108 protein-coding genes and 3 pseudogenes (2 of these 111 only partly in view) are annotated in these 112768 nt (G+C 64.3%); 63 read left to right on the forward strand and 48 right to left on the reverse strand.

Annotated features, from left to right (window positions below; genetic code table 11):
* The 18 genes from rsmG to hcnC form a co-directional block, all read left to right on the forward strand.
* Nucleotides 1-35: the 3' end of a 16S rRNA (guanine(527)-N(7))-methyltransferase RsmG gene (gene rsmG / locus HU735_RS02325; RefSeq protein ID WP_062360051.1), read on the forward strand. Its footprint begins 616 nt before the window's first position; only the last 35 of its 651 coding nucleotides appear in the window; its start codon lies beyond the left edge, outside the window; it ends in the stop codon at nt 33-35.
* An 18-nt stretch (nt 36-53) separates the two neighbouring features.
* On the forward strand, nt 54-845 hold the full coding sequence (locus HU735_RS02330; RefSeq protein ID WP_028690024.1) for a ParA family protein: 792 nt from the start codon (nt 54-56) through the stop codon (nt 843-845).
* 9 nt (nt 846-854) lie between these two features.
* Nucleotides 855-1727, forward strand: a complete 873-nt coding sequence (locus HU735_RS02335) for a ParB/RepB/Spo0J family partition protein (RefSeq protein WP_186712250.1) — start codon at nt 855-857, stop codon at nt 1725-1727.
* 149 nt (nt 1728-1876) lie between these two features.
* Nucleotides 1877-2284, forward strand: coding sequence for a F0F1 ATP synthase subunit I (locus HU735_RS02340; protein WP_010955890.1), 408 nt, complete (start codon nt 1877-1879; stop codon nt 2282-2284).
* A gap of 16 nt (nt 2285-2300) precedes the next feature.
* Nucleotides 2301-3170, forward strand: coding sequence for a F0F1 ATP synthase subunit A (gene atpB, locus HU735_RS02345; protein ID WP_046857652.1), 870 nt, complete (start codon nt 2301-2303; stop codon nt 3168-3170).
* A gap of 144 nt (nt 3171-3314) precedes the next feature.
* A complete protein-coding gene (atpE, locus tag HU735_RS02350) occupies nt 3315-3572 on the forward strand; it encodes a F0F1 ATP synthase subunit C (protein ID WP_003097235.1) in 258 nt (85 codons plus the stop codon).
* Between the two features lie 57 nt (nt 3573-3629).
* Nucleotides 3630-4100 (forward strand): F0F1 ATP synthase subunit B, encoded by a 471-nt coding sequence (locus tag HU735_RS02355; RefSeq protein WP_023383136.1) that lies wholly within the window; start codon nt 3630-3632, stop codon nt 4098-4100.
* Nucleotides 4101-4112: 12 nt separating this feature from the next.
* On the forward strand, nt 4113-4649 hold the full coding sequence (locus tag HU735_RS02360) for a F0F1 ATP synthase subunit delta (RefSeq protein ID WP_023628561.1): 537 nt from the start codon (nt 4113-4115) through the stop codon (nt 4647-4649).
* A gap of 21 nt (nt 4650-4670) precedes the next feature.
* Nucleotides 4671-6215, forward strand: coding sequence for a F0F1 ATP synthase subunit alpha (atpA, locus tag HU735_RS02365; RefSeq protein ID WP_050707597.1), 1545 nt, complete (start codon nt 4671-4673; stop codon nt 6213-6215).
* Nucleotides 6216-6263: 48 nt separating this feature from the next.
* The gene (atpG, locus tag HU735_RS02370) at nt 6264-7124 is read left to right on the forward strand and encodes a F0F1 ATP synthase subunit gamma (protein WP_028690020.1); all 861 of its coding nucleotides are present in this window, start codon (nt 6264-6266) and stop codon (nt 7122-7124) included.
* Nucleotides 7125-7151: 27 nt separating this feature from the next.
* Nucleotides 7152-8528, forward strand: a complete 1377-nt coding sequence (gene atpD, locus HU735_RS02375; protein ID WP_028690019.1) for a F0F1 ATP synthase subunit beta — start codon at nt 7152-7154, stop codon at nt 8526-8528.
* Nucleotides 8529-8572: 44 nt separating this feature from the next.
* Nucleotides 8573-8992, forward strand: a complete 420-nt coding sequence (locus HU735_RS02380; RefSeq protein WP_028690018.1) for a F0F1 ATP synthase subunit epsilon — start codon at nt 8573-8575, stop codon at nt 8990-8992.
* Nucleotides 8993-9113: 121 nt separating this feature from the next.
* A complete protein-coding gene (gene glmU / locus HU735_RS02385; RefSeq protein ID WP_186712251.1) occupies nt 9114-10481 on the forward strand; it encodes a bifunctional UDP-N-acetylglucosamine diphosphorylase/glucosamine-1-phosphate N-acetyltransferase GlmU in 1368 nt (455 codons plus the stop codon).
* A 170-nt stretch (nt 10482-10651) separates the two neighbouring features.
* Entirely contained in the window at nt 10652-11419 is a 768-nt protein-coding gene (locus tag HU735_RS02390) for a DeoR family transcriptional regulator (protein ID WP_028690016.1), read from the forward strand.
* Nucleotides 11420-11431: 12 nt separating this feature from the next.
* Complete coding sequence (gene glmS, locus HU735_RS02395) at nt 11432-13267, forward strand: glutamine--fructose-6-phosphate transaminase (isomerizing) (protein ID WP_186712252.1); 1836 nt, start codon at nt 11432-11434, stop codon at nt 13265-13267.
* Nucleotides 13268-13487: 220 nt separating this feature from the next.
* On the forward strand, nt 13488-13802 hold the full coding sequence (gene hcnA, locus HU735_RS02400; protein WP_050707591.1) for a cyanide-forming glycine dehydrogenase subunit HcnA: 315 nt from the start codon (nt 13488-13490) through the stop codon (nt 13800-13802).
* On the forward strand, nt 13799-15193 hold the full coding sequence (hcnB, locus tag HU735_RS02405) for a cyanide-forming glycine dehydrogenase subunit HcnB (protein WP_186712253.1): 1395 nt from the start codon (nt 13799-13801) through the stop codon (nt 15191-15193). Before hcnA ends, hcnB begins: the two co-directional genes overlap by 4 nt.
* A 2-nt stretch (nt 15194-15195) precedes the next feature.
* A complete protein-coding gene (hcnC, locus tag HU735_RS02410) occupies nt 15196-16446 on the forward strand; it encodes a cyanide-forming glycine dehydrogenase subunit HcnC (RefSeq protein ID WP_096049068.1) in 1251 nt (416 codons plus the stop codon).
* Nucleotides 16447-16508: 62 nt separating this feature from the next.
* On the opposite strand, the gene lpdA is transcribed toward hcnC, so the two are convergent.
* Nucleotides 16509-17909 (reverse strand): dihydrolipoyl dehydrogenase, encoded by a 1401-nt coding sequence (lpdA, locus tag HU735_RS02415; protein ID WP_186712254.1) that lies wholly within the window; start codon nt 17907-17909, stop codon nt 16509-16511.
* Nucleotides 17910-18125: 216 nt separating this feature from the next.
* On the opposite strand from lpdA, the gene cfaB reads away from it, so the two are divergent.
* Nucleotides 18126-19310, forward strand: coding sequence for a C17 cyclopropane fatty acid synthase CfaB (gene cfaB, locus HU735_RS02420; RefSeq protein WP_186712255.1), 1185 nt, complete (start codon nt 18126-18128; stop codon nt 19308-19310).
* A gap of 35 nt (nt 19311-19345) precedes the next feature.
* Here cfaB and cls read toward each other — a convergent pair whose 3' ends face one another.
* Nucleotides 19346-20785 (reverse strand): cardiolipin synthase, encoded by a 1440-nt coding sequence (gene cls, locus HU735_RS02425; RefSeq protein ID WP_186712256.1) that lies wholly within the window; start codon nt 20783-20785, stop codon nt 19346-19348.
* A gap of 129 nt (nt 20786-20914) precedes the next feature.
* Between cls and HU735_RS02430 the strand changes: the two genes are divergently transcribed.
* Nucleotides 20915-21442, forward strand: coding sequence for a DUF3617 domain-containing protein (locus HU735_RS02430; RefSeq protein ID WP_050707585.1), 528 nt, complete (start codon nt 20915-20917; stop codon nt 21440-21442).
* 4 nt (nt 21443-21446) lie between these two features.
* Here the strand turns inward: HU735_RS02430 and folE2 are convergent, their stop codons facing one another.
* Nucleotides 21447-22328: a GTP cyclohydrolase FolE2 gene (gene folE2 / locus HU735_RS02435; protein ID WP_186712257.1), complete on the reverse strand. Its 882-nt coding sequence runs from the start codon at nt 22326-22328 to the stop codon at nt 21447-21449.
* 24 nt (nt 22329-22352) lie between these two features.
* Entirely contained in the window at nt 22353-22730 is a 378-nt protein-coding gene (locus tag HU735_RS02440; protein WP_186712258.1) for a glutamine synthetase, read from the reverse strand.
* A 110-nt stretch (nt 22731-22840) separates the two neighbouring features.
* On the opposite strand from HU735_RS02440, the gene zigA reads away from it, so the two are divergent.
* From zigA to HU735_RS02455, 3 genes are read left to right on the forward strand one after another with little or no spacing between them, the layout of a single operon-like run.
* Nucleotides 22841-24049, forward strand: coding sequence for a zinc metallochaperone GTPase ZigA (gene zigA, locus HU735_RS02445; RefSeq protein WP_186712259.1), 1209 nt, complete (start codon nt 22841-22843; stop codon nt 24047-24049).
* Entirely contained in the window at nt 24046-24663 is a 618-nt protein-coding gene (locus HU735_RS02450; protein ID WP_186712260.1) for a DUF1826 domain-containing protein, read from the forward strand. Before zigA ends, HU735_RS02450 begins: the two co-directional genes overlap by 4 nt.
* Nucleotides 24664-24715: 52 nt before the next feature.
* Complete coding sequence (locus HU735_RS02455; protein ID WP_186712261.1) at nt 24716-25690, forward strand: CobW family GTP-binding protein; 975 nt, start codon at nt 24716-24718, stop codon at nt 25688-25690.
* Here the strand turns inward: HU735_RS02455 and HU735_RS02460 are convergent, their stop codons facing one another.
* Nucleotides 25691-26083: a DUF3301 domain-containing protein gene (locus tag HU735_RS02460; RefSeq protein ID WP_050707579.1), complete on the reverse strand. Its 393-nt coding sequence runs from the start codon at nt 26081-26083 to the stop codon at nt 25691-25693.
* Between the two features lie 120 nt (nt 26084-26203).
* Here HU735_RS02460 and pdxY point away from each other — a divergent pair, with 120 nt between their 5' ends.
* A complete protein-coding gene (pdxY, locus tag HU735_RS02465) occupies nt 26204-27076 on the forward strand; it encodes a pyridoxal kinase PdxY (protein ID WP_186712262.1) in 873 nt (290 codons plus the stop codon).
* Here the strand turns inward: pdxY and HU735_RS02470 are convergent.
* Entirely contained in the window at nt 27073-27558 is a 486-nt protein-coding gene (locus HU735_RS02470) for an acyl-CoA thioesterase (protein WP_023629682.1), read from the reverse strand. The genes pdxY and HU735_RS02470 overlap by 4 nt on opposite strands.
* 326 nt (nt 27559-27884) lie before the next feature.
* Here HU735_RS02470 and HU735_RS02475 point away from each other — a divergent pair, with 326 nt between their 5' ends.
* Entirely contained in the window at nt 27885-29645 is a 1761-nt protein-coding gene (locus tag HU735_RS02475; RefSeq protein ID WP_186712263.1) for a cation:proton antiporter, read from the forward strand.
* A gap of 143 nt (nt 29646-29788) precedes the next feature.
* Here HU735_RS02475 and HU735_RS02480 read toward each other — a convergent pair whose 3' ends face one another.
* From HU735_RS02480 to uvrD, 3 genes are all read right to left on the reverse strand, one after another.
* Entirely contained in the window at nt 29789-30196 is a 408-nt protein-coding gene (locus tag HU735_RS02480; protein WP_186712264.1) for an SMI1/KNR4 family protein, read from the reverse strand.
* A 113-nt stretch (nt 30197-30309) separates the two neighbouring features.
* Nucleotides 30310-31158: a TIM44-like domain-containing protein gene (locus HU735_RS02485; RefSeq protein ID WP_062360080.1), complete on the reverse strand. Its 849-nt coding sequence runs from the start codon at nt 31156-31158 to the stop codon at nt 30310-30312.
* 256 nt (nt 31159-31414) lie between these two features.
* Nucleotides 31415-33598 (reverse strand): DNA helicase II, encoded by a 2184-nt coding sequence (gene uvrD / locus HU735_RS02490; RefSeq protein ID WP_050707575.1) that lies wholly within the window; start codon nt 33596-33598, stop codon nt 31415-31417.
* A gap of 239 nt (nt 33599-33837) precedes the next feature.
* Here uvrD and HU735_RS02495 point away from each other — a divergent pair, with 239 nt between their 5' ends.
* The gene (locus HU735_RS02495; protein WP_186712265.1) at nt 33838-36714 is read left to right on the forward strand and encodes an EAL domain-containing protein; all 2877 of its coding nucleotides are present in this window, start codon (nt 33838-33840) and stop codon (nt 36712-36714) included.
* Here HU735_RS02495 and zwf read toward each other — a convergent pair.
* Nucleotides 36711-38153, reverse strand: coding sequence for a glucose-6-phosphate dehydrogenase (gene zwf / locus HU735_RS02500; protein WP_186712266.1), 1443 nt, complete (start codon nt 38151-38153; stop codon nt 36711-36713). The two genes, HU735_RS02495 and zwf, sit on opposite strands and share 4 nt — an antisense overlap.
* Nucleotides 38154-38256: 103 nt before the next feature.
* On the opposite strand from zwf, the gene hexR reads away from it, so the two are divergent.
* Nucleotides 38257-39123 (forward strand): transcriptional regulator HexR, encoded by an 867-nt coding sequence (gene hexR, locus HU735_RS02505; RefSeq protein WP_023630201.1) that lies wholly within the window; start codon nt 38257-38259, stop codon nt 39121-39123.
* A gap of 161 nt (nt 39124-39284) precedes the next feature.
* A complete protein-coding gene (locus HU735_RS02510) occupies nt 39285-39503 on the forward strand; it encodes a hypothetical protein (protein WP_186712267.1) in 219 nt (72 codons plus the stop codon).
* On the opposite strand, the gene HU735_RS02515 is transcribed toward HU735_RS02510, so the two are convergent.
* The gene (locus HU735_RS02515; RefSeq protein WP_186712268.1) at nt 39445-40392 is read right to left on the reverse strand and encodes a LysR family transcriptional regulator; all 948 of its coding nucleotides are present in this window, start codon (nt 40390-40392) and stop codon (nt 39445-39447) included. The two genes, HU735_RS02510 and HU735_RS02515, sit on opposite strands and share 59 nt — an antisense overlap.
* A gap of 204 nt (nt 40393-40596) precedes the next feature.
* Here HU735_RS02515 and HU735_RS02520 point away from each other — a divergent pair, with 204 nt between their 5' ends.
* From HU735_RS02520 to HU735_RS02535, 4 genes are all read left to right on the forward strand, one after another.
* Nucleotides 40597-42012 (forward strand): acetyl-CoA carboxylase biotin carboxylase subunit, encoded by a 1416-nt coding sequence (locus tag HU735_RS02520; RefSeq protein ID WP_050707570.1) that lies wholly within the window; start codon nt 40597-40599, stop codon nt 42010-42012.
* An 11-nt stretch (nt 42013-42023) separates the two neighbouring features.
* Nucleotides 42024-43832, forward strand: a complete 1809-nt coding sequence (oadA, locus tag HU735_RS02525) for a sodium-extruding oxaloacetate decarboxylase subunit alpha (protein WP_186712269.1) — start codon at nt 42024-42026, stop codon at nt 43830-43832.
* A 216-nt stretch (nt 43833-44048) separates the two neighbouring features.
* Nucleotides 44049-45374 carry a HipA domain-containing protein gene (locus HU735_RS02530; RefSeq protein WP_186712270.1) on the forward strand — a complete coding sequence of 442 codons (1326 nt, stop codon included), beginning with the start codon at nt 44049-44051 and terminating at the stop codon, nt 45372-45374.
* Nucleotides 45371-45649 (forward strand): helix-turn-helix transcriptional regulator, encoded by a 279-nt coding sequence (locus tag HU735_RS02535; protein ID WP_186712271.1) that lies wholly within the window; start codon nt 45371-45373, stop codon nt 45647-45649. Before HU735_RS02530 ends, HU735_RS02535 begins: the two co-directional genes overlap by 4 nt.
* Nucleotides 45650-45712: 63 nt before the next feature.
* On the opposite strand, the gene HU735_RS02540 is transcribed toward HU735_RS02535, so the two are convergent.
* From HU735_RS02540 to HU735_RS02550, 3 genes are read right to left on the reverse strand one after another with little or no spacing between them, the layout of a single operon-like run.
* Nucleotides 45713-46384 (reverse strand): GNAT family protein, encoded by a 672-nt coding sequence (locus tag HU735_RS02540; protein WP_186712272.1) that lies wholly within the window; start codon nt 46382-46384, stop codon nt 45713-45715.
* 7 nt (nt 46385-46391) lie between these two features.
* The gene (locus HU735_RS02545) at nt 46392-46838 is read right to left on the reverse strand and encodes a GNAT family N-acetyltransferase (protein ID WP_186712273.1); all 447 of its coding nucleotides are present in this window, start codon (nt 46836-46838) and stop codon (nt 46392-46394) included.
* An 11-nt stretch (nt 46839-46849) separates the two neighbouring features.
* Nucleotides 46850-47479 (reverse strand): FMN-binding negative transcriptional regulator, encoded by a 630-nt coding sequence (locus HU735_RS02550; RefSeq protein WP_186712274.1) that lies wholly within the window; start codon nt 47477-47479, stop codon nt 46850-46852.
* A 90-nt stretch (nt 47480-47569) separates the two neighbouring features.
* Here HU735_RS02550 and HU735_RS02555 point away from each other — a divergent pair, with 90 nt between their 5' ends.
* Nucleotides 47570-49096, forward strand: a complete 1527-nt coding sequence (locus HU735_RS02555) for a PLP-dependent aminotransferase family protein (protein ID WP_186712275.1) — start codon at nt 47570-47572, stop codon at nt 49094-49096.
* A gap of 73 nt (nt 49097-49169) precedes the next feature.
* Here HU735_RS02555 and HU735_RS02560 read toward each other — a convergent pair whose 3' ends face one another.
* The 4 genes from HU735_RS02560 to aspA form a co-directional block, all read right to left on the reverse strand.
* Entirely contained in the window at nt 49170-50273 is a 1104-nt protein-coding gene (locus HU735_RS02560) for an extracellular solute-binding protein (protein WP_186712276.1), read from the reverse strand.
* A 2-nt stretch (nt 50274-50275) separates the two neighbouring features.
* Complete coding sequence (locus tag HU735_RS02565; protein ID WP_186712277.1) at nt 50276-51316, reverse strand: histone deacetylase family protein; 1041 nt, start codon at nt 51314-51316, stop codon at nt 50276-50278.
* A gap of 218 nt (nt 51317-51534) precedes the next feature.
* Nucleotides 51535-52527, reverse strand: a complete 993-nt coding sequence (locus tag HU735_RS02570) for an AraC family transcriptional regulator (protein WP_186712278.1) — start codon at nt 52525-52527, stop codon at nt 51535-51537.
* Nucleotides 52528-52707: 180 nt separating this feature from the next.
* A complete protein-coding gene (gene aspA / locus HU735_RS02575; protein WP_050707561.1) occupies nt 52708-54132 on the reverse strand; it encodes an aspartate ammonia-lyase in 1425 nt (474 codons plus the stop codon).
* 181 nt (nt 54133-54313) lie between these two features.
* Here aspA and HU735_RS02580 point away from each other — a divergent pair, with 181 nt between their 5' ends.
* From HU735_RS02580 to HU735_RS02600, 5 genes are all read left to right on the forward strand, one after another.
* Nucleotides 54314-55243, forward strand: coding sequence for a LysR substrate-binding domain-containing protein (locus HU735_RS02580; RefSeq protein WP_050707560.1), 930 nt, complete (start codon nt 54314-54316; stop codon nt 55241-55243).
* A gap of 171 nt (nt 55244-55414) precedes the next feature.
* Nucleotides 55415-55906 carry a 5-(carboxyamino)imidazole ribonucleotide mutase gene (gene purE, locus HU735_RS02585; RefSeq protein WP_050707559.1) on the forward strand — a complete coding sequence of 164 codons (492 nt, stop codon included), beginning with the start codon at nt 55415-55417 and terminating at the stop codon, nt 55904-55906.
* A 10-nt stretch (nt 55907-55916) separates the two neighbouring features.
* Entirely contained in the window at nt 55917-56999 is a 1083-nt protein-coding gene (locus HU735_RS02590) for a 5-(carboxyamino)imidazole ribonucleotide synthase (protein ID WP_186712279.1), read from the forward strand.
* 96 nt (nt 57000-57095) lie between these two features.
* Nucleotides 57096-57341, forward strand: a complete 246-nt coding sequence (locus HU735_RS02595; RefSeq protein WP_050707557.1) for a GlsB/YeaQ/YmgE family stress response membrane protein — start codon at nt 57096-57098, stop codon at nt 57339-57341.
* A gap of 50 nt (nt 57342-57391) precedes the next feature.
* Entirely contained in the window at nt 57392-57925 is a 534-nt protein-coding gene (locus HU735_RS02600) for a DUF3299 domain-containing protein (protein WP_028689975.1), read from the forward strand.
* A gap of 117 nt (nt 57926-58042) precedes the next feature.
* Here the strand turns inward: HU735_RS02600 and HU735_RS02605 are convergent, their stop codons facing one another.
* Both HU735_RS02605 and HU735_RS02610 read right to left on the reverse strand, forming a co-directional pair.
* Nucleotides 58043-58939 (reverse strand): D-hexose-6-phosphate mutarotase, encoded by an 897-nt coding sequence (locus tag HU735_RS02605; protein ID WP_186712280.1) that lies wholly within the window; start codon nt 58937-58939, stop codon nt 58043-58045.
* A 73-nt stretch (nt 58940-59012) separates the two neighbouring features.
* A complete protein-coding gene (locus HU735_RS02610) occupies nt 59013-59411 on the reverse strand; it encodes an acyl-CoA thioesterase (RefSeq protein WP_003253317.1) in 399 nt (132 codons plus the stop codon).
* 362 nt (nt 59412-59773) lie between these two features.
* On the opposite strand from HU735_RS02610, the gene HU735_RS02615 reads away from it, so the two are divergent.
* The 8 genes from HU735_RS02615 (at nt 59774) to HU735_RS02650 (ending at nt 70290) form a co-directional block, all read left to right on the forward strand.
* Nucleotides 59774-61063 (forward strand): MFS transporter, encoded by a 1290-nt coding sequence (locus tag HU735_RS02615; protein WP_186712281.1) that lies wholly within the window; start codon nt 59774-59776, stop codon nt 61061-61063.
* 168 nt (nt 61064-61231) lie between these two features.
* On the forward strand, nt 61232-62230 hold the full coding sequence (locus HU735_RS02620) for a phosphate ABC transporter substrate-binding protein PstS (RefSeq protein ID WP_062575623.1): 999 nt from the start codon (nt 61232-61234) through the stop codon (nt 62228-62230).
* A 142-nt stretch (nt 62231-62372) separates the two neighbouring features.
* Nucleotides 62373-64661 (forward strand): ABC transporter permease subunit, encoded by a 2289-nt coding sequence (locus tag HU735_RS02625; protein WP_186712282.1) that lies wholly within the window; start codon nt 62373-62375, stop codon nt 64659-64661.
* Between the two features lie 17 nt (nt 64662-64678).
* The gene (gene pstA, locus HU735_RS02630; protein WP_050707551.1) at nt 64679-66349 is read left to right on the forward strand and encodes a phosphate ABC transporter permease PstA; all 1671 of its coding nucleotides are present in this window, start codon (nt 64679-64681) and stop codon (nt 66347-66349) included.
* A 72-nt stretch (nt 66350-66421) separates the two neighbouring features.
* Entirely contained in the window at nt 66422-67255 is an 834-nt protein-coding gene (gene pstB / locus HU735_RS02635; RefSeq protein ID WP_110736314.1) for a phosphate ABC transporter ATP-binding protein PstB, read from the forward strand.
* A 122-nt stretch (nt 67256-67377) separates the two neighbouring features.
* Nucleotides 67378-68148, forward strand: a complete 771-nt coding sequence (phoU, locus tag HU735_RS02640; RefSeq protein WP_023630537.1) for a phosphate signaling complex protein PhoU — start codon at nt 67378-67380, stop codon at nt 68146-68148.
* A 163-nt stretch (nt 68149-68311) separates the two neighbouring features.
* Nucleotides 68312-69223, forward strand: a complete 912-nt coding sequence (locus HU735_RS02645; RefSeq protein WP_186712283.1) for a response regulator — start codon at nt 68312-68314, stop codon at nt 69221-69223.
* Between the two features lie 167 nt (nt 69224-69390).
* Nucleotides 69391-70290 carry a M23 family metallopeptidase gene (locus HU735_RS02650; RefSeq protein WP_186712284.1) on the forward strand — a complete coding sequence of 300 codons (900 nt, stop codon included), beginning with the start codon at nt 69391-69393 and terminating at the stop codon, nt 70288-70290.
* A 54-nt stretch (nt 70291-70344) separates the two neighbouring features.
* Here the strand turns inward: HU735_RS02650 and HU735_RS02655 are convergent, their stop codons facing one another.
* From HU735_RS02655 to phoB, 3 genes are all read right to left on the reverse strand, one after another.
* Nucleotides 70345-71685: a hemolysin family protein gene (locus HU735_RS02655; RefSeq protein ID WP_186712285.1), complete on the reverse strand. Its 1341-nt coding sequence runs from the start codon at nt 71683-71685 to the stop codon at nt 70345-70347.
* A 184-nt stretch (nt 71686-71869) separates the two neighbouring features.
* The gene (phoR, locus tag HU735_RS02660) at nt 71870-73141 is read right to left on the reverse strand and encodes a phosphate regulon sensor histidine kinase PhoR (protein WP_238349738.1); all 1272 of its coding nucleotides are present in this window, start codon (nt 73139-73141) and stop codon (nt 71870-71872) included.
* A 72-nt stretch (nt 73142-73213) separates the two neighbouring features.
* A complete protein-coding gene (gene phoB / locus HU735_RS02665) occupies nt 73214-73903 on the reverse strand; it encodes a phosphate regulon transcriptional regulator PhoB (RefSeq protein ID WP_003253341.1) in 690 nt (229 codons plus the stop codon).
* A gap of 174 nt (nt 73904-74077) precedes the next feature.
* On the opposite strand from phoB, the gene HU735_RS02670 reads away from it, so the two are divergent.
* Nucleotides 74078-74449, forward strand: coding sequence for a hypothetical protein (locus tag HU735_RS02670; protein ID WP_050707546.1), 372 nt, complete (start codon nt 74078-74080; stop codon nt 74447-74449).
* A gap of 118 nt (nt 74450-74567) precedes the next feature.
* On the opposite strand, the gene ubiA is transcribed toward HU735_RS02670, so the two are convergent.
* Nucleotides 74568-75458 carry a 4-hydroxybenzoate octaprenyltransferase gene (ubiA, locus tag HU735_RS02675; RefSeq protein WP_186712287.1) on the reverse strand — a complete coding sequence of 297 codons (891 nt, stop codon included), beginning with the start codon at nt 75456-75458 and terminating at the stop codon, nt 74568-74570.
* Nucleotides 75458-76015 carry a chorismate lyase gene (locus tag HU735_RS02680; protein ID WP_186712288.1) on the reverse strand — a complete coding sequence of 186 codons (558 nt, stop codon included), beginning with the start codon at nt 76013-76015 and terminating at the stop codon, nt 75458-75460. The genes ubiA and HU735_RS02680 overlap by 1 nt, the downstream gene beginning before the upstream one ends.
* 248 nt (nt 76016-76263) lie before the next feature.
* Here HU735_RS02680 and HU735_RS02685 point away from each other — a divergent pair, with 248 nt between their 5' ends.
* From HU735_RS02685 to HU735_RS02700, 4 genes are all read left to right on the forward strand, one after another.
* Nucleotides 76264-76431, forward strand: coding sequence for a rubredoxin (locus tag HU735_RS02685; protein WP_028689962.1), 168 nt, complete (start codon nt 76264-76266; stop codon nt 76429-76431).
* A 33-nt stretch (nt 76432-76464) separates the two neighbouring features.
* Nucleotides 76465-77613: an FAD-dependent oxidoreductase gene (locus tag HU735_RS02690; RefSeq protein ID WP_186712289.1), complete on the forward strand. Its 1149-nt coding sequence runs from the start codon at nt 76465-76467 to the stop codon at nt 77611-77613.
* Nucleotides 77614-77801: 188 nt separating this feature from the next.
* A complete protein-coding gene (locus HU735_RS02695) occupies nt 77802-78098 on the forward strand; it encodes an HU family DNA-binding protein (RefSeq protein ID WP_050707543.1) in 297 nt (98 codons plus the stop codon).
* A gap of 134 nt (nt 78099-78232) precedes the next feature.
* A complete protein-coding gene (locus HU735_RS02700) occupies nt 78233-78607 on the forward strand; it encodes a hypothetical protein (protein ID WP_050707542.1) in 375 nt (124 codons plus the stop codon).
* A 114-nt stretch (nt 78608-78721) separates the two neighbouring features.
* Here HU735_RS02700 and HU735_RS02705 read toward each other — a convergent pair whose 3' ends face one another.
* The 6 genes from HU735_RS02705 to exbB form a co-directional block, all read right to left on the reverse strand.
* Nucleotides 78722-80125, reverse strand: a complete 1404-nt coding sequence (locus HU735_RS02705; protein ID WP_186712290.1) for an aminoacyl-tRNA deacylase and HDOD domain-containing protein — start codon at nt 80123-80125, stop codon at nt 78722-78724.
* Between the two features lie 77 nt (nt 80126-80202).
* Nucleotides 80203-82281, reverse strand: a complete 2079-nt coding sequence (gene recG, locus HU735_RS02710; protein ID WP_186712291.1) for an ATP-dependent DNA helicase RecG — start codon at nt 82279-82281, stop codon at nt 80203-80205.
* 4 nt (nt 82282-82285) lie between these two features.
* Entirely contained in the window at nt 82286-83212 is a 927-nt protein-coding gene (locus HU735_RS02715) for a hydrogen peroxide-inducible genes activator (protein WP_186712292.1), read from the reverse strand.
* Nucleotides 83213-83307: 95 nt separating this feature from the next.
* Nucleotides 83308-84042, reverse strand: a complete 735-nt coding sequence (locus HU735_RS02720) for an energy transducer TonB (RefSeq protein ID WP_028689955.1) — start codon at nt 84040-84042, stop codon at nt 83308-83310.
* On the reverse strand, nt 84039-84467 hold the full coding sequence (exbD, locus tag HU735_RS02725) for a TonB system transport protein ExbD (RefSeq protein ID WP_023632733.1): 429 nt from the start codon (nt 84465-84467) through the stop codon (nt 84039-84041). The genes HU735_RS02720 and exbD overlap by 4 nt, the downstream gene beginning before the upstream one ends.
* A gap of 3 nt (nt 84468-84470) precedes the next feature.
* On the reverse strand, nt 84471-85457 hold the full coding sequence (exbB, locus tag HU735_RS02730) for a tonB-system energizer ExbB (RefSeq protein ID WP_186712293.1): 987 nt from the start codon (nt 85455-85457) through the stop codon (nt 84471-84473).
* A 192-nt stretch (nt 85458-85649) separates the two neighbouring features.
* Here exbB and HU735_RS02735 point away from each other — a divergent pair, with 192 nt between their 5' ends.
* Entirely contained in the window at nt 85650-86507 is an 858-nt protein-coding gene (locus tag HU735_RS02735) for an SDR family oxidoreductase (protein ID WP_186712294.1), read from the forward strand.
* Nucleotides 86508-86580: 73 nt separating this feature from the next.
* Here HU735_RS02735 and HU735_RS02740 read toward each other — a convergent pair whose 3' ends face one another.
* The 5 genes from HU735_RS02740 to HU735_RS02760 all read right to left on the reverse strand — a co-directional run bounded on the left by HU735_RS02740 (nt 86581) and on the right by HU735_RS02760 (nt 91315).
* Nucleotides 86581-87306: a hypothetical protein gene (locus HU735_RS02740; protein ID WP_186712295.1), complete on the reverse strand. Its 726-nt coding sequence runs from the start codon at nt 87304-87306 to the stop codon at nt 86581-86583.
* A gap of 59 nt (nt 87307-87365) precedes the next feature.
* On the reverse strand, nt 87366-87746 hold the full coding sequence (locus HU735_RS02745; RefSeq protein ID WP_028689951.1) for a RidA family protein: 381 nt from the start codon (nt 87744-87746) through the stop codon (nt 87366-87368).
* Nucleotides 87747-87769: 23 nt separating this feature from the next.
* Nucleotides 87770-89878 (reverse strand): bifunctional GTP diphosphokinase/guanosine-3',5'-bis pyrophosphate 3'-pyrophosphohydrolase, encoded by a 2109-nt coding sequence (gene spoT, locus HU735_RS02750; RefSeq protein ID WP_028689950.1) that lies wholly within the window; start codon nt 89876-89878, stop codon nt 87770-87772.
* A 59-nt stretch (nt 89879-89937) separates the two neighbouring features.
* A complete protein-coding gene (gene rpoZ / locus HU735_RS02755) occupies nt 89938-90201 on the reverse strand; it encodes a DNA-directed RNA polymerase subunit omega (protein ID WP_008091595.1) in 264 nt (87 codons plus the stop codon).
* A gap of 238 nt (nt 90202-90439) precedes the next feature.
* Complete coding sequence (locus HU735_RS02760; protein ID WP_186712296.1) at nt 90440-91315, reverse strand: LysR family transcriptional regulator; 876 nt, start codon at nt 91313-91315, stop codon at nt 90440-90442.
* A 247-nt stretch (nt 91316-91562) separates the two neighbouring features.
* Between HU735_RS02760 and HU735_RS02765 the strand changes: the two genes are divergently transcribed.
* From HU735_RS02765 to HU735_RS02775, 3 genes are all read left to right on the forward strand, one after another.
* Nucleotides 91563-92906 carry a glutamine synthetase family protein gene (locus HU735_RS02765; protein WP_225933337.1) on the forward strand — a complete coding sequence of 448 codons (1344 nt, stop codon included), beginning with the start codon at nt 91563-91565 and terminating at the stop codon, nt 92904-92906.
* A 4-nt stretch (nt 92907-92910) separates the two neighbouring features.
* On the forward strand, nt 92911-93684 hold the full coding sequence (locus tag HU735_RS02770; protein WP_186712297.1) for a gamma-glutamyl-gamma-aminobutyrate hydrolase family protein: 774 nt from the start codon (nt 92911-92913) through the stop codon (nt 93682-93684).
* Between the two features lie 113 nt (nt 93685-93797).
* Nucleotides 93798-95339, forward strand: coding sequence for an APC family permease (locus tag HU735_RS02775; protein ID WP_186712298.1), 1542 nt, complete (start codon nt 93798-93800; stop codon nt 95337-95339).
* A gap of 134 nt (nt 95340-95473) precedes the next feature.
* Here the strand turns inward: HU735_RS02775 and gmk are convergent, their stop codons facing one another.
* Together gmk and HU735_RS02785 are read right to left on the reverse strand one after the other, a co-directional pair.
* Complete coding sequence (gene gmk, locus HU735_RS02780) at nt 95474-96094, reverse strand: guanylate kinase (protein ID WP_186712299.1); 621 nt, start codon at nt 96092-96094, stop codon at nt 95474-95476.
* A 13-nt stretch (nt 96095-96107) separates the two neighbouring features.
* Nucleotides 96108-96971 carry a YicC/YloC family endoribonuclease gene (locus HU735_RS02785; protein WP_186712300.1) on the reverse strand — a complete coding sequence of 288 codons (864 nt, stop codon included), beginning with the start codon at nt 96969-96971 and terminating at the stop codon, nt 96108-96110.
* Nucleotides 96972-97195: 224 nt separating this feature from the next.
* On the opposite strand from HU735_RS02785, the gene rph reads away from it, so the two are divergent.
* Both rph and HU735_RS02795 read left to right on the forward strand, forming a co-directional pair.
* Nucleotides 97196-97918 (forward strand): ribonuclease PH, encoded by a 723-nt coding sequence (gene rph, locus HU735_RS02790; RefSeq protein ID WP_009681991.1) that lies wholly within the window; start codon nt 97196-97198, stop codon nt 97916-97918.
* A gap of 24 nt (nt 97919-97942) precedes the next feature.
* On the forward strand, nt 97943-98311 hold the full coding sequence (locus tag HU735_RS02795) for a DUF4870 domain-containing protein (RefSeq protein WP_186712301.1): 369 nt from the start codon (nt 97943-97945) through the stop codon (nt 98309-98311).
* Between the two features lie 48 nt (nt 98312-98359).
* Here the strand turns inward: HU735_RS02795 and HU735_RS02800 are convergent, their stop codons facing one another.
* The gene (locus HU735_RS02800; protein ID WP_028689942.1) at nt 98360-99139 is read right to left on the reverse strand and encodes an exodeoxyribonuclease III; all 780 of its coding nucleotides are present in this window, start codon (nt 99137-99139) and stop codon (nt 98360-98362) included.
* An 80-nt stretch (nt 99140-99219) separates the two neighbouring features.
* Between HU735_RS02800 and pyrE the strand changes: the two genes are divergently transcribed.
* Nucleotides 99220-99861 (forward strand): orotate phosphoribosyltransferase, encoded by a 642-nt coding sequence (gene pyrE, locus HU735_RS02805; protein ID WP_011536401.1) that lies wholly within the window; start codon nt 99220-99222, stop codon nt 99859-99861.
* 55 nt (nt 99862-99916) lie between these two features.
* Here pyrE and HU735_RS26980 read toward each other — a convergent pair.
* The 5 genes and pseudogenes from HU735_RS26980 to coaBC all read right to left on the reverse strand — a co-directional run bounded on the left by HU735_RS26980 (nt 99917) and on the right by coaBC (nt 104378).
* Nucleotides 99917-100127: pseudogene (locus tag HU735_RS26980) on the reverse strand (hypothetical protein).
* Nucleotides 100128-100261: 134 nt separating this feature from the next.
* On the reverse strand, nt 100262-101167 hold the full coding sequence (gene argB / locus HU735_RS02810) for an acetylglutamate kinase (RefSeq protein ID WP_050707527.1): 906 nt from the start codon (nt 101165-101167) through the stop codon (nt 100262-100264).
* A gap of 30 nt (nt 101168-101197) precedes the next feature.
* Nucleotides 101198-102565 (reverse strand): annotated as a pseudogene (locus HU735_RS02815) (phosphomannomutase/phosphoglucomutase); the annotation flags it as partial.
* A gap of 140 nt (nt 102566-102705) precedes the next feature.
* Complete coding sequence (gene dut / locus HU735_RS02820; RefSeq protein WP_050707525.1) at nt 102706-103161, reverse strand: dUTP diphosphatase; 456 nt, start codon at nt 103159-103161, stop codon at nt 102706-102708.
* A gap of 5 nt (nt 103162-103166) precedes the next feature.
* Nucleotides 103167-104378, reverse strand: coding sequence for a bifunctional phosphopantothenoylcysteine decarboxylase/phosphopantothenate--cysteine ligase CoaBC (gene coaBC, locus HU735_RS02825; protein WP_050707524.1), 1212 nt, complete (start codon nt 104376-104378; stop codon nt 103167-103169).
* Between the two features lie 127 nt (nt 104379-104505).
* Here coaBC and radC point away from each other — a divergent pair.
* A pseudogene (gene radC / locus HU735_RS02830) lies at nt 104506-105191 on the forward strand (DNA repair protein RadC).
* 72 nt (nt 105192-105263) lie between these two features.
* Here the strand turns inward: radC and HU735_RS02835 are convergent.
* Nucleotides 105264-106853: an ABC transporter substrate-binding protein gene (locus HU735_RS02835; RefSeq protein WP_186712303.1), complete on the reverse strand. Its 1590-nt coding sequence runs from the start codon at nt 106851-106853 to the stop codon at nt 105264-105266.
* Between the two features lie 371 nt (nt 106854-107224).
* On the opposite strand from HU735_RS02835, the gene rpmB reads away from it, so the two are divergent.
* Nucleotides 107225-107461 (forward strand): 50S ribosomal protein L28, encoded by a 237-nt coding sequence (gene rpmB / locus HU735_RS02840; RefSeq protein WP_003258972.1) that lies wholly within the window; start codon nt 107225-107227, stop codon nt 107459-107461.
* Between the two features lie 10 nt (nt 107462-107471).
* Nucleotides 107472-107627 (forward strand): 50S ribosomal protein L33, encoded by a 156-nt coding sequence (gene rpmG, locus HU735_RS02845; RefSeq protein WP_003253507.1) that lies wholly within the window; start codon nt 107472-107474, stop codon nt 107625-107627.
* A gap of 95 nt (nt 107628-107722) precedes the next feature.
* Here rpmG and HU735_RS02850 read toward each other — a convergent pair whose 3' ends face one another.
* Nucleotides 107723-108082: a cupin domain-containing protein gene (locus tag HU735_RS02850; protein ID WP_050707521.1), complete on the reverse strand. Its 360-nt coding sequence runs from the start codon at nt 108080-108082 to the stop codon at nt 107723-107725.
* 196 nt (nt 108083-108278) lie between these two features.
* On the opposite strand from HU735_RS02850, the gene HU735_RS02855 reads away from it, so the two are divergent.
* Together HU735_RS02855 and HU735_RS02860 are read left to right on the forward strand one after the other, a co-directional pair.
* Entirely contained in the window at nt 108279-109772 is a 1494-nt protein-coding gene (locus tag HU735_RS02855) for an aldehyde dehydrogenase (RefSeq protein WP_050707520.1), read from the forward strand.
* 102 nt (nt 109773-109874) lie between these two features.
* Entirely contained in the window at nt 109875-111014 is a 1140-nt protein-coding gene (locus HU735_RS02860; protein WP_186712304.1) for an MFS transporter, read from the forward strand.
* A gap of 69 nt (nt 111015-111083) precedes the next feature.
* Here HU735_RS02860 and HU735_RS02865 read toward each other — a convergent pair whose 3' ends face one another.
* Together HU735_RS02865 and HU735_RS02870 are read right to left on the reverse strand one after the other, a co-directional pair.
* On the reverse strand, nt 111084-112634 hold the full coding sequence (locus HU735_RS02865) for a phospholipase D family protein (RefSeq protein ID WP_186712305.1): 1551 nt from the start codon (nt 112632-112634) through the stop codon (nt 111084-111086).
* Between the two features lie 60 nt (nt 112635-112694).
* Nucleotides 112695-112768, reverse strand: partial view of a PLP-dependent aminotransferase family protein gene (locus HU735_RS02870; RefSeq protein ID WP_050707517.1) — the final stretch only. It continues 1357 nt past the right edge of the window; only the last 74 of its 1431 coding nucleotides appear in the window; the start codon falls outside the window, past its right edge — the gene reads right to left on this strand; it ends in the stop codon at nt 112695-112697.

The following is a 112768-nucleotide window of genomic DNA, read 5'->3' on the forward strand; positions in this document are numbered from 1 at the left end:
AGCGCCATCTGCTGATACTGCGCCGCAAGGCATGACTGGGAACACACGCAACAATGGCTAAGGTATTCGCAATCGCGAACCAGAAGGGTGGTGTGGGCAAGACCACCACCTGCATCAATCTCGCCGCATCGCTGGCCGCGACCAAGCGTCGCGTGCTGCTGATCGACCTCGATCCACAGGGCAACGCCACCATGGGCAGCGGTGTGGATAAACACGAGCTCGAGCACTCGGTGTACGACCTGCTGATCGGGGAATGCGACCTGGCCCAGGCCATGCACTATTCCGAGCACGGCAACTTCCAGTTGCTGCCGGCCAACCGCGACCTCACCGCCGCGGAAGTCGTGCTGCTCGAGATGCAGATGAAGGAGAGCCGCCTGCGCAACGCGCTGGCGCCGATCCGCGAGAACTACGACTACATCCTCATCGACTGCCCGCCGTCGCTGTCGATGCTGACCCTCAACGCCCTGGTCGCCTCCGATGGCGTGATCATCCCCATGCAGTGCGAGTACTACGCGCTGGAAGGTCTCAGCGACCTTGTGGATAACATCAAGCGCATCGCCGCCCGGCTGAACCCGGAGCTGAAGATCGAAGGCCTGCTGCGGACCATGTACGACCCGCGCCTGAGCCTGAACAACGATGTTTCGGCCCAGCTCAAGGAACACTTCGGCGATCAGCTGTACGACACGGTGATCCCGCGCAACATTCGCCTGGCCGAGGCGCCGAGCTTCGGCATGCCGGCGCTGGCCTACGACAAGCAATCCCGCGGCGCGCTCGCCTATCTGGCGCTGGCCGGGGAACTGGTTCGCCGTCAGCGCCGTCCATCACGCACTGCACAAACAACTTAAGGAATCCGCATGGCCATCAAGAAACGCGGTCTCGGACGTGGGTTGGATGCACTGCTCAGTGGTCCTTCCGTCAGCGCGCTCGAGGCGCAGGCAGTGAAGATCGACCAGAAGGAACTGCAACAGCTGCCGGTCGAGCTGATCCAGCGCGGCAAGTACCAGCCGCGCCGCGACATGGATCCCGAGGCGCTGGAGGAACTGGCGCACTCGATCCGCACCCACGGCGTCATGCAACCGATCGTGGTGCGCCCGATCGGCGACAACCGCTATGAGATCATCGCCGGTGAGCGCCGCTGGCGCGCCACCCAGCAGGCCGGCCTGGACACCGTTCCGGCCATGGTCCGCGAGGTGCCCGACGAAGCCGCCATCGCCATGGCGCTGATCGAGAACATCCAGCGCGAGGACCTCAACCCGCTGGAAGAGGCCCTGGCCCTGCAGCGCCTGCAGCAGGAGTTCGAGCTGACCCAGCAGCAGGTGGCCGACGCCGTCGGCAAGTCCCGGGTGACCGTGGCCAACCTGTTGCGCCTGATCTCGCTGCCCGAGGCGATCAAGACCATGCTTGCCCACGGCGACCTGGAGATGGGCCATGCCCGCGCCTTGCTCGGTCTCGAGGAAAATCGCCAGGAAGAAGGGGCGCGTCATGTTGTCGCACGCGGGCTCACCGTGCGCCAGACCGAGGCACTGGTGCGCCAGTGGCTCAATGGCAAACCTGAGCCGGTCGAGGCGAGCAAACCTGATCCGGACATTGCCCGTCTCGAACAGCGTCTGGCAGAGCGCCTGGGCTCGGCGGTACAAATTCGCCATGGCAACAAGGGCAAAGGCCAGTTGGTTATTCGCTACAACTCCCTTGACGAGTTGCAGGGCGTGCTTGCTCACATCCGCTGAAACAATTCCTGTTGTAGCGCGCAGTCGGAAATCACTACCGAAGAGTTGAATAGGGGTTAATCCACCCCTATACTCTGCGCGCATTTTGTCGGCACAAATTATGCCAAGTCATTGCTGACTAGGCGGTCGACTTTCGAGGAGCAGTTGTGATGGAAATACGCACGCCAAACCGCCTGCCTTTCCATCGCTGGGCGGTTTTTCCGGTACTGCTGGCTCAATTTGTCGTCCTGCTGCTGGCAACCTTGGTGTTGTGGCAGTGGAAAGGGTCGGTCAGTGGATATTCAGGCCTCTGCGGAGGATTGATTGCCTGGCTGCCCAATGTGTATTTCGCCTGGAAGGCTTTTCGCTTCAGCGGAGCCCGGGCGGCGCAGGCCATCGTCAAGTCGTTCTACGCGGGCGAGGCAGGCAAGATGATTTTGACGGCAGTGCTGTTTGCACTGACCTTCGCAGGAGTGAAGCCATTGGCGCCGTTGGCAGTATTCGGCGTCTTCGTGCTGACCCTTTTGGTCAGCTGGTTCGCGCCCCTGCTGATGAATAAAAGACTTTCGAGACCTTAGGGCGTTTGAGGCAACCATGGCAGAAGAAACCGCTTCGGGTTATATCCAGCACCACTTGCAGAACCTGACCTACGGTCAACTACCAGACGGCAGCTGGGGCTTCGCCCATTCGGCTGCAGAAGCCAAGGCAATGGGCTTCTGGGCGTTCCACGTGGACACCCTGGGCTGGTCCGTCGCGCTGGGTCTGATCTTCCTGTTCATCTTCCGCATGGCGGCCAAGAAGGCGACTTCCGGCCAACCTGGCGGTCTGCAGAACTTCGTTGAAGTGCTGGTCGACTTCGTCAACGGCAGCGTGAAGGACTCCTTCCACGGCCGTAGCCCGGTGATCGCCCCGCTGGCACTGACCATTTTCGTCTGGGTGTTCATGATGAACGCCATCGACCTGGTTCCGGTCGACTGGATTCCGAAAGCGGCGGCCTGGATCTCCGGTGATCCGCACCTCGTCTTCCGTGCGGTGCCAACCACCGACCCGAACGCGACCCTGGCCATGGCCTTCTGCGTGTTCGCCCTGATCATCTTCTACAGCATCAAGGTCAAGGGCCTGGGCGGCTTCATCGGCGAGCTGACCCTGCACCCGTTCGGCAGCAAGAACATCTTCGTGCAGATCCTGCTGATCCCGGTCAACTTCCTGCTCGAGTTCGTCACCCTGATCGCCAAGCCGATCTCGCTGGCACTGCGTCTGTTCGGCAACATGTACGCCGGCGAGCTGGTGTTCATCCTGATCGCCGTGATGTTCGGCTCCGGCCTGCTGTGGCTGAGCGGCCTGGGTGTGGTGCTGCAGTGGGCGTGGGCTGTGTTCCACATCCTGATCATCACCCTGCAAGCTTTCATCTTCATGATGCTGACCATCGTCTACCTGTCGATGGCTCACGAAGATAACCATTAAGACCGCCTGGCGTGTCTGATAGCCTTCCCCGCCCGTTTGGGGGGAGGGCTTAAAAAGTCCGCAAGGGCATGCTGTACCAAACGATTTGTTTTACCGCTTCAAACTAAAAACCTAACCAATACGACGTAAAAGTCGGGAGGAAAGATGGAAACTGTAGTTGGTCTGACCGCTATCGCTGTTGCTCTGCTGATCGGCCTGGGTGCTCTGGGTACCGCCATTGGTTTCGGCCTGCTGGGCGGCAAGTTCCTGGAAGGCGCTGCTCGCCAGCCAGAAATGGTTCCGATGCTGCAGGTCAAAATGTTCATCGTTGCCGGTCTGCTCGACGCCGTAACCATGATCGGTGTTGGTATCGCTCTGTTCTTCACCTTCGCGAACCCCTTCGTTGGTCAGATCGCCGGCTAATCACTCGTTCCTACGAGTTGATTGGTGTGATGGACAAAGACCGAGCGAGGTGTTGGCGTGAACATTAATGCAACCCTGATTGGCCAATCCGTTGCTTTTCTGATTTTTGTACTCTTCTGCATGAAGTACGTATGGCCTCCGGTCATCACTGCCCTGCAAGAGCGCCAAAAGAAGATTGCCGACGGCTTGGACGCTGCCAACCGCGCAGCTCGCGACCTGGAGCTGGCCCAAGAGAAAGCGGGTCAGCAACTGCGTGAAGCGAAGGCACAGGCAGCCGAAATCATTGAGCAAAGCAAGAAACGCGCTGCTCAGCTTGTCGAGGAAGCCCGTGAACAGGCTCGCGTCGAAGCTGACCGTGTGAAGGCTCAGGCTCAAGCCGAGATCGAACAGGAACTGAACAGCGTCAAAGACGCCCTGCGTGCCCAAGTGGGTGCCCTGGCCGTTGGCGGTGCTGAAAAGATCCTTGGCGCCACAATCGATCAAAACGCGCATGCGGAGCTGGTTAACAAACTGGCCGCTGAAATTTAAGCGAGGGCGATCATGGCAGAACTGACCACGTTGGCCCGACCTTACGCTAAGGCTGCCTTCGAGCATGCCCAGGCCCATCAGCAACTGGCCAATTGGTCAGCCATGCTCGGCCTGGCTGCTGCGGTGTCGCAAGACGACACCATGCAGCGCCTGCTCAAGGCCCCGCAACTGACTAGCGCAGAAAAGGCCGCCGCATTCATTGAAGTGTGCGGTGACAAGTTTGACGCCAAGGCACAGAATTTCATTCATGTTGCCGCGGAAAACGAACGTCTCCTGCTTCTGCCGGAGATTTCGACTCTGTTCGACCTGTACAAGGCCGAGCAAGAGAAATCCGTGGACGTGGAAGTCACCAGTGCTTTTGCGTTGAACCAAGAACAGCAAGACAAACTCGCCAAGGTTCTCAGTGCACGGTTAGGCCAGGAAGTGCGCCTGCACGCGTCGGAGGATGCCAGCCTGATTGGCGGCGTCGTCATCCGCGCTGGCGACCTGGTAATCGACGGTTCGGTTCGCGGCAAGATCGCGAAACTGGCCGAAGCCTTGAAATCTTGAGTTTGAAGGGGCAGCAGAGCAATGCAGCAACTCAATCCTTCCGAAATTAGTGAAATCATCAAGGGCCGCATCGACAACCTCGATGTTGGCTCCCAAGCCCGTAACGAAGGTACCGTCGTTTCGGTTTCCGACGGCATCGTGCGGATCCACGGTCTGGCCGACGTCATGTACGGCGAAATGATCGAGTTCCCTGGCAGCGTATTCGGCATGGCCCTGAACCTGGAGCAAGACTCCGTAGGTGCAGTGATCCTGGGTGCCTATGACACCCTCGCCGAAGGCATGAGCGCCAAGTGCACCGGCCGCATCCTGGAAGTTCCGGTTGGTAAGGAACTGCTGGGTCGCGTCGTCGACGCACTGGGTAACCCGATCGACGGCAAAGGTCCTCTGGGCAACACCCAGACCGACGCGGTCGAGAAAGTAGCTCCAGGCGTGATCTGGCGTAAGTCGGTAGACCAGCCTGTACAGACTGGCTACAAGTCCGTCGACGCCATGATCCCTGTCGGCCGTGGCCAGCGCGAGCTGATCATCGGTGACCGTCAGATCGGCAAGACCGCCATGGCCATCGACGCCATCATCAACCAGAAAGACTCCGGTATTTTCTGCGTTTATGTTGCAGTCGGCCAGAAGCGTTCCACCGTTGCCAACATCGTTCGCAAGCTGGAAGAAGCTGGCGCCCTGGCCAACACCATCGTGGTCGTTGCCAGCGCCTCGGAATCCGCCGCACTGCAGTTCCTGGCCCCGTACGCCGGCTGCACCATGGGCGAGTTCTTCCGTGACCGCGGTGAAGACGCCCTGATCGTCTACGATGATCTGTCCAAGCAGGCCGTTGCCTACCGTCAGATCTCCCTGCTGCTGCGCCGTCCACCAGGACGTGAAGCGTACCCAGGCGACGTGTTCTATCTCCACTCCCGTCTGCTGGAGCGTGCATCGCGCGTTTCCGAAGAGTACGTCGAGAAGTTCACCAACGGTGCCGTAACCGGCAAGACTGGCTCGCTGACCGCTCTGCCGATCATCGAAACCCAGGCTGGCGACGTTTCCGCGTTCGTTCCGACCAACGTGATCTCGATCACCGACGGTCAGATCTTCCTGGAATCGGCCATGTTCAACGCAGGCATCCGTCCTGCCGTTAACGCCGGTGTGTCGGTATCCCGTGTTGGTGGTGCCGCCCAGACCAAGATCATCAAGAAGCTGTCCGGTGGTATCCGTACCGCCCTGGCCCAGTACCGTGAACTGGCGGCATTCGCCCAGTTCGCTTCGGACCTGGACGAGGCTACCCGCAAGCAGCTGGAGCATGGTCAGCGCGTTACCGAGCTGATGAAGCAGAAGCAGTACGCGCCAATGTCGATCGCCGACATGGCCCTGTCGCTGTACGCCGCTGAGCGTGGTTTCCTGACCGACGTAGAAGTCGCCAAGGTCGGTAGCTTCGAGCAAGCTCTGATCGCCTACTTCAACCGTGATCACGCCGAACTGATGGCGAAGATCAACGTGAAGGGTGACTTCAACGACGAAATCGACGCTGGCATGAAAGCCGGTATCGAGAAGTTCAAGGCCACCCAGACCTGGTAAGCCGCAGCGGGGGCTCCGGCCCCCGCTTGCTAACCTGATAGGTGATACATGGCAGGCGCAAAAGAGATTCGCAGTAAGATTGCGAGCATCAAAAGCACGCAAAAAATTACCAGCGCCATGGAGAAAGTGGCGGTCAGCAAAATGCGCAAGGCACAAATGCGCATGGCTGCTAGCCGTCCTTACGCGGAGCGTATCCGCCAGGTGATCGGTCATCTGGCCAACGCCAACCCGGAATACCGCCACCCGTTCATGATCGAGCGCCCTGTAAAGCGCGCCGGTTATATCGTGGTGAGCAGTGACCGTGGTTTGTGCGGTGGCTTGAACACCAACCTGTTCAAGGCCCTGGTCAAGGACATGAACGAAAACCGCGAACAGGGCGTTGAAATCGACCTGTGCGTGATCGGCAGCAAGGGTGCGACTTTCTTCCGCATCTTTGGCGGCAACGTCGTAGCCGCGATCAGCCACCTGGGCGAAGAGCCATCGATCAATGATCTGATCGGCTCCGTCAAGGTGATGCTGGACGCCTACCTGGACGGCCGCATCGATCGCCTCTCGGTGGTTTCGAACAAGTTCATCAACACCATGACCCAAAAACCGACGGTCGAGCAATTGGTACCGTTGGTGGCAACCCCGGATCAGGAACTCAAGCACCACTGGGACTACCTGTACGAACCCGACGCAAAAGAGCTGCTGGACGGCTTGATGGTGCGTTACGTGGAGTCGCAGGTCTACCAGGCGGTGGTCGAGAACAACGCTGCTGAACAAGCGGCCCGGATGATCGCCATGAAGAACGCCACAGACAACGCCGGTGATTTGATCAAAGAGCTTCAGTTGATCTACAACAAGGCGCGTCAGGCTGCGATCACCCAGGAGATCTCGGAAATCGTCGGCGGCGCTGCCGCGGTTTAACGGTTCAAAAATTCAGAGGATCCAGCTATGAGTAGCGGACGTATCGTTCAAATCATCGGCGCCGTCATCGACGTGGAATTCCCACGTGATGCCGTGCCGAGTGTTTACAACGCGCTGAAAGTACAAGGCGCGGAAACCACCCTGGAAGTTCAGCAGCAGCTGGGCGACGGCGTGGTTCGTACCATTGCGATGGGCTCGACCGAAGGTCTGAAGCGCGGTCTGGATGTCGTCGACACCAAGGCTGCCATCTCGGTACCTGTCGGCAAGGCAACCCTGGGCCGTATCATGGACGTCCTGGGCAACCCGATCGACGAAGCCGGTCCAATCGGCGAAGAAGAGCGTCGCGGTATCCACCAGCCAGCGCCTTCGTTCTCCGACCAGGCGGGCGGCAACGACCTGCTGGAAACCGGTATCAAGGTTATCGACCTGGTCTGCCCGTTCGCCAAGGGTGGTAAGGTTGGTCTGTTCGGTGGTGCCGGCGTCGGCAAGACCGTTAACATGATGGAACTGATCCGTAACATCGCCATGGAACACAGCGGTTACTCCGTGTTCGCTGGTGTGGGTGAGCGTACTCGTGAGGGTAACGACTTCTACCACGAGATGAAGGACTCCAACGTTCTCGACAAGGTAGCGCTGGTCTACGGTCAGATGAACGAGCCACCAGGAAACCGTCTGCGCGTAGCGCTGACCGGCCTGACCATGGCTGAGAAGTTCCGTGACGAAGGTAACGACGTTCTGCTGTTCGTCGACAACATCTATCGTTACACCCTGGCCGGTACCGAAGTATCCGCACTGCTGGGCCGTATGCCTTCGGCAGTAGGTTACCAGCCGACCCTGGCCGAAGAGATGGGCGTTCTGCAAGAGCGTATCACTTCGACCAAAGAAGGTTCGATCACCTCCGTCCAGGCCGTATACGTACCTGCGGACGACCTGACCGACCCGTCGCCAGCGACCACCTTCGCCCACTTGGACGCCACTGTCGTTCTGTCCCGTGACATCGCTTCCCTGGGTATCTACCCAGCGGTCGACCCACTGGACTCGACTTCGCGCCAGCTGGACCCGAACGTGATCGGCACCGAGCACTACGAGACCGCTCGTGGCGTTCAGTATGTTCTGCAGCGCTACAAAGAGCTGAAGGACATCATCGCGATCCTGGGTATGGACGAACTGTCCGAAGCCGACAAGCAACTGGTTGCCCGCGCTCGTAAGATCCAGCGCTTCCTGTCGCAGCCGTTCTTCGTGGCCGAAGTCTTCACCGGCTCGCCAGGCAAGTACGTTTCGCTCAAGGACACCATCGCTGGCTTCAGCGGTATCCTCAAAGGTGACTACGACCACCTGCCAGAACAAGCGTTCTACATGGTCGGCAGCATCGACGAAGCGATCGAGAAAGCCAAGAAACTGTAATCCCGGCGCCCCGCAAGGGGCGCTAATCAGGTTGAGGCAAGCAGATGGCTATGACAGTCCATTGCGACATCGTCAGCGCGGAAGGAGAGATCTTCTCCGGCCTGGTCGAGATGGTAGTAGCGCACGGCAACCTGGGCGATCTGGGTATCGCTCCAGGCCACGCGCCGCTGATCACCAATCTCAAGCCTGGTCCGATCACGCTGACCAAGCAGGGTGGCACTCAAGAGGTGTACTACATCTCCGGTGGCTTCCTCGAAGTGCAGCCGAACATGGTCAAGGTTCTTGCCGACACCGTGCAGCGCGCTGCCGACCTGGACGAAGCTCAGGCTCAGGAAGCCCTCAAGGCTGCCGAGAACGCGCTGAACACTAAAGGCTCGGACTTCGACTACGGCGCTGCTGCCGCACGTCTGGCCGAGGCTGCAGCTCAGCTGCGTACTGTCCAGCAATTGCGCAAAGGCAAGTAATCCGGCCTTGGCCGCTTACTGCCGTTGCGATTGAGTTAAAGGGTAGCCTCGGCTACCCTTTTTCTTTTTCTGATATTCCCTTCGGTCACGTCCCTGACCGCCCAGGATTGGTAGCCAGTCAATGTCCCTCGATATCGTCATTCTCGCCGCAGGCCAAGGCACCCGCATGCGCTCCGCGCTGCCGAAGGTCCTGCACCCGGTCGCCGGCAACTCCATGCTCGGCCACGTTATCTACAGCGCACGCCAGTTGCAGCCCAAAGGTATTCACGTGGTTATCGGCCATGGCGCCGAGCTGGTCCGTGAGCGCCTGGCCGCCGACGATCTGAACTTCGTCATGCAGGACAAGCAACTGGGCACCGGCCATGCCGTGGCCCAGGCGTTGCCGGCCATCACCGCCGATACCGTGCTGGTGCTCTACGGCGATGTGCCGCTGATCGAGGTGGAAACCCTGCAGCGCCTGCTGGCCAAGGTCAGCGAGCAGCAGCTCGGTCTGCTCACCGTGACCTTGCAGGACCCGACCGGTTACGGGCGCATCGTGCGTGACACGGCGGGCAACGTGACCGCGATCGTCGAGCACAAGGACGCCAGCGAAGCGCAGAAGGCGATCAAGGAAGGCAACACCGGCATCCTCGCCATGCCTGCCGCGCGCCTTGCCGATTGGATGGGCCGGTTGTCCAACAACAACGCCCAGGGCGAGTACTACCTCACCGACGTGATCGCCATGGCCGTGGCCGATGGCCTGGTGGTCGCCACCGAGCAGCCCCACGACCCGATGGAAGTGCAGGGCGCCAACGACCGCCGCCAGCTGGCGGAGCTCGAGCGTCACTATCAACTGCGTGAAGGCCGCCGCCTGATGGCCCAAGGCGTCACGCTGCGTGATCCGGCGCGCTTCGATGTACGTGGTGAGGTGACGGTCGGCCGCGATGTGCTGATCGATATCAACGTCATTCTCGAAGGCAAGGTGGTGATCGAGGACGACGTGCAGATCGGCCCCAACTGCGTGATCAAGGACAGCACCCTGCGCAAGGGCGTGGTGGTCAAGGCCAACAGCCATCTTGAAGGCGCGGTGCTGGGCGAGGGCAGTGATGCCGGCCCGTTCGCCCGCCTGCGTCCGGGCAGCGTGCTGGAAGCCCGTGCCCATGTGGGTAACTTCGTCGAACTGAAGAACGCGCACCTGGGCGAGGGCGCCAAGGCCGGTCACCTGACCTACCTGGGCGATGCCGAGGTCGGCGCCCGCACCAACATCGGTGCCGGCACCATCACCTGCAACTACGACGGCGCCAACAAGTTCCGCACCGTGATGGGCGAGGACGTGTTCATCGGTTCCAACAACTCGCTGGTGGCACCTGTGGAAATCCAGGCGGGGGCCACTACCGCGGCGGGTTCGACCATCACCCAGGCGGTGGAAGCCGGCCAGTTGGGCGTGGCCCGTGCGCGCCAGCGCAACATCGAAGGCTGGAAGCGGCCGGAGAAGATCAAGAAGAGCTGAGTTATCCACAGCGCTTTCGATCGAAAGCCGGCTTATGTGAATAAGCCGGCTTTTTATTGGGTGTCGTATAGAGGTCCTCTGTAGGAGCCAGTGCAGAGAGAAACTTGACGAATCGTTCATCTTAGGTTTTGATTGCACCACTTATCTTTCGAATCGAAACTTAAACCGACATGTCGAAACGAAACACCCCCCAGCGCCGCCACAACATCCTGGCCTTGCTCAACGAGCAGGGCGAGGTGAGCGTCGATGCCCTGGCCAAGCGTTTCGAAACTTCCGAAGTGACTATCCGCAAGGATCTCGCTGCCCTGGAGGCCAACGGCCTGCTGCTGCGTCGCTACGGCGGCGCGGTGACCATGCCTCAGGAACTGCTGGGCGACACAGTCCAGCCAGTATCCCTGTACAAGCAGGCCATTGCCCGGGCGGCGGTCGGACGCATCCGCGAGCATGCGCGGATCATCATCGACAGCGGCAGCACCACGGCGGCGATGATTCCACAGCTCGGGCGCCAGCCAGGCCTGGTGGTGATGACCAACTCGCTCAACGTCGCCCGTGCCATCAGCGAGCAGGAGCATGAGCCTGTGCTACTTATGACCGGTGGCACCTGGGACCCGCACTCTGAGTCCTTCCAGGGCCAGGTGGCCGAGCAGGTACTACGCTCATACGACTTCGACCAGCTGTTCATCGGTGCCGACGGCATCGACCTGGAGCGTGGCACCACCACCTTCAACGAGCTGCTGGGCTTGAGCCGGGTCATGGCCGAGGTGGCGCGCGAGGTGATCGTCATGGTCGAGTCGGACAAGGTCGGTCGCAAGATCCCCAACCTCGAGCTGCCCTGGGGCAGCGTCAACACCCTGATTACTGATGATCGCCTGCCCGCCGAGGCACGCGACCGGATTCAAGCCCGCGGCATCACCCTTATCTGCGCCGCTATCAGCTAGGAGCAACATCTTATGTGTGGAATCGTTGGTGCCGTTGCCGAGCGCAATATTACGGCCATCCTCATCGAAGGCCTCAAGCGCCTGGAATACCGTGGTTATGACAGCGCCGGCCTGGCCGTCCTGAACCAGCAAGGCGCGCTCGAGCGTCGCCGCCGCATTGGCAAGGTCAGCGAGCTGGAAGGCGCCGTGAGCGCCGATCCGCTGGCCGGCCAGTTGGGCATCGCCCATACCCGTTGGGCGACCCATGGCGCGCCGACCGAGCACAATGCCCACCCGCATTTCTCCGGGCACGATGTGGCAGTGGTGCACAACGGCATCATCGAGAACCATGAAGAACTGCGTGAAGAGCTCAAGGGCCTGGGCTATGTCTTTGTCTCGCAGACAGACACCGAAGTCATCGTCCACCTGATCCACCATCTGCTCAAGGACATTCCCGACCTGACCGACGCGCTCAAGGCCGCGGTCAAGCGCCTGCACGGCGCCTATGGCCTGGCGGTGATCAGCGCCAGCCAGCCGGATCGCCTGGTCGCCGCCCGCAGCGGCAGCCCGCTGGTGATCGGCCTTGGCCTCGGCGAGAACTTCCTGGCCTCCGACCAATTGGCCTTGCGCCAGGTCACCGACCGCTTTATGTACCTGGAAGAAGGCGATATCGCCGAGATCCGTCGTGACCAGGTGCAGATCTGGGATCAGGCCGGTCATCCGGTCCAGCGCGAGACGGTGCAGTACCACGAGGGCGCCGAAGCCGCCGAGAAGGGCAACTACCGTCACTTCATGCTCAAGGAAATCCACGAGCAGCCCACCGTGGTGCAACGTACCCTGGAAGGGCGCCTGGGCAAGGACCACGTGATGGTCCAGGCCTTCGGCCCACAGGCCGCCGAGCTGTTCGCCAAAGTGCGTAATGTGCAGATCGTTGCCTGCGGCACCAGCTACCACGCCGGCATGGTCGCCCGCTACTGGCTGGAAAGCCTGGCCGGCATCCCTTGCCAGGTGGAAGTGGCCAGCGAGTTTCGCTACCGCAAGGTGGTGGTGCAGCCGGACACCCTGTTCGTCTCCATCTCGCAGTCCGGCGAAACCGCCGACACCCTGGCGGCCCTGCGCAATGCCAAGGAGCTGGGCTTCCTCGGCAGCCTGGCGATCTGCAACAAGGGCATCAGCTCGCTGGTGCGCGAATCCGACCTGACCCTGCTGACCCTGGCCGGGCCGGAGATCGGCGTCGCCTCGACCAAGGCCTTCACCACCCAGCTGGTGTCGCTGATGCTGCTGACCCTGGCCCTCGGCCAGGTGCGCGGCACCCTCGAGGCCGGTGTCGAAGCCGAGCTGGTGGACGAGCTGCGCCGCCTGCCGGCCCGCCTGAGCGAGGCGCTGGCGATGGATGGCGTGGTCGAGAAGATCGCCGAGCTGTTCGCCGACAAGCACCACACCCTGTTCCTCGGCCGCGGTGCCCAGTACCCGGTGGCAATGGAAGGCGCGCTCAAGCTCAAGGAGATCTCCTACATCCACGCCGAAGCCTACCCGGCCGGCGAGCTCAAGCATGGCCCACTGGCGCTGGTGGACAACGACATGCCGGTGGTGACCGTGGCGCCGAACAACGAACTGCTGGAGAAGCTCAAGTCGAACCTGCAGGAAGTCCGCGCCCGTGGCGGCGAGCTGGTGGTGTTCGCCGACGAGCACGCCGGCATGAGCAACGGCGAAGGCACCCATGTGATCAACGTGCCGCACATCAACGATGCGCTGGCGCCGATCCTCTACACCATTCCGCTGCAACTGCTGTCGTACTACGTTGCCGTGCTCAAGGGCACCGACGTCGACCAGCCGCGTAACCTGGCCAAGTCGGTGACGGTGGAGTAACACCGCTGCTGTCGAAGCAAGGCTACCGAACGCCCCTGGTCCGCCAGGGGCGTTCTATTTCTGAGTGTTCGACAATGGATTTGTAGCGTTCTCGTCCTACGCGATTGTACGTCCGTCGCTGTAGGACATTTCTTAAACGTGCCTCTGGCATGGATCAATGTTTTCCCTCGTTGTTTGCCCTAACGTCGCCCGACCCATCAGTCATCAAGGACGACAGTAAATGCAGACGCTGCAACGAAAGCACGATATCCAGCCACTGGAAGGCGCTGAAATGACCCTGCTGGTCAATGGCCTGCCTGCGGTCGCCAGTGCCGGCGAAACCGTACTCAGCGTGCTCAACGCCGTTGGCCTGCGCCAGCTGGCGCGTAACGACCATGGCCAGCTCAGCGGTGCCTACTGCGGCATGGGCGTCTGCCATTGCTGCCTGGTGCAGATCGATGGGCGTCCCAAGCGTCGCGCCTGCCAGACCATCGTCAAACCGGGCATGAGCATCGAGACCGAGGTCAATCGCGTGCAAGAGGAGGCCCACCCATGAGCCTTCGTCCCGTGATCGTCGGTGGCGGTTCGGCCGGCATGGGCGCCGCCATCGAGCTGGCCGAACATGGCGTGGATTGCCTGCTGTTCGACGAGGCCTCGCGCCCCGGTGGCGTGGTCTATCGTGGCCCGCTGCGCGCGGGTGTCGACCTGGGCTACCTGGGGCCGCGCTACACCAAGGCCCTGACCAAGCTGCATGAAGATTTCGCCGCCTGCGCCGAGCGCATCGACCTGCGCCTGAACCATCGCGTGGTGGGTGGGGACGATCAACGGCTGATGGTCCTCGATGCTGATGAACAGCTGCACGAGATCGACTACTCGCACCTGCTGCTGGCCGCCGGATGCCACGAGCGCAACGTGCCGTTCCCCGGCTGGACCTTGCCCGGTGTGATCCTGCTCGGCGGCTTGCAGCTGCAGATCAAGAGCGGTGTGGTCAAGCCACTGGGCAGCACGCTGATTGCCGGTACCGGGCCGTTGCTGCCGCTGGTCGCCTGCCAGCTGCACGCCGCCGGCGCCAAGGTGGCCGGCGTGTATGAAGCCTGTTCGTTCAACCGTATCGCCAAGGAAAGCCTGGCGTTGATGAACAAGCCGCAGCTGTTCCTCGATGGCTTGAGCATGCTGGCCTACATGAAGCTCAACGGCATCCCCATGCATTACGGCTGGGGCGTGGTGGGCGCCACGGGTGACGGCGAGTTGCAGGAGGTCCAGGTCGCCCCCTACACCCAGGACTGGCAGCCGGACATGACCCGTATCCAGCGCGAGCAGGTGCGCACCCTGGCGGTGGGCTACGGCTTCATTCCACGGACCCAGCTCAGCCAGCAACTGGGCCTGGCCCATGGCTTCAGCGAGGACGGCTACCTGCGCGCCGAGTGCAACGTGTGGCAGCAGAGCAGTCAGCCGAACATTCACCTGGCCGGCGACATGGCCGGTATTCGCGGTGGCGAGGCGGCGATGCTCACCGGGCGTATCGCCGCGGTGTCGATGCTGCAGCAGATGGGCAAGCTCGATGCCGAGCAGGCGATCGAGCGCCGTGAGCGTTTCCTCGGCAAGCTGGCGGCGATCAAGCGCTTCCGCTCCGGGGTGGAACGCTACACCGCACGCGGCGCGGCACAGATCCAGCTGCCCCAGGCCGACACGGTGATCTGCCGTTGCGAAAACGTCACCCGCGACCAGATCGACCTGGCCCTGGAGCAGGGCGTGGAGGACATGGCCAGCCTGAAGATGCGTACCCGGGTAAGCATGGGCGACTGCCAGGGGCGCATGTGCGTCGGCTACTGCAGCGACCGCCTGCGCAGCGCCACCGGACGCCCGGACGTGGGCTGGCTGCGTCCGCGCTTCCCGGTGGACCCGATTCCGTTTTCCGCATTCGAACAACTCGGCACGGAGGCCTGAGCATGAACAAGCATTACGACATCATCATTGCCGGTGGCGGCGTGATCGGCGCGTCCTGTGCCTACCAGCTGTCCAAGCGGCATAACCTGAAGATTGCCCTGATCGACTGCAAGCGCCCGGGCAACGCCACCCGCGCCTCGGCCGGCGGCTTGTGGGCCATCGGCGAGTCGGTGGGACTGGGCTGCGGGGTGATCTTCTTTCGCATGATGTCCTCGCGCAACAAGCGTGAGGCCAACGGCGCGGCGGTGGTGGTCGACTCGAGCACGCCGCACATCCTGCCGGAGTGCTTCTTCGACTTCGCCCTGCAGTCCAACGCGCTTTATCCACAGCTGCACCAGGAGCTGATCGAGCGCCACGGCATGGACTTCAAGTTCGAACGCACCGGGCTCAAGTACATCATCCAGGATGAGGAAGACCAGCTGTACGCCGAGCACATCGTCAAGCAGATCCCGCACCTGGCCGACCAGGTACGCTGGCTCGACCGCGACGCGCTGCGGGCCTCGGAGCCGGCGGTGACGCTCAAGGCCAATGGCGCGCTGGAGTTTCTCTGCGACCATCAGGTCAGCCCGTTCCGCCTGGGCGATGCCTACATGGAGGCGGCGCGGCAGAACGGCGTCGACCTGTACCCGAACGTGAACATCACCGGCGTGCTGCATGAAGGCTCGCGGATCAAGGGCGTGCGCACCGCCGAGGCCGGTGAGTTCCACTGCGCCACCTTGATCAATGCCGCTGGCGCCTGGGCCGCGGAGCTGAGCGAGTGGGCGACCGGGGAGAGCATTCCGGTCAAGCCGGTGAAGGGTCAGATCGTGCTGACCGAGCGCCTGCCCAAGCTGCTCGATGGCTGCATCACCACCAGCGATTGCTACATGGCGCAGAAGGACAATGGCGAGATCCTGATCGGCAGCACCACCGAAGAGAAGGGCTTTGATGTCAGCAACACCTTCCCGGAAATCAGCGGCTTGGTGCAGGGCGCGATCCGCTGCGTGCCGCAGCTGGCGCAGGTGAACCTCAAGCGCACCTGGGCCGGCCTGCGCCCGGGGTCACCGGACGAGCTGCCGATTCTCGGGCCTGTGGATAATGTGCAGGGTTATTTCAATGCCTGTGGACATTTCCGTACCGGGATCCTCACGTCAGCGATTACCGGTGTGTTGCTGGACAAGGTTGTCCACAACGAGGCGTTGCCGCTGGATATCACGCCATTCCTGGCGTCGCGGTTCCGTGAGGGTGTGGATAAACAACTGGCCCACGGCTAGGCCTGGCACTTGTGGGAGCGGGCCAAGCCCGCTCCCACACCGTTTTGCTACAAGGTGCTCACTCAGATCTGCATCGCTTTCCCATCCACATTCATCGCCGCCTGGCGCAGGGCCTCGGAGCGGGTCGGGTGCGGGTGGCAGGTGAGGGCGATGTCCTCGGCCGAGGCCGAGAATTCCATGGCCACGCAGAACTCGCCGATCATCTCGCTCACGCTCGGGCCCACCAGGTGCACGCCCAGAACCTCGTCGGTGACGGCGTCGGCGATGACCTTGGCGAAGCCTTCGGTCTCATGGTTGATCTTGGCCCGGCTGTTGGCGGTGAAGGGGAATTTGCCGACCTTGTAGGCACGGCCTTCGGCCTTAAGCTGCTCTTCGGTCTTGCCGACACTGGCCAGTTCCGGGCGGGTATAGATGACGCCGGGGATCAGGTTGTAGTTGACCTCGTGGGGCTTGCCGGCGATGCGCTCGATGCACGCCACCGCTTCGTCCTCGGCCTTGTGCGCCAGCATCGGTCCGGAAGTGACGTCGCCGATCACCCAGATGCCTGGGACCGCGCTACGGTGATGGTCGTTGGCGAGCATGCCGCGCTTGTCGGTTTCCAGCCCCACGCTTTCCAGGTTCAGGCCCTTGGTATAGGGACGGCGACCGATGGCCACCAGCACGTAGTCGGCCTGCAGGGTTTCGGCGTTGCCACCGGCGGCGGGCTCCAGGGTCAGGCTGACGCCGTCGGCGCTGGATGTGGCCTGGGTCACCTTGCTGCCAAGCTTGAAGGTCATGCCTTGCTTGGCCAGGGCCTTCTGCAGGGTCTTGGCGGTTTCCTCATCGGTGCCTGGGCAGATGCGGTCCAGGTACTCGATCACCGTCACTTCGGCACCCAGGCGGCGCCATACCGAACCCAGCTCCAGGCCGATCACGCCGGCGCCGATCACGATCAGGTGCTTGGGCACCTGGGGCAACGCCAGGGCGCCGGTGGAATCGATGATGCGCTGGTTGTCGATGGTCACGCCGGGCAGCGGCGTGGGTTCGGAACCGGTGGCGATGACGATGTCCTTTGCCTGCAGGGTGGTTTCGCTGCCGTCCTCGGCCTTGACCAGCACTTTGCCGGCGCCGTCCAGGCGGCCCCAACCCTTGACCCAGTCGACCTTGTTCTTACGGAACAGGTACTCGATGCCCTTGGTCAGACCGGTCACGCTTTCGTCTTTCTGCTTCATCATCTGGCCCAGGTTGAGGGTCGGCTTGACCTCGATCCCCAGGTGGGCGAACTCCTCGCCGCTGGCCGCCTCGTACAGCTCGGACGCATGCAGCAGTGCCTTGGAAGGCATGCAGCCGACGTTCAGGCAGGTGCCGCCCAGGGTCGAGCGACCCTCGACACAGGCCACGCTCAGGCCCAGCTGGCCGGCACGGATCGCTGCGTTGTAGCCGCCGGGGCCGCCGCCGATGATCACCACGTCATAGGATTTCATGGGTTTCGTTACTCCGAGAGTGTGAGGAAGCGAAGAGGGGCACAAGGTTAGTCTGAGCGATTGAAATTGTATACAATCTGTTGTGCGGCCCGGACCAGATAGTTCTAGACTATGGTCGCGATTAACGGAAACTTCGCACGAATGAACTACCCTGATCCGGTGACGTCCGACACCTTGAGGCCTGACGTCCCGTATCAATGAAAGGGAGGGTCATGAATGCTTGCGCAACTTCCACCCGCATTGCAGAGCCTGCACTTACCTTTGCGCGTCAAGCTGTGGGACGGCAACCAGTTCGATCTGGGGCCGAGCCCGCAGGTCACCATCCTGGTCAAGGAACCCCAGCTGATCGCCCAGCTCACCCACCCGAACCTGGAAGAGCTTGGCTCCGCCTTCGTCGAGGGCAAGCTGGAGCTGGAAGGCGATATCGGCGAAGTGATTCGGGTCTGCGACGAGCTCAGCGAAGCCTTGCTCAAGGATGAAGACGAGTTCTTGCCGGAGCGCACCTCGCATGACAAGCGCACCGACGCCGAAGCCATTTCCTACCACTACGACCTGTCCAACGATTTCTACCAACTGTGGCTCGACCCGGACATGGTCTATTCCTGCGCCTACTTCAAGGAGCCGGACAACACCCTGGCCCAGGCCCAGCAGGACAAGTTCGATCACCTGTGCCGCAAGCTGCGCCTGCAGGCCGGTGATTATCTGCTGGATGTCGGTTGCGGCTGGGGCGGGCTGGCGCGGTTCGCCGCCCGCGAGTATGGCGCCAAGGTATTCGGCATCACCCTGAGCAAGGAGCAGTTGAAGCTCGGTCGCCAACGGGTCAAGGAGGAGGGCCTGGCCGACAAGGTCGACCTGCAGATCCTCGACTACCGCGACCTGCCCCAGGATGGCCGCTTCGACAAGGCGGTCAGCGTCGGCATGTTCGAACACGTCGGGCATGCCAACCTCGAGCTGTATTGCCAGCGGCTGTTCGGCGCGGTGCGGGAAGGTGGCCTGGTGATGAACCATGGCATCACCGCCAAGCACGTCGATGGTCGCCCGGTCGGTCGCGGCGCGGGTGATTTCATCGACCGCTATGTGTTCCCCCACGGCGAGTTGCCGCATATCTCGATGATCACGGCGCGGATCTGCGAGGCGGGCCTGGAGGTGGTCGATATCGAGAGCCTGCGCCTGCACTACGCCAAGACCCTCAACCACTGGAGCGAGAACCTGGAGAACCAGCTGCACCGCGCTGCCGCGCTGGTGCCGGAGAAGACCCTGCGCATCTGGCGCCTGTACCTGGCCGGTTGCGCCTACGCCTTCACCAAGGGCTGGATCAACCTGCACCAGATCCTTGCGGTGAAGCCCTACGCCGACGGCCACCACGACCTGCCATGGACGCGTGAGGACCTCTATCGCTGATCGGGTAGCCCGGCGTGCCGACAAGGCTCGCCGGGCTACAGGATCGGTGAAATCAGCCGCGCGATGCGCATCCCCAGCTGTTGCAGGCGATGGGTGTCGCGGCTGTCCTCCGCGGTGATCTCCCGGGCCTGCTCGAAGTCATTCTCCAGCATCTGTTCGACCTGGTCGGCGAAAGCACGGTCCACGGTCAGCAGGGTGATCTCGAAGTTCAGCCGGAACGAGCGGTTGTCGAGGTTGGCGCTGCCGATGGCGCTGACCTCATCGTCCACCAGCACCACCTTCTGGTGCAGGAAGCCCGGCAGGTAGCGGAACATGCGCACCCCGGCGCGCACCGCCTCGAAGGCGAACAGGCTGGAGGCGGCGTAGACGATGCGGTGGTCGGGGCGCGAGGGAATCAGGATGCGCACGTCGACACCCCGCAGCACCGCCAGGCGCAGGGCGGCGAAGATGGCTTCGTCGGGGATGAAATAGGGGCTGGTGATCCACACCCGTCGGGTAGCCGAGTGAATCGCCTCGAGGAAGAACAGCGCACAGGTTTCCTGTGGATCGGCCGGGCCGCTGGCCAAGGCCTGGCACAGCACGCCGTTCTCCGGGTAGACGTCGGGCAGGATCAGCGGCGGCAGCTGGCGCGTGGCCCAGTACCAGTCTTCGGCGAAGGACTCCTGCAGGCAGGCCAGCACCGGGCCGCCGATCTGTACATGGGTGTCGCGCCACGGTGACAGCTTGGGGTGTGCCCCGAGGTATTCGTCTCCTACGTTATGGCCGCCGAGAAACCCGAGCAGGCCATCGACCACGACGATCTTGCGGTGGTTGCGGAAGTTGACCTGGAAACGATTGAACCAGCCGCGCCGGGTGGCGAACGCCTCGATCTGCACGCCGCCGTCGCGCAGCACCTGGCTGTAGCTGGCCGGCAGGGCATGGCTGCCGACGCGGTCGTACAGCACGAACACCCGTACGCCTTCGGCGGCCTTGCGCAGCAGCAGTTGCTGCAACTCCCGGCCGAGGGCGTCGTCATGGATGATGAAGAATTGCACCAGCACGGTGTCCCGCGCCATGCGGATGGCCGAGAAGATCGCCTCGAAGGTGGCGGCGCCATCGATCAGCAGCTTCACCTCGTTGTTGGCCAGGCAGGGCATGCGCCCCAGCTTGGGCATGGCGCGCAGGGCGGCGTAGCTGTCGGACTCGCGGGCGGTCAGCGCTTCCTCCACCCAGGGCCGCCAGTTCAGGTTGGCCATGGCCACGTGCATTTCCTGGTTGGCCTGACGCCGCGCCTGGATATAGGCATAGAAGGAACGGGCGCCGAACACCAGGTAGGGGATGAGGGTGAGGTAGGGGATGAACAGCAGCGACATGGCCCAGGCGATCGCACCTTGGGCGGTGCGCACGGTGAATACCGCATGCAGCGCGGCGATGAGGCCGAGCAGATGAATCAGGCCGAGCAAGTAACCGAAGAAGTAGGGGCTGTGGAAATCCATACGCATCCTGCTTGCCGAGAGCACTGCTGCTAACAGACCACGTTCGAGGGTGTGCCTGCAACCCAAAGGCGATTTTGACGTCTAACGGCTCAGTCCGGCCGGAGCCGGTATTTCGAGGAGCTTTCATCCATGAAGATTCGTCTGCCACTGCTCGCCCTGGTACTGGGGCTGGGTAGCCCGCTGGTTCATGCGCAGATGCTGCAACCCGGCCTGTGGGAACTGACCACCAGCAACATGCAGGTCGATGGCAAGCCGCTGCCGGACATGGAGTTCATGCTCGGTCAGTTGAAGAACCTGCCACCCGAGCAACGGGCGATGATGGAGGGTGCCCTGGCCAAGCAGGGCATCACGGTGGGGGGCAAGGGGGTGCGCTCGTGCCTGACTGCGGAGCAGGTCAAGACCAATGACATTCCGCTGCAGGATCCGCAGTCCGGGTGCACGCAGAAGATCACCGAGCGCAATGGCAATGTCTGGAAGTTCCAGTTCAGTTGCCCCAAGGCCCAGGGTAACGGCCAGGCCACCTTCCTCAGCGACCGGGAGTTCCTGACCAAGGTCAACGGCACCTTCAATGCATCCGGGGTTCAGCAGCAGGGCAGCATGGACACCCGGGCGGTCTGGCTTGGGAATGACTGTGGAACAGTCAAACCGCGTACCTGATCTGTCACCAGCGATAGCGACTGACCGCCACCGCGTCGTGGGCATGCAGGCTCTCTGCATGTTCCACGCGCACGCTGAAGCCACTCACGCCCGCTAGCGTTCGCAAGGCCGCATGCAGGCGGCGGGCGGCATCCTCGCAGAACATCAGGTTCTGTCCATTGGCCAGGGCAAAGGCCTGCTCGTCGGCGCGCTTCACTGCCGTCTGTACGGCCGTGCCCAAGGCTGCCTCCGCTGTCTCGATCAACTCAGTCAGTCTGAACTCATCGCCGTCCAGGCGGACCTGCAGCTTGGCCAGGCTCCTCTGGCTGTGGGGTGTCGCAACGATGCCGTCGCTGCTGCCAAGCCATTGGCGAACACGTTCCCGCTCCAGCGACTGATCAGCGAAGTCCCGGTCGAACTGCGCCTGGATCAGCTGCCTGGCCAGCGCCGCCGAGCATGGGCAGGTCGAGGAGTAGGGAATGTGCACCGATAGTTCCACGTGGAACATTTCATCTTTCAGCTGGGCTTCGATGCTCACCGGGTAGCGTTTCCAGCCTGCCAGCGGGCTGACCAGCGCCGGGCGTTTGAGCAGGTGATCGAACGCCAGACGCAGGTAGGCGGTGTTCGAAAGGCCCTCGTGGCTGGCAAGAAAATGCTCGAGCGTCCGGCGAATCAGCCGGGGGCTCAAGGCTTGTTGTTCCAGCGCTTCCAGCGCCAGGTACAACCGTGACATGTGGATGCCCCGGGCTGCGCCGTCATCAAGGCTCACGCCGGCATCGGCGTGGGCGCCGAGGCTGCGTCCGTCGACCAGCAGCGGCAGGGCGATACCGCACATGCCGACCCAGTCCAGCGGCAGTGCCTGCTGGTTGCTCTGTGCGGCGATGTCGGGAAGGGCAAGGCTAGACATGGAAGAATCCTGAAGTGATGGCAGTCAGCGGCAACCGCCGACAAGGCTGCAGTGCAGGTTGAAGCGTTGACCGCTGGAGCTGGAAACACGGTTGAGGGTGGTCCAGCCGATGCGGCGGCTGTAGCCCACCCAGGCTTCACCGTCGCTGGCCAGCCCGGTGAAGAAGGTCAGCGTGTCGTAGCGGCTGTTGGTCTGAGCCCACAGGCGTTTGCCTGCCACTTCGTAGCCACGCAGGTAGAAGGTGCTGCCTTCGGTACGCACGCTGTAGTAGTTGCCTTGGCCATCCTGGCAGGCGAGCAGGGTCGCGCTGCGGGTGCACAGGGCGAGGTCGGTGTGGGGCATGGCGAAAAGCTGCGTGGGTGCTGTGAGCAGCAGTAGGGCAGCGAGGCCGGATGATTTCATGACGCTCTCCAGACAACCGTTCGGTCGACACGGCTTGGCGAAATTGTATTGTTATAATATAACATTATGCAATGCATCGATTCGAATGCGCCTGCCCGATGAGGTTAGTCATGCCCAACCGTCTCCCTGTCACCGTGCTGTCCGGCTTTCTCGGCGCCGGCAAGAGCACGCTGCTCAACCATGTCCTGCGCAACCGCGACAACCTGCGCGTCGCCGTGATCGTCAACGACATGAGTGAAATCAACATTGATGCCAGCGAGGTCCAGCGCAACGTCAGCCTGAACCGGGCCGAAGAAAAACTGGTGGAGATGAGCAACGGCTGCATCTGCTGCACCTTGCGCGAGGACCTGCTGGAAGAGGTGGCGCGGTTGGCGAGTGAGGGCCGCTTCGATTACCTGCTGATCGAGTCGACCGGCATATCCGAGCCGCTGCCGGTCGCCGAGACCTTCACCTTTCGCGACGAGCAGGGGCGCAGCCTCTCCGACATGGCGCGCCTGGACACCATGGTCACCGTGGTCGACGGGCTGAACTTCCTGCGTGACTACCAGGCCGCCGAGAGTCTCGCCAGCCGTGGCGAGACCTTGGGTGAACAGGACGAGCGCTCGATCAGCGACCTGCTGATCGAGCAGGTCGAGTTCGCCGACGTGCTGTTGCTGAGCAAGATCGACCTGATCAGCCAGTCTGACCGCGAGGAACTGGTGGCCATCCTGCGCAGCCTCAATGCCCGGGCGCAGATCGTGCCGATGGTGATGGGCCAGGTGGCGCTGTCGCGCATCCTCGATACCGGCCTGTTCGATTTCGATCAGGCGGCCCAGGCTCCGGGCTGGTTGCGCGAACTGCGTGGCGAGCATGTGCCGGAAACCGAGGAATACGGCATCGCCGCCAGCACCTGGCAGGCACGTCGACCGTTCCACCCGCAGCGCTTCTACGACTTTATCCACACGCCCTGGAGCAATGGACGGTTGCTGCGTTCCAAGGGCTTCTTCTGGCTGGCCAGCAAATACCAGGAGGCCGGGAGCTGGTCCCAGGCCGGTGGCATGATGCGTCACGGCCTGGCGGGGCGCTGGTGGCGCTTCGTGCCACGCGAGCAATGGCCGCAGGACGAAGAGAACACTGCGGCGATCCTCAAGCAGTGGTCGGTGGAAAGCGGCGATTGCCGTCAGGAACTGGTGTTCATCGGGCAGGACATCGACTTCCAGCGGTTATCCACAGCGCTGGAGGCCTGCCTGCTCACGGACGACGAGATGGAATCGGGGCCGATGGCCTGGCTGCGTCTGCCCGATCCTTTCGGGGCCTGGCATGAGGACGCGGTGGCATGACTGTGGATATCCGCCAGGTGTTCGGTGAATCACCCCAGGTGATGACCGACATTCTTCAGGATGGCGTCAACCTGGCGGTCTGGCAGCGCCGCCTGCCGGCCCAGGTGGAGGACTTCGCCAACCTGGTGCTCAGCCTTGGCCAACCCCTGGCCGATGAGCGGGTGATCGAGGTGGATGAACGTCACCCGCCAGCCTTGCCCGGTTTGCTCAGGGAGGCCGCCGATCTGCACGGCTATGACGGTTTCGTCGCGGATGTGGCTTGGCTGGTGGCCGCGTACACCTGCCTGCTGGGCGCCCGTCGTCTCGGTGTGCGCGTGCGGGTACTGGACGGGGCGATGTGCCCGCGCATGCATGTGGACCATGTGCCGGTGCGCCTGCTCAGCACCTATGCCGGTGCGGGCAGCGAATGGCTGGCGGAGGGAGCGATCGATCGCGCGCGCTTGCAGCAGTCGTCGCCGCCTGTGGATAAGGTTCGGCGCCTGGCGGCGGGAGAGGTGGCTTTGCTGAAGGGCGAGAAGTGGCTGGGCAACGAGGGCGCGGGATTGGTCCACCGGTCACCACTGACGCCTGCCGGGGAGCGCCGGTTGTTGCTGAGCCTGGATTGGTTGGCATGAATCGCGGGGCCCGGCGGTATAGACTGCCATCAATCCACCCCGATACCGAGCCATGCTGCAGAACATCCCCACCCATGTAATCGCCGGCCCACTCGGCGCCGGCAAGACCAGCCTGATTCGCCACCTGCTGGACCAGCGTCCGGCTGGTGAGCGCTGGGCCGTGCTGGTCAACGAGTTCGGCCAGGTCGGCCTTGATGCCGCCTTGCTCAGCCGCGACGAGGCGGGCATCGCCATCGGTGAAGTGGCGGGAGGCTGCCTGTGCTGCGTCAATGGCGCGCCGTTCCAGGTGGGGCTTGGCCGCTTGCTGCGCAAGGCTCGCCCGGACCGCCTGTTCATCGAACCGTCCGGCCTCGGTCACCCGGTCGAGTTGCTGGAGCAGCTGGGGCGTGCGCCCTGGACTGGCGTGCTGTCGGTCCAGCCACTGCTGATGGTGCTGGATGCCGCGGCGCTGTCCCGGGGCGACGTCCTGCCCGGGGCTCAGCGCCAGGCACTGGCGAAGGCGGGGTTGCTGGTGTTCAACAAGGCGAGCGTTGTGGATGAAGCCGAACGCTTGTTGATAACTGCATCACTACCCGCAATACCGGCGCGCTGGACGGATCACGGGATACTGCCGCTTGCTGCATTGCCTGTTTCAACCCCCGTGGCGGCAGGTACTGTCGACCCTGGCAGACTGCCTGTGGATAACGGTGCGGTGCCGTTGCCCACCCTGTGGACCGATCCGCGACAGCCGATCTGCCAGTTTCAGCAGGGTGAGGGAAGTTGGAGCGTCGGCTGGCGCTGGCATCCCGACCAATGCTTCGACGAGGCCGTTCTGCGTGGTGTGCTCGAGCAATGGCCGTGGCGCCGGGCGAAAGGTGTTATCCACAGCACCGAAGGCTGGCAGTCGTTCAACGGACTGGAAGGCGGGACGCTGGAGTGGCGGCCCAGCGAATGGCGCAAGGACTCGCGCATCGAGCTGATCTTCGATCAGCCGCAACCCTTGCAGGCCCTGCAAGCGGCCATCGGCGGCTGCCAGCTGATCCGTTGATCAATTGCGCCAGCGGTTATGCTCCTGGCGCCACTGCTGCATCTCGATGACGTTGTCGGCACGCGGCGGGGTCTTGATCTCGAACGGATAGGGCGCGAGCTCGATCTGCATGGTGTGGGCGCCGAACTGGGTGACGGTGCCGGGGTGGCGCTGTTCGCCGGTGACGGTGAACTCGAAGTTGTAGATGCGCGCCAGGCGCTTCCTGCCATTGGCGTCACGCACGAAGGCGATGCGCTTCAGCGCCACGGCGTCGTCGAGCAACTCCAGGTCGAGCTTGGCGCAATGCTGCTTGACCCGTGCCAGGGCCTTTTCGCGCAGCCCGTGGTTGTGCCACAGCCAGGCGCCTGCGGTCGCCACCAGCATCAGGACGAAGAGGTTTTCCAGGGTCAGCATTTGCGTAAGCTCCAGACAGGTCGATCCAGCTTAACTGCGTCTCTGGCCTGTCGTACAGATGGCAATCAGGTTCATACTGCGGGCCGCACACTTATTCACACAGTTTCGGAATCGTCCCGCATGAAACGTACGCCGCACCTGCTCGCCATTCAGTCCCACGTGGTCTTTGGACACGCCGGCAACAGCGCCGCGGTGTTTCCCATGCAGCGGGTCGGGGTCAACGTCTGGCCGCTCAACACCGTACAGTTCTCCAACCATACTCAGTATGGACAGTGGGCCGGGGAAGTGCTTGCCCCAGCGCAAATTCCCGCGTTGGTGGAAGGCATTTCCAATATCGGTGAGCTGGGCCATTGCGATGCGGTGTTGTCGGGCTACCTGGGCAGTGCCGAGCAGGGGCGGGCGATCCTGGCTGGCGTCGAGCGGATCAAGGCGGTCAATCCCAAGGCCCTGTACCTGTGCGACCCGGTGATGGGGCATGCCGAGAAGGGCTGCATCGTACCGGCGGAGGTCAGCGAGTTCCTGCTCGAGGAGGCGGTCGCCAAGGCCGATATCCTGTGCCCGAACCAGCTCGAGCTGGACAGCTTCTGTGGCCGTCGCGCGCAGTCGCTGGAAGATTGCGTGAGCATGGCGCGCGGGTTGCTGGAGCGCGGGCCGCAGGTGGTGCTGGTCAAGCACCTGAATTATCCACAGCGGGCGGACGATGCCTTCGAGATGCTGCTGGTGACCCGCGATGCCAGCTGGCACCTGCGCCGGCCCTTGCTGGCCTTCCCACGCCAGCCGGTAGGCGTGGGCGACCTGACCTCCGGGCTGTTCCTCGCCCGCGTGCTGCTGGGTGACGACTGGTTGCAGGCTTTCGAATTCACCGCCGCCGCCGTGCATGAAGTGCTGCTGGAAACCCAGGCCTGCACCAGCTATGAACTGCAGCTGGTGCGGGCCCAGGATCGCATCGCCCACCCGCGGGTGCGCTTCGAGGCGCAGCGTTTGCTCTACTAGATCGAATCAGTCTTGAGGTTCTGGTAGCGCTGTTCCAGCTCCTGGCGGATCTGGCGGCGTTGCTGGCCCTGCAGGAAGCGGCGCTTCTCCTCGCTGCTCTGCGGCTGGCGCGGTGGCACCTTCACCGGGCGACGGTCGTCGTCCACCGCGACCATGGTGAAGAAGCAGCTGTTGGAGTGGCGCACCGAGCGCTCGCGGATGTTCTCGGTGACCACCTTGATGCCCACCTCCATCGAGGTGTTGCCGGTGTAGTTGACCGAGGCCAGGAAGGTCACCAGCTCGCCGACATGCACCGGTTCGCGGAAGATCACCTGGTCCACCGACAGGGTCACCACATAGGTGCCGGCATAGCGGCTGGCGCAGGCATAGGCGACTTCGTCGAGGTACTTGAGCAGGGTGCCGCCGTGTACGTTGCCAGAGAAGTTGGCCATGTCCGGTGTCATCAGGACGGTCATGGTCAGCTGGGCGTTTCCAGGTTCCATAGAGAGCTCACGGTGAATTTGCACGGATTCGGGGCGGGTATCTGCAGACACTTCTGTTTCCCCTCGTTGAGGTTTCCCATCCTGGTACGGGACGTCGGCTGACGCTCCATCGTCACGCCAATCTTGCCATCGGCGGTGTCGAATCGGCCGATCTGTTTCTGCATATTGCATCGGCAATTTGTGGCAAGGCGCGATGTTAACCTGACGACGCCCATGCAACGTGGGCTTTTGCGTCTATCACAACAGTATGTGCCAGCTCCGCGCCGAAGGATCGTCCGGCAGAGGAGCGGTTCGCCCCGAGCACCGAAAACAAGGAGTATCACGCCATGCATGCCATCAGCTTCATCCAGGACCTGGCGGTGATCATGCTGGTTGCCGGGGTGGTCACCATCCTCTTTCATCGCCTCAAGCAGCCAGTGGTGCTGGGTTACATCGTCGCCGGTTTCATCATCGGCCCGCACACGCCGCCGTTCGGCCTGATCCACGACGAAGACACCATCAAGACCCTGGCCGAACTTGGGGTGATCTTCCTGATGTTCTGCCTGGGCCTGGAGTTCAGCCTGCGCAAGCTGTTCAAGGTCGGCGCCACGGCTTTCATCGCGGCGTTCCTGGAAATCGTCCTGATGATCTGGATCGGTTTCGAGATCGGTCGCTGGTTCGGCTGGAACACCATGGATTCGCTGTTCCTCGGGGCGATCCTGGCGATCTCCTCGACCACCATCATCGTCAAGGCGCTCAACGACCTGAAGATGAAGAACGAGCGTTTCGCCCAGCTGATCTTCGGCGTGCTGATCGTCGAGGACATCCTCGGCATCGGCATCATCGCGCTGCTGTCGGGCATTGCCGTCAGCGGCTCGGTAAGTTCCGGCGAAGTGTTCTCCACCGTGGGCAAGCTGTCGCTGTTCATGATCGTCGCGCTGGTCATCGGCATCCTGCTGGTGCCGCGGCTGCTGGCCTACGTGGCGAAATTCGAAAGCAACGAGATGCTGCTGATCACCGTGCTGGGCCTGTGCTTCGGCTTCTGCCTGCTGGTGGTCAAGCTCGAGTACAGCATGGTGCTTGGCGCCTTCCTGATCGGCGCGATCATGGCCGAGTCGCGCCAGCTGCTGAAGATCGAACGGCTGATCGAGCCGGTTCGCGACCTGTTCAGCGCCATCTTCTTCGTCGCCATCGGCTTGATGATCGATCCATCGATCCTGGTCGAGTACGCCTGGCCGATCGTGGTCATCACCCTGGCGGTGGTGCTGGGCAAGATGCTCTCCTGCGGCATGGGCGCGTTCATCGCCGGCAACGACGGGCGCACCTCGTTGCGCGTGGGGATGGGGCTTTCGCAGATCGGCGAGTTCTCTTTCATCATCGCCGCCCTGGGGGTGACCTTGCAGGTCACCAGCGACTTTCTCTATCCGGTCGCAGTGGCGGTGTCGGCCATCACCACCTTGCTGACGCCGTACCTGATCCGGGCTGCTGACCCACTGTCGATCAGGCTGGGCAAGGTGGTGCCGAGCCGCGTGGCACGGGTGCTGTCGTTGTACGGCGAATGGTTGCGCAGCATCCAGCCGCAGGGCGAGGGGGCCATGCTGGCGGCGATGATCCGACGCATTCTGCTGCAGGTCGGGGTCAACCTGGCGCTGGTGATCGCGATCTTCTTCAGTGGCGGTTATTTCGCCGGGCGCATCGGTAACTGGCTGAGCGAGTGGGTGGCGGATGCCGGCCAGCAGAAGGCACTGATCTGGGGCGCGGCATTGCTGCTGTCGCTGCCGTTCCTGATCGCGGCGTATCGCAAGCTCAAGGCGCTGTCGATGTTGCTGGCGGAGATGGGCGTCAAACCCGAGATGGCCGGGCGGCATACCCAGCGGGTACGGCGGGTGATCGCCGAGGTGATTCCGCTGCTGTCACTGCTGGTGATCTTCCTGCTGCTGTCGGCCTTGTCGGCAAGCATCCTGCCGACCAGCGAACTGCTGCTGGTCATCGTCGTGGTGGCGGCGGTGGTGGTGGCACTGCTGTGGCGCTGGCTGATCCGAGTGCATACGCGGATGCAGGTGGCATTGCTGGAGACGCTGGAGAACAACCGCGATCATTCGCACTGAGCGCGCGGTTAACGCTTTCTGCGCAAGATTTCACCGTCGTCCGAGGGGATGGAGCGGTAGCAGTGTCGCCAGGCGCAGAGAGCCTGGCGATTCTACGAGTGATTGGTAGCTATAAGCCATCACTTTATGCGGGTATTTCTCATTCAGCTTTCCAGCCAGACATCCCGCGCCCAGTGCCAGACCGATTCCCAGCTTTCCTCGGTGACGATTTCTTCTTCGCCGGACCACAGCACCACGGTGCCGTCCTCTTCGACGCAGTAGTAGTCGTCACCGTCCTGGCAGATGGGAATGAGGTCGCGGGGCACACCGGTGTCCCAGGCGTTGGCCGCCACTTCCGGCAGGTAGGTGTGGGATTGCGGATCGGTCACGGTCACCGGCTCGAGGCTGCCGTACACCACGTCACTGACGGTCAGCAGGTATTCCTTGAACACGAACGGGATGTTGATGAACAGCTCTTCCTCGATCTCGACCAGCTGATCCTCGTCCGGCAGTTCCAGCGGCACCGGTACCGGCTCGTTGGCTTCACGGAGTTGTTCGATCACTTCTTCCACGGTTCACATCCTCTGACCTTATGACAACGCTGCGCGTTATACCCTAGTAGGCCGCTCTGGCAAAAGCAAAAACCCCGGGACAGGCCCGGGGTTTTTTCTGCAACGTGCGACGGTTAACCGTTTTGGCGGATACCGGCCAGCAGCCAAGGCTGGTTTTCGCCATGGGCGCGAACCATGTGCCAGCTTTCGCTGAAGGCTTCGCCCTGGTCGAAGCGCGAGGTCTTCGACACGCCACGGAAGGTCAGGGTGGCGTCGGTCTGGTCGGCACGCTCGTCAACGCCGTCCAGTTGCACATCGAGGTCGTCGATGTAGGTGGACTGGAAGCCTTCACCCTGCTCGGCGCGCTCGCGCTTGAGGAACTCGAGCATCTGCGGGGTGACGAACTCGGCGATCTTGTCCATCTCATTGGCGTCCCAGTGCTGCTGCAGCGACTGGAAGTGCGAACGGGCGGCGGACAGGAAGCTGGCTTCGTTGAACCAGGCCGGGGCGTTGATCACAGGCGAGGCGACCGGTGCGGCGGAGCCGCCGAAGATCGACTGCGGGGCGGCCTGCGGCTGGGCTTCGCGCTGGTACGGGGCGTGGCCGGCGGCAGCGTGTTGCGGCTGCTGCTGGCGACGGCGCGCGGCGATGAAGCGGAAGACCAGGAAGGCGATCAGGCCCATGATCAGGAAATCGAGGATCTGCATGCCATCGAAGCCGTCGCCCATGAACATGGAGGCCAACAGGCCACCGGCGGCGAGGCCGGCGAGTGGGCCCAGCCAGCGCGAGGCACCGCTGGCGGCAGCGGGTGCGCGGCCAGGAGCGGTCGGGGCGGCGGCAGGCGTGGTCGGGGTGGCCTGGCGGGTCTGGTGGATAGGCGCGGAGCCCGAGCTCTTGCCACCACCGAAGCGCTTGGCGTTGGCGTCGAGGCTCAGCGTCAGGCCGACGCAGAGCGCCAGAGCGATGCTAAGAAAACGTTGCATAAGATGGGGATTCCCGTTTGTGTGGATTGCACGCGCGTCATGGTGCACATGAACTGGCAGACATAGCCAGCGACAAGATGTTTCGAGCTTTTGCCTGATCGCCCGGATTTATGCGTTCACCTGTAGGAGCGGCCTTGTGCCGCGAAAGGGCTGCGCAGCAGCCCCTGTTACGGTGTGACGCTGAAATTGTCGGGGCCGCTTTGCGGCCCTTTCGCGGCGCGAGGCCGCTCCTACAGAGGCCTGTCGTTCAGTTCGGTCAGATAGCTTCCAGCTTGGCGTAGCCCAGCATCAGCCACTTGCTGCCCTCGGAGAAGTTCACCTGCACCCGTGCCTGGGCGCCGGAGCCCTCGAAGTTGAGGATCACGCCTTCGCCGAACACCGCATGCTGTACCCGCTGGCCGAGGCTGAAGGCGGTCTGCGGGATGCTGGCGTTGGCGAACAGGCTGCTGGCCGGCGTCTTCGCGCCGCCGAACGGACGGCTGACGGTATTCGACAGGCGTACCTCCTGCACCAGCCCGGCGGGGATCTCCCGGACGAAGCGCGATACCTTGTTGTAGGTCTCGCTGCCATACAGGCGGCGGGTCTCGGCGTAGGTCATGACCAGCTGGCGCATGGCCCGGGTGATGCCCACGTAGGCCAGGCGGCGCTCCTCTTCGAGGCGGCCGGGCTCTTCCAGGCTCATCTTGTGTGGGAACAGGCCTTCCTCCATGCCCACCAGGAACACGTACGGGAACTCCAGGCCCTTGGCACTGTGCAGGGTCATCAGCTGGATGCTGTCCTCGTGCTCGTCGGCCTGGGTGTCGCCGGCCTCCAGCGAGGCGTGGCCGAGGAACGCCGACAGCGGCGAGAGGTCGGCGTCTTCGTCGCTGGTCTCGAAGTTGCGCGCCGCGCTGACCAGTTCCTCAAGGTTTTCCACCCGTGCCTGGCCTTTCTCGCCTTTTTCTTCCTGGTGGTAGACGATCAGCCCGGACTGCTCGATGACGGTCTGGGTCATCAGGTGCAGCGGCATGTCCAGCACCTTGGCGGCGAGGTTCTCGAGCAGCTCGATGAACGCGCCCAGGGCGCTGGCGGCGCGGCCCTTGAGGGCTTTGGCGGCGAGCAGCTGGCACATGGCTTCCCACATCGACAGCTGGCTGTGGCGGGCGTGGTCGCGGATGGCCTCGACGGTCTTTTCGCCGATGCCCCGTGGCGGCACGTTGATCACCCGCTCCAGCGCCGCGTCGTTGCCGCGACCTTCGAGCAGGCGCAGGTAGGCCATGGCGTTCTTGATCTCGGCGCGCTCGAAGAAGCGCTGGCCGCCATAGATGCGGTAGGGGATGCGTTCGCGCAGCAGGGCCTCTTCAAGTACCCGCGACTGGGCGTTGGATCGGTACAGGATGGCGATCTCGCTGCGCGCGTTGCCCTGCTTGACCAGGCTTTCGATGGTCTCGACTACATAGCGCGCTTCGTCGTGCTCGTTGTACGCGGCATAGAGCGTGAGCGGTTCGCCCTCGCCCATGTCGGTCCACAGCTCCTTGCCCAGGCGCCCGCTGTTGTTGGCGATCAGGGCGTTGGCGGCCTTGAGGATGCCGCCGGTGGAGCGGTAGTTCTGCTCCAGGCGGATCAGCTCGGCGTCCGGGAAGTCGGCGGTGTACTGGTGGATGTTCTCGATCTTGGCGCCGCGCCAGCCGTAGATCGACTGGTCGTCGTCGCCCACCGCCATCAGGCTGTCGCCCCCGGAGGCCAGCAGGCGCAACCAGGCGTACTGCACGGCGTTGGTGTCCTGGAACTCGTCCACCAGCAGGTGACGGAAGCGGCGCTGGTAGTGCCTGAGCAGGTCCGGGTGGTCGCGCCACAGGTCGAGGGCGCGCAGCAGCAGCTCGGAGAAGTCGATGACCCCGGCGCGGTCGCAGGCCTGCTCGTAGGCCACATAGATGTCGCGCATGGTGGCCAGGAACAGGTCGCCGCTGGCCTGGATGTGCCGCGGTCGCAGGCCTTCGTCCTTCTGCCCGTTGATGAACCACTGGACCTGGCGCGCCGGCCACTTCTGCTCGTCCAGGCCCATCTCGCGGATCACCCGCTTGATCAGGCGCTGCTGGTCGTCGCTGTCGAGGATCTGGAAGTTCTGCGCCAGCCCCGCCTCCTGCCAGTGCGCCCGCAGCAGGCGGTGGGCCAGGCCGTGGAAGGTGCCGACCCACATGCCGGCCGGGTTGATGCCCAGCAGTTGCTCGATCCGCTGGCGCATTTCCGCCGCGGCCTTGTTGGTGAAGGTCACCGACAGGATCGAGTGCGGCGAGGCCTGTTCGACCTGGATCAGCCAGGCGATGCGGTGCACCAGCACGCGGGTCTTGCCCGAGCCGGCGCCGGCCAGCACCAGTTGGCGCCCCACCGAGGCCGCCACGGCCTGGCGTTGAGCGTCGTTGAGGGAGTTCAGCAGGAGGGAGAGGTCGTCATTATGCATCCGGGCATTCTATGGCCGCGCGAAGGTAGGGGCAAACGCCCTGGGCGCAAATCGCCGGGCGGGCGCTCGACCGTTCATCGGTGGCCTCGCCTGGCACCCGTGGTTGAGCGGTCAGACCTGGACGCAGCAGACATTTTCGAAATCATGACGCAGAGCAGTTTGGTCCGACGCGGTGCTTGTGTATGCTCCCTGCACATTTGCGGTCAGCCATAACAAGAACACAAAAGAAACCAGCCAATATGACCCAGGATTGCGGGGCGATCGGAGCATCGCCGGAGACGACAAGGAGCGTTCGCAGGCAATTCGCCACCCAGCTGTCGATCGAGCGTACTCGCCTGCTGTACCAGGGCTCGTTGTTGCCCACCTTGTTCATGCTGCTCAACGGCCTGCTCTGCGCCTGGCTGCTGTGGAGCCCTGCGCGCTATCTGCTGGTCGGGGTGTGGATGGCCTGGTTGCTGGCGCTGGTGGCGCTGCGGGTGATCCAGGTGGCGGCCTTCGACGCGGCGACACCGGCGCGCCAGGCCAAGCCGACCTGGCGGCGCATGTTCCTGTTCGGCTCGGCCTTCAGCGGCCTGACCTTGGCCAGCGCGGTGATCGCCCTGGCGCCGGCGGACAACTTCGTGCAGCAGGCCTGGGTCTTCGGCCTGCTCGGCGCCGCGGCGTTGTCGGCCAGCGTCGCCTACGCGGTCAGCCTGCCGGCGTTTCTCAGTTTCGCCGTGCCGTGCCTGCTGCCGCCGATCGCGTTTCTCTTCGTCTATGACGCCGGGCATCAGCGTGGCTGGGGTTGGCTGGGGCTGATCCTGCTGGTGGCGCTGATGGTGGTGGCCTGGCAGGTCAATCGCCTGATCGAGCGCGGCCTGCTGCGCCGCTTCCAGAACCAGGCGCTGATCGAGCACCTGCAGAACGCCCAGCGCCATGGCGAAAGCCTCAACCGCCAGCTCAGCGCAGAGATCGCCCAACGGCGACGGGCCGAGGACGATCTGCGCAAGGCCCATGCCGGCCTCGAACAGCGCGTGGCCCAACGCAGTCATGAACTGGACCTGGCCAACCAGGCCCTGAGCAAGAGCGAGCAGCGCCTGGCCCTGGCCTTGCAAGCTAGCGAACTCGGGCTGTGGGACTGGAACCTGGAAACCGACGAGGTCCACCACACCCAGTTGCATGCGCTGTTCGGGCTGGATCCGGAGCAGGTGCGCTCGGTGCGTGCCGACCTCAAGCCACGGCTGCATCCCGACGACCTGCCCGTGCTGCGGCGCACGCTGGTCGAGCACCTCAAGGGGCGCACCGAGGACTACCGGGTCGAGTACCGGGTACGCCACGCCCAGGGGCACTGGTGCTGGATCGAGGACCGTGGGCGGGCGGTGGAATCCGATGACCAGGGCAAGGTCCTGCGCATGCTCGGCACCCGCCGCGACATCACCGCGCAGAAGGAACAGGAAGAGCAGCAGCGCCTGGCCGCGACGGTGTTCGAGGCGGCCAGCGAAGGGATCGCCATTCTCGATGCGGACTTCCAGTTGCTGGCGGTGAACCAGGCCTTCTGCGATGTCACCGGCTACGGCCGGGCCGAGCTGATCGCCCGCAATGCCCTGGAACTGCCTTGCAGCCGCGATGCCCGGCGCCACAGCCAGGCCATCGACCAGGCCCTGGAGCAGCAGGGTCGCTGGCAGGGCGAGCTGGTCGAGGCGCGCAAGAACGGCGAGCTCTACCCGCAGTGGCTGCAGCTGAACAGCGTGAATGACCCACGGGGACGGATCGTCAATATCGTCGGCTTCTTCACCGACCTGTCCGCGCGCCGCGAATCCGAGGAGCGCCTGCGCTACCTGGCGCATTACGACGACCTCACCGGGCTGGCCAACCGCGCGCTGTTCCGCCTGCGCCTGCACGAGGCGGCGCAGCGCATGCGCCTGAACGGCCGCAGCCTGGCGCTGCTGCATGTGGACCTGGATCGCTTCAAGCTGCTCAACGAGAGCCTGGGCCATGAACTGGCGGACCAGCTGCTCAAGAAGATGGCCCAGCGCCTGGCCAACGCAGTGCCGGAGGCCGACACCGTGGCGCGCCTGTCCGGCGACGAGTTCGCCGTGCTATTCGACGGCTACACCAACCTGTCGAGCCTGGTACGCGTCACCACCCGGCTGCTCGACAAGCTGCGCGTGCCCCAGCGCGTGGGCGGGCACGAAGTGGTGATCAGCGCGTCGGTGGGCATCAGCCTGTTGTCCGACGCCACTCAGGACCTCAATGCCCTGGTCAGCCAGGCCGACATGGCCAAGCAGCACGCCAAGCACCTGGGCGGCGACAGTTTCCAGTTCTATACCGAGAGCCTGCGCGCCAGCACCCTGGAACGCCTGCAGCTGGAGAACCAGCTGCGCAAGGCCATCGACGAGCGCCAGTTGCTGGTCTACTACCAGCCCAAGCTGTGCCTGCGCACCGGGCAGCTGCACGCGGCCGAGGCGCTGGTGCGCTGGCAGCACCCCGAGTGGGGCATGGTGCCACCCAGTGAGTTCATCGGCCTGGCAGAAGAGACCGGGCTGATCGCGCCCATGGGGGAGTTCGTGCTGCGCCAGGCCTGCTGGCAGGCGTGCGAATGGTTGCGCCAGGGCCTGGAGGTACGCGTTTCGGTCAACCTGTCGGTGTACCAGTTGCGCCAGGGCAAGCTGGTCAGCCTGGTGCGCCAGGTCCTGCAGGAGTCCGGCCTGGCGCCGCACCTGCTGGAGTTGGAACTGACCGAAAGCCAGTTGCTGGACAGCGTCGAGCACATCATCACTACCTTCGAGCAGTTGCATGCGCTGGGGGTGAAGCTGGCGATCGACGACTTCGGCACCGGCTATTCGTCGCTGAGCTACCTCAAGCGCTTCCCGGTGGACTACGTGAAGATCGACCAGGCGTTCATCCGTGGTCTGCTAGAAGGGACTCAGGACGCGGCGATCACCCGGGCGATCATTGCCATGGCCAAGAGTTTGCGCTTGAAGGTGGTGGCCGAAGGGGTGGAAACCCGCGAGCAGCTTCAGTTCCTGCGCGAACATGGCTGTGATGAGGTGCAGGGCTACCTGATCAGCCGGCCGGTGGACGCGACCTCGTTCCGCGCGCTGCTTGATCGCTCGACGGCCGACCTGTTGCGCTAAAGGTGCCAGGCCTGGCCCTGGCGCGTCAGCAGGCTGTTGGCCTGTTCCGGGCCATTGCTGCCGGCGGGGTAGGGGCGTGGCGCCTGGAAGTGTTCCTCCCAGCCTTGCAGGATCGGGTCGATCCAGGCCCAGGCGGCCTCGACCTCGTCGCGGCGCATGAACAGCGTCGAGTCGCCTTCCAGCACATCCAGCAACAGCCGCTCGTAGGCGTCCCAGCGGCGGGTCTGGGCGAAGGCCTGGGCGAGGTTCAGGTCCAGTTCGACCGGTGCCAGGCGCATGCCCTTGCCCGGGCTCTTGGTCATCATGCGCAGGCTGATGTGCTCGTCCGGCTGTAGCTGGATCAGCAACTGGTTGACCTGGCCACCGCTGAACAGCTCGTGGGGCACCGGCTTGAACTGGATGACGATCTGCGACGAGCGCCGCGCCATGCGCTTGCCGGTGCGCAGGTAGAAGGGCACGCCGGCCCAGCGCCAGTTGTCGATGTGCGCCTGCACTGCGACGAAGGTCTCGGTGTCGCTGTCGTTGTCCACGTCCTTCTCGAAGTAATAGGCCGGCACTTCCTGGCCGCCGATCTTGCCGGCGCCGTACTGGCCGCGCACGGTCTTGTCCTGCACGTCCTGGCCGGTGATGGGCTTGAGTGCGCGAAGGATCTTCACCTTTTCGTCGCGCACCGCCTCGGCCTCGAACTGCGCCGGCGGCTCCATGGCCACCAGGCAGAGCAACTGCAGCAGGTGGTTCTGCAGCATGTCGCGGGTGGCGCCGGCACGGTCGTAGTAGGCGCCGCGGTTCTCCACGCCGAGGGTCTCGCAGACGCTGATCTGCACATGGTCGACCTGGCCGTTGCGCCACACCGGCTCCAGCAGGGCATTGGCGAAGCGCAGGGCCATGAGGTTCTGCACGGTTTCCTTGCCCAGGTAGTGGTCGATGCGAAATACCTGCGGTTCGCTGAACACCGCGCCGATGGCCTCGTTGATCGCGGTGGCCGACTCCAGCGAGTGACCGATGGGCTTCTCCAGCACGATACGCGCCTCGCTGTCGGCAAGGCCGGCGATGCGCAGGTGGTTGGCGATGGGCACGAACAGCTTGGGCGCGGTGGCCAGGTAGAAGATGCGCGTGAGCCCGCCGGGCTCGCCCAGGTAGCGGGCGAGGCGGCCGAAGTCGGCGCTCTGCGCGGCGTCCATGGGGAAGTAGTCCAGGCGGGCGCAGAAGCGCTGCCAGACGTCCTCGTCGAAGTCCTGGCGGGCGATCTGCGCCCGGCAATGGCGTTCGGCGAGCTTGAGGTAGTCGTTGCGCGAAAGGTGGCGCCGGGCCAGGGCGATGATCCGCACGGCATTGTGCAGGCGGGCCTCGCGATACAGGTGGTAGAGCGCCGGGAGCAGTTTGTGCAGGGCCAGGTCGCCCGTGCCGCCGAAGACCAGGATGTCGCAAGGAATCGTCAAACCACCACTCTCCACGTTCGTTTAGCTGGGCGGGTTGGCAAGCATGTAGTATAACTACAAGAAAGCTACATCCCGGCACGCCGATCATAACCGAGTCCAGCCCGTGAATCTGTTGCAACATATCGACCAATCGCGGCACCTGCTGCGCAAATCGGAACTCAAAGTGGCCGACCATGTGCTGCTCGATCCGGCTGCCGTCATGCACAGCTCGATGGCCGACCTGGCGCACAGCGTGGGGATCAGCGAGCCGACCATCGTGCGCTTCTGCCGGGCGATCGGTTGCTCGGGCTTCCAGGACCTCAAGCTCAAGCTGGCGCAGAGCCTGGCCGCCGGCGCCAGTTTCGGCCAGTTCGCCATCCATGAAGACGACTCGGTCGCCGACTACAGCCTGAAGATCTTCGACACCACCCTGCACACGCTGATGGAGGTGCGCGAGCACCTCGACCCGCAGGCGCTACAGCAGGCGGTGACCGCCATGGCCCAGGCCCAGCGCGTGGAGTTCTACGGCTTTGGCGCTTCCGGCGCGGTCGCGGCCGATGCCCAGCACAAGTTCTTCCGCCTGCTGCTCAGCGCCGCGGCCTATTCCGACCCGCACATGCAGGCGATGTCGGCGGTCACCCTGAAGCCGGGCGATGTGGCGGTGTGCATTTCGCAGTCGGGGCGCTCCAAGGACCTGCTGATCACCGCCAACCTGGTGCGTGAAAGTGGCGCCAACCTGATCACCCTGTGCCCGAGCCAGACGCCGCTGGCCGAATTGTCGACGGTCAACCTGGCCATCGACGTGCATGAAGACACTGAAATCTATACCCCGCTGACCTCGCGTATCGCTCACCTGGTGGTGATCGACGTGCTGGCCATGGGCGTGGCCATGGCCCGAGGGCCGAGCCTGGTCAATCACCTCAAGAGCGTGAAGCGCAGCTTGCGCAGCCTGCGTTTGTCGCCCAAATCGATCAAGGCCACCGACGACTGAGCGATGCACAGCTTCCGTGGGAGCGGGCTTGCCCCGCGATTGCAAGCGCGGGGCAAGCCCGCTCCCACGCAGATTTCATCATTTCGTCACTATTCCACCGCCAAACGGTAAACCCCTGAGGTCAGTCTGAAACTCCCCGCATCCTATCTGGGAGACAGGCAATGGCACATGATCACGCAGGTGTGTACCAACCCAACGCCAAGGCTCGCAAGCAGCAGGAAAAGGACCAGCGCCGCATGGAGTTCCGCCGCGCGATCGAAAGCTACTGCGACCAGCGCCAGCTGCTGCGCGAGCTGGCCGACTACCCCGACCTGCAGGACATCACGGTGTGGCAGGTATCGGCGGCAACTTCCCCGAGAAACGCTCCACAAGCCCGCTGATCTGCGCACGTTCGCCGCGGATGAACGCCTGGAACGCCAAGGCGACCGGCGACTGGCGCTTGCTTTTGGACTGCACCAGGCACCAGCTGCGGTATAGCGGCAGCTCTTCCACCGGCAGTTCCCTGAGCACGCCGGTGGCCAGCTCCAGGTTGACCGCGTGGCGGGTCAGCAGGGCGATGCCCAGGCCGGCCACCACGCATTCTCGCTGGGCGTCCGTGGAGGCCACCTCGAGTGTCTGGGTGAAGTGAACGCGCTTGTCCTTGAAGAACTCCTCGCAGGCCTTGCGCGTGCCCGACCCTTGTTCGCGGACCAGCAGGGCATGAGGCTCAAGGTCCTGCAGGCGCAGCTGTTCGAGCTTGCACAGCGGGTGATCCGGTGGCGCCACGGCAACGATCGGGTTGTTGAGGAAGGGCAGGAACTCCAGGCCCATGTCCTGGGGCACCATGGACATGATGGTCAGGTCGTCGCGGTTGTCCGACAGGCGCCGGATCGCCTGGGCCCGATTGACCACCGTGAGGGTGAGGTTGACCTCCGGGTGGCGCTGCTTGAAGGCGGCGAACAGGTGCGGCACGAAGTACTTGGCGCTGGATTCGATCGCCAGTTTCAGCTGACCCTGCAATGAGCCCTGCAGGTCCGACAGCTGCATGTCGAGGTTCTCCAGGCGCCCGAAGATATCGCGGCTGGCGCGTTGCAGCGCCTCGGCCGCCTCGGTCAGGTAGAGCTTCTTGCCGACGTACTCGAACAGCGGCTGGCCGACCAGCTCCTCGAGCTGGCGGATCTGTAGACTAACGGCGGGTTGCGTCAGTGCCATCTCCTCGGCCGCCCGGCTGTAGGAGCGCAGATCACACACCTCGTTGAACACCTGAAGCTGACGCAAAGTCATACGCATCAAGGACTTACGCATTTTTTACGGGGCTCCGGCAAAACCTTGTTACTTCACTATAAGCTTTTGCTAATACTGCCCCTAACAAATATTGATTTTTGTTTATCGACCTTCAGCGCTAGGGTGAATATGCGACTGGCCAGCGACGTCTGGTCACGCGCCGACCGGTAAAACCGGATCGTCTGTTCCTACGGCTTTGGGAAGACTCCAGTGATAACAAAAATCCTGATCGCCAACCGGGGTGAGATCGCAGTTCGGATCGTGCGTGCCTGCGCCGAGATGGGCATTCGCTCCGTCGCGATCTATGCCGACGCCGACCGTCACGCCCTGCACGTCAAGCGCGCCGACGAGGCCTACAGCATCGGTGCCGAGCCCCTGGCCGGCTACCTGAACCCGCGCAAGCTGGTGAACCTTGCTGTCGAGACCGGCTGCGATGCCCTGCATCCAGGCTACGGTTTCCTGTCGGAAAACGCCGAGCTTGCGGAGATCTGCGCAGAACGCGGAATCAAGTTCATCGGCCCGGCCGCCGATGTCATTCGCCGCATGGGCGACAAGACCGAGGCACGCCGCACCATGATCGCTGCTGGTGTCCCGGTCACCCCCGGCACCGAAGGCAACGTCGCCGATATCCATGAAGCCCTGCGTGAAGGCGACCGCATCGGTTACCCGGTGATGCTCAAGGCCACCTCCGGTGGTGGCGGGCGTGGCATCCGCCGCTGCAACAGCCGTGAAGAGCTGGAGCAGAACTTCCCCCGTGTCATCTCCGAGGCCACCAAGGCCTTCGGCTCGGCGGAAGTGTTCCTGGAAAAATGCATCGTCAACCCCAAGCATATCGAGGCGCAGATTCTCGGTGACAGCTTCGGCAACGTGGTGCACCTGTTCGAACGCGACTGCTCGATCCAGCGCCGCAACCAGAAGCTGATCGAGATTGCCCCGAGCCCGCAGCTGACCCCCGAGCAGCGCGCCTACATCGGCGACCTGGCGGTGCGCGCGGCCAAGGCGGTGGATTACGAGAACGCCGGTACCGTGGAGTTTCTGCTCGCCGATGGCGAGGTGTACTTCATGGAAATGAACACCCGGGTGCAGGTGGAACACACCATCACCGAGGAAATCACCGGCATCGACATCGTCCGCGAGCAGATTCGCATCGCCTCCGGCCTGCCGCTGTCGATCAAGCAGGAAGACATCCAGCACCGTGGCTTCGCGTTGCAGTTCCGCATCAACGCCGAAGATCCGAAGAACAACTTCCTGCCCAGCTTCGGCAAGATCACCCGCTACTACGCCCCCGGCGGCCCCGGCGTGCGCACCGACACGGCGATCTACACCGGCTACACCATCCCGCCGTTCTACGACTCCATGTGCCTGAAACTGGTGGTCTGGGCGCTGACCTGGGAAGAAGCCATGGACCGCGGCCTGCGGGCCCTGGACGACATGCGCGTGCAGGGGGTGAAGACCACCGCCGCGTACTACCAGGAAATCCTGCGCAATCCGGAATTCCGCAGCGGCCAGTTCAACACCAGCTTCGTCGAAAGCCACCCTGAACTGACCAACTACTCGATCAAGCGCAAACCCGAAGAGCTGGCCCTGGCCATCGCCGCCGCCATCGCCGCGCACGCAGGCCTGTGAGGAACCGAACAATGTCCAAGAAAATCTTTGTCACCGACACGATCCTGCGCGACGCCCACCAGTCCCTGCTGGCCACCCGCATGCGCACCGAAGACATGCTGCCGATCTGCGACAAGCTCGACAAGGTCGGCTACTGGTCGCTGGAAGTCTGGGGCGGCGCCACCTTCGACGCCTGCGTGCGCTTCCTCAAGGAAGACCCGTGGGAGCGCCTGCGCAAGCTGCGCGCCGCATTGCCCAACACCCGCCTGCAGATGCTCCTGCGCGGGCAGAACCTGCTGGGCTACCGCCACTACAGCGACGACGTGGTCAAGGCCTTCGTCGCCAAGGCGGCGGTCAATGGCATCGATGTGTTCCGCATCTTCGACGCCATGAACGACGTGCGTAACCTGCGGGTGGCCATCGAGGCAGTGAAGGCCGCCGGCAAGCACGCCCAGGGCACCATCGCCTACACCACCAGCCCCGTGCACACCATCGACGCCTTCGTGCAGCAGGCCAAGCAGATGGAAGCCATGGGCTGCGACTCGGTGGCGATCAAGGACATGGCCGGCCTGCTGACCCCGTTCGCCACCGGCGAGCTGGTCAAGGCGCTGAAGGCCGAGCAGTCGCTGCCGGTGTTCATCCATTCCCACGACACCGCCGGCCTGGCCGCGATGTGCCAGCTCAAGGCGGTGGAAAACGGCGCCGACCATATCGACACCGCGATCTCCAGCTTCGCCTGGGGCACCAGCCACCCGGGCACCGAGTCGATGGTCGCCGCGCTCAAGGGCAGCGAGTTCGACACCGGCCTGGACCTGGAACTGCTGCAGGAGATCGGCCTGTACTTCTACGCCGTGCGCAAGAAGTATCACCAGTTCGAGAGCGAGTTCACCGCCGTGGACACCCGCGTGCAGGTCAACCAGGTGCCGGGCGGGATGATTTCCAACCTGGCCAACCAGCTCAAGGAGCAGGGCGCGCTCAACCGCATGAACGAAGTGCTGGCAGAGATCCCGCGCGTTCGTGAAGACCTCGGCTTCCCGCCGCTGGTGACCCCGACCTCGCAGATCGTCGGTACCCAGGCGTTCTTCAACGTGCTGGCTGGCGAGCGCTACAAGACCATCACCAACGAGGTGAAGCTGTACCTGCAGGGCGGTTACGGCAAGGCCCCGGGCGTGGTCAACGAGCAGCTGCGCCGCCAGGCGATCGGTAGCGAGGAAGTGATCGACGTGCGCCCGGCCGACCTGCTCAAGCCGGAGATGGCCAAGCTGCGTGCCGATATCGGCAGCCTGGCGCAATCCGAGGAAGACGTACTGACCTTCGCCATGTTCCCCGACATTGGCCGCAAGTTCCTCGAGGAACGCGAAGCCGGCACCCTCAAGCCCGAAGCCCTGCTGCCGATTCCGGAAGCCGGCGCGGTGGGTTCGGTGGGCGGTGAGGGCGTGCCGACCGAGTTCGTCATCGACGTGCACGGCGAGACCTACCGCGTCGACATCACCGGCGTTGGCGTCAAGGCCGAAGGCAAGCGCCACTTCTACCTGTCCATCGACGGCATGCCGGAAGAAGTGGTGTTCGAGCCGCTCAACGAGTTCGTCGGCGGTGGCGGCAGCAAGCGCAAGCAGGCCAGCGAGCCGGGCCATGTCAGCACCAGCATGCCGGGCAACATCGTCGATGTGCTGGTCAAGGAAGGCGATGTGGTCAAGGCCGGCCAGGCGGTGCTGATCACCGAGGCGATGAAGATGGAGACCGAAGTCCAGGCGGCCATCGCCGGCAAGGTCGTGGCCATCCACGTAGCCAAGGGCGACCGGGTGACCCCGGGCGAGATCCTGATCGAGATCGAAGGCTGACAGAAGCCTTCATCTGCAAGCGGTTAACCTCTGGGGAGCGGATGCTCCCCTTTTTTTGTCATTCCATCTGCACTGTTTTGCAGAAGAAGACGTAAAAGTTTTAATTTTTATGCATTTTAATACAGATTGCCTGTTGGGTTTTTATAAAAATCTGCACTATGCTGCATATCGAATGAATGGTTGACCCGTTCACATGCAGTCAATCACAGGCGGCCCATGCACAGACTTACGCTCCAGCTCCATGACGACGGCAAGTGGCAGGACGCTTTGGCGATGGCCTTCGCACAGCCGGAGCACAGCCTCGCCAGCCCTTGCGAGTTTGGCTATCTGTCCGATTACGTCAGGGCGAATCCAGATGGCTATGACAGCCTGTTCTGCCGGGCGGCGAGTGCAAGGCTGCCGGTGGATTTTGGCAGCCATCGCCTGCCCCACGCCCCTGCATTCCTTTACGACATCGCGCCTGCTGGTGCCGCCAAGCGTTTCCTGCTCAAGCATATTGGCCGCGAGAAGCCGGCCGGCATGGGAGAGGACCTGTTTCTGCTTGGGCGTTCCACCCCTGCGCCGATCGGCAACCTGCGCATCAAGGAGTCCTTCGAGCAACTGGATCTGGCAAGCCCCATCGGTTTTACCCGCGAGGATGTCGTTTCCCGGGATCAGCGCTTTCTCGAGTACGCCTATGAGCAGGGAGCGGCCATTGGCGGTGCGACCGGTGCTGGCGGAGAAGCGCCGAAGCTGTTGATGACCGAGGACGAAACCGGGCAGTTGTACCCGGATGCCGTGCTTGCCGACGAACACGCTCACCGTCACTGGTTCATCAAATTTGCCAGAAACCAGGCACTGGTCGATGACCAGGAGATTCTGCGAGCCGAGCACCTCTACTACAAAGCCTTGCAGCGTTTAGGTATTGATACGGTCGCCAGTGAACATATGGCGTTGGAGGAGGGCCGCAAGCCCAGCCTCTGGATGGCGCGCTTTGATCGTAAGGTGTCCGCAGAGGGGGTGCAGCGCCTTGCGGTGGAGTCGGTCTACTCGTTGTGCGGCGTGACCGAGTCCGGCAGCCGCATGGGCCACCTGGAAGTGATCGATACCCTTGTCGCCCTATGGCGTGAGGCTGGGCAGTCGGATCAGGTGCCTGGGCTGATTGCGGACTACCTGCGCCGCGACCTGATCAACAAGATCCTGGGCAACGCCGACAACCATGGACGCAATACCGCCATCATCCGCACCCGCGATGCGGTGCGTCTGGCGCCGATCTATGACCTTGCTCCGATGGTGATGGACCAGGAGGGGGTAACCCGGACAACCAAATGGCCAGTGCCGATCGAGCGGGCTGGTGAAATCGACTGGATGGCGGTGTGCGACGCCCTGGCCTCGGTCATTGACCCGGAGCAGGCGTATCAGCGTTTGCGCGAGGATGCCCGCCAGTTGTTGGCATTGCCCGATATCCTGAGCGAACTGGGGTTGGCAAGCAGGGTCATGAATCACCCGGCGATTGCGCTGGGCAAGCTTGAGCGGCGGATGGCCGAGTGGGGGTTGGCATGACGGTATCCATCGATGCCCGCGGGTTGTTGATCGACGGTGTGCGCGAAGGAATCGCCGACGGCAGCCTGGAGCTGGGCGCAGCGGTCAGGCGCTTGCGTACGGAAGTCGCGAAGATGCAGCAGACCCAGTTTGCGCGGATGTGCAAGGTTTCGGTTCGCACGTTGATCCAGATCGAACAGGGGGAGGGCAACCCCACGCTCAAATCGCTGAATGCGGTCTTCAAGCCGTTCGGGCTGCAGATGGGCGTCGTCAGGCGTCATCGTCAGATCAGATGAGGGCCTTGGGGGCAAGTCTGCTCCCACGCATGAACGTGGGAGCGGGCTTGCCCCGCGATGCGGTCAGCCCTGGCGACAGGCCTCCAGCGTCCTCACCTGACCTTCAGGTTGCTGGTTATCCACACTCAACCAGCGCTCGAACCCCGCCGCCACCGCCGGCCATTCGCCGTCGGTAATCGAATACCAGGCCGTATCCCGGTTGCGGTCCTTGACCACCATGTGCTGACGAAACACCCCTTCGAAGATGAAGCCGAAGCGCTCCGCCGCGCGCTTGGAGCGGGCATTGGCGTCGTTGCACTTCCATTCCAGCCGGCGGTTGCCCAGCTCGAAGCCCAGCTTGCCCAGCAGGTACACCGCCTCGGTGCCTTTCGGCGTGCGCTGCATGGCGGCGCCGAAGGCGATGTGGCCGATCTCGAAGCGACCCTGTTCCGGGACGATCGACATGTAGCTGAGGATGCCTTGAACCTGGCCGCTGGCGCGGTCGATCACGCTGTAGAACAGCGGGTCGCGGCTGGCGGCGTTGCCTTGCAGCCAATGGTCGAAGCCGGCGCGCTCGGCAAACGGGCCGTAGGGCAGGTAGTCCCACAGCACCGGGTCCGAGCCCGGGCCTTGCAGTACTTCCCAGAGGTCGTCGCCATGGCGGGCCGGGTCGAGTTTTTCCAGGCGGATGAAACGGCCTTCGAGGGGCTCGGCCTTGGGGGTGCCAGCGGGCTTCCAGTTCAATGCGTCGTTCATGTTCGGCCTACAGTGCTTTGCGGAATTGAATGAAGCCCGGCCGATCGGCGACCTGTTCGTACAGGCTGATGGCGGTGGCATTGGTCTCGTGGGTCAGCCAGTGCACCCTCGTGCAGTCGGCGGCCTTGGCCGTCGCGTAGACATGCTCGATCAGCTGGCGGCCGATACCCATGCCGCGTTGCTCGCTGTCCACGTAGAGGTCCTGCAGGTAGCAGGAATTCTGGATGCTCCAGTTGGTGCGATGGTAGATGAAGTTGACCAGGCCCACCGCCTTGCCGTCGACCCAGGCCAGGGTCGAATGGGTGGGCTCGCTGGGGTCGAGCAGGCGCTGCCAGGTGCTGAGGTAGATCTCGTCGGCCAGTTCGGTCTGGTAGAAGCGCAGGTAGGCCTGCCACAGGGAGCGCCAGGCAGCGTGATCGTGGGCGCCGACCGGGCGCAGGGTAACGTGGGTCATGGGCGTTTCCTTCAGAGATCGCGCATGTGCGCGGCGAGTTGGTTGTCCAGGTGGTCATTGCTGGCGCCAAGGCCTTCGCGCACGCCGGCAATGTCCTGCGCCGAACGGTTCTGGCTCAGCTTGCGCGCACCTTGCAGGCGGCTGATGGGCAGGCGGATGCCGACGATGGCGCGGAGCATGCCGTCGAGGTAGTCGCCTGGGGCGTCGGACACTGTCCAGGGCTCGCTGCGGCCCTGTTCATGGCGGTCGGTGAGGCGGGTGACGATGTCCAGCAACGACTTGGCGTTGTGGATAACTTCGACCGGGCCGTAGGCGTGTACTGCCAGGTAGTTCCAGGTCGGCACGACTTTGGGGTTGTCCGCCTTGCTCGGGTAGTAGCTCGGGCTGACGTAGGCATCGGCACCGGGAAACACCAGCAGCGCCTCGCCCCCTTGCTCCAGGTCCTGCCACTGGCGGTTGGCCCGGGCCAGGTGGGCGTAGACCGTACCGAACTCGCCTTCGCCGGTCTCGACCAGTACGGGCAGGTGGGTGGCCAGCAGGCCCTGTTCACCCTGGCTGACCAGCAGCGCCAGGCGGGTTTGCAGCATGTGCCGGTGCAGGCGCTCGAGGTCGTGTTCCTGGTGGGGCTTGTTGTTGTACATGCTGGATGTCCTTGTTGAATGGCTCCATGCTAGGCAGGCTATTGGCTCTGGGTAAGAGCCATTCACGGCTGTTTTCATAGGTCCAATGCCATGATCGAACGTTGCCATCCTCTGCCTTTCGACCCTACGGGTATCGTCCTGGACCGCCGCCGCGGGCTGAGCCAGCAGCTCTACCATGCCTTGCGCGCCAGGGTGCTGGATGGGCGCCTGGGCAGCGGCACGCGGTTACCGGCCACCCGCGATCTGGCGGCGATGCTGACGCTGTCGCGCAACAGCGTGGTAAGGGCCTACGACCAGCTGTATGCCGAAGGCTTCATCGAGAGCCGGGTTGGCGATGGCACCTATGTGAGCCAGCTACCAAAACTATCCACACAATTATCAACAGGGTTATCCCTGGGTTTATCAACAGACTTATCCACATTTCGTGCCGAGGATACTGAGGATTTATCCAGCCAGGCGGTCATCAGCGAGCCCCTGCAACGTCTGAAAAATCATCATCTGCCGCTGCCAAGAGGTGGGGCACCCAAGGCTTTTCGCGTGGGTGTGCCGGCGTTCGATCTATTCCCATTCGAGGTGTGGGCCAAGCTACAAGCGGGTTTCTGGAGAAATCCCGACCCGGCGATGCTGGGTTATGGTGATCCGGCGGGTGAGTGGCAACTGCGCGAACTGATTGCCACCTACCTGCGACGCTCGCGTGGGCTTTCCTGCACGGCTGAACAAATTGTGATCACCAGTGGCGCGCAGGAGGCCATCAGCCTTTGTGCACAGCTGCTGTTGCAGCCCGGCGATGGCGTGGCTGTGGAAAACCCGGGGTACCGGGCTGCCGGGCATGCCTTCGCGATGACCGGGGCGACGCTCAGGGGGGTGCCGGTGGATGCCGAGGGCATGGACTGCGCGAGGCTGGCCGAGATGCCCGAGTGCCGGCTGGCCTATGTGACGCCTGCCCACCAGTACCCCACGGGCGTCACCATGAGCCTGGCCCGTCGCCTGTCGCTGCTGGCCTGGGCCGAACGCCAGGATGGCTGGATCCTCGAGGACGACTACGACGGCGAGTACCGTTACAGCGGTGCGCCGCTGGCGCCACTGGCCGCGCTGGACCGCCAAGGGCGCGTGCTGTACGTGGGGACCTTCGGCAAGATCGCCCTGCCGGCCCTGCGCCTGGGATACCTGGTGCTTCCCGGGCGCCTGGTGCAGGCGTTCAGTCAATGTCGGGCGCTGGCGGTGCGCCATTCGGAGGTCGGCACCCAGTGCGTGATGGCGCAGTTCATGGCCCAAGGGCATTTCCAGCGGCATATCCGCCGCATGCGCCGGGCTGCGCTGGCGCGGCGCAATGTGCTCAAGGCCGGCTGGCCCCAGGACGTGCCGGGGCTGGGGGCCATGCCGGTGGTAGCGGCGGGGCTGCATGTGAAGGTGGATGTGGATAACTTCGCGCGGGAACAGGAACTGGTGGCTCTGGCGGAAGCGGTAGGGGTGGAGGTCAATCCGCTGAGCAGCTACTGGCTGGAGGACAGCGAAGAGCCTGTGGATAAAAGGGCAGGGCTGGTGCTGGGGTTCGCGGCGGTGCCGGAGGCGCAGATCGCGGATGCGTTGATGCGTCTGCGCAAGGCCTGGAGGTAGGCATCGCGGGGCAAGCCTACCCCCACGCAGACTTGGATGGTCCTTGTATGAGCTAGCTTGCCCCGCGATGAGGTCAGGTTCCCGACTTGATCTTGGTCCAGGCCCGGGTGCGTGCCCGCTCGGCATCCCGTGGCAACGGCTTCAAGGTATACAGCTTGGCCATCGCCTCCGCCGTCGGGTACAGGTTCGGGTTGTTGCGGATCGCTGGGCTGACCTTGTCGTTCGCATCCTTGTTCGGGTTCGGGTAGCCGACGAAATCGCTGATCGGCGCGATCACCTCAGGCCGCAGCAGGTAGTTGATGAAGGCATGGGCATCCTCCGGGTTGGCCGCGTTCTTCGGGATCGCCAGCATGTCGAACCAGATCGGTGCGCCTTCCCTGGGCAGGCGCATGTCCACCGTCACACCATTCTTCGCCTCGCGGGCGCGGTTGGCGGCCTGGGAGAAGCTGCCCGAGTAACCCACTGCCACGCAGATGTCGCCGTTGGCGATGTCGGCCATGTACTTGGACGAGTGGAAGTAGGTGACATGCGGGCGGATCTTCAGCAGCAAGTCCTGGGCCTTCTGGTAGTCGGCCGGCTTGCCGCTGTTGGGGTCCAGGCCCAGGTACGACAGGGCCAGCGGCAGGATCTCCGACGGCGAGTCGAGCAGCGCCACGCCGCACTGCTTGAGCTTGGCGATGTTCTCCGGCTTGAAGATCAGGTCCCAGCTGTCCACCGGGGCGTTGTCGCCGAGCACGGCCTTGACCTTGTCCGGGTTGAAGCCGATCAGCACGGTGCCGTACATGTAGGGCACGGCGAACTTGTTGCCGGGATCGTTGGCCTCGATCAGCTTCATCAGCGCCGGGTCCAGGTGTTGCCAGTTGGGCAGCTTGGCGCGATCGAGCGGCTGGAACACGCCGGCCTCGATCTGCTTGGCGAGGAACACATTGGATGGCACCACCACGTCGTAGCCGGAGTTGCCGGTCAGCAGCTTGGCCTCCAGCGCCTCGTTGGTGTCGAAGATGTCGTAGACCAGCTTCACCCCGCTGTCCTTCTGGAAGTCGGTGAGGGTCTGCGGGGTGATGTAGTCGAACCAGTTGTAGACCCGCAGGGTGCGCTGGTCGGCGTGGGCCTGGAGCGCGCCGGCGAGCAGGCCGGTGGCGATGAGCGGGGCGAGCAGACGCTTGAGTCGGACCATGTTCAGGCTCCTGGCTGGGCGCGCTGGAAGCCTTCCAGCACATTGACCGCGTTGATGCCGATTTCCTCCACGGCGTAGCCGCCCTCCATCACGAACAAGGTCGGCTTTCCCAGCCGGGCGATGCGCTTGCCCATCGCCAGGTAGTCCGGGCTGTCGAGCTTGAACTGGGAAATCGGGTCGTCCTTGAAGGTGTCCACGCCGAGGGAGATCACCAGCACCTCGGCGTCGTAGGCGGCGATGCGCTGGCAGGCGTCTTCCAGGGCCGCGCTCCAGGCCGCCCAGTCACTGCCGGCGGGTAGTGGGTAGTTGATGTTGCAGCCTTCGCCCGCGCCTTCACCGACCTCGTCGGCATAGCCCAGGAAGAACGGGAACTCGTCCTGTGGGTCGCCGTGGATCGAGGCGAAGAACACATCGTTGCGGGTGTAGAAGATGTCCTGGGTGCCGTTGCCGTGGTGGTAGTCGACATCGAGGATGGCCACCTTGCGCCGGCCCTGGTCGAGGAAGGCCTGGGCGGCGATGGCGGCGTTGTTCAGGTAGCAGTAGCCACCCATCACCTCGGCGGCGGCGTGGTGTCCCGGCGGGCGGCACAGGGCGAAGGCCGCGTGGGCGCCTTGCTGGATCGCGGCCTGGGCGGTCAGGGCCACTTGCGCTGCGCTGTAGGCGGCCTGCCAGGTACCGGCGGTGATCGGCGCGCCGGCATCGAAGCTGTAGTAGCCGAGTTCGCCGTGCAGGCCGGTGGGCTTGACCTGGCGCAGGGTGCGCGCCGGCCAGGTGAAGGGCAGCAGGTCGCCGTCGTGGCCCAGTGCGGCCCAGCGGGCCCAGGCGCCTTCGAAGAAGTTCAGGTAGTCGGCGCTGTGGATGCGCTGCAGCGGGGCGCGACCGAAGTCGGTGGGGCCTTGCACGGGGCCGAGGTTGCGCCTTTGCACCTGCTCCAGGACGTGATCGGCGCGGGAGGGCATTTCGAAGCAGGGCATCAGCTGGCCATCGATCAGCTCGCAGCGGCCATGGTGCAGGCGGTGGTCATCGGAATAGATCGTCAGCACGTGTTGTTCTCCGTTTATGACTGGCGTGAGGCCATTCTGGTGGGCGGCCAACGGAGGGAGAACGATGCAAACGGCCAAAAGGGGATTGATGTGGCCAAGTACGAGGCTGCTTGTTCCGACCTCTTCGCGGGTAAACCCGCTCCCACAGGTGCGGCGTTGATCTTGAGCCCGACGCGGTACCTGTGGGAGCGGGCTTGCCCGCGAAGAGGCCGGTAGGGTCAACCGCGGAAATGACTGGGCGCCACGCCGCTCCAGCGCTGGAAGGCATGCCTGAAACTCGCGGTCTCGCTGAACCCCAGCGATTCGGCAATGCGATAGATCGGCATCTGGTCTTCGGCCAGCAGTTGCTTGGCCCGCTCGAAGCGCAGCTCATCCAGCAGTTGTTGATAACTGCTACCCAACGCCTGCAGGTGCCGGCGCAAGGTGCGCGACGAGCAGTTCATCTGCCGTGCCAGGCCCTCCAGCCCGGGAGCGGCATCCAGCTGTTGGACCAGCAACTGGCGAATGCGCCCGAGCCAGGCTTGGCGTCCGGTGAACTCCAGGTTCAGCCGTCGGCAGCGTTCGCCCATGGCCTTGTGGGTGATCGGGTCGGCCAGCGGCAGCGGCATGTCCAGCCAGCGGCGCTCGAAGGCGAAGGCGTTGTCGCCGGCCTCGAAGCCGAGCGGGCACTGGAACGCACCGTCGTAGAGCGCGTGGTAGCCGGGGCGCGAGTGTTCGAAGCGCGCCGCCAGCAGTGGCAGCGGGCGGCCGAGCAGGTCATCGCAGATCACTTTAAGCGACACCAGGCAGAACTCGGCGTTGAAGGCGGCAAGGCCGGGGGCGTCGTAATGATCGCTGGCGCAGAGCCAGACCCGCTGGCCGTCGTCCACCAGGCGCAGTTGGAAGACTGTTCCCAGCAGTGCCGGATAACTCAGCGCCAGGCGCAGGGCGTCACCCAAAGTGGCACTGGAGAGCAGGGCGTAACCCAGCATCCCATAGCACGACACATGCATCCGCCGGCCCAGTTCCAGGCCGATGTCCTCACGCCGGACCACAGCGTTGGCGCACACCTGCAGCTCCTGTTGGGTGGTGATGCGCGCATCGGCGTGGCCCATGTCCGCCGGGCCTATGCCGCTGCCGGCGAGCAACTGCCGCGGGTCGACGCCGGCCTCCTGGAACACCTGGAGGATCAGCGAAACCGCGTTGAGGGTGGTGAGGTGGCTGTGCAGCATGCTCGGCGTCCCATTGGGCTGAGAAGCTTTAGTGAGCAAGTTGTATGCCGCTCCTACAGGGACCGCGCAGGGATTGAAGCGCAGGCATAAAAAAAGGGCCCGGAGCGTGCGCTCGGGCCCTTGAAAGGTTGAGAGGTGTCTAGTCCCTCGACCTGGTGAGACTGTTTGCAGCGGTCTGGGTTACGCCTTCAGCGGAACCAGACGGGGAGCGATCATGTTTTCCGGACGCAGGATGTCGTTGAGCATCTCTTCGTCCAGCAGCTTCTCCTCGCGCACCAGTTCCAGCACGCCGCGGCCGGTTTCCAGGGCGACGCGGGCGATACGGGTGGCGTTTTCGTAGCCGATGTACGGGTTCAGGGCGGTGACCAGGCCGATCGAGTGCTCGACCAGTTCACGGCAGCGCTGTTCGTTGGCGGTGATGCCGACGATGCAGTGCTCGCGCAGCATGTCCATGGCGCGTTGCAGCAGGCGGATCGAGTCGAAGATCTTGTAGGCGATCAGCGGTTCCATCACGTTCAGCTGCAGCTGGCCACCTTCGGCGGCGACGGTCAGGGCCAGGTCGTTGCCCATGATGGCGAAGGCCACCTGGTTGACGGCTTCCGGGATTACCGGGTTGACCTTGCCTGGCATGATCGAGCTGCCTGGCTGACGCGCTGGCAGGTTGATTTCGTTGATGCCGGTGCGCGGGCCGCTGGACAGCAGGCGCAGGTCGTTGCAGATCTTCGACAGCTTGACCGCGGTACGCTTGAGCATGCCGGAGAACAGCACGAAGGCGCCCATGTCGGAAGTGGCTTCGATCAGGTCGGCGGCCGGGACCAGCGGCTGGCCGCTGATGGTCGCCAGGCGCTGCACGGCCAGGGCCTGGTAGCCAGGGTCGGCGTTGATACCGGTACCGATGGCGGTGCCGCCCAGGTTGATTTCGGTCAGCAGTTCCGGAGCCAGCGAGCGCAGGCGCTGCAGGTCTTCGGTCATGGTGGTGGCGAAGGCACGGAATTCCTGGCCCAGGGTCATCGGCACGGCGTCCTGCAGCTGGGTACGGCCCATCTTCAGTACGTGATCGAACTCTTTACCCTTGGCGGCGAAGGCCTGGATCAGGCTGTCGAGGCTGGCCAGCAGGGCGTCGTGGCCCAGCAGCAGACCCAGACGGATAGCGGTCGGGTAGGCGTCGTTGGTCGACTGCGCCATGTTCACATCGTTGTTCGGGTGCAGGTACTGGTACTCACCTTTCTGGTGGCCCATGTGCTCCAGTGCGACGTTGGCGATGACTTCGTTGGCGTTCATGTTGGTGGAGGTGCCGGCACCGCCCTGGATCATGTCCACGACGAACTGATCGTGGAAGTCACCCTTGATCAGTCGGGCGCAGGCTGCAGTGATGGCAGCGTGCTTGGCATCGCTCAGGTGCCCCAGCTCACGGTTGGCGTCGGCAGCGGCCTGCTTGACCATCGCCAGGCCGACTACCAGTTTCGGGTAGTGCGACAGCGGAACGCCGGAGAGGTGGAAGTTGTTGGCAGCGCGCAGAGTCTGGATGCCGTAGTAGGCATCGGCAGGGACTTCAAGGGTACCAAGCAGATCTTTTTCGACGCGGAACGATGCAGCGGAGGACATGATGGATATCATCTCGATTTTGACCCGGCACCTGCCGGAATGGCGCCAATGCTAGGGCTGCCCGGATTTTGCGGCCAATGCTGTTGCACGCTAACCTATGCACAAACGGCATACGGTTTGATGTGACGCCGATTGACAATCGAGCGTGTTCCATTTTGGTGCACGCGTTGCGGAGTAGTCGATGAACCTCGAAAGCAAATGGCTGGAGGACTTCAGTGCCTTGGCCTCCACGCGCAGTTTTTCCCAGGCGGCCGAGCGCCGTTTCGTCACCCAGCCGGCCTTCAGCCGACGCATACGCAGCCTGGAGGCGGCACTCGGGCTGACCTTGGTGAATCGTTCCCGCACGCCCATCGAACTGACCGAGGCAGGACAGCTGTTTCTCGTCACGGCGCGTACCGTTGTCGATCAGTTGAGCGAAGTTCTCCGCCATTTGCATCACCTCGAGGGTGGGCAGGGCGAGGTGATCCAGGTGTCGGCCGCGCACTCCCTGGCATCGGGCTTTTTCCCGCGCTGGGTGGCGCAGTTGCGCAACGATGGCTTGAACATCGCCACGCGCCTGGTGGCCACCAACGTCGGTGATGCCGTTCATGCATTGCGCGAGGGCGGCTGCGACCTGATGCTGGCCTTCTATGACCCGGACGCCGCCCTGCAGATGGACGCCGAGATCTTCCCCTCGCTGCACATGGGCACCACCGAAATGCTTCCGGTGTGCGCCGTGGGTCCGGACGGCAAGCCGCTGTTCGACCTGGAGGGCGAGGGCAGCGTGCCGCTGCTGGCCTACAGCGCTGGCGCCTTCCTCGGCCGTTCGGTCAACCTGCTGCTGCGCCAGCGCAACCTGCGCTATACCACTGTCTATGAAACCGCGATGGCCGACAGTCTCAAGAGCATGGCGCTCGAAGGCATGGGCATCGCCTGGGTGCCGAGGCTGTCGATGCGCGGCGAGCTGGAACGTGGCGAACTGGTGATCTGTGGCGGCAGCCAGTGGCATGTGCCGCTGGAAATCCGCCTGTACCGCTGCGCGCTGGTGCGCAAGGCCAACGTGCGCTTGCTGTGGCGCAAGCTGGAGGGCGGCTCAGTTGACCCGAAAGTCAGCCAAACCCCCGAAAAATAAGGGCGACACTTGGTCGCCGGGGGTGCCGTGATCGCCTCGCGTTACGCTATACTGCGCGGCCCCTCGACCGGATAGATCCGGTCATGATCAGCAAACAAGCCACGCCGGTCGTCCCGCGTGGCTTGTTGTTTTTTGACGCGCCTGCGGGCGCACAAGCGAAGAGGCTCGACGATGAGTGCACTGGTTGGCGTGATCATGGGCTCCAAGTCCGATTGGTCCACCCTTAGCCACACCGCCGATATGCTGGAAAAACTCGGCATTCCCTACGAGGTGAAGGTGGTTTCCGCCCACCGTACCCCGGACCTGCTGTTCCAGTACGCCGAGGAGGCCGAAGGCCGCGGCATCGAGGTGATCATCGCCGGTGCTGGCGGCGCCGCCCACCTGCCGGGCATGTGCGCCGCCAAGACCCACCTGCCGGTGCTGGGCGTGCCGGTGCAGTCGTCGATGCTGTCGGGTGTCGATTCGCTGCTGTCGATCGTGCAGATGCCAGCTGGTGTTCCCGTGGCCACCCTGGCCATCGGCAAGGCCGGCGCGATCAACGCCGCGCTGCTGTCGGCGAGCATCCTGGGCGCCAAGTACCCGCAGTTCCACGCGGCGCTCAAGCAGTTCCGCACCGAGCAGACCGACACCGTTCTGGACAATCCAGATCCGCGCCAGGCTTGAGGTTGACGCTATGAAGATCGGTGTAATCGGTGGCGGCCAACTGGGCCGCATGCTGGCCCTGGCGGGCACCCCGCTGGGCATGAACTTCGCCTTCCTCGACCCGGCCCCGGACGCCTGCGCCGCCCCGCTGGGCGAGCACCTGCGCGCCGACTACGGCGACCAGGACCACCTGCGCCAGCTGGCCGACGAAGTCGACCTGGTGACCTTCGAGTTCGAGAGCGTGCCGGCGGAAACCGTCGCCTTCCTTTCGCAGTTCGTGCCGGTCTACCCGAGTGCCGAGGCCCTGCGCATCGCCCGTGATCGTCTGTTCGAGAAGAGCATGTTCCGCGACCTGGGGATTCCGACCCCGGCTTTTGCCGACATCCTCTCGCAAGCGGACCTGGATGCCGCCGTCGCCAGCATCGGCCTGCCGGCCGTGCTCAAGACCCGCACCCTGGGGTATGACGGCAAGGGCCAGAAGGTCCTGCGCAAGCCTGAGGACGTGGTCGATACCTTCGCCGAGCTGGGTAGCGTGCCTTGCCTGCTGGAAGGTTTCGTACCGTTCACCGGCGAAGTGTCGCTGGTGGCCGTGCGTGCCCGCGATGGCGAAACCCGCTTCTACCCGCTGGTGCACAACACCCACGACAGCGGCATCCTGAAACTGTCGGTGGCCAGCGACGCGCACCCGCTGCAGGCCCTGGCCGAAGACTACGTCGGTCGGGTGCTGCAGAAGCTGGACTATGTCGGCGTCATGGCCTTCGAGTTCTTCGAAGTCGACGGCGGCCTGAAGGCCAACGAGATCGCCCCGCGCGTGCACAACTCCGGGCACTGGACCATCGAAGGCAGCGAGTGCAGCCAGTTCGAGAACCACCTGCGTGCCGTCGCCGGCCTGCCGCTGGGTTCGACCGCCAAGGTCGGCGAGAGCGCCATGCTCAACTTCATCGGCGAAGTACCGCCGGTGGACAAGGTCGTGGCCATCGACGATTGCCACCTGCACCACTACGGCAAGGCATTCAAGGTCGGGCGCAAGGTCGGCCATGCCACCCTGCGCTGCGCCGACATGGCCACCCTCAAGGCCAAGATCGCCGAAGTAGAGGCGTTGATCGCCGGCTGATCGAACTTCTGGCCGGCAATGCCGCTCTGAGATGGCAACATGCCAAAGCGCTGACTAGGCTTTGGCATGTTTCATGTTCATCACAGAGGGATTGCCATGGGCATCATTGGAACCATCTTCATTGGCCTGATCGTCGGCCTGCTGGCGCGTTTCCTGAAACCGGGTGACGACAGCATGGGCTGGATCATGACCATCCTCCTCGGTATCGCCGGCTCCCTGGCCGCCACCTATGGCGGGCAAGCCCTGGGCATCTACCAGGCCGGGCAGGCCGCAGGCTTCTTCGGGGCCCTGGTCGGCGCGATCATCCTTCTGGTGATCTACGGCTTCATCAAGAAGAACTGAACACAGGCTAGAATGCCCGGCAATTCAATCCCGAGTTGCCGAGCATTCCCATGCGTGCGTTATTCCTCGTCCCCCTGCTGCTGGCCAGCGCCCTGGCCCATGCCGAACTGCCCGAGACCGACTGGCTGGAGCTGATGCCCAAGTCGGACCAGAAAGCCCTCGAGCAGATGCCCGAGATCGACCACGACTCCCCGGAAGCCCAGGGGACCTTCACTGCCAAGGGTGGCCTGAAGCAGAGCAAGGGCTTGCCTGCGGTAATGTACTCGACCAAGACCGTGGCAGCGATGAACGGCAAGCAGATCCGCCTGGGCGGGTATCCGGTGCCGTTGGAGAGCGATGCGAAAGGCAACAGCACGTTGTTCTTCCTGGTGCCGTACCCGGGCGCCTGCATCCATGTTCCGCCACCGCCGCCGAACCAGCTGGTGCTGGTGCGTTATCCGAAAGGTTTGAAGATCGACGACATCTACACGCCGTTGTGGGTGACCGGCACGCTGAAGGTGGAGACGGTCAGCAATGACCTGGCGGATGCGGCGTATGCGCTGGAGGCGGGGCAGGTGAGGGTGGTGGAAGACGCCGACCTCTAACGCATTCTGGGGCTGCTTGCAGCCCATCGCGACACAAGGCTGCTCCTACAGGGATCACGCGAATCCTGTGGGAGCGGCCTTGTGTCGCGAAAGGACCGCGTAGCGGTCCCGGAAAACTCAGAGCACTTCGCTACCGATCGCCACGCTCATCGCATGACTCGCCCCCGGCTTGAGCACCACCAGGTCATCCATCACATTGGCCGTCTCGATGCACAGCATGCGCTGCCAGCCATCGTCGGCCATGTCCGGCAGGTCGCGAGCGCGCTCGGTCCAGGGGTTCCAGATCACCGCGGTGCGTGAGCCGCCGGCCTGCAAGGTGATGCGTCGGTTCCAGTGCGGGTCGACGATGGCCAGGCGCTCGGGGGCGTTCAGGTAGATGCGATCGGTCTCGCCCGTAAAGCCCAGGTTGCCCTGCTGCTGGCGCTGCTCCCAGTTGGCCAGGGTTTCGATATAGGCCAACCCGTCCACGCCTTCCACCTGCACCTGACGCACGTCGCTTACCGCGAAGTAGCTGTGCAGGGCCTGGCTCAGGGTGACGTCGGTATTGCCGAGGTTGTAGCTGGTGAGGGTCAGCTTCAGCTGGTCGCCCAGTTCCACCAGCAGCTTGAGCTGGACCTCGTGGGCCCAGCCCGGCAAGTCGCCCTGGGCTTCGGGCAGTTCGAATTCGATGTGCAGGCTTTCGCCGTGCTCCTCGGCCCCCAGCAACTGCCAGTCGCGCCCGCGCACCAGGCCGTGGGCCGGTGGCTGCTCGCCCTTGAACATGGCTTTGACCGAATCCGGGTTGCGTTCGAAGATGCCGAACCAGGGCCAACACACCGGTGCGCCGGCGCGCACCGACTTGCCCTTGCGCAAGATGGCCAGGTCGCTCAGCCACAGCAGCGGCGGTTCGCCGATCCGCTGGTAGCTGAGGACCTGCGCGCCCTGCTGGGCGATCAATAGTTCGGCATGCTCGCTGGTAATGCGCCAGCAATTGAGTTCGCCGTGAAGCTCGGTCTCGACCGTGAAGTTAGCCATTGCGCTCGTCTCATTGATTGTCTGTCAGGCCGTTGGACCCGGTGACGTGCAATGAGTTTACCGCTCGCTCGGCTCAGCGACGAGGCACCGAGCGGGTGCGACCGCTGCCGTCGATGGCGACGAACACGAACACGGCTTCAGTGACCTTGCGCCATTCGCTGGACAGCGGGTCGTCGCTCCACACTTCGACCATCATCTGGATCGAGCTGCGGCCGATCTCCAGGGTCTGGGTATAGAAGGACAGCTGCGCGCCCACCGCCACCGGCACCAGGAAGGCCATGCGGTCGATGGCCACCGTGGCCACTCGGCCACCGGCGACGCGGCTGGCCATGGCGGTGCCGGCCAGGTCCATCTGGGCGACCAGCCAGCCGCCGAAGATATCGCCGAAACCATTGGTCTCGCGTGGCAGCGCGGTGATCTGCAAGGCCAGGTCGCCCTGCGGGATAGGATCTTCTTGTTCGAGCTCAATCATGCCGTGGGGCCTCTGACCCGTGAAGCTTCGTTGGTGGCGCAATGAAGGACGCCGTAAAAACGATTCAGCAACACGCATACTACGCTGATTTCGCTTCGCGAGGCGGCCAAAGGGAAACTCTGCGAAACAGTCTGACAACAATGACCGACGTTTTCGCACAACTTCCCACAATGGAAGCAACCTTTTCCTACGAGCGGGCAGTATATATACCTGCACAGCCAGCGACGACCGCACATTCATGAATATCTGTATGGATTTTGTACCGCTATGAGCGCGGCTCGGCTATTTGCTATCTTCGCTGCCTAGCCAATCCAGAAGCCGCATGCCAAGCGGTCCGCAGACCTACAAGAGAAAGAACAGCGATGACCTCCGTGCAGAGCAGTATCGAGCAGCCGTCCCGGCCGTTGTCCCGCAGTGACTACAAGACCCTCTCGCTGTCCGCCCTGGGCGGAGCCCTGGAGTTCTACGACTTCATCATCTTCGTGTTCTTCGCCACGGTGGTCGGCAAACTGTTCTTCCCCGCCGACATGCCCGAGTGGCTGCGTCTGATGCAGACCTTCGGCATTTTCGCCGCCGGCTACCTGGCGCGCCCCCTGGGCGGCATCGTCATGGCCCACTTCGGCGACTTGCTCGGGCGCAAGAAGATGTTCACCCTGAGCATCTTCCTGATGGCGGTGCCGACCCTGGTGATGGGCCTGCTGCCCACCTATGCGCAGATCGGCCTGTGGGCGCCGATCCTGCTGCTGTTGATGCGGGTGATCCAGGGCGCGGCCATCGGTGGCGAGGTGCCGGGGGCCTGGGTGTTCGTCTCCGAGCACGTGCCAGCGCGCAACACCGGCTATGCCTGCGGCACCCTGACCGCCGGCCTGACCTCGGGCATCCTGCTTGGCTCGCTGGTGGCGACCCTGATCAACACGCTCTACACCCCCGAGGAGGTGGCGGATTACGCCTGGCGTATCCCGTTCCTGCTCGGTGGGGTGTTCGGCTTCTTCGCGGTCTACCTGCGCCGCTGGCTGCATGAGACCCCGGTGTTCGCCGAGATGCAGGCGCGCAAGGCCCTGGCCGAAGAACTGCCGCTGCGCGCGGTACTGCGCGACCATCGCGGTGCGATCATCCTGTCGATGCTGCTCACCTGGCTGCTGTCGGCCGGCATCGTGGTGATCATCCTGATGACCCCGGCCTTGCTGCAGAGCCTCTATCACGTCAGCCCCACCGACTCGCTCAAGGCCAACAGCCTGGCCATCGTGCTGCTCAGCCTGGGCTGCATCGGGGCTGGTAGCCTGGCCGACCGTTTCGGCGCCGGGCGAGTGTTCATCGTCGGCAGCCTGACGTTGCTGGCGTCGTCCTGGGCCTTCTACCACAGCCTGCCGACCCGTCCGGACCTGCTGTTCCCGCTGTACGCCCTGACCGGCCTGTGCGTGGGTATCGTCGGTGCCGTGCCGTACGTGATGGTCAAGGCGTTCCCGCCGGTGGTGCGCTTCAGCGGCCTGTCGTTCTCCTACAACCTGGCCTACGCGATCTTTGGCGGGCTGACGCCGATGGTGGTGACCGCGCTGCTCAAGTTCAGCCCGATGGCGCCGGCCTACTACGTGGCGTGCCTGTGTGCCGTTGGTCTGTTGGTGGGCACCTATTTGCTCGCTCGTAAACGCTGACACCCGCTCTAAAATCCCCCTCTGCAACATCCTGTAAAGGCCATCCCGGTTCCCGGTGATGGCCTTTCATCCAATTGTCATATTCGAGTCATAGAGTGTTCATGCGGCCTGCAGATACTTGGGCCCGTTCCATCTCACAACCCACGATATTCCTGCTAGGAGCAAGGCATGAAACTGAAGCGTTTGATGGCGGCCCTGACCTTTGCCGCCGCTGGCGTCGCTGCCGCCAATGCGGTCGCCGCTGTCGATCCTGCAATCCCGACCTACACCAAGACCACCGGTGTATCGGGCAACCTCTCCAGCGTCGGTTCCGACACCCTCGCGAACCTGATGACCCTGTGGGCCGAGGCCTACAAGAAGGAATATCCGAACGTAAACATCCAGATCCAGGCCGCCGGCTCCTCCACCGCGCCGCCCGCGCTGACCGAAGGCACCGCCAACCTGGGCCCGATGAGCCGCAAGATGAAGGACGTCGAGCTGCAGGCCTTCGAGCAGAAGTACGGCTACAAGCCGACCGCCATCCCGGTCGCCGTCGACGCCCTGGCCGTGTTCGTGCACAAGGACAACCCGATCAAGGGCCTGACCATGGCCCAGGTCGACGCCATCTTCTCCTCCACCCGCCTGTGCGGTGGCAAGAGCGAGATCAAGACCTGGGGCGACGTCGGCGTGACCGGCGACCTGGCCAACAAGCCGATCCAGCTGTTCGGCCGCAACTCGGTATCGGGCACCTATGGCTACTTCAAGGAAGAAGCCCTGTGCAAAGGCGACTTCAAGCCTAACGTCAACGAACAACCTGGCTCGGCCTCGGTCGTGCAGTCGATCAGCTCCTCGCTGAACGGCATCGGCTACTCGGGCATCGGCTACAAGACCGCCAGCGTCAAGACCGTGCCTCTGGCCAAGAAAGACGGCGGCACCTTCGTCGAAGACAACGAAGCCAACGCCCTGAACGGCACCTATCCGCTGTCGCGCTTCCTCTACGTCTACGTCAACAAGGCGCCGAACAAGCCTCTGGCACCGCTGGAAGCCGAGTTCGTCAAGCTGGTGCTGTCGCAGGCCGGCCAGCAGGTTGTCGTGAAGGACGGCTACATCCCGCTGCCAGCCAAGGTGGTCGACAAGACCCTGGCCGACCTGGGCCTGTCCCACGCGGGTAACGTTGCAAAGAAGTAAGTAACTGAGGACGAGGCCGGTGACCACAATGCCGGCCTCCTCCACGAATTCCTTAGTCCGAAGCCAGGGCTCCTGAGCGGCGGGCTTTTTTGCGTCACTGCACTGTCATGTTTTTGTCATACGGGACCGCTAGGGTGTGCGCATGAATGATCTGGCCAACTCCACAATGACCCAAAATTCTCCTCCCGTGCGCATTGATTTCAATACGCCCGAGTTGCAACGCAAGCGCCGCATGCGCGCCCTCAAGGACCGTCTGACCCGCTGGTACGTCCTGGTGGGCGGCCTCGCCGTGCTGGCAGCGATCACGCTGATCTTCTTCTACCTGGCCTATGTGGTGCTGCCGTTGTTCCAGGGTGCCGAGCTGACCAGCAAGAAGGCCCTGGAGCCGACCTGGCTGCAACAGGACGCCGGCAAACCCCTGATGATCGCCCTCGAGGAGCAGAACCTCGTGGGCATGCGTGTGTCCGACAAGGGCCAGGCGCTGTTCTTCGACACCAAGACCGGCAATGAACTGAAACGCGTCGACCTGCCGCTGCCTGCCGGCGCCCAGGTTAGCTCGATCAGCACCGACCAGCCTGGCAGCCCGCTGGTGGTACTGGGCCTGTCCAATGGCCAGGCGCTGGTGTTCCACCACACCTACAAGATCACCTATCCGGACAACAAGAAGACCATTGAGCCGGGTATCGACTACCCCTATGGTCAGGACCTGTTCACCCTGGATGACCAGGGCCGCGCGCTGGAACACGTGAGCGTCAACGTCAATGGCGACACCCTGCTGCTGGCCGGCTCCACCGGTGCGCACCTGCAGGTGGTCGAACTGTCTCGCACCGAAAACATGATGACCGACGAGGTCACCATCGAGCAGAACCGCATCGAGCTGCCGCAGATGACCGAGGTGGTGAAGAACATCTTCATCGACCCGCGCCAGCAGTGGCTGTACGTGGTCAACGGTCGCGCCACCGCCGACGTGTTCAGCCTGCGCGACAAGAGCCTCAATGGTCGCTACAAGCTGCTGGAAGACGGCAACGCCGAAATCACCGCGACCGCCCAGCTGGTCGGTGGCATCTCGCTGATCTTCGGTGACTCCAAGGGCGGCCTGAGCCAGTGGTTCATGGCCCGGGATCCGGACGGCGAGTCGCGCTTCAAGCTGATCCGAAGCTTCCAGCTGGGCAAGGCCCCGGTGGTGCAGATCGACGCCGAAGAGCGCCGCAAGGGCTTTATCGCCCTGGACAGCGAAGGCAAGCTCGGTGTGTTCCACAGCACCGCGCACCGCACCCTGCTGGTCGAGCCGGTCGCCGAAGGCGCGGGCGTGCTGGCCCTGTCGCCGCGCGCCAACCGCATCATCATCGAGGAAGGCGGCAAGCTGCTGCCCCTGAGCCTGCGCAACCCGCACCCGGAGATCTCCTTCAGCGCGCTGTGGGGCAAGGTCTGGTACGAGAACTACGACGAGCCTAAATACGTCTGGCAGTCGACCGCCTCGAACACCGACTTCGAACCCAAGCTGAGCCTGTCGCCGCTGACCTTCGGTACGCTCAAGGCCGCGTTCTACGCGATGATCCTGGCCGCTCCGCTGGCCATCGCCGCCGCCATCTACACCGCCTACTTCATGGCCCCGGGCATGCGCCGCAAGGTCAAGCCGGTGATCGAGCTGATGGAAGCGATGCCGACGGTGATCCTCGGCTTCTTCGCCGGCCTGTTCCTCGCGCCGTACCTGGAAGGCCACCTGCCGGGCGTGTTCAGCCTGTTCGTGATCATGCCAATCGGCATCCTGCTCGCCGGCTTCAGCTGGAGCCGCCTGCCGGAGTCGATCCGCCTGCGCATCCCGGATGGCTGGGAAGCGGCGATCCTGATCCCGGTGATCCTGGTGATCGGTTGGTTCGCCCTGTACATGAGTCCGTTCCTCGAGAGCTGGTTCTTCAAGGGCGACATGCGCCTGTGGATCAGCAACGACCTCGGCATCACCTACGACCAGCGCAACGCCCTGGTGGTCGGTATCGCCATGGGCTTCGCGGTCATCCCGAACATCTACTCCATCGCCGAAGACGCCGTGTTCAGCGTGCCGCGCAGCCTGACCCTGGGTTCGCTGGCCCTGGGCGCCACGCCGTGGCAGACCCTGACCCGCGTGGTCATCCTCACTGCCAGCCCGGGTATCTTCTCGGCGCTGATGATCGGCATGGGCCGCGCGGTGGGCGAGACCATGATCGTGCTGATGGCCACCGGCAACACCCCGGTGATGGAGATGAACCTGTTCGAGGGCATGCGCACTCTGGCCGCCAACGTGGCCGTGGAAATGCCCGAATCGGAAGTCGGCGGCAGCCACTATCGTGTGCTGTTCCTCGCCGCCCTCGTGCTGCTGATGTTCACCTTCGTGATGAACACCCTGGCCGAGCTGATTCGCCAGCGCCTGCGCAAGAAATACTCGTCGCTTTGATAGAAAGGTAGAGATCCGTGAAAAAGGATTCCCTCAAAGGCTGGTTCAAGAGCGGCGCCCCCGGCGTCTGGATCAGTGGTGGCGCGGTCGCCATGGCGGTCATCATGACCGTCGGCCTGCTGGCCGTGATCGCCGTGCGCGGCCTGGGCCACTTCTGGCCGGCCGACCTGGTCCAGGCCACCTACAAGGTGCCGGGCCAGGCCGACCACGTGGTCATCGGTGAAGTGGTACAGAAGGAAGAAGTACCCCGCGAACGCCTCAAGGGTGCCGGCCTGCCGGTGCCCGAGCAGGGCCCGGAGTTCATGACCCGCGAGCTGATCAAGGTCGGTAACCGTGACCTCAACGGCACTGACTTCACCTGGGTCGTGGGCGAGTGGCTGGTCGACCAGCAAAAGCCTGTCGATCTGATCGCCCTGGAGCGCCGCGAGTGGGGCAACTTCTATGGCTACCTGGTCAGCGTCAAGGAAGAAGGCCGCGTGGTCGCCCAGGGCCCCGAGGCCTGGACTGAGCTGCAGACGCGCCTCAAGCGCGCCAGCGAACTCAACGACCAGCTGGTGAAGCTGGAGAAGAAGGACATCGGTGCCATCAACCATGGCCTCGAGCGCCTGCGCCTGCACGGCCGCAAGCTGGAACTGGATGGCAAGCTGGATGCCGCCGCCCAGGCCGACATGGACGCCGAGCGCGCCGAGCTGAACAACCGCTACAAGGCCATCGAGGAGCGCCTGACCGGCCTGCACCAGGCTTTTGCCCGCGACAGCCTGGTAGCCCGCGACGGCAACGGCCGCGAGGTGGAGATCAACCTGAGCAAGGTGGTCCACGCCATCCAGCCGAACGCCATGTCCGGCCTGACCAAGATGGGCGCCTACTTCGCCAAGGTGTGGGAGTTCCTCAGCGACGACCCGCGTGAGGCCAATACCGAGGGTGGTATCTTCCCGGCCATCTTCGGCACCGTGATGATGACCCTGATCATGGCCGTGATCGTCACCCCGTTCGGCGTGCTGGCGGCGGTGTACCTGCGCGAGTACGCCAAGCAGGGCCCGGTGACCCGCTTGATCCGCATCGCGGTGAACAACCTGGCCGGCGTTCCGGCGATCGTCTACGGCGTGTTCGGCCTGGGCTTCTTCGTCTATGTGCTGGGTGGCTCGATCGACCGGCTGTTCTTCCCCGAGTCGCTGCCGGCGCCGACCCTCGGCACCCCAGGCCTGCTGTGGGCCTCGCTGACCCTGGCGCTGCTGGCGGTGCCGGTGGTGATCGTGGCCACCGAGGAAGGCCTGGCGCGGATTCCGCGGACCGTGCGCGAGGGCTCGCTGGCCCTGGGCGCGACCAAGGCCGAGACCCTGTGGAAGATCGTCCTGCCGATGGCCAGCCCGGCCATGATGACCGGCATGATTCTCGCCGTGGCTCGCGCCGCCGGCGAAGTGGCGCCGCTGATGCTGGTGGGTGTGGTGAAGCTGGCGCCGTCGCTGCCGGTGGATGGCAACTACCCGTACCTGCACCTGGACCAGAAGATCATGCACCTGGGCTTCCACATCTACGACGTCGGCTTCCAGAGCCCCAACGTCGAGGCCGCGCGGCCGCTGGTGTACGCCACCGCGCTGTTGCTGGTGCTGGTGATCGCCACCCTCAACCTCTCGGCGGTGTGGATCCGTAACCACCTGCGCGAGAAGTACAAGGCCCTCGACCACTGATCCTGATTGCAAGCGTGCCGCCCGAACACCGGGCGGCCCTTTGAAACGAATTGATAGCGTATGGAGTTGACCATGCAGCATGAATCCCACGCCCACGGCATCGACATGTCGGCCCTGGGCCGCGACAAGCAGAGCCTGCGCCTGGCCGAAGAGACCGTGGCCATCGAAGTACCTGGGCTGTCCCTGTTCTACGGCGACAAGCAAGCGCTGTTCGACGTCAGCCTGAACATCCCCAAGCAGCGCGTGACTGCCTTCATCGGCCCGTCCGGCTGCGGCAAGTCCACGCTGCTGCGGACCTTCAACCGCATGAACGACCTGGTCGATGGCTGCCGCGTGGAAGGCGCCATCAACCTGTACGGCAACAACATCTACCGCAAGGGCGAGGACGTGGCCGAGCTGCGCCGCCGCGTGGGCATGGTGTTCCAGAAGCCCAACCCGTTCCCCAAGACCATCTACGAGAACGTGGTCTACGGCCTGCGCATCCAGGGCATCAACAAGAAGCGCGTGCTCGACGAAGCCGTCGAGTGGGCGCTGAAGGGCGCGGCGCTGTGGGACGAGGTCAAGGACCGCCTGCATGACTCGGCCCTGGGCCTGTCCGGTGGCCAGCAGCAGCGTCTGGTGATCGCCCGTACCATCGCCGTGGAACCGGAAGTGCTGCTGCTCGATGAACCGTGTTCGGCGCTGGACCCGATCTCGACGCTGAAGGTCGAAGAGCTGATCTACGAACTGAAATCCAAGTACACCATCGTCATCGTCACCCACAACATGCAGCAGGCGGCCCGCGTTTCGGACTACACCGCGTTCATGTACATGGGCAAACTGGTCGAATTCGGTGATACCGACACCCTGTTCACTAACCCGGCGAAGAAGCAGACCGAAGACTACATCACCGGTCGCTACGGCTAACGGTGCCTTTGGCGCAGCTGCAAGCTTCAAGCTGCGAGCTGCAAGAAGAAGCGGCCAGGGAATGACACGAACCACTTGAAGCTTGCAGCTTGAGGCTTGCAGCTTCTTCGCGGAGCGAAAGCATGATCAACAAAGAAAGCCTTACCCACCACATCTCCCAGCAGTTCAACGCCGAGCTCGAGGAGGTGCGCAGCCACCTGCTGGCCATGGGCGGCCTGGTCGAGAAGCAGGTGAACGACGCCGTCACCGCGCTGATCGAGGCCGATTCGGGCCTGGCCCAGCAGGTGCGCGAGGTCGATGAACAGATCAACCAGATGGAACGCAACATCGACGAGGAGTGCGTGCGGATCCTAGCCCGTCGCCAGCCGGCGGCCTCCGACCTGCGCCTGATCATCAGCATCTCCAAGTCGGTGATCGACCTGGAGCGCATCGGTGACGAATCGACCAAGATCGCCCGCCGCGCCATCCAGCTGTGCGAGGAAGGCGAGTCGCCACGCGGCTACGTCGAGGTGCGCCACATTGGCGACCAGGTACGCAACATGGTCCGCGACGCGCTGGACGCCTTCGCCCGTTTCGACGCCGACCTGGCGCTGTCGGTGGCCCAGTACGACAAGACCATCGACCGCGAATACAAGACTGCGCTGCGCGAGCTGGTCACCTACATGATGGAAGACCCGCGCTCGATCTCCCGCGTGCTCAGCGTGATTTGGGCCCTGCGTTCACTGGAGCGCATCGGCGACCACGCGCGCAACATTTCGGAGCTGGTGATCTACCTGGTGCGTGGCACCGACGTGCGCCACATGGGCCTCAAGCGCATGAAGGCCGAGGTGCAGGGCGAAGCGTTCGATGAGGGCGAAATCGCTAATGTTCCGGCTGAACCGGACGATAAATAGGATTGCTCCCGAGCATGAACGCCCGGCAACCGCCGGGCGTTTTCGTTTGCGGTCGAGCACCAGCAGGCACCCGCGAACCGTGTGAGAAGTCCCGGCGTGACCAGTGGTTTGGCAAATGGCCATCAGTCGGCGGTATGCTAGCCGGGATTCAAGAGGAGTATCGATGAGTAAAGTGAATGTGCTGGTCGTGGACGATGCCCCGTTCATCCGCGACCTGGTAAAAAAGTGCCTGCGCAACGCCTTTCCCGGCGTGGTGATCGAGGACGCGGTCAACGGTCGCAAGGCCATGGCCATGCTGAGCAAGGAACGTTTCGACCTGGTCCTGTGCGACTGGGAGATGCCCGAGATGTCCGGCCTCGAGCTGCTGACCTGGTGCCGCCAGCAGGAAGAGATGAAGACCATGCAGTTCATCATGGTGACCAGCCGTGGTGACAAGGAAAACGTGATCCAGGCCATCCAGGCCGGTGTTTCCGATTTCGTCGGCAAGCCGTTCACCAACGAGCAGCTGCTGACCAAGGTGAAGAAGTCGCTGACCAAGATCGGCAAGCTCGATGCCCTGATGTCCAGCGCGCCGGCGCGGGTCAACTCGGCGTTTGCCAACGACTCGCTCAGCGCCCTGACCGGCGGTCGTCCAGACGCGGCCAAGGTAACCGCGCCCGCCGCCGCGCCCGTGGCAGCGGCGGCCAAGCCGCTGATCAACGCCCCCACGCCGAAGACTGCCGCCGCGGCGGCCCAGACCGGCCGTGGCCAAGGCCAACTGCGCCTGTCCAGTGGCACCCAGCCGTGCATGATCAAGGCCCTGAGCCTCAAGGAAGCCCTGCTGGTGGTGCGCCGCGGCACCAACCTGCCGCAAGTGCTCGAAGGCGCGGTGCTGGACCTGGAGCAAGGCGAGAATGCCGAAACGGCGCGGCTGAACGGCTACCTGCACGCCATTGCGGCGCTGGAGCCAAAGCCTGAGAGCGACTGGCTGCAACTGACCTTCAAGTTCGTCGACCAGGATGCGCAGAAGCTCGACTACCTGTCGCGGCTGATCGCTCGCGGCACGGCGCAGAAGCACTTCACGCCAGGCGCCTGACGCCACCCTGGGCCCTGTAGGAGCGGGCGTGTCCCGCGATAACCCGCGAAGCGGGTACCATACGCTGCGCAAGTCGCTCCTGCAGGCACCACCCGACCAACTGTCATATCCCTCTCAAATCCGGCTGCTAGGCTTCGACAGAACACAACTGTCAAAAAGCCACCATCATGCCGCCCGCCCGCCTGCTGCTGTTCTGTGCCTTGCTCACGGCCTCGGCGTCGAGCCTGGGCATGACCGTCTACAAGACCACCGACACCTTCGGCGTGGTCTCCTACTCCGACCGCCCGAGCCCGGGGGCCAAGGTCTTCGTGTTCCGTGAGCCCATGGTCGAGCGCCTGGATGGCCAAGTTCGCCTGAAGACCGAGCCCTTTGCCGGTGGCGTGCGCTTTGTCGCCCGCAACGAACTGTTCGTGCCCATGGAGGTGGAACTGCGCGTGGAGCGCCTGGCCAATGCCCAGGGCGGCAACGCCCCGCGTATCGTCCGGCGCCTGGTGCCGCCGCGCTCTACCCAGGTGCTCAGCGTGGTCCAGGCCCGCCAGGGGAGCAGCCTCAGGTACGACACCAAGTTTCGCTATGCCATGGGCGACCCGGGCCAGCGCCCGCAGGGCTATCGCTATCCCTTCCCCTGGAAGGGCGGGCCGTTTCGTCTGAGCCAGGGTCCCAACGGCCGCTTCAGCCACTTCGGGCCCAAGGGGCGCTATGCCATGGACATCGCCATGCCCGAGGGCACGCCGATCATCGCGGCGCGGGGTGGGGTGGTGGTGAAGATCGAGAACAACCAGAGCGGGCGGGGCAACAACCCGGCGGGCAACTTCGTCAGGATCCTGCACCCGGACGGCACCATGGGCGTGTACCTGCACCTGATGCGCGGCTCGGTGGTTGTGGGCGAGGGGCAGCGGGTGGCCCAGGGGCAGGCGCTGGCCAAGTCGGGCAACACCGGCAACAGCAGCGGTCCGCACCTGCATTTCGTGGTGCAGCGCAATGTGGGGTTGGCGCTGGAGTCGATACCGTATCAGTTCGACCGGCCGATTGGCGGGTTGCCGGATTTCACGGCGGGCAATCCCTGAAGCATCGCGGGGCAAGCCCGCTCCCACGTGGGCTTGCCTCGCGATGACGTCACATCAATCCAGCTTGAGCACCTTGGCCAGCACGATCTTCGGCCCTTTCATCTTCTTGATGATGATGCGCAGGCCTTCGACCTCCAGCACTTCCTCTTCCTCGGGCACGCGCTTGAGGGTCTCGTAGACCAGCCCGGCCAGGGTTTCCGCCTCGATATGGTCGAGGTCGACGCCCAGCAGGCGCTCGACCTTGAACAGCGGCGTATCACCGCGTACCAGCAGCTTGCCCGGTTGGTAGGCGAGGATGCCGCGCTCGGTCTTGCGGTGTTCGTCCTGGATATCGCCGACCAGCACTTCCAGCACGTCTTCCATGGTCAGGTAGCCGATCACCTTGCCATCGGCTTCCTCCACCAGCACGAAGTGCGCGCCGCCCTTGCGGAACTGCTCCAGCAGCTGGGACAACGGCATGTGCCGGGAGACGCGCTCCAGCGGGCGGGCGAGGTCCTCGAGGTCGATGGTCTCGGGCAGGTGATCCAGCTCGGCCAGTTCCAGCAGCAGGTCCTTGATGTGCAGCAGGCCGGTGAATTCCTCGCGCTCGGCGTCATACAGCGGGTAGCGGCTGAACTTGTGGCGGCGCAGCAGGGCGAGGATTTCCTTCAGCGGCGCATGGGCGTCGATGCTGACCATGTCCTCGCGGGAGTTGGCCCAGTCGACTACCTCCAGCTCGCCCATCTCCACGGCCGAGGCCAGTACGCGCATGCCCTGGTCGCTCGGATCCTGGCCGCGGCTGGAGTGCAGGATCAGCTTGAGCTCCTCGCGGCTGTAGTGGTGCTCGTGGTGCGGCCCGGGCTCGCCTTGGCCGGCGATGCGCAGGATGGTGTTGGCGCTGGCGTTGAGCAGGTAGATCGCCGGGTACATCGCCCAGTAGAACAGGTACAGCGGCACGGCGGTCCACAGCGACAGCAGCTCGGGCTTGCGGATTGCCCAGGACTTCGGTGCCAGCTCGCCAACGACGATGTGCAGGTAGGAGATCACGAAGAAGGCGACGAAGAACGAGATCGCCTTGATCAGCTCGGGGCTGTCCACGCCCACGGCGGCCAGCAGCGGCTCGAGCAGGTGGGCGAACGCCGGCTCGCCGACCCAGCCCAGGCCCAGGGAGGCGAGGGTGATGCCCAGCTGGCAGGCCGACAGGTAGGCGTCGAGCTGGTTGTGCACCTTGCGCAGGATGCTGCCACGCCAGCCATGCAGCTCGGCGATGGATTCGACCCGGGTGGAACGCAGCTTGACCATGGCGAACTCGGCGGCAACGAAGAAGCCGTTGAGCAGCACCAGGAACAAGGCGAAGAGAATCATGCCGAAATCGGCGAACAACGAGGTGAGGCTGATACCAGGGGAAGGGTCCATGATGGAGTTTTTACGGGGTCCGTCTTTGAATTCAAGAGAAAAAAAGTGCCAGCGATGGCTGGCACGGGGGATCCAATGTAGCGGCTGGAGCCGCAAAAGCAAAGGGGATGCGTCCCATCGCGGGGCAAGCCCGCTCCCACGATCGCTCAGGCAATGCGTGGGAGCGGGCTTGCCCCGCGATGATTCAGGCTTTGCTTGACACCAATTGCGCCGGCGTAAAATGGCAGGTAAAGGTGCTGCCATGCCCCGGCACGCTGCTGATTTCCAGTCGCCCGCGATGGCGCATCAGCACATGCTTGACGATCGCCAGCCCCAGCCCGGTGCCGCCGGTATTCGACGCGCGGCTGGAGTCGACCCGGTAGAAGCGTTCGGTCAGGCGCGGCAGGTGCTTGGCCTCGATCCCCACCCCCGAGTCCTGCACGCTCAGGTGCGCGCCCTGTTCGTCGGTCCACCAGCGGATGCGGATATTGCCTTCGTCCTGGGTGTACTTGACCGCGTTGAACACCAGGTTGGAGAACGCGCTGCGCAGCTCCGACTCACTGCCCTTGAGACGAATGCCGGGCGCCGCTTCCAGGCTGATACGCTGGTTGCGCGGGCCGGACAGGGCCTGGGCGTCGTTCTTGATGGCGCCAAGCAGGGTGTCGACCAGTACCGGCTGGTTGTCCGAGGGGTAGTCGGTGGCCTCGAGCTTGGCCAGCAGCAACAGGTCGTTGAGCAGGGTCTGCATGCGCGAGCCTTGCGCGCTCATCTGCTGCAGGGCGCGGCTCCAGCGCGGGTTCACGTCCTCGACGTTGTCCAGCAGCGTCTCCAGGTAGCCGGTGATCACCGTCAGCGGCGTGCGCAGCTCGTGGGAAACGTTGGCGACGAAGTCCTTGCGCATCTGCTCGAGCTGGTGGATGCGGGTCACGTCGCGCACCAGCATCAGGTGTTCGTTGTTGCCGTAGCGGGTCAGGTGCAGCTGCACGCGCAGGCGGTCATTGATCGGCGACGGAATCTCCAGCGGCTCGGCGTAGTTGTCCGACTCGAAGTACTCCTTGAAGCGCGGGTGGCGCACCAGGTTGGTCACCGGCTGGCCGCCGTCCTGCGGCGTCTTGAAGCCCAGCAGGGTCTCGGCGGCGCGGTTCCACCATTCCAGGTTGCCTTCGCTGTCGAGCATGATCACCGCGTCGCGCAGGGCGGCGGTGGACTCCTGGACCCGGTCGATCACTGCCTGCAGGCGACCGCGCACGCGCTGGTCGCGACGCTGCAGGTGGTAGATGCTGTCGAACACCTCGCCCCACAGGCCGTAGCCGTCGGGCGGCGCCTCGTCGGGCTGGTGGTTGCGCAGCCAGTCGTGCAGGCGCAGCAGCTGCTTCAGCGTCCAGCCCAGGTACAGGGCCAGGCCGATGGCCAGGCTCCAGCCGTAGTAGCCGCTGACCAGCCCGCCGATCAGGCAGACGGTGATCAGCAGGAGCATGTGGCGAATCAGGGTCGCGTGCCAGTTCTGGTTCAATTGACAGTCCTTGTACAGCGGGCGCCGGGGCTTCGATCAGCTCTTGGTCGAGAAGCGATAGCCGGTGCCGCGGACGGTTTGTACCAGATTTTCATAGGCTTCACCCAGCGCCTTGCGCAGGCGACGGATGTGCACGTCGACGGTGCGTTCCTCGACGTAGACATTGCCGCCCCAAACCTGGTCGAGCAGCTGGCCACGGGTGTAGGCGCGCTCCTGGTGGGTCATGAAGAACTGCAGCAGGCGGTATTCGGTAGGACCCATCTCGGCCGGCTTGCCGTCGATGGTCACGCGATGACTGATCGGGTCGAGCAGCAGGCCACCGACTTCGATCGGCGCCTCGCTGTCGCTCGGGCCGGTGCGGCGCAGCACGGCCTTCAGGCGCGCCACCAGCTCGCGGGGCGAGAACGGCTTGGTGATGTAGTCGTCGGCGCCGACTTCCAGGCCCTGGATCTTGTTGTCTTCTTCACCCTTGGCGGTGAGCATGATGATCGGGATGTCGCCGGTCAGTTCGTCGCGCTTGAGGCGGCGGGCCAGCTCGATGCCCGAAGTGCCCGGGAGCATCCAGTCGAGCAGGATCAGGTCCGGCTTGCGGTCGACGATGATGGCGTGGGCCTGTTGCGAGTTCTCGGCCTCGAGGCAGTCATAGCCGGCCATTTCCAATGCAACGGCGATCATCTCGCGGATAGGCGCTTCGTCGTCGACGATCAGAATGTTTCTGCCAACCATGCTCAATTACCTCTCCCAGGAACGGTGTCTTGGCCCGCATTAGATAACGGAATTATTGCAGCTGTGTGACAGGGTGTTGGCCATTCTGGCGACATTGCGTGACTGGACTAGGCTTCAGGGGGCCGCGAAGGCGGCGCGCAAGCTCAATCCATTCCCGAAACAATGGTGATTCCAATGACACGACATACGCTGAGCTGGATGGCCCTTTGCGCTGCGCTGGCAGTGCCGGGGGTGGCGTCGGCTCATCACGCCATGGAAAAGGACGGCATGTGGGTCGATCATGACGGCATGACGCTGTACACCTTCGACAAGGATGCCGGTGGCAAGTCCATGTGCAACGGCGAGTGCGCCAAGAACTGGCCGCCGTTGATGGTGAAGAAGGACGACGAGGCGCCGAAGGACAAGTGGAGCCACGTCACTCGTGACGATGGCTCGATGCAGTGGGCCTATGACGGCAAGCCGCTGTACACCTTCGTCAAGGACAAGAAGGCCGGGGAGACCACCGGCGATGGCATGAAGGACGTCTGGCACGTCGCCAAGCCTTAGAGGCGGTTTGAAACCTGTGGGAGCGGGCTTGCCCGCGAAGGCGGTAGTGGCAGCACCATCGCATTCGCGGGCAAGCCCGCTCCCACTGAGGCCATGCTAGCCTCAAGGTAGGTGAGCCTCAGCGCAACGCGTAATCCAGCACCACCCCGGCAAAGATCAGCATCCCCGCCCAATGGTTGTGCAGAAACGCCTTGAAGCACGACTCCCGATCCAGCTTGCGCGTCGACCAGAACTCCCAGGCGAAGCACAGCGCCGCCGCCAGCAGCCCCAGGTGGAACCAGCCGCCCAGCTCGAAGCGGTTGCCCGCCAGCAGCAGGCAGCCCAGCGACAGCAACTGCAAGGTCAGGATGATCACCCGGTCGGCCTCGCCGAACAGGATGGCGGTGGATTTCACGCCGATCTTCAGGTCGTCGTCACGGTCGACCATGGCGTAGTAGGTGTCGTAGCCCACCGTCCACAGCAGGTTGGCGATGTACAGCAGCCAGGCGCTGGCCGGCAGCTCGCCGCCCGCGGCGGTGAAGGCCATCGGGATGCCCCAGGAGTACGCGGCGCCCAGCACCACCTGCGGGTAGTAGGTGTAGCGCTTCATGAACGGGTAGCAGAACGCCAGGGCGACCGCGCCGAACGACAGCCACACCGTGGTGGCGTTGGTGCACAGCACCAGCAGGAAGCTCGCCCCCACCAGCAGGGCGAACAGCACCAGCGCTTCGCGGGGTTTCACCCGGCCGCTGGCCAGTGGCCGGTCGGCGGTGCGCTTGACGTGGCCGTCCACCTTGCGGTCGGCGAAGTCATTGATGCAGCAGCCGGCGGCGCGCATCAGCACCACGCCGAGGCCGAAGATCAGCACGTTGGCCAGGGTCGGCGAACCGTTGCCGGCGATCCACACCGCCGACAGCGTCGGCCACAGCAGCAGGTAGATGCCGATCGGGCGGTCCATGCGGCTCAGCTGGATGAAGTCCCAGGCCCGTGGGTGCAGGCGGTTGAGCGACTTGAGCAGTTGCAGGTACATCAGCGGTTCTCCTCCTTGGCCGCGTGCCACAGGGCGGGCAGGAACACCTCGGCCACCAGCAGGTCGAGGCCGTCGCGCTCGAAGCGCGAGCGCCGCCCCCACAGCCCTGCGCCGGCGACCTCGGCGGGCAGCCAGCCCTGTGGATAACTGCACACTTCGATCGGGTGACGGACGAACGCCTGGTCACAGAACAGCAGCTCGCCCAGCGAGCGGCTGCCCAGGGTCTCCAGGTCCAGCCCACCGCGTTCCAGCGCCGTGCGGCTGGCCACGCTGCGAGCGAACACCCATGGATGGCCATGGCCGCGTAGGTAGACCTCGCGCACCCAGCCCTGGGCTCCGGGGGCAAGGCTCAAGGCGGCGCACTCGTCGTCGCGCAGGGGCTGCCAGCCCTCGAACAGGGGGGTGACGCTGAAGTGGTCGTGGGAGAGACGGGTCAGGCGACGGGTCAGGGAGCCTTCGTCGAACAGCCAGCCCAAGGTCGGCTGGTCGAGGGTGGTCGCCAGTTGCGGATACGCCAGCCACGCGACAGCGGCTGCTTGCGGGGTTTCGTACGGCACGTCGGTATGCTTGATACAGGCCAGAGAGGCGGCGAGCTTAGCATGTTTGCCCGGACTGCTTGCATACTGCTGGCAGGGCCAGTACAAAGCCCCCACGAATTGCGCGGTGGCCCCTTCGCGGGCAAGCCCGCTCCCCAGGTACAGCGCAGCCCTCGGGAACTGCGCGCCCCTTGTAGGAGCGGGCTTGCCCCGCGATGAGGCCGTCAGCTGCAACGCCCCCCTTAAGCCTGACCGAGGAACAGCAGTAAATGAAGAAGTGGCAATGTATTGTCTGCGGCCTGATCTACGACGAGGCCCAAGGCTGGCCGGACGACGGCATCGCCCCCGGCACCCGTTGGGAGGACGTACCAGAAGACTGGCTGTGCCCCGACTGCGGCGTGGGCAAGAGTGATTTCGAAATGATCGCCATCGGCTGATCACAACCCTGGCTTGAAGAAGGAATGCACGACATGACGTCCCCCGTGGTGATCATCGGTACCGGCCTTGCCGGCTACAACCTGGCGCGAGAGTTTCGCAAGCTCGACGGCGACACGCCGCTGTTGCTGATCACCGCCGACGACGGTCGCTCCTACTCCAAGCCCATGCTGTCCACCGGCTTCGCCAAGCAGAAGGACGCCGACGGCCTGTGCATGGCCGAGCCGGGCGCCATGGCCGAGCAGCTCAAGGCCGAGATTCGCACCCATACCCGAATCAGCGGCATCGACCCGGGCCACAAGCGCCTGTGGATCGGCGAGGAGGCGGTGGAGTACCGCGACCTGGTGCTGGCCTGGGGCGCGCAGACCGTGCAGGTGCCGGTCGAAGGCGATGCGGGTGAGCTGATCTTCCCGATCAACGACCTGGAGGATTACGCACGCTTTCGCGCCGCGGCCGCGGGCAAGCAGCGTGTGCTGATCCTCGGTGCCGGCCTGATCGGTTGCGAATTCGCCAACGACCTAAGCCTGGGTGGCCTGCAGTGCGAGGTCGTCGCCCCCTGTGAGCAGGTGATGCCGACCCTGCTGCACCCGGCTGCCGCCGCGGCCGTGCAGGCGGGCCTGGAAGGGCTGGGCGTGCGCTTTCACCTCGGCCCGGTTCTGACCCGCCTGCAGCGTGCAGGGGAGGCGCTCGAGGCGCACCTGTCCGATGGCAGCGTGATTCCCTGTGATCTGGTGGTCTCGGCCATCGGCCTGCGTCCGCGCACCGACCTGGCGGCGGCGGCGGGTTTGCAGGTCAATCGTGGCGTGGTGGTGGACCGCCAACTGCGCACCTCCCACGCCAACATCTTCGCCCTGGGCGACTGCGCCGAGGTCGATGGCATCAACCTGTTGTATGTCATGCCGTTGATGACCTGCGCCCGTGCCCTGGCCCAGACCCTGGCCGGCAACCCGACTGCGGTGGCCTACGGCCCGATGCCGGTCACCGTGAAGACCCCGGCCTGTCCGCTGGTGGTCTCCCCGGTGCCGCCTGGCCACGAGGGCACCTGGGTGGTCGAAGGCAGCGGCGCCGACCTGAAAGTGCTCTGCCACGGCGCCGATGGCCAGCTGCTGGGCTATGCCCTGACCGGCGGCGCGGTCATGGAGAAACTGGCGCTGAATCGCCAGTTGCCGCCCTTGATGGCGTAAATAGCGGGCGTTCTGTCGGAATTATCCTGTTCTTGCCGCGACAATGGCCGCCCAGATACTGGCGCGGCCCCGGTCGGCGTGCCATCCTCACTGGCGTCTGCCGCAGCCTAGAGCCTGCGGTGCCTTGAACGCTGCTCCCTTCGGCAGCACGGCATAACAACAAGAAATCCCGTCAAAGAGGCTTCACTATGCGTAAACCAGAACTCGCCGCCGTCATCGCCGAAAAGGCCGATCTGACCAAGGAAAAGGCCAACCAGGTCCTCAACGCGATTCTCGACAGCATCACCGGCGCGCTCGACAAGGACACCGTCACCCTGGTCGGTTTCGGCACCTTCGAAAAGCGCCACCGTGGCGCCCGCACCGGCAAGAACCCGCAGACCGGCCAGCCGGTCAAGATCAAGGCCAGCAACACCGTCGCCTTCAAGCCGGGCAAGAACCTGCGCGACAGCGTCAACGCACCGGCCAAGCCTGCCAAGAAAAAGTGACCGAACAGGTTCACCAGACGGGCGCCTGGAGGCGCCCGTTGCGTTTCTGGTAAGCAAATGCGGCGAACTTGCATAAACAGGGCGAGAAACGGATAAACTGCGCGACTCAGTCACTTTTCATTCGAGGCGTGTTGATGAAGTTTCGCTTTCTTCTCTGGGCCATGGGGCTGCTGATGGCCAAGGCCAGCCGCAACAACCCGGCGTTCCAGCAGCAGCTGCAGGACAAGGACCTGGTCTTCCAGATGCAGACGCTCGACGGCAAGGTCGCCCGGCACTTCATCGTCAAGGATCTGCGCATCAGCAGCAAGGGCGGCCTGCACCCGCAGCCGGCCTTCGCCATCGCCTTCAAGGACGCCGCCTACGGCTTCGCTACGCTGCAGGCCGGTAACAAGCAGCTGGCGTTCATGCAGGGGATTCAGGAGAAGAACATCCAGATCAAGGGCAATCCGGCGCTGGTGATCTGGTTCCAGGGCTTGATGAAGTACCTGAAGCCGAAGAAGAAGGCCTGATTTACAACACAGAACAAAGCACCTGTGGGAGCGGGTTTACCCGCGAATACGGCGGTGGGTTCACCACCGCATTCGCGGGTAAACCGGCTCCCACAGGACAGAGGCCCGGCTACATCAATGCGGCGCGTGGAACTGCGACGCCAGTTCGCGCAGCAGGGCCTCGGCCTCCAGCACCTTGTTCACCACCTCTTCGGCCTTGTCCCGGGTCAGCCCCAGGCGCTCGAGCAGGGCATCCGGGATCTCGTCCCTTGGCCCCGAACCGATCCCCCGGGCGCGCAGCAGGCGCGTCGCCAGGCACACCAGGTTGGGGAACGCCGCATAATCGCCGTCGTATGCCGGATCGTGCTGGAAACGCAGGGCCGTGGACAGTTCATCGGGCATGTCCCACAGCTTCATCAGCCAGGCCCCGATCTGTTCACGGCTGATCCCCAGCAGGTGCTGTTCCACATAGCTGTGGCACAAGTGCGGGTTGACCTCCAGGTGGCGGCAGATCAGCGAGAAATGCGGCGGGAAGACGTGGGCCAGCAGCAGGTAGCCGAAGTTGTGCAGCAGGCCGGCCAGGTAGGTCAGGCCCGCTTCCGGGCGCTCGGCGCGCGGCATGGCGCGGGTCAGGCCCTCGATCACCGCGGCGGTGTAGATCGACTGCTGCCAGTATGGCGTGGCCTGTTGCGGGTGGTCCTTGGGCAGGCTCAGGGTCTTGCCCAGCGCCAGGCCCAGGGCCAGGTTGATCACCAGGTCGAAGCCCAGCACGCGGACGATGGCGTCCTCCACCGAGCGAATCTTGCCGGGCGAGGCGTAGTACGGGGAGGCAGCCCAGCTGACCACCTGCGCGGCCAGGGCCGGGTCGGTCTCCACCACGCCGGTGATGTCGTCGATGCTGGCATTGGGGTCGACGCGCAGCTTGATGATCTTCTGCGCGGTGTCGGCCAGCGGCGGAATCTCGATGGTCTGTTCCAGGCGTTGCTGGATGCGGCGGGCAGTGAAGGCCTGGACGGCGCGGATGACTTCCTTGGGAGGGCCGTCCAACGGGTCGAAACTCAGGCGAATATCGCTGATCTGCTGGCCGAAGGTGCTGGCGCTGGCCTTGAACAGCATCTTCTTGAAGGCCGTTCTGCCGATTTCCAGGAGCAGGCCGGCTTCGCCGGACTGGATCAGCAGCGTCTCGTTGTCGAGCAGGCTCTTCTCGTACTGGCACGGCGAGCTGGTCAGGGCGGGAATCGCCGGCAGGGCCTTGAGGTGATGCTTGTCGAGCATCTGCCTCAGGCGCTCCAGCGGCACGGCCTTGAGCTTGCGGCCGGTCAGTTCCTCGAGGCGCTTGAGGTCCAGCAACTGGCTTTGCGGGAACAGCACCATCAAGGCACCGATCTCGTCATCGAGCAGCACGGCCTGTACCCGCGAGGCGGCCGGCAGCCCCGGGTGCTCGGGCACCTCGCGGAAGCTGACGCCGAGCTTGTCGAGCAACAGCCGGATGACAGACGGTGCGTGTAGGGTTGCGGTATCCAGGGCAACTTCAGTCATGGCCTGTATCCAATCATTCTGTAAACGCGAAGTATAACCAGCCTGGCCGCCAAGCTGGATCCATTATGGGACGGGCGTCACACCTGGCCATATTGTTGACCGTGGCGCAGCCAGCGGTCGAGCAACGGGCTGACATGGTCGGGCCAGCGTGCCAGCAGGGCCTGGGCGGCGTCGCGCACGGCCGGCAGCAGGTCGGCGTCGCGCATCAGGTCGGCGACCTTGAACTGTAGCAGGCCGGTCTGGCGGGTCCCGAGCATCTCGCCGGGGCCACGCAACTCCAGGTCCTTCTCTGCTATGACGAATCCGTCGTTGGTTTCCCGCATGATGCCCAGGCGTTCACGGCCGATCTGCGACAGTGGCGGGTGGTAGAGCAGCACGCAGTGGCTCACCGCGCTGCCACGGCCGACCCGGCCACGCAGCTGGTGCAACTGGGCCAGGCCCAGGCGCTCGGGGTTCTCGATGATCATCAGGCTGGCATTGGGCACGTCGACGCCGACCTCGATCACCGTGGTAGCCACCAACAGTTGCAGGTCGCCGGCCTTGAACTCGGCCATCACCGCGGCCTTTTCCGCGGGCTTCATGCGTCCGTGGATCAGGCCCACGCGCAGCTCGCCCAGGACGCTGCCCAGTTCCTCGAAGGTGCTCTCGGCGGCCTGGCAGGTGAGTTCCTCGGACTCTTCGATCAGGGTGCACACCCAATAGGCCTGGCGGCCTTCGGCGCAGGCGGCGCGGACCCGCTCGACCACCTCGAAGCGGCGGCTGTCGGCGACCAGCACGGTGTTCACCGGGGTGCGCCCGGGCGGCAGCTCGTCGAGGATCGAGGTGTCCAGGTCGGCATAGGCGCTCATGGCCAAGGTGCGCGGGATCGGCGTGGCGGTCATGATCAGCTGGTGCGGGCACAGCTGGCCCATGACGCCCTTCTTGCGCAGGGCCAGGCGCTGCTGCACGCCGAAACGGTGCTGTTCGTCGATGATCGCCAGGGCCAGGTGCTTGAACTGCACCTCGTCCTGAAACAGCGCGTGGGTGCCGACCACCATGGGCGCGCCATTGGCGATCTGCTCCAGGGCGCTGGCGCGGGCCTTGCCCTTGAGCTTGCCGGCCAGCCAGGCGACTTCGATGCCCAGCGGTTCGAGCCAGCGCTTGAAGGTGATGTAGTGCTGTTCGGCGAGGATCTCGGTGGGCGCCATCAGGGCGACCTGGTAACCCGCTTCCAGAGCCTGCAGGGCGGCCAGCGCGGCGACCACGGTCTTGCCGGCGCCCACATCGCCTTGCACCAGGCGCATCATCGGCTCGTGCTGGCTGAGATCGTAGGCAATTTCGTTGCCGACCCGCTGCTGGGCGCCGGTCGGGCTGAAGCCGAGGTTGGCCAGGTACTGCGCCGGCAGGCGCGTGGCCTTGGGCAGTACCGGCGCGCGCAGGGCACGCTGGCTTTCGCGCAGGCGTTGCTGCGAGAGCTGGTGGGTCAGCAGCTCTTCGAAGGCCAGACGATGCTGGGCCCAGTGATGGCCCTCGGCGAGCTCCTCGAGGTCGGCGTCTGCCGGCGGGTTGTGCAGGTAGCGGATGGCGTCGCTGAGCGGCGCCAGCTGGTAGTCGCGGGCAAGTTCGTCGGGCAGCCAGTCGGGCAGGCTGCGCGGGCCGAGCAGGCCGAGGCTCTGCTGGCACAGCAGGCGCAGGCGCTGTTGGGTCAGGCCTTCGGTGGTCGGGTAGATCGGTGTCAGCGTCTGTTCGACCGGCGGCGGTGCTTCGTCGCCGTTCAGCGCCCGGTATTCCGGGTGGTAGATCTCCAGTCCCGAGGCGCCGGGGCGGGCTTCACCATAGCAGCGCAGATGGGTGCCACGCTTGAGGCCCTCCTTCTGCGCATTGCTGAAATGGTAGAAGCGCAGGCTCAGCGTGCCGCTGCCGTCGCCCAGGCGCACCACCAGGCTGCGGCGCTTGCCCATGGTCACGTCGGCCCCGCTGACCACGCCCTCGATCACCGCGTCCTGGCCCGGACGCAGCTGGCCGATGGGCACCACGCGGGTGCGGTCCTGGTAGCGCAGCGGCAGGTGGAACAGCAGGTCCTGCAGGTTCTCCAGGCCGACCTTGGCGAGTTTTTCCGCCATGGCGTCGCCTACGCCCTTGAGCGTGGTGACCGGGACGTTCGACAGCTCGGTCATGGGTTCAGGCCGGTTGTTCCACCGGCGGCTTGGCCACCGAGCAAAGGCGGATCGAGTCGGCGAGGATCTCGATGGCCTTCGGCCGCGGGAAGCTGGCGCGCCAGGCGATGGCCACGGTGCGGAACGGTGCGGGCGCGGTCAGCGGACGGACTTCGATGACGCCCGGCGCGTAATGATGGCTGTGCACCGCCGACAGCGGCAGGATCGACACGCCCAGGCCCGAGGCGACCATGTGGCGGATGGTTTCCAGCGAGCTGGACTCGACCGTGGTGTGCTTGGAGCCTTCACCACCCTTGTTCAGCGTCGGGCAGGCCTCGAGCACCTGGTCGCGGAAGCAGTGGCCCTCGCCGAGCAGCAGCAGGCTCTTGTCGTTGAGCATGGCGGTGTCGATGGTGTGCTTGGCGGTCCACGGGTGGTCGGCCGGCATCAAGGCGCAGAACGGCTCGTCGTACAGCGGCAGGGTCAGCACGTCGGCCTCGTTGAACGGTAGGGCGATGATCACCGCGTCCAGTTCGCCGTTGCGCAGCTTTTCGCGCAGCACGTGGGTGAAGTTCTCTTCGATGTACAGCGGCATCTGCGGCGCCACGCGGTGCAGCTGCGGGATCAGGTGCGGGAACAGATAGGGGCCGACGGTGTAGATGGCGCCGACCTTGAGTGGCGCGGTCAGCTGGTTCTTGCCGGCCTGGGCCAGCTCGCGGATACCTTGGGCCTGCTCCAGTACCTTCTGCGCCTGGGCGACGATGCTCTCGCCGACCGGCGTGAGGCGCACCGCGCTCTTGCTGCGCTCGAAGATCAGCACGCCGAGTTCGTCCTCGAGCTTCTTCACGCCCACCGACAGGGTCGGCTGGCTGACGTGGCAACGCTCGGCCGCGTGGCCGAAGTGCTGCTCTTGCGCGAGGGTGACGATATAGCGAAGTTCGGTGAGGGTCATAACGTGCGTCCATGAAGTTGCGGCCCCAGCATAGCGGCTGCAATTGATAGACGCACGTTATCAGACTTGCCGTTTTGTGACAGAAACAAAAAACGTCAGCGTCGGTCCAGCGAGTAGACGAACGGCGCGACGACTTCGATCGTGCCATTGTTCAGCAACTCCGCCGGAGGCTTGGGCACCGTGCCGGCACGACGGATCATCTCCAGCGTGGCCCGGTCCAGCGCCGCGCTGCCTGAACCGCCGGCCAGCGCGTACGAGACCACCTTGCCTTCGGCGTCGACCACGAAGCGCAGGCGGTTGATGCCCTGCAGCCCACGACGGCGAGCGTCCTCGGGGTACTTCTTGTACTTGGCCAGGTGGCGCAGCAGGTCGCTCTGCCAGCTCGGCAGGGCATTGCTGTTGGACGCGATGCTTGGCTGTGGCGCCGCCGACTTCTGCGGTGGCGTGTTGCTCGGCGGGGTGTCCGCGACGTCGTCCTTGGCCGGTGGCTCGTCCTTCGGCGGCTCAAGCTTCTTCTCGGGCTTGGGCGGCTGTGGCTTGGCCTTGGGCTTGGGCGGCTTGGGGATGGCGATCTTCGGCTTCGGCGCCTCTGCCAGCTTCGGCAGCGGCGGTTCCTCGACCGGCGTCGGTGGTTTCGGGGCGGCCTTGGGCGGCGGCGGCGGCGCGGGCTCGGGCAGCGGTGCCAGCTCGACCATCATCGCTGCCGGCGGCAACTCGAGGGCCTGGGGCACCGACCAGTTGAGCGTCAGCAGCACGGCGACCGCGTGCACACCCAGCACGATCGCCAGGCTGCCACCGTAGCGCGCCATGTTTGAGCGCGTTTTCGTCATTTCTTGGCTGCCGTCTCGAGTCCGACCAGGCCGACCTTGAGGTAGCCGGCGGCGCGCATGGTGTTCATCACTTCCATCAGGTCGCCGTAATCGACGCCCTTGTCAGCCTGGAAGAAGATGGTGGTTTCCTTGTCGCCCTTGGTCTTGGCGTCGAGCATGGCGCCAAGCTGGTCGCGCTGGGCCACCTCGTCGTCGCCGAGGTAAAGCTTCTTGTCGGCCTTGACGCTGACGAACACCGGCTTCTCGGGCCTCGGCGCGGGCTTCGCGGTCGAGGCGGGCAGGTCGACCTTGATGTCGACCGTGGCCAGGGGCGCCGCGACCATGAAGATGATCAGCAGCACCAGCATCACGTCGATGAACGGCGTGACGTTGATTTCGTGGTTCTCGGCGAGGTCGTCGCCACCTTCGTTGAGATGCAGGCCCATGGCTTACCCCACTTTCACCATGTGCGGGGCGGCGCGCTCGCTGCCCTGGTGGTCCAGATCGCGGCTGACCAGCAGCAGCACCTGGGCGGAGGCGTCGGACACCTGTGCCTTGTAGCCGGCGATGGAGCGGGCGAAGACGTTGTAGATGACCACGGCCGGGATCGCGGCGACCAGGCCCAGGGCGGTGGCCAGCAGGGCCTCGGCGATGCCCGGGGCGACCACAGCGAGGTTGGTGGTCTGGGTCTTGGCGATGCCGATGAAGCTGTTCATGATGCCCCACACGGTGCCGAACAGACCGACGAACGGTGCGGTGGAACCGATGGTGGCCAGTACGCCGGTGCCGCTGCTCATGGTCCGGCCACTGGCGGCTACCAGGCGCTCCAGGCGGAAGCTGACGCGTTCCTTGATGCCTTCCTTCTCACGGGCGTTGGCCGACAGGCGCATCTCTTCGAGGGCGTCATGCACCAGGGTGTGGGCCAGGGTGCCTTCCTTGTTCGACACTTCGCTGGCCTCTTTCAGGCTTACCGAGCGCTTCAGGGCGGCGATCTCGCCACGCAGGCGGCGCTTGGCGCCCATCAGCTCGAAGCCCTTGGCGATCCAGATGGTCCAGGTGATGATCGAGGCGATGGCCAGGCCGATCATCACGGCCTTCACCACCACGTCGGCGTTCTTGTACATGCCCCATGGGGACAGGTCGTGGGCCATGCCCAGCGAGGTGTCTTCGACCATCGCCTGCACGTTCTCGTCGGCTGGGGCCTGGCCATCGACCGGAGCATTTGCGTCAGCAGGCGCTGCGACTGGCGCGGCAACCGGGGCCTGGCCTTCGGCGGCAGGCGTGGCCGGGGCGGCGGCAGCGGCGGGTGCCGGGGAAGCGGCGACAGGCTCATCGGCCATGGCTGCCGGGGCCAGTACCAGGCTGAACATCAGCGCGGCAATGGCGCGCCAGGCGCGCGACGGGGTTGGCGAAGCGGAAGGTTGAGTACGTGTCATGCTGGCCGGACCTGATGAAGAGAAATGGGTTGAGTTCTTCAAGGCCTCGAAGCAGGCCGAGAACAGACAGGGTCGCCATTATTGCAAGTAATTCTTGTTAACAAAAGTAATACTGTTGCTTTTTTTGACCTTGGTATAGCCGTTTATCGCGCTAACCCGATAGCCTGTGCCTTTCGCATTAGGAGGTTTGGTATGTCAGACGTTTCAGCTTTGATCGTGGGTTGCGGTGATGTAGGCAGCCGCCTGGCCCGCCAACTGCTTGCTCAAGGCTGGCAGGTCAGCGGCTTGCGCCGTTCGGTCGATCAGCTGCCCGAAGGGGTTCGGCCGATCGCCGCCGATCTGGCCGAGCCACAGATACCGAGCGCCTGGCCTGAGCAGGGGCCTGATTACCTGGTGTATTGCGTGGCGGCCAGCCAGCACGATGAAGCCGGCTACCAGGCGGCCTATGTCGAAGGTTTGCGCCATGTGCTGGGATGGCTGGCGGCGAAAGGGCAGCGGCCGCGACGCTTGGTGTTCGTGTCCAGTAGCAGCGTGTATGCGCAGCAGGACGGTGAATGGATTGCCGAAGCGGCAGCCACGCAGCCCGAGGGCTATTCCGGCAAGGTGATGCTCGAGGCCGAGCGGCTGGCGCTGGACAGCGGCATTCCCGCGACGATCGTGCGCCTGACCGGCATCTATGGCCCGGGGCGCGAGTGGTTGCTGAGTCAGGTGCGCCAGGGTTATCGCGTGGCCGAGGAGCCACCGTTGTACGGCAATCGCATCCATGCCGAGGATGCCGCCGGCCTGATGGCGCACCTGCTGCGGGCCGATGCCCGGGGTGTTGCGCTGGATGACTGCTATATCGGCGTCGATGACGACCCTGCGCCGCTGGCCGAGGTGGTGGCCTGGCTGCGTGAATACCTGGGCGTTACCCAGTGGTCGGATGAGCAGCGGGTGCGGCGCACCGGCAGCAAGCGTTGCAGCAATGCGCGGGCGCGGGCGTTGGGATGGGTGCCGCAGTACCCGAGCTATAAAGAGGGGTATGCGGCCATTCTGCAAGGGCGTGGTTGAGACTGCCGGCCCTATCGCGGGGCAAGCCCGCTCCCACGCATATCGTGGGAGCGGGCTTGCCCCGCGATGCTGGTTAATCCTTTTCCAGCACCCACTGCCGCGCACCGGCGGCCAGTTGCGGCATTTCATCCGGCTGGGCGCGGTTCACCGCCTGGAAGATTTCCAGGGTGTCGCCGTCGCGCTTGAAGATCCACGGCGCGCCGCGCTGGTTGCGCTCCAGCCACAGGCTGTCGTTGCCATCGCCCATGGTCGCGCAGTCGCCCGCCAGGCACAGGGCGAAGCGGTCGGGGCCGGGCAGGCCGGTGACGTTGCCGGTGTCGCTGAAGCGCACCACGGCGCCCTTGCCCTGGCCTTCGACGATCTTCCAGTCGCCGCCCAGGTATTGCTGGTACAGCGCCTTCTCGAAGCTGCCGCCCAGCGGCGCATTCTGTGGGCCTTCGCTGCGCACGAAGGTCTGCTGGTGACCGGACGGGTCGATCGCCAGCAACTCGTCGCCGTCGAGCTTGAGCTGCTCGACCAGGCCACCTTCGAAGCTGACCTGCCAGTCTTTCTCGTTGGCGCTCAGGCGCCCGTCGGCAGCCTCGAAGCCATTGCTGAAGCTGGCCTGCTGGTTCTTGACGTCGATCTTCCATTCGAACACCGGGCCCTGGGCGTCGAGGGCCTGGCGCAGGCTGGTGCCTTTGCCGGCGGCGTCGATGGCGGCCTGGTTGATCCAGGTGCCGTTGAAGTCTTCGGGTTTGTGGCTGGCGCAGCCGCCCAGGAGCAGGGCTGCCAGCGCGAGAGGCAATGCGTGGCGCATGGGGGAAACCTTGGGGCAGGAGAGGGTGGTGACGGGCGTGGCGCCCGTCACCGGGGGTATTACTCGAGGACCAGGATGGCGTCCATCTCGACCTGGGCACCCTTCGGCAGAGCAGCTACGCCGATGGCGGCGCGGGCCGGGTAAGGCTGTTCGAAGTAACGGCCCATGATCTCGTTGACCTTGGCGAAGTGGCTCAGGTCGGTGAGGAAGATGTTCAGCTTGACGATGTCCTTGAACGAACCGCCAGCGGCTTCGGCCACCGACTTCAGGTTCTCGAACACCTGGACAGTCTGGGCTTCGAAGCCTTCGACCAGTTCCATGGTCTTCGGATCGAGCGGGATCTGGCCCGACATGTACACGGTGTTGCCAGCCTTGATCGCTTGCGAGTAGGTGCCGATGGCGGCAGGGGCCTTGTCGCTGGTGATGACGGTCTTGCTCATGATGACTCCTTGCGGTTGGCGGACTACGCACGCATCCGGGTGATGCGGACCACGCCGGTCAAGGTGCGCAGCTTCTTGATCACGCGGGCCAGGTGCACGCGGTCGTGCACGCTGACCACCAGTTGGACCACGCTGATACGGCCGTCGCGTTCGTCCATGCTGATTTTCTCGATGTTGCCGTCGGCGGCGTTGACGCTGCTGGCCAGCAGCGCGATCAGGCCGCGCTGGTGTTCCAGTTCGACACGCAGCTCGACGTTGAACTCGCCGGTGATGTCCTTGGCCCAGGAGAGCTGCAGGCACTTCTCCGGGTTGTGGCGGACTTCACTGATGTTGCGGCAGTCTTCCAGGTGCACGACCATGCCCTTGCCGGCCGACAGGTGGCCGACGATCGGATCACCGGGGATCGGGGTGCAGCACTTGGCGTAGCTGAGCACCAGGCCCTCGGTGCCGCGGATCGCCAGCGGGCCTTCCGGCGCCGGCAGCTGCTCGCCTTCGGCGGACAGCAGGCGGCGGGCGACCACGTAGGCCATGCGATTGCCCAGGCCGATGTCTTCGAGCAGGTCCTCGAGCAGCTCCAGGCGGTACTCGGCGAGGATCGACTGGATGCGTTCCTGGGGGATCTTTTCCAGGCTGCTATCGAAGCCGGTCAGCACCTTGTTCAGCAGGCGCTCGCCGAGGCTGATGGACTCGGAGCGGCGCTGTTGCTTGAGGGCGTGGCGGATGTGCGTGCGTGCCTTGCCGGTGACCACGAAGTTGAGCCAGGCCGGGTTCGGCCGGGCGCCCGGTGCGCTGACGATCTCGACGGTGGAGCCGCTCTGCAGCGGTTCGGACAACGGCGCCAGGCGGCGGTTGATGCGGCAGGCGATGCAGCTGTTGCCGACGTCGGTGTGCACCGCGTAGGCGAAGTCGACGGCGGTGGAGCCCTTGGGCAGCTCCATGATCCGGCCTTTGGGGGTGAAGACGTAGACCTCGTCCGGGAACAGGTCGATCTTCACGCTCTCGATGAATTCCAGCGAGTTGCCGGCGCGCTGCTGCAGCTCGAGGATGCCCTTGACCCACTGGCGGGCGCGGGCGTGGCTGCCCTTGGGCTGCTCTTCCTCGTTGGACTTGTACAGCCAGTGTGCGGCGATACCGTTGTTGGCCATCTCTTCCATTTCGCGGGTGCGGATCTGGATCTCGATGGGCACGCCGTGCATGCCGAACAGCGTGGTGTGCAACGACTGGTAGCCGTTGGCCTTGGGGATCGCGATGTAGTCCTTGAACCGGCCCGGCAGCGGCTTGTACAGGTTGTGCACGGCACCGAGCACGCGGTAGCAGGTATCGACCTTGTCGACAATGATGCGGAAGGCGTACACGTCCATGATCTCGGTGAAGGCGCGGCGCTTGCCGCGCATCTTCTTGTAGATGCCATAGAGGTGTTTCTGCCGGCCGCTGACCTCGCCCTGGATGCCGTCGGCGGCCAGGCAGTTGGCCAGCGAGGTCTCGATCTTGGCGACGATTTCCTTGCGGTTGCCCCGCGCGCTCTTGACCGCCCGGTGGATCAGCGACGAACGCATCGGGTGCATGGCCTTGAAGCCGAGGTCCTCGAACTCGACGCGCACGGTGTGCATCCCCAGGCGGTTGGCGATGGGGGCGTAGATCTCGAGGGTTTCCTTGGCGATGCGTCGGCGTTTTTCGCCGGACAGCACTTCCAGGGTGCGCATGTTGTGCAGGCGGTCGGCCAGCTTGACCAGGATCACGCGGATATCGCGGGCCATGGCCATGGCCATCTTCTGGAAGTTCTCGGCCTGCGCCTCGGCCTTGGTCTCGAAGTTCATCTGGGTCAGCTTGCTGACCCCGTCGACCAGCTCGGCGACGGTCTCGCCGAATTGCTGGCTCAAGGCTTCCTTGGCGATGCCGGTGTCTTCGATCACGTCGTGCAGCATGGCCGCCATCAGGCTCTGATGGTCCATGTGCATGTCGGCGAGGATGCTGGCGACCGCCAGCGGATGGGTCACGTAGGGCTCGCCGCTGCGGCGGCGCTGGCCATCGTGGGCCTGCTCGGCGTAGAAGTAGGCCCGGCGAACCAGGTTGACCTGTTCGGGGCCCAGGTAAGTCGACAGCCGTTCGGCGAGGGCTTCTATACCCGGCATGGTTTCACCTCTTGCTGAAGAAGAGGGCCTTGCGCCGCACGGTGTCGACTGGGCATCAATCAGACGGCCTCGTTGTTCTCGTCCTCGAACGCGGCGAATACCGGATCCTCGGTGACGATCTCTTCGGCGGCGATGAACTCTGGCGTGACGATGCCTTCGGCGATTTCACGCAGGGCGACGACGGTCGGCTTGTCGTTTTCCCACGCAACGCGTGGCTCTTTGCCGCCGGTAGCCAGCTGGCGGGCGCGCTTGGTCGAGAGCATGACCAGCTCAAAGCGGTTATCCACGTGTTCCAGGCAGTCTTCAACAGTTACGCGGGCCATGGTCTTCCTCAGTAGCAAATGCGGTAGGCGTGCGCCCAGAATGGGCAGGCGGACTCGATAGTTTAAAAAATCACCAGCCAATAGGGAAGGGCTGTTTTGTCGGGTGCCCTTCCTCCGGTGCTGTTTGAGTCGTTTTCGCGGGCCCCGTGGGAGCGGGCTTGCCCGCGAAGAAGTTCACACCAAGCCTGAGTCGGACGATAACGGTTCCTGTTACCCGAAAACAACCGCCCCTGACGCGTTAACGCAACATTGCGTCGCGCAGGCGCGGGGTCAGCTCTTCGAACAGCGTCTGTACCGAGCGCAGGGCGCGGCAATCGGGTCGGGTCAGCAACCACAACTGCGTGTCACAGCCGGGCAGCGGGCCGCTCAGCGCCTCGACGCCGGGCAGGTCGTGGACCATGTAGTCGGGCAGTGCCGCCACGCCCAGGCCGGTGGTCACCAGTTGCGCGATGGTCGACATGCCGCTGCACTGGTAGCGTGGAATCAGCCCCGGGTGATGCTGGTTGCGCCAGACCACCGTGGCGTGGTCCTGCATGGAGTCGTCGGGGGCAATCCAGGGCACGCTGGCGGCGGACTCCTGCAGGCGCTCGCGCAGCGCCGGCAGGCCGCAGACCACGTAGGAGGTCGAGCCCAGGCAGCGGCCCACGAGGTGTTCCGGCGGCGTGTTGGTCAGGCGCAGGGCAATGTCGGCATCGCGTCGGCTGAGGTTGGCGAAGGTGTTGGAGGTGCCCATTTCCAGCGACAGCGCCGGGTAGTTGGGCATGAACTCGGCCAGCGCCGGCAGCAGCAGGCTGTGCAGCACCGCCTCGGTGCAGGTCAGGCGCACGGTGCCGCTGACCACCTGCTCGCCGCTGGTCAGGGCGATGCGCGCCGCGTCCAGCGCCTGTTCGGCGCGCTCGGCCTGCTCGGCCAGGGCCTGGGCGGTGTCGGTGGGCAGGTAGCCCTTGCGGCTCTTGACGAACAGCGCGGTGCCCAGCGCCGACTCCAGCCGGCGGATCGAACGGAAGACCGTGGAAACGTCGACCTTGAGCAGTTCGGCGGCCTTGGCCAGGGAGCGGCCGCGCTCCAGCGCCAGGACCAGGGCGAGGTCCGCATGGTTGATCTGATATTGCATCGATGCACGCTCTGCTTGCCGAAATGCCAATGTCTGTTGCGTTGGGGCCATTTTATAGTGAAACGGCCCCCGGGAATCAATGCAGCCGGTCGGCAACCAGCCCCCCACGATGGGCCAGTGAAAAGAACAACAGCAGCACCATCGTCGCCTTACGAGGCGTCATCCGCAGTTCCCCACATCGCCGCTCCGAATCAAAGGATGTACAGCCATGACGTCGGTCTCCCCGTGCGCCAGTTCTTCCCGCGAGATGAATGAGTTCCTGGATGCCCATCCGGATACCCAGTACGTCGACCTGCTGATCTCCGACATGAACGGGGTGGTGCGCGGCAAGCGCATCGAGCGCGCCAGCCTGCACAAGGTGTACGAGAAGGGCATCAACCTGCCGGCCTCGCTGTTCGCCCTGGACATCAACGGCTCGACCGTCGAAAGCACGGGCCTGGGTCTGGACATCGGCGACGCCGACCGCATCTGTTTCCCGATTCCCGGCACGCTCTGCGACGAGCCGTGGCAGAAGCGGCCGACCGCGCAGTTGCTGATGACCATGCACGAGCTGGATGGCGCGCCGTTCTTCGCCGACCCGCGCGAGGTGCTGCGCCAGGTGGTGAGCCGGTTCGACGACCTGGGCCTGGATATCTGCGCCGCGTTCGAGCTGGAGTTCTACCTGATCGACCAGGACAACCTCAACGGTCGTCCGCAGCCGCCGCGCTCGCCGATTTCGGGCAAGCGCCCGCAGTCGACCCAGGTGTACCTGATCGATGACCTCGACGAGTACGCCGACTGCCTGCAGGACATGCTCGAAGCCGCCAAGGAGCAGGGCCTGCCCGCCGACGCCATCGTCAAGGAAAGCGCCCCGGCGCAGTTCGAGGTCAACCTGCACCATGTTGCCGATCCACTGAAGGCCTGCGACTACGCGATCCTGCTCAAGCGCCTGATCAAGAACGTCGCCTACGACCATGAGATGGATTCCACCTTCATGGCCAAGCCCTATCCGGGCCAGGCGGGTAACGGCCTGCATGTGCACATCTCGCTGCTGGACAAGAAGACCGGCAAGAACATCTTCGCCCACGACGACCCGCTGCAGAGCGAGACCCTGCGCCACGCCATCGGCGGCGTGCTGGAGACCATGCCGGCGTCGATGGCGTTCCTGTGCCCGAACATCAACTCCTACCGCCGTTTCGGCGCGCAGTTCTACGTGCCCAACGCGCCGAGCTGGGGCCTGGACAACCGCACCGTGGCGGTCCGCGTGCCGACCGACAGCAGCGAGAACGTGCGCATCGAGCACCGCGTGGCCGGTGCCGACGCCAACCCGTACCTGATGCTCGCGGCGATCCTCGCCGGCATCCACCATGGGCTGACCAACAAGGTCGAGCCGGACGCGCCGATCGAAGGCAACTCGTACGAACAGCTGGAACAGAGCCTGCCGAACAACCTGCGCGACGCCCTGCGCGCGCTGGACGACAGCGAAGTCCTCAACCAATACATCAGCCCGGACTACATCGACATCTTCGTGGCCTGCAAGGAGAGCGAGCTGGCCGAGTTCGAAGTGTCGATCTCCGACCTCGAGTACAACTGGTACCTGCACACGGTGTAAGCCCATGAGCGCATTTGCGGTCCCCTTGATCGGTGTCAGCGCCTGCCGCCAGCAGGTGGGGAAGAACTCGTCGCACACGGTGGGCGACAAGTATGTCGAGGCCGCAGGCTTTGCCGGGCTGCCGCTGATCCTGCCGGCGCGTGATGGCGGCAGCGACACCCGGGCGCTGTTGGCCCGGCTCGATGGCATTCTTTTTACCGGTTCGCCTTCAAATGTCGAGCCGCATCATTACAATGGCGCCCCCAGCGCGGAAGGCACCCGGCACGATCTTGCACGTGATCGCCTGACCTTGCCGCTGCTGCAGGCGGCCATTGCCGCCGGTGTGCCGGTGTTGTGCATCTGCCGTGGCTTCCAGGAACTGAACGTGGCCCTTGGCGGCAGCCTGCACCAGCGCGTGCAGGAACTGCCCGGCTACCTGGACCACCGCGAACCTGAGGACGCACCCCTGGAGGTGCAATACGGCCCTCGTCATCCCGTCGCGGTCACCGCGGGCGGGTTGTTCGAGCGCCTGGGCCTGGCTGCGCAGTTCGAGGTCAACTCGCTGCACAGCCAGGGCATCGACCGCCTGGCCCCGGGCCTGCGCGTCGAGGCAAGGGCCCCGGATGGCCTGATCGAAGCGGTGTCGATGCCTGATGCGCCGGGCTTTGTAGTCGGCGTGCAGTGGCACCCTGAATGGCGTTTCGCCGAAAACCCGGTCTCGCTGCGCTTGTTCGAGGCGTTCCGCGAGGCTTGCATTGCCCATGCTGCTCGGGAGGGTGTGCGTCAGGAAACACGCTGACGTTAGCCGAAGGTCCAGGATGACCGTGCCCCCACCACGAGCTTTCAATGAGTGAAAGCGGGCCCTCTACGGCGGGCCTGTGAGAACAATTCCAATAGTTACGGCACAGACTCATGAATGAATACACAGAAGCCGGACGCCCACCCGACGCGGCGTCCGACTCGGGCAACACCCAGCGTAGCAAGGGCCTGGCCAAGGGCCGCCTCGGTCTGCTGGCCAGCGTCGTGCTGGGCATTTCCACCATCGCCCCGGTCTATACCCTGACCGGCGCGCTAGGTCCGACCGTGCGCGAAGTCGGCGCCCACCTGCCGGCGGTGTTCATCGTCGGCTTCCTGCCGATGCTGCTGGTGGCCCTGGGCTACCGCGAGCTGAACTCGGCCGAGCCCGACAGCGGCACCTCCTTCACCTGGTCGGCCCGGGCCTTCGGTCCGATGATCGGCTGGATCGGCGGTTGGGGGCTGGTGGTCGCCACCACCATCGTGCTGTCCAACCTGGCGGGCGTGGCGGTGGACTTCTTCTACCTGTTCCTGGCCCAGATCACCGGCAACCAGGAGCTGGCGGCGCTGGCGGACAACCTGTTGGTCAACGTCACCACCTGTTGCGTGTTCATCGCCCTGGCGGTGTGGATCTGCTGTCGCGGCATGGCCACCACCATGACCGTGCAGTACGGCCTGGTGGCCTTGCAGTTGCTGGTGCTGATCGGCTTCGCGTTCGCCGCCTTCGGCGAGACCACGGCGCCGCCACCGCTGGCATTCGACCTTGCCTGGTTCAACCCGTTCGGCGTCGAGTCGTTCTCGGCGTTCGCCGCGGGCCTGTCGTTGTCGATCTTCATCTTCTGGGGTTGGGACGTGTGCCTGACCGTCAGCGAGGAGTCGATCGGCAGTGAGGAAGTGCCGGGCAAGGCCGCCACCTGGACGGTGTTGCTGATCCTTGGCCTGTACCTGCTCACCGCCATCGCCACCCTGCAGTTCGCCGGGATCAGCGAGGATGGCCTGGGCCTGGGCAACCCGCGCATCCAGGAGAACGTGTTCGCCCACCTGGCCGGCCCGGTCATGGGGCCGCTGGCGATCCTGATGTCGATCGCGGTGCTGGCCAGCACCGCCGCCTCGCTGCAGTCGACCTTCGTCTCGCCGGCGCGCACCCTGCTCGCCATGGGTTACTACGGCGCTGTGCCGCAGCGCTTCGCCACGGTCTGCCCACGTTCGCAGACGCCGCGCTATGCGACCATCTGTGCCGGCATTGCCGCGGGCCTGTTCTACGTGACCATGCGTACCTTGAGCGAGAACGTGCTGGCGGACACCATCACCGCCCTGGGCATGATGATCTGCTTCTATTACTCGCTGACCGCGTTCGCTTGCGTGTGGTATTTCCGCCGCAGCCTGTTCGACAGCGCGCGCCACTTCTTCATGCGCGGCGTCTGCCCGCTGGTGGGTGGGGTGATCCTGTCGGTGATCTTCGTGCGCACGGCGATCGACAGCGCTTCACCGGACTTCGGCAGCGGCTCGCATGTGGGCGGGCTGGGGCTGGTATTCGTGATCGCGGCGATCATCTCGGCACTGGGGATCGTGCTGATGATGCTGTCGCGGTTGCGGGCGCCGGCGTATTTCCTGGGGGCGACCCTGCGTCAGCAGGCGACCATTCAGCTGCAGGACTAACGCATGGGGGCGCTTTGCGCCCCTTTCGCGACACAAGGCCGCTCCTACAGGTACAGCGCAGTTTCAGACTCTGCACCGTACCTGTAGGAGCGGCCTTGTGTCGCGATAGGGCCTCGCAGAGGCCCCGGCGGTCTTCATCCGATCAGCTGCTTGAGCAACTCACCATGCCGCGCCTGCTGTTTCTTCAGCAACAGGCGATTCGAGGCGAACACCGCCTTCAATTCCTCCAGCGCCACGCCGAAGTCGTCATTGATGATGACGTACTCATACTCGTCGTAGTGCACCATCTCGCTGACCGCTTCCTTCATACGCCCGGCGATGATCTCCTCGCTGTCCTGCCCACGGCCATCCAACCGCTGACGCAGGGCCTCCTGGCTTGGCGGCAGGATGAAGATCGAGCGCGCCTCGGGCATCAGCTTGCGCACCTGCTGGGCACCTTGCCAGTCGATTTCCAGGATCAGGTCGTAGCCCTGGTCGAGGGTTTCCTGCAGGGCGCTGCGCGACGTGCCGTAGAAGTTGCCGAACACTTCGGCGTGCTCGAGGAAGTCGCCTTGGGCGATCAATGCCTTGAATTCCTCGTGAACGACGAAGTGGTAGTTCACCCCGTGCTCCTCGCCCGGACGCATGGCGCGGGTGGTGTGGGAGACCGAGACGCGCACGCTGGCGTCGTCCTTGATCAGGGCCGTGACCAGGCTGGTCTTGCCGGCGCCGGACGGGGCCGAAACGATGTAGAGGGTGCCGCTGCTGTGATTCATGGTAGGGGTGGCCTTACTCGATATTCTGTACTTGTTCACGCATCTGTTCGATCAGCACCTTCAGGTTGACCGCCGCCTGCGTGCTGCGCGGGTCGAAGGCCTTGGAGCCGAGGGTGTTGGCTTCGCGGTTGAGCTCCTGCATCAGGAAGTCCAGGCGCCGGCCGGCGGCGCCGCCGGACTTGAGCACCCGGCGCACCTCGGTGACGTGGGTGCTGAGGCGGTCCAGCTCCTCGGCAACGTCGCTCTTCTGCGCCAGCAGGACCATTTCCTGCTCCAGGCGCTGCGGATCGAGCTCGGCCTTCATGTCGCCGAAGCGATCGAGGACCTTCTGCCGTTGCGCGGCCAGCATCTGCGGCACCAGGGTGCGCAGGGTGGCGACTTCGCCGGCCATGCTGTCCAGGCGCTCGTTGATCAGCCGGGCCAGTTCGGCGCCTTCGCGCTCACGGCCCGCCTTGAGTTCGGCCAGCGCCTCGTCGAACAGGGCGATGGCTTCGGCGTTGAGCGCCTGCGGATCGCTGGCGTCGGCCACCAGCACGCCTGGCCAGGCCAGCACTTCCAGCGGGTTGAGCGGCGCCGGCTGCTTGATCAGGCCGGCGACGGTCTCGGCGGCGGCGACCAGCTGCGCGGCGCGCTCGCGGTCGACCTGCAACGGCTTGCCGGCGTTGTCCTCGCTCAGGCGCAGGGTGCACTCGACCTTGCCGCGGGACAGGCCCTGGCGCAGGCCCTCGCGTACCGCGCCTTCGAGGTCACGCAGCGCCTCGGGCAGGCGCAGGTGGGGTTCCAGATAGCGGTGGTTGACCGAACGCAGCTCCCAGACCAGGGTGCCTTGGCTGCCAGCGCGCTCGACACGAGCAAAAGCGGTCATGCTATGCACCATGGGGAGTACCTCGCGTATTCAGGTGAACGGGGAGCCTGTCGGCTGCAAGGCGCAGGATTGTAGCGCAGTGCGGCCCGGGCGCCCAATCCACCCATGCTACCGGCCCTCTTCTGGCCTGTCGGAAAAGGCGACAGGCTGCGCGGGTACGACGACAGGCGTGCCTTCGGCGGGCGGCGGGCTCTATAATGCTCGGCAGATTCAAAGTCCCGGTACAGGTATCCCAGATGAAACGTCCAAGTGGTCGCGCCGCCGATCAGCTCCGCTCGATCCGCATTACCCGCAACTACACCAAGCACGCCGAGGGATCGGTACTGGTCGAGTTCGGTGACACCAAGGTCATCTGCACGGTCAGCGTCGAGAATGGTGTTCCCCGCTTCCTCAAAGGTCAGGGCCAAGGCTGGCTCACCGCCGAATACGGCATGCTGCCGCGTTCGACCGGCGAGCGTAACCAGCGCGAGGCCAGCCGCGGCAAGCAAGGTGGCCGCACCCTCGAAATCCAGCGCCTGATCGGCCGCTCCCTGCGCGCCGCGCTGGACATGAGCAAGCTCGGCGACATCACCCTGTACGTCGACTGCGACGTGATCCAGGCCGACGGCGGCACCCGCACCGCCTCGATCACCGGCGCCATGGTCGCCCTGTGCGACGCCCTGGCGGTGATCAAGAAGCGTGGTGGCCTCAAGGGCGGCAACCCGCTCAAGCACATGATCGCCGCAGTGTCGGTGGGCATGTATCAGGGCGAGGCCGTGCTCGACCTCGACTACCTCGAGGACTCCGCCGCCGAGACCGACCTGAACGTGGTCATGACCAGCGCCGGTGGCTTCATCGAAGTGCAGGGCACCGCCGAGGGCGCGCCGTTCCAGCCTGAAGACTTCAACGCCATGCTGGCGCTGGCGCAGAAGGGCATGACCGAGATCTTCGAACTGCAGCAGGCCGCGCTGGCCGACTGACGACACGCCAGGAAGGTGCTGAACATGAGCGATGTGGACTTGCCGATCACCCCGCCCAGCGCCGAGGTCCGGCAGTGGGCGATGTTCTGTCACCTGTCCGCGCTGCTGGGCCTGGTGATGCCCCTTGGGCATCTGCTTGGCCCGCTGGTGCTGTGGCACCTCAAGCGCGAGCAGGATCCGTTCATCGATGCCCAGGGCAAGGAGGCGCTGAACTTCCAGATCAGCGTGACCCTCGCCGGGTTCTTCTGCTTCCTGCTGATGTTCGTGGTCATCGGCATCGTGCTGTTCGCCGCGCTGATGGTGGCGGTGCTGATCCTGATCATCCTGGCGGCGGTCAGGGCCAACGAAGGGAAGCCGTATCGCTATCCCTGGATCTGGCGACCGATCAGATAGGCACAAAAAAGCCGACCCCATGGGTCGGCTTTTTTCTGCGCGCCATCCTCAGATGGTCAGCGTCCAGTCGTAGTCCACGATCAGCGGCGCATGCTGGGAGAAACGCGGCTGGCGTGGCAGACGGGCGTTGCGCACGAAGCGGCGCAGGCCTGGGGTGAGGATCTGGTAGTCGAACCGGTACCCCAGGTTGAGCATCTCGGCCTGCTCGTTGTCTGGCCACCAGCTGTACTGGTCGCCTTCACGGCTGACTTCGCGCAGGGCGTCGACATAGCCCATATCGCCGACGATGGCGTCCATCCAGGCGCGTTCCGGCGGCAGGAAGCCGACCGACTGCTGGCTGTCGCGCCAGTTCTTGATATCGAGCTTCTGCTGCGCCACGTAGAACGAGCCGCAGTAGATGTATTCGCGACGCTTGCGACGCTGCTTGTCCAGGTACTTGGCGAAGTCGTCCATCAACTTGAACTTCTGGTTCAAGTCTTCGTCGCCGTGCATGCCCGAAGGCAGCAGCAGGCTGGCAATACTGACTTTGTCGAAATCTGCTTGCAGATAACGCCCGTAGCGGTCGGCTGTCTCGAAGCCCAGGCCGGTGATGACTGCCTTGGGCTGCATGCGCGAGTACAGTGCCACGCCACCTTGGGTGGGCACCTCCGCGTCGCAGGCGTAAAGGAAATAGCCATCGAGCTGGAAAGCTGGGTCGTCGAGTTCAAAGGCCGAGGCGCGGGTATCCTGAAGGCAGATGACGTCGGCATTCTGGGCTTGCAGCCAGCTGAGCAATCCACGCTCGGCCGCAGCCTGAATGCCATTTACGTTCACACTGATGATCCGCATAAATGGCCCCAAAAATCTCGTGCGTGTATGATACCCGAGCTCAACACATTTAGCTAAATCCGTGGTGTCCGGGACCTTTCATGCAGCCGTATCAGCGCGACTTCATCCGTTTTGCCATCGATCGCGGCGTTCTGCGCTTCGGTGAGTTCACCCTGAAATCGGGGCGTACCAGCCCGTACTTCTTCAATGCCGGCCTGTTCAACACAGGTTCCGCGCTGGCCCAGCTGGGGCGTTGCTACGCGGCGGCCATCGTCGACAGCAAGATCCCCTTCGACGTGCTGTTCGGCCCGGCCTACAAGGGCATTCCCCTGGCGGCGGCCACCGCCGTGGCCCTGGCCGAACAGCACCAGCTCGACGTGCCGTGGTGTTTCAACCGCAAAGAGGCCAAGGATCACGGCGAGGGCGGCAGCCTGGTCGGCGCCCCGCTGGCCGGTGACGTGCTGATCATCGACGACGTGATCACCGCCGGCACCGCGATCCGCGAGGTCATGCAGATCATCAATGCCCAGCAGGCCAAGGCCGCCGGCGTGCTGATCGCGCTGAACCGCGAAGAACGCGGCAATGGCGAGCTGTCGGCGATCCAGGAAGTCGAGCGCGACTTCGGTATCCCGGTGGTCAGCATCGTCTCGCTGACCCAGGTGCTGGAATTCCTGGCTGACGATCCGCAGCTCAAGCAGCACCTGCCGGCGGTCGAGGCGTACCGCGCTCAGTACGGCATCTGAGACGTTGGCAGCATGAAAAAGGCGACCTGATGGTCGCCTTTTTCATGTCCGCGTTTCAGCGGCTGTTAGGGTAAGGGTCGTGCACCGCGTCGCCCTGACCGCTGAGGATCTTCCAGCCGCGCAGCGGATGGGTCATGGGCTTGAAGTGGGGGCAGGGGGGGCAGTGAGGTCTTGCTCTGGTTGGAATACTTGTGGCCGCAATCCGCGCAGGCATAGGTGCCAGCGGAAACGTCGCTGCCATATTTGACCAGGTTTTTTTGCGTCATGGATGAATCTCCTTGTAGGGAGATTCCATGCTAGTAGCGATTCTTGGGCGGCGGTTGTAGTAACGGTCTCGCTTTGGTGTGGGAAATTTCCCGGCAGAAAGCAAGCGCGCCTCTGATCGAGGCGCGCTTGTGCATCAGCGCTGCTTGCGGTTGGTGATCAGGGTGCCCACGCCGCTGTCGGTGAAGATCTCCAGCAGCACGGCATTCGGCACGCGACCGTCGATGATGTGCGAGCTGTTGACGCCGCCCTGGACTGCGTCCAGCGCGCATTTGATCTTCGGCAGCATGCCGCCGTAGATGGTGCCGTCAGCGATCAGTTCGTTGACCTGCTCGGTGGTCAGCCCGGTGAGTACCTCGCCCTGCTTGTCCATCAGGCCGGCGATGTTGGTCAGCAGCATCAGCTTCTCGGCCTTCAGCGCCTCGGCCACCTTGCCCGCCACCAGGTCGGCGTTGATGTTGTAGGACTCGCCGTTGGCGCCCACGCCGATCGGCGCGATCACCGGAATGAAGTCACCCTTGACCAGCATGTTCAGCAGGTCGGTGTTGACGCTCACGACCTCGCCGACATGGCCAATGTCGATGATTTCCGGGGTGGTCATCTCCGGGGTCTGGCGGGTGACGGTCAGCTTCTTGGCGCGGATCAGTTCCGCGTCCTTGCCGGTCAGGCCGATGGCGCTGCCACCGTGGCGGTTGATCAGGTTGACGATGTCCTTGTTCACCTGGCCGCCCAGGACCATCTCCACCACGTCCATGGTCGCCGCGTCGGTGACACGCATGCCGTCGATGAAGTGGCTGTCGATCGACAGGCGCTTGAGCAGGTCGCCGATCTGCGGCCCGCCACCGTGCACCACCACCGGGTTGATGCCCACGGCCTTCATCAGCACGATGTCACGGGCGAAGCCGGTCTTGAGCTCCTCGCTCTCCATCGCGTTGCCGCCGTACTTGATCACCAGGGTCTTGCCGACGAAGCGGCGGATGTAAGGCAGTGCTTCGGACAAAACCTCGGCTACATGGGAAGCGGCATCGCGATCGAGGGTCATGCAGGGCTCCAGGTAAGGAACGTAAAGTCGTCAGAACGGCAGTTGCAGGCCGGGTTGGACCCGCAGCAACTGCGTGCGGAATACAGCCTTGATTCGGTCGAGCTCTGCCGCGCTGTCGGCCTCGAAGCGCAGCACCAGCACCGGCGTGGTGTTGGAGGCGCGGACCAGGCCCCAGCCGTGGGGGTAGTCGACCCGCACACCGTCGATGGTGGTCAGGTTGGCTTCGCCCCAGTCGGCGTCGCGTTGCAGTGCATCAATGATGCTGAATTTACCCTCGTCGGTCACATCAATGTTGATTTCCGGCGTGGAAATATCATTGGGGAATGCGGCGAACAGGCTTTCGGCGTCCTGCCCGGCCTTGCTGAGGATCTCCAGCAGGCGCGCGGCGCTGTAGATGCCGTCGTCGAAACCGTACCAGCGTTCCTTGATGAAGATGTGTCCGCTCATCTCGCCGGCCAGCAGCGAGCCGGTCTGTTTCATCTTCTTCTTGATCAGCGAGTGGCCGGTCTTCCACATCAGCGCACGGCCACCGTGCTGCTCGATCAGCGGGGTCAGGCGGCGGGTGCACTTGACGTCGAAGATGATCTCGGCGCCCGGGTTGCGCGACAGCACGTCCTGGGCGAACAGCATCAGCAGGCGGTCGGGGTAGACGATGCTGCCGGTGTTGGTCACCACGCCGACGCGGTCGCCGTCGCCGTCGAAGGCCAGGCCGATGTCGGCACCGGTCTCCTTCACCTTGGCGATCAGGTCTTCCAGGTTCTCGGGCTTGCCCGGGTCCGGGTGGTGGTTGGGGAAGTTGCCGTCGACCTCGCAGAACAGCGGGATGACGTCGCAGCCCAGGGCCTCGATCAGTTGCGGGGCGACCACGCCGGCGGCGCCGTTGCCGCAGTCGACCACCACCTTCAGGCGCTTGGCCAGCTTGACGTCGGCGGTGATTTGCTGGAAGTAGCGGTCGAGGATCTCGACCTTTTCCACACGGCCTTCGCCGCGGGTGAGGTCGTTGGTCTTCAGGCGCGTCAGCAGGGCCTGGATCTGTTCGTTGGCCAGGGTGTCACCGGCGATGACGATCTTGAAACCGTTGTAGTCCGACGGGTTGTGGCTGCCGGTGAGCATCACCCCCGACTTGCCGGCCAGCACGTTGGCCGCGTAGTACAGCGCCGGGGTCGGCACCAGGCCGACATCGCTGACTTGGCAACCGGCGTCGGCCAGGCCCTTGATCAGTTGCTCGACCAGCATCGGGCCGGACAGGCGGCCATCACGGCCGACCGAAATCTGTGGCTCGCCCTGGGCGAGGGTCTGGGCGCCGATGGCGCGACCGATCCAGTAGGCGGTCTCGGCATGCAGGGTCTTGCCGACCACGCCGCGGATGTCATAGGCGCGGAAGATGCTGTCGGGCAGTGCGGGGACCAGCTGGGCCATGTCGTTCATCTCTGGGGACTCCATAAGTCAAAGGCTTCTGGGCAAGCGCAAACTGAACGCTTGGACGGCGGTTTCGCCAGAGAGTTCGCCATCCATGGCCCGAGCGGTCTGCTGTCGGCTCAGCGGGTGCCGGAGTGACCGAAGCCGCCGGCACCGCGCTGGGTTTCGTCGAACTGCTCGACGATGTCGAAGTGCGCCTGCACCACTGGCACCAGGATCAACTGGGCGATGCGCTCGCCGACGGTGATGGTGAACGGGGTGTTGCCGCGGTTCCAGCAGGAGACCATCAGCTCGCCCTGGTAGTCCGAGTCGATCAGGCCGACCAGGTTGCCCAGCACGATGCCGTGCTTATGGCCCAAGCCCGAGCGCGGCAGGATCATGGCCGCCAGGCCCGGGTCGCCGATGTACACCGACAGACCGGTGGGAATCAGCAGGGTCTGGCCCGGCTCAAGGACGGTGTCCTCCTTGAGCAGGGCGCGCAGGTCCAGGCCGGCGGAACCGGGAGTGGCGTACTGCGGCAGGGGGAATTCGGTGCCCAGGCGTGGGTCGAGGATCTTGGCTTGAAGAGCGTGCATGTAACTTATTGAACCTGGTTGAGCCGTTCGGCGATGAAGGCAACCAGCTGGCGGGCGATCTTGCCCTTACTGGTCTGCGCGAAGAGGGTCTGGTGCTGCTGGCGGTCGATCACGGTCAGGGCGTTCTCCTCGCTGTTGAAGCCGATGCTGGGGTTGGCCACATCATTGGCGACGATCAGGTCGAGGTTCTTGTCCTTGAGCTTGCGCGTGGCGTAGTCGAGCAGGTGTTCGGTCTCGGCGGCGAAGCCCACGCTGAACGGGCGATCAGGCCGGCCGGCAATGGTCGCAAGGATATCGGGATTGCGCACCATCTGCAGCAGCATGCCGTCGCCTGTGGTGGGATCCTTCTTGAGCTTCTGTGGGGCGACGACTTCCGGGCGGTAGTCCGCGACTGCGGCCGAGGCGATGAACAGGTCGCAGGGCATGGCCGCCTCGCAGGCCGCGAGCATGTCCCGCGCGCTGACCACGTCGATGCGGCTGACCCGGTCGGGCGTCTGCAGGTGCACGGGGCCGGTGACGAGGGTCACCCGAGCACCGGCTTCGGCGGCGGCCTCGGCCAGGGCGAAGCCCATCTTCCCTGAACTATGGTTGGTGATGTAGCGCACCGGGTCGATGTTCTCTTGGGTCGGCCCGGCGGTAATCAGCACGTGCTTGCCGGTCAGGGCCTGGCGCTTGAAGCTCTCGGCGGCGCACCAGGCCAGGTCCGTGGCCTCGAGCATGCGGCCCAGGCCGACGTCGCCACAGGCCTGGCTGCCGGAGGCCGGGCCGAACACCTGGATGCCGCGACTTTTGAGCAGCTCGAGGTTGGCCTGGGTGGCCGGGTCGCGCCACATGGCCTGGTTCATCGCCGGGGCGACGGCCACGGTGGCGTCGGTGGCCAGCACCAGGGTGGTCAGCAGGTCGTCGGCCATGCCCTGGGCCATGCGCGCCATCAGGTCGGCGGTGGCCGGGGCGATCAGCACCAGGTCGGCCCATTTGGCCAGCTCGATATGGCCCATGGCTGCTTCGGCGGCGGGGTCGAGCAGGTCCATGTGCACCGGGTGGCCGGACAGCGCCTGCAGCGTGAGCGGGGTGATGAACTCGGCGCCACCACGGGTCATGACCACGCGCACTTGCGCGCCGTGTTCCAGGAGTCGGCGAATCAGCTCGGCGCTCTTGTAGGCGGCGATGCCGCCACCCACGCCGAGAACGATGCGCTTGCGATACAACCGCTGCATAGGCCTTGCCTTATTCCAGTGAAAGCGGGTGGCGACGATAGCTGCCTGCGGCAGATCGTCGCATTTTCGAAGCGAACTAGATTAACACAGCGCCCAAATGGGCCGTAGTGGCAGGCGAGGAGGGGAAATGAACATCAGGGAGTGGCCGGCTGAGGAGCGGCCGAGGGAAAAGCTGTTGCAGCGGGGGGCGGGAAGCCTTTCCGATGCTGAGCTAAAAAGCTGGCAGTATTTCTCGGTTCCGGGGTGAAAGGGCGCAACGTATTGGAGCTGGCGCGTGGGCTGTTGATGAAGTTCGGCAGCTTGCGTCAGGTGCTCGAAGCAGATCGGCAGGCGTTTCTTGGCGAGCTGGGACTGGGACCTGTCAGGTACAGCCAGTTGCAGGCCTTATTGGAAATCGGGCGCCGGAACCTGGCGATGTCCATCGAGCGCGAGTCGGTCATGGACAGCCCGCTGGCTGTGCGGCGTTACCTGAAGGCGATGCTGCGGCACGAGGCCAGCGAAGTCTTCGGTTGTCTGTTCCTGGACACTAAGCACAGGCCGTTGGCGTTCGAGATCCTGTTCCGCGGCACGATCGATCGGGCGAGCATCTATCCGCGGGAAGTGGTACGGCGGGCGCTGCTGCACAACGCGGCGGCACTGATCCTCTGTCATAACCATCCGTCGGGCAATTGCGAGCCGAGCCAGGATGACGTGCATCTGACGCTGATGCTCAAACGCTCGCTGGCGCTGATCGATGTGCGGGTGATGGACCATGTCATCGTCGGCGATGGCGAGCCGTTGTCGATGCTCGAGCATGGGTGGTTGGCAGGTTAGTCATCGCGGGGCAAGCCCGCTCCCACGAGCCCTTGTCGATTCGTGGGAGCGGGCTTGCCCCGCGATGCGGCCTCAACGGCTGACGGAGACCTTGCTGAAATCCTGCCGCCCAAACGGACTCACCTGATAACCCTCGACCCCTTTGTGCAGCAGCGCCGCCGCCGTCGGATGGGCCAGCGGCAGCCACAGCGCCTGCTGCTGGATCAGCGTCTGCGCCTGCTGGTACAGGCGGCTGCGCACGCTCTGGTCGTTGGTGGTGCGCCCGGCATTGATCAACTGGTCCAGGCGGCTGTCGCAGAAGCGCGCGAAGTTGGTCCCGGACTTGACCGCTGCGCAGGCAAACTGCGGGCTGAGGAAGTTGTCCGGGTCGCCGTTGTCGCCGGCCCAGCCCATGAACAGCAGGTCATGCTCGCCGGCCTTGGCGCGGCGGATCAGCTCGCCCCATTCGATGGTGCGGATCTCGGCCTTGATGCCGACCTTGGCCAGGTCCGCCTGGAGCATCTGCGCACCGAGGCTGGGGTTGGGATTGAGCAGGCTGCCCGCCGGGCGGGTCCAGATCGTGGTTTCGAAGCCCTTGGCCAGGCCGGCCTTGGCCAGCAGCGCCTTGGCCTTCTTCTGGTCCAGGGCATAGCCGGGCAGGTCCTTGGCGTAGCTCCAGGTGTTCGGCGGATAGGGGCCGTTGGCGGCGGTGGCGGTGTCTTCGAACACCGCCTTTAGGTAGGCGGCCTTGTCGAAGGCCAGATTGATCGCCTGGCGTACCTCGGGTTTGTCCAGCGGCGGGTGCTGGCTGTTGATGGCAACGAAGGCGGTCATGAACGCCGGCGTGGTCACCACCTTCAGGTTGCCGTCCTTGCCGGCTTCGGCGATGTCCAGTGGCTTGGGCGACAGGGCCACCTGGCACTCGCCGCGCTTGAGCTTCTGCAGGCGCACATTGGCGTCCGGGGTGATGGCGTAGATCAGCGGGTCGACGGACGGCTTGCCGGCGAAGTAGTCGGGGTTGGCGCGGTAGCGCACCACGGCGTCCTTCTGGAAGCGCTGGAAGACGAACGGCCCGGTACCCACCGGCTGGCTGTTGAGCTTGTCCGGGGTGCCGGCCTTGAGCAGCTTGTCGGCGTACTCGGCGGAGTAGATCGAGGCGAAGCCCATGCTCAGGGTGGCCAGGAAGGTGGCGTCGGCGTGGGTCAGGGTGAAGCGCACGGTGTGCGGGTCGGGTGCGTCGATCGCCTTGATCAGGCTGCCCAGCTGCAGCGACTGGGCGTGCGGGTAGCCCCCTGGGGCGGTCTTGTGCCAGGCGTGGGCTGGGTAGAGCATGCGCTGGAAGCTGAACAGCACGTCGTCGGCGTCCAGCTCGCGGCTCGGCTTGAAGTATGGCGTGGTGTGGAACTGCACGCCCTGGCGCAGCTTGAAGTCGTAGATCAGGCCATCGGCCGACACCGTCCAGCTTTCGGCCAGGCTCGGCACCACCTTGCCGAGGCCGGCGTCGAACTCGACCAGGCGGTTCATCAGCACATCGGCCGAAGCATTGGTGGTGGTCAGCGAGTTGTACTGCACCACGTCGAAGCCCTCCGGGCTGGCTTCGGTGCACACCGATAGCGGTGCGGCCTGGGCCAGGCCGGCGGCGCACAGGGTGGTGAACAGGAGGGATAGGGCGGCGGCACGCATGGTGACTCCTTGGCTGGTCGGTGGCCCATCTGCCGGTGCAGTCTGGAAAATTCAGGAAATGTCCTACCCTAGTGCGGACATGGGCAAATGACCACACCCTTTCGCATTAATTCGGCGACGGGCGGTCGACAGCTTCCCGCCCCAGTCGTTATGCTGCCCGGGCGCGCTCGGCCCGACCGGAATACTCATCTTCTGTTGTTGTGGCAGAGTCTTTCTGGTATAAAGCAGCGCTCTTTTCTAGGGGCTCGGCCTGTCGCGTCAGCGGATACGGTCGATAAGACCTCCAGAATCACGGCGCCTGGCGCCAAAGACTGAGAGATTAAGCGGCCAACCCATGCCGGGTTGGGCATGTGGTTTTAGAGGGCTGAGTCATGTCGAGAGTCTGTCAAGTTACTGGTAAGGGTCCAGTAACCGGGAACAACATTTCCCACGCAAACAACAAAACCCGTCGTCGTTTCCTGCCGAACCTGCAGCACCACCGTTTCTGGGTTGAATCCGAGAAGCGTTTCGTGCGTCTGCGCGTATCCGCCAAAGGCATGCGCGTCATTGACAAGCGTGGTATCGACGTAGTGCTGGCCGAGCTGCGTGCTCGCGGCGAAAAGTTCTAAGGAGAACGTCATGCGTGAATTGATCCGTCTGGTTTCGAGTGCCGGCACCGGCCACTTCTACACCACCGACAAGAACAAGCGCACCACTCCGGACAAGATCGAGATCAAGAAATACGATCCGGTCGTCCGCAAGCACGTGGTGTACAAGGAAGCCAAGATCAAGTAATTGATCGGCGACCTGAAAAACCCGCTACCGAAAGGTGGCGGGTTTTTTTTATGTCTGCGAATCGGCAGTCGCGGGGCTAGCCTGCTCCCACAAGGTTACTTTTGCTCGAACAGCACATAGATCTTGCGGCAGGGCTCCAGCACTTCCCAGGTGCCCTTGAAGCCGGCCGGGATGACGAACCGATCACCGGCACGCAGGGTCTTGGCGTTGCCTTCCTGGTCGCGCAGCACCGACACGCCCTGGACGATCTCGCAGTACTCGTGTTCGGTATAGCTCACCGTCCACTGGCCCACCTCGCCCTCCCAGACGCCGGCGGCGAACTGGCCGCAAGGGCTGGAATAGTGGTTGTAGACAGCCTGGTCAGGCTCGCCCTTGAGGATTTTCTCCGCCGCCGGGCGGTAGCGTTCGGCCTCGGTGAGAACCTGGGCAAAGTCGACGATACTGGCGATGCTCATGGTGATTACCCTGTTGTTGTTTAATAAAATGCACATCAGTAGGCGTTTAGGCCATTCGTGTCAAATATATTGATAGTTTGTCCGCCCTGGTTTAGGGTGTCGGATGCCGGTGTGCGTTCGTCGCCCGGCCAGAATTTCTGACAGCGCCCGTGAGTCCTCAGTGCGGCGTTGCACCTTAACAAGAGAGGAGTTTCCTATGACCACCCTGACTCGTGCGGACTGGGAACAGCGTGCCCAGCAACTGAAGATCGAAGGCCGCGCCTTCATCAACGGCGAATACACCGATGCCGCATCCGGTGAAACCTTCGACTGCCTGAGCCCGGTGGACGGACGCTTCCTGGCCAAGGTCGCCAGCTGCGACCTGGCCGACGCCAACCGCGCCGTCGACAACGCCCGCGCCGTGTTCGAATCCGGCGTCTGGTCGCGCCTGGCCCCGGCCAAGCGCAAGGCCAAGCTGATCCGCTTCGCCGACCTGCTGCGCAAGCACGTCGAGGAACTGGCCCTGCTCGAAACCCTCGACATGGGCAAGCCGATCGGTGACTCCTCCTCCATCGACATTCCGGGCGCGGCCCAGGCCATCCACTGGACTGCCGAAGCCATCGACAAAGTCTACGACGAAGTCGCCCCGACCCCGCACGATCAGTTGGGCCTGGTGACCCGCGAGCCAGTAGGCGTGGTCGGTGCCATCGTACCGTGGAACTTCCCGCTGCTGATGGCCTGCTGGAAGCTGGGCCCGGCCCTGGCCACCGGTAACTCCATCGTCCTGAAACCGTCGGAAAAGTCGCCGCTGACCGCCATCCGCATCGCCCAGCTGGCCATCGAGGCCGGTATCCCGGCGGGCGTGCTGAACGTGCTGCCAGGCTACGGCCACACCGTGGGCAAGGCCCTGGCCCTGCACATGGACGTCGACACCCTGGTGTTCACCGGCTCCACCAAGATCGCCAAGCAACTGATGGTCTACGCGGGCGAGTCGAACATGAAGCGCGTGTGGCTGGAAGCCGGCGGCAAGAGCCCGAACATCGTCTTCGCCGACGCCCCTGACCTGCAGGCCGCCGCCGAGGCCGCCGCCAGCGCCATCGCCTTCAACCAGGGCGAGGTCTGCACCGCGGGTTCGCGCCTGCTGGTCGAGCGTTCGATCAAGGACAAGTTCCTGCCCATGGTGGTCGAGGCCCTCAAGGCCTGGAAGCCGGGCAACCCGCTGGATCCGGCGACCACCGTCGGCGCGCTGGTCGACACCCAGCAGATGAACACCGTGCTGTCGTACATCGACGCCGGTCACCAGGACGGCGCCAAGCTGCTGGCCGGTGGCAAGCGCATCCTCGAAGAGACCGGTGGCACCTATGTCGAGCCGACCATCTTCGACGGCGTGACCAACGCCATGAAGATCGCCAAGGAAGAGATCTTCGGCCCGGTGCTGTCGGTGATCACCTTCGACACCGCCGAGGAAGCCATCGCCATCGCCAATGACACGCCGTATGGCCTGGCCGCCGGCATCTGGACCGCGGACATCTCCAAGGCCCACAAGACTGCCCGCGCCGTGCGCGCCGGCAGCGTCTGGGTCAACCAGTACGACGGCGGCGACATGACCGCGCCGTTCGGCGGCTTCAAGCAGTCTGGCAACGGCCGTGACAAGTCGCTGCACGCCCTGGAGAAGTACACCGAGCTGAAGGCGACCTGGATCAAGCTGTAATCAGGTAGCGCCTTTTCGCGGGGCAAGCCCGCTCCCACGTCAGTCGTGGGAGCGGGCTTGCCCCGCGATGCTTTTTGCCAGATTCATTACCCGGAGGCCACTATGCGTTGGGGAACCTACTTTGCCGTGCTGGCGTCGGTGCTCAGTGTCGGGCTCGCGCTCGGCGTGAGCATGCCGCTGGTGTCCTTGCGCCTGGAGGGCTGGGGCTACGGCGGGTTCGCCATCGGCGTGATGGCGGCGATGCCGGCGTTGGGCGTGCTGGTGGGGGCCGCGGTAGCCAGCCGCCTGGCCGGTTGGGTCGGCGTGCCTGCGGCCATGCGCCTGTGCTTGTGGGGCGGCGCGGTATCCATTGCTCTGGTGGCGCTGCTGCCCAGCTACCCCTTGTGGCTGCTGCTGCGCCTGATGATCGGCATGTCGCTGACCGTGGTGTTCATCCTCGGCGAAAGCTGGATCAACCAATTAGTGGTCGAGCAGTGGCGCGGGCGGCTGGTGGCGCTATATGGCAGCAGCTATGCCCTGAGCCAGCTGGCCGGGCCGCTGGTGCTGGGCTTCCTCGGCTCGGACGACGACTTCGGTTTCTGGGCCGCGACCGGCCTGCTGCTGGTTGCGCCTTTGATTTTGCTGGGCCGGGGAGGGGCGCCGACCACAGAGGCGTGCAGCGTGACCTTCAGCGACCTGTTCGGCTTCTGCCGACGCCTGCCGGTGATCGCCTGGGCCATTGCGCTGTTCGCGGCGTTCGAGGCGATGATCCTGACGTTGCTGCCGGTGTACTGCCTGCAGCAAGGGTTCACCACGGAGGTGGCGTTGTTCATGGTCAGCACAGTGGTGGTGGGCGATGCGGTGCTGCAATTGCCGATTGGTGCCCTGGCCGATCGCATGTCGCGGCGCACGCTGTTCAGTGGCTGCGCGCTGACCTTGCTGGTTTCCAGCCTGGCGATCCCCTTGCTGTTGCACACACCGGTGATCTGGCCGCTGTGGGTGTTGTTCGGTGCCAGTGCGGGTGGCTTGTTCACCCTGTCGCTGGTGCTGATCGGCGAGCGCTACCGGGATGATGAACTGGTGCGCGCCAATGCCCATGTGGCGCAGCTGTGGGGCATCGGTTGCCTGCTTGGGCCGTTGCTGGCCGGGGCGGGGAGCCAGTGGATCAGCGGGCACGCGCTGCCGTTGCTGATGGCGGTGGGGGCGGCGGGGTTGGTGCTGCTGACCCGGCGGCGGGATGCCTTCGAGCCGGCGTCGGCCTGACCGATAGCAATCGCGGGGCAAGCCCGCTCCCACGACCGGCGTGGGAGCGGGCTTGCCCCGCGATGCGTTCTACAACATCTTCTCCAGCCCGACCGCCTTGCTGATCCAGGCATTGAAGCGTCGCCATATCCCTCCGGGCTCGGTCACCAGCACATGCCGCTGGCCGTTGTCCTCGGTCGCCCAGACCAGTTTCCCGTCCACCAGCTTCACCTCGTAGCTCAGCGCCGGCGCCATGCCCTGCACGGCCAGGTCGCGGGTGTATTCGGCCAGCTCCGGGCTGTCCACCAGCACCCCGACCTCGGTGTTCCACAGCACCGAGCGCGGGTCGAAGTTGAACGAACCGATGAAGGTCTTGCGCCGGTCGAACACCATGGCCTTGCTGTGCAGGCTCGAATCGGAGCTGCCATGCAAGCCCAGGCGTGGCCGAGGGGCGCCGGGCTGGCGACGCAGCTCGTACAGTTGCACGCCATGCTCGAGCAGGGCACGGCGGTAGGGCGCGTAGCCACCGTGCACGGCCGGTACGTCGGTGGCTTCGAGGGCGTTGGTCAGCAGCTTGACCGAGGTTCCGGCGTCGGCGCGGCTGGTCAGGTACAGCAGCCCCGGTTCCCCCGGAACGAAGTAGGCCGAGACCAGGATCAATTCCTTGTGCACACCGTTCAGCTCCGGGGCCAATTGCCGACTCATCAGCAATCGTGGATCCGGCTCGTCGTCCGCCAGCACCTTGCTTGGGGCATCCCACAAGGCTTGGCTGTGGGCCCAGATCAGCTCGTTGCGCCATACGTCCAGGCGCGGCTGCGACTGGTAGGCCATCAGGCGGTCGTACAGCGCCTTGCGCTCGACCCGCGCCTCGGCCAGCGACACCTCCAGGCGCTGGCGGCTGGCGAACAGGTCGTCGGCATCGGGCTGGCGCCAGAGGAAATCGCCGATGGGGCGGCTCAGGGCGCTGTTCCAGTACTGGTCGAAACTGTGGCCGAGCTGCTCGGCTACCGGGCCCACGCCCAGCAGGTCGATGTCGGTGAAGTTGAGGTTGGGCTCGGCATCGAAGTACTCGTCGCCCAGGTTGCGACCGCCGACGATGGCCATGCTGTTGTCCACCAGGAACAGCTTGTTGTGCATCCGCCGGTGCTGGCGCGACAGGTTGAACAGCCGCCCCACGGCGCGGGTGACGCCGGTGCTGCGCCCCAGGTGCAGCGGGTTGAACACGCGGATGTGAATGTTCGGGTGGGCGGCGAGGGTGCCCATCAGGTTGTCCAGGCCATCGCTGGTGGTGTCGTCGAGCAGGATGCGCACGCGTACGCCGCGGTCGGCGGCGCGCAGCAGTTCGTGGACCAGGGCGCGGGTACTGAGGCCGTCGTGGACGATGTAGTACTGCAGGTCGATGCTTGTCCGGGCGTTGCGGATCAGCTCGGCGCGGGCGCGGAACGCCTCGTTGCTGTTGGGCAGCAGGCGAAAGCCCGAACGCCCCTCGTAGGGCACGGCCTGGCGCTGTACCGAGCGGCCGAACGCCGAATCGCCGGCCGGCAGGGCCTGGCTGACTTCACGGGGCGTACCGACGCTGGCACAGCCCGTCAGGCCGAGCAGCAGCACCAACAGCAGAGGCAAGGCTCGCTGGAGTCTCAAGGGTGGATCGTCCTGTGCAGCAAGGGCTTATGGGGTTGGACAACGGCAGGCGGCGCAACGTTACCCGTCGCCGTGCTCGGCCTCCAGTAGACGAAGGGCGGTTTCACCGACCTTGCGCACGGCGGCTTCGATCT

Source organism: Pseudomonas sp. BW16M2, from assembly GCF_014268865.1.
Lineage (GTDB): Bacteria > Pseudomonadota > Gammaproteobacteria > Pseudomonadales > Pseudomonadaceae > Aquipseudomonas > Aquipseudomonas peradeniyensis.

Coding starts and splice junctions, on each gene's coding strand:
- cls (WP_186712256.1), bottom strand. CDS start 20,785: ATGGATTTCCACAGCCCCTACTTCTTCGGTTACTTGCTCGGCCTGATT.
- HU735_RS02495 (WP_186712265.1), top strand. CDS start 33,838: ATGACCCAGGATTGCGGGGCGATCGGAGCATCGCCGGAGACGACAAGG.
- purE (WP_050707559.1), top strand. CDS start 55,415: ATGAGTGCACTGGTTGGCGTGATCATGGGCTCCAAGTCCGATTGGTCC.
- HU735_RS02735 (WP_186712294.1), top strand. CDS start 85,650: ATGTCAGACGTTTCAGCTTTGATCGTGGGTTGCGGTGATGTAGGCAGC.
- HU735_RS02360 (WP_023628561.1), top strand. CDS start 4,113: ATGGCAGAACTGACCACGTTGGCCCGACCTTACGCTAAGGCTGCCTTC.
- HU735_RS02390 (WP_028690016.1), top strand. CDS start 10,652: ATGTCGAAACGAAACACCCCCCAGCGCCGCCACAACATCCTGGCCTTG.
- glmU (WP_186712251.1), top strand. CDS start 9,114: ATGTCCCTCGATATCGTCATTCTCGCCGCAGGCCAAGGCACCCGCATG.
- HU735_RS02570 (WP_186712278.1), bottom strand. CDS start 52,527: ATGCTGCACAGCCACCTCACCACCCTCAACGCGGTTTCGCTGATCCTC.
- aspA (WP_050707561.1), bottom strand. CDS start 54,132: ATGTCCTCCGCTGCATCGTTCCGCGTCGAAAAAGATCTGCTTGGTACC.
- atpG (WP_028690020.1), top strand. CDS start 6,264: ATGGCAGGCGCAAAAGAGATTCGCAGTAAGATTGCGAGCATCAAAAGC.
- glmS (WP_186712252.1), top strand. CDS start 11,432: ATGTGTGGAATCGTTGGTGCCGTTGCCGAGCGCAATATTACGGCCATC.
- argB (WP_050707527.1), bottom strand. CDS start 101,167: ATGACCCTCGATCGCGATGCCGCTTCCCATGTAGCCGAGGTTTTGTCC.
- HU735_RS02540 (WP_186712272.1), bottom strand. CDS start 46,384: ATGAACGACGCATTGAACTGGAAGCCCGCTGGCACCCCCAAGGCCGAG.
- HU735_RS02670 (WP_050707546.1), top strand. CDS start 74,078: ATGACACGACATACGCTGAGCTGGATGGCCCTTTGCGCTGCGCTGGCA.
- oadA (WP_186712269.1), top strand. CDS start 42,024: ATGTCCAAGAAAATCTTTGTCACCGACACGATCCTGCGCGACGCCCAC.
- pstB (WP_110736314.1), top strand. CDS start 66,422: ATGCAGCATGAATCCCACGCCCACGGCATCGACATGTCGGCCCTGGGC.
- HU735_RS02745 (WP_028689951.1), bottom strand. CDS start 87,746: ATGAGCAAGACCGTCATCACCAGCGACAAGGCCCCTGCCGCCATCGGC.
- hcnB (WP_186712253.1), top strand. CDS start 13,799: ATGAGCCTTCGTCCCGTGATCGTCGGTGGCGGTTCGGCCGGCATGGGC.
- exbB (WP_186712293.1), bottom strand. CDS start 85,457: ATGACACGTACTCAACCTTCCGCTTCGCCAACCCCGTCGCGCGCCTGG.
- HU735_RS02600 (WP_028689975.1), top strand. CDS start 57,392: ATGCGTGCGTTATTCCTCGTCCCCCTGCTGCTGGCCAGCGCCCTGGCC.
- HU735_RS02620 (WP_062575623.1), top strand. CDS start 61,232: ATGAAACTGAAGCGTTTGATGGCGGCCCTGACCTTTGCCGCCGCTGGC.
- rpmG (WP_003253507.1), top strand. CDS start 107,472: ATGCGTGAATTGATCCGTCTGGTTTCGAGTGCCGGCACCGGCCACTTC.
- HU735_RS02655 (WP_186712285.1), bottom strand. CDS start 71,685: ATGGACCCTTCCCCTGGTATCAGCCTCACCTCGTTGTTCGCCGATTTC.
- atpA (WP_050707597.1), top strand. CDS start 4,671: ATGCAGCAACTCAATCCTTCCGAAATTAGTGAAATCATCAAGGGCCGC.
- exbD (WP_023632733.1), bottom strand. CDS start 84,467: ATGGGCCTGCATCTCAACGAAGGTGGCGACGACCTCGCCGAGAACCAC.
- HU735_RS02510 (WP_186712267.1), top strand. CDS start 39,285: ATGGCACATGATCACGCAGGTGTGTACCAACCCAACGCCAAGGCTCGC.
- dut (WP_050707525.1), bottom strand. CDS start 103,161: ATGCACGCTCTTCAAGCCAAGATCCTCGACCCACGCCTGGGCACCGAA.
- phoU (WP_023630537.1), top strand. CDS start 67,378: ATGATCAACAAAGAAAGCCTTACCCACCACATCTCCCAGCAGTTCAAC.
- HU735_RS02535 (WP_186712271.1), top strand. CDS start 45,371: ATGACGGTATCCATCGATGCCCGCGGGTTGTTGATCGACGGTGTGCGC.
- HU735_RS02650 (WP_186712284.1), top strand. CDS start 69,391: ATGCCGCCCGCCCGCCTGCTGCTGTTCTGTGCCTTGCTCACGGCCTCG.
- HU735_RS02590 (WP_186712279.1), top strand. CDS start 55,917: ATGAAGATCGGTGTAATCGGTGGCGGCCAACTGGGCCGCATGCTGGCC.
- uvrD (WP_050707575.1), bottom strand. CDS start 33,598: ATGCATAATGACGACCTCTCCCTCCTGCTGAACTCCCTCAACGACGCT.
- HU735_RS02580 (WP_050707560.1), top strand. CDS start 54,314: ATGAACCTCGAAAGCAAATGGCTGGAGGACTTCAGTGCCTTGGCCTCC.
- HU735_RS02770 (WP_186712297.1), top strand. CDS start 92,911: ATGAGCGCATTTGCGGTCCCCTTGATCGGTGTCAGCGCCTGCCGCCAG.
- atpE (WP_003097235.1), top strand. CDS start 3,315: ATGGAAACTGTAGTTGGTCTGACCGCTATCGCTGTTGCTCTGCTGATC.
- phoR (WP_238349738.1), bottom strand. CDS start 73,141: ATGCTCCTGCTGATCACCGTCTGCCTGATCGGCGGGCTGGTCAGCGGC.
- HU735_RS02720 (WP_028689955.1), bottom strand. CDS start 84,042: ATGACGAAAACGCGCTCAAACATGGCGCGCTACGGTGGCAGCCTGGCG.
- HU735_RS02795 (WP_186712301.1), top strand. CDS start 97,943: ATGAGCGATGTGGACTTGCCGATCACCCCGCCCAGCGCCGAGGTCCGG.
- ubiA (WP_186712287.1), bottom strand. CDS start 75,458: ATGTACCTGCAACTGCTCAAGTCGCTCAACCGCCTGCACCCACGGGCC.
- coaBC (WP_050707524.1), bottom strand. CDS start 104,378: ATGCAGCGGTTGTATCGCAAGCGCATCGTTCTCGGCGTGGGTGGCGGC.
- HU735_RS02855 (WP_050707520.1), top strand. CDS start 108,279: ATGACCACCCTGACTCGTGCGGACTGGGAACAGCGTGCCCAGCAACTG.
- phoB (WP_003253341.1), bottom strand. CDS start 73,903: ATGGTTGGCAGAAACATTCTGATCGTCGACGACGAAGCGCCTATCCGC.
- HU735_RS02835 (WP_186712303.1), bottom strand. CDS start 106,853: ATGCGTGCCGCCGCCCTATCCCTCCTGTTCACCACCCTGTGCGCCGCC.
- spoT (WP_028689950.1), bottom strand. CDS start 89,878: ATGCCGGGTATAGAAGCCCTCGCCGAACGGCTGTCGACTTACCTGGGC.
- HU735_RS02485 (WP_062360080.1), bottom strand. CDS start 31,158: ATGCAACGTTTTCTTAGCATCGCTCTGGCGCTCTGCGTCGGCCTGACG.
- rpoZ (WP_008091595.1), bottom strand. CDS start 90,201: ATGGCCCGCGTAACTGTTGAAGACTGCCTGGAACACGTGGATAACCGC.
- HU735_RS02740 (WP_186712295.1), bottom strand. CDS start 87,306: ATGCGCCACGCATTGCCTCTCGCGCTGGCAGCCCTGCTCCTGGGCGGC.
- HU735_RS02475 (WP_186712263.1), top strand. CDS start 27,885: ATGCATGCCATCAGCTTCATCCAGGACCTGGCGGTGATCATGCTGGTT.
- folE2 (WP_186712257.1), bottom strand. CDS start 22,328: ATGTCTAGCCTTGCCCTTCCCGACATCGCCGCACAGAGCAACCAGCAG.
- HU735_RS02380 (WP_028690018.1), top strand. CDS start 8,573: ATGGCTATGACAGTCCATTGCGACATCGTCAGCGCGGAAGGAGAGATC.
- HU735_RS02775 (WP_186712298.1), top strand. CDS start 93,798: ATGAATGAATACACAGAAGCCGGACGCCCACCCGACGCGGCGTCCGAC.
- HU735_RS02605 (WP_186712280.1), bottom strand. CDS start 58,939: ATGGCTAACTTCACGGTCGAGACCGAGCTTCACGGCGAACTCAATTGC.
- atpD (WP_028690019.1), top strand. CDS start 7,152: ATGAGTAGCGGACGTATCGTTCAAATCATCGGCGCCGTCATCGACGTG.
- HU735_RS02550 (WP_186712274.1), bottom strand. CDS start 47,479: ATGTACAACAACAAGCCCCACCAGGAACACGACCTCGAGCGCCTGCAC.
- cfaB (WP_186712255.1), top strand. CDS start 18,126: ATGCTTGCGCAACTTCCACCCGCATTGCAGAGCCTGCACTTACCTTTG.
- HU735_RS02330 (WP_028690024.1), top strand. CDS start 54: ATGGCTAAGGTATTCGCAATCGCGAACCAGAAGGGTGGTGTGGGCAAG.
- hcnA (WP_050707591.1), top strand. CDS start 13,488: ATGCAGACGCTGCAACGAAAGCACGATATCCAGCCACTGGAAGGCGCT.
- recG (WP_186712291.1), bottom strand. CDS start 82,281: ATGACCGAGCTGTCGAACGTCCCGGTCACCACGCTCAAGGGCGTAGGC.
- pyrE (WP_011536401.1), top strand. CDS start 99,220: ATGCAGCCGTATCAGCGCGACTTCATCCGTTTTGCCATCGATCGCGGC.
- HU735_RS02430 (WP_050707585.1), top strand. CDS start 20,915: ATGAAGATTCGTCTGCCACTGCTCGCCCTGGTACTGGGGCTGGGTAGC.
- rpmB (WP_003258972.1), top strand. CDS start 107,225: ATGTCGAGAGTCTGTCAAGTTACTGGTAAGGGTCCAGTAACCGGGAAC.
- HU735_RS02705 (WP_186712290.1), bottom strand. CDS start 80,125: ATGACTGAAGTTGCCCTGGATACCGCAACCCTACACGCACCGTCTGTC.
- HU735_RS02530 (WP_186712270.1), top strand. CDS start 44,049: ATGCACAGACTTACGCTCCAGCTCCATGACGACGGCAAGTGGCAGGAC.
- HU735_RS02455 (WP_186712261.1), top strand. CDS start 24,716: ATGCTGCAGAACATCCCCACCCATGTAATCGCCGGCCCACTCGGCGCC.
- HU735_RS02615 (WP_186712281.1), top strand. CDS start 59,774: ATGACCTCCGTGCAGAGCAGTATCGAGCAGCCGTCCCGGCCGTTGTCC.
- HU735_RS02685 (WP_028689962.1), top strand. CDS start 76,264: ATGAAGAAGTGGCAATGTATTGTCTGCGGCCTGATCTACGACGAGGCC.
- HU735_RS02560 (WP_186712276.1), bottom strand. CDS start 50,273: ATGGTCCGACTCAAGCGTCTGCTCGCCCCGCTCATCGCCACCGGCCTG.
- HU735_RS02545 (WP_186712273.1), bottom strand. CDS start 46,838: ATGACCCACGTTACCCTGCGCCCGGTCGGCGCCCACGATCACGCTGCC.
- zigA (WP_186712259.1), top strand. CDS start 22,841: ATGCCCAACCGTCTCCCTGTCACCGTGCTGTCCGGCTTTCTCGGCGCC.
- HU735_RS02470 (WP_023629682.1), bottom strand. CDS start 27,558: ATGGAACCTGGAAACGCCCAGCTGACCATGACCGTCCTGATGACACCG.
- rph (WP_009681991.1), top strand. CDS start 97,196: ATGAAACGTCCAAGTGGTCGCGCCGCCGATCAGCTCCGCTCGATCCGC.
- HU735_RS02460 (WP_050707579.1), bottom strand. CDS start 26,083: ATGCTGACCCTGGAAAACCTCTTCGTCCTGATGCTGGTGGCGACCGCA.
- gmk (WP_186712299.1), bottom strand. CDS start 96,094: ATGAATCACAGCAGCGGCACCCTCTACATCGTTTCGGCCCCGTCCGGC.
- HU735_RS02625 (WP_186712282.1), top strand. CDS start 62,373: ATGAATGATCTGGCCAACTCCACAATGACCCAAAATTCTCCTCCCGTG.
- lpdA (WP_186712254.1), bottom strand. CDS start 17,909: ATGAAATCCTATGACGTGGTGATCATCGGCGGCGGCCCCGGCGGCTAC.
- HU735_RS02785 (WP_186712300.1), bottom strand. CDS start 96,971: ATGGTGCATAGCATGACCGCTTTTGCTCGTGTCGAGCGCGCTGGCAGC.
- HU735_RS02850 (WP_050707521.1), bottom strand. CDS start 108,082: ATGAGCATCGCCAGTATCGTCGACTTTGCCCAGGTTCTCACCGAGGCC.
- HU735_RS02760 (WP_186712296.1), bottom strand. CDS start 91,315: ATGCAATATCAGATCAACCATGCGGACCTCGCCCTGGTCCTGGCGCTG.
- atpB (WP_046857652.1), top strand. CDS start 2,301: ATGGCAGAAGAAACCGCTTCGGGTTATATCCAGCACCACTTGCAGAAC.
- HU735_RS02695 (WP_050707543.1), top strand. CDS start 77,802: ATGCGTAAACCAGAACTCGCCGCCGTCATCGCCGAAAAGGCCGATCTG.
- HU735_RS02645 (WP_186712283.1), top strand. CDS start 68,312: ATGAGTAAAGTGAATGTGCTGGTCGTGGACGATGCCCCGTTCATCCGC.
- HU735_RS02595 (WP_050707557.1), top strand. CDS start 57,096: ATGGGCATCATTGGAACCATCTTCATTGGCCTGATCGTCGGCCTGCTG.
- HU735_RS02335 (WP_186712250.1), top strand. CDS start 855: ATGGCCATCAAGAAACGCGGTCTCGGACGTGGGTTGGATGCACTGCTC.
- pdxY (WP_186712262.1), top strand. CDS start 26,204: ATGAAACGTACGCCGCACCTGCTCGCCATTCAGTCCCACGTGGTCTTT.
- HU735_RS02690 (WP_186712289.1), top strand. CDS start 76,465: ATGACGTCCCCCGTGGTGATCATCGGTACCGGCCTTGCCGGCTACAAC.
- HU735_RS02800 (WP_028689942.1), bottom strand. CDS start 99,139: ATGCGGATCATCAGTGTGAACGTAAATGGCATTCAGGCTGCGGCCGAG.
- HU735_RS02715 (WP_186712292.1), bottom strand. CDS start 83,212: ATGACCCTCACCGAACTTCGCTATATCGTCACCCTCGCGCAAGAGCAG.
- HU735_RS02515 (WP_186712268.1), bottom strand. CDS start 40,392: ATGCGTATGACTTTGCGTCAGCTTCAGGTGTTCAACGAGGTGTGTGAT.
- HU735_RS02610 (WP_003253317.1), bottom strand. CDS start 59,411: ATGATTGAGCTCGAACAAGAAGATCCTATCCCGCAGGGCGACCTGGCC.
- HU735_RS02340 (WP_010955890.1), top strand. CDS start 1,877: ATGGAAATACGCACGCCAAACCGCCTGCCTTTCCATCGCTGGGCGGTT.
- HU735_RS02765 (WP_225933337.1), top strand. CDS start 91,563: ATGAATGAGTTCCTGGATGCCCATCCGGATACCCAGTACGTCGACCTG.
- HU735_RS02555 (WP_186712275.1), top strand. CDS start 47,570: ATGATCGAACGTTGCCATCCTCTGCCTTTCGACCCTACGGGTATCGTC.
- HU735_RS02440 (WP_186712258.1), bottom strand. CDS start 22,730: ATGAAATCATCCGGCCTCGCTGCCCTACTGCTGCTCACAGCACCCACG.
- hcnC (WP_096049068.1), top strand. CDS start 15,196: ATGAACAAGCATTACGACATCATCATTGCCGGTGGCGGCGTGATCGGC.
- HU735_RS02860 (WP_186712304.1), top strand. CDS start 109,875: ATGCGTTGGGGAACCTACTTTGCCGTGCTGGCGTCGGTGCTCAGTGTC.
- HU735_RS02450 (WP_186712260.1), top strand. CDS start 24,046: ATGACTGTGGATATCCGCCAGGTGTTCGGTGAATCACCCCAGGTGATG.
- HU735_RS02700 (WP_050707542.1), top strand. CDS start 78,233: ATGAAGTTTCGCTTTCTTCTCTGGGCCATGGGGCTGCTGATGGCCAAG.